The sequence below is a fragment of the Streptomyces sp. NPDC111628 genome (assembly GCF_055635195.1).
Window position 1 is genome coordinate 174,503 of sequence record NZ_JBVKBZ010000006.1, and the last position, 115,343, is coordinate 289,845.

The following is a 115,343-nucleotide window of genomic DNA, read 5'->3' on the forward strand; positions in this document are numbered from 1 at the left end:
CAGACGCCGGTTCGTGGATCGGGCGGTGCCGTGTGCCGCGGCTCTACGCTATCGGTCATGGTCGCTCGCGAACGGTCGTTCACGGTCAACGATGATGTTGAGATGCCCAGCCCCGGTGCGGACGAGGTCTGGACCGTCGGCGCTGTCATCCTCAATCGGGAAGGTCGTGCCTTTGCCCAGAAGCGGAGCCGGGACCGTCGCCTGTTCCCCGGGGCCTGGGACATCGTGGGCGGTCATGTCGAGGAGGGCGAAACGCTTCTGGAGGCACTCGCACGTGAAGTCGAGGAGGAGACCGGCTGGCGCCTGACCCGCGTGCGGCGGTTCCTGGGCACCACGACCTGGACGGGGGACGACGACGGCGGCCTGCGTCACGAGGCCGACTACCTGGTCGAGGTGGAGGGCGACCTGGACCACCCGAGGCTGGAATGGTCCAAGCACTCCGCCTACGACTGGTTCGGCCCCGGCGATCTCACCCGCCTCAAGGAGAACCGCGGACCAGGGGAGTACCTGATCCACGACCTGATAGCCGGTGCCGTTGCCGGCTCGCTTTTCGACTTGCTCCAGGCGGACGCCCTCACCAGCCCGGACCAGCTGCGCGAGCTCTACCCGCAGCCGAACCCGAACTCGCTGCGCAAGGAGACCGACCGCCTGACCGAGGAGACCCGGGCGCTGATCGGCTGTTCCTCACTGGTGTTCATCGGCAGCGCGGACCGCGAGGGCCGGGCGGACGTGACGCCACGTGGCGGCCCGGCCGGGTTCGTCTCGGTGCTGGACGAGCAGACCCTGGTGATCCCCGACGCGACCGGCAACAAACGGCTCGACACCCTGCACAACGTGCTGGAGACCGGACGCCTGGGGCTGCTCGTCCTCGTCCCCGGCCGCCCGACCACGCTGCGGATCAACGGACGCGCCTGTGTTTCGGCACGCCCGGAGCTGCTCGCCCGCCTCACTCCCGTCGGAAAGCCGCCGGCCACCGCGCTGGTGGTGCAGGTCGAGCAGGTCTATCCGCACTGCCCGAAGTCACTGATGCGCGCGGACGCCTGGCGACCGGAACGGTGGCCGTCCGCCGACGCCCAGCCGACCAGCGCCGAGGTGACCCTGGCGCAGCTGAACCTGCCCGGCCTGACCCTGGACCAGATCGAGGAGGCCGAACGGGAGTCGTTGCGCCTGCGCTACGAATGACGAGCCGTCCAGCAGGCGGGGTGTCAGCTCCACCACTCGGGGGAGGAGTTGGCGGTGAGCAGACCGGTCGCGAGGGTCGCCGCCCGCACGGCGGTGACCCTCGCGACCGTCAGTACTGTCCGGTCAGGTGCGGGTCCAGCGTTGGTTGCTGCCGTTCGAGCAGGAGTAGAGCTGGATCTGGGTGCCGTTGGCGGTGCCGCTTCCGACGGCGTCGAGGCAGAGGCCGGACTGGACGCCGACGATGGATCCGTCGGAGCCGAGGCGCCACTTCTGGTTGTCGCCGCCCCAGCAGCCGTAGATCTGGACCTTGGTGCCGTTGCCGGTGCCTGCGGCGTCCAGGCACTTGTCGCCGTAGACCCGGAGCTCGCCGGCGTCGGTGTACGCCCACTGCTGGTTGGTGCCGCTGTGGCAGTCCCAGAGCTGGAGCTGGGTGCCGTCGGAGGTGCTGGCGTCGGGCACGTCGAGGCAGCGGCTCGAACCGACGCCCTTGATCTGTCCGCCGTCCGCAGGGGGCTCCGAGGAGTCGCCACCGTTGAGTGCGTCGAGGACGGCGGTGTACGCGGCCTTCTTGCTGCCGTCGTTGTTGAACAGCAACGGCGTCTGCTCCGATCGCCAGGAGTCGCTGTCGCGCACACCCCAGACGGTGATGCCGAGGCAGCGCGAGACGGCCAGGCAGTCGTTGGTCACGTTGGCGTAGGTCGAGGCCGGGGCGCCCTGGATGTCCAGTTCGGTGATGGCCACGTCGACGCCGAGGGCGGCGAAGTTCTGCAGGGTGGTGCGGAAATTGCTGTTGTAGGGGCTGCCGCTGTTGAAGTGCGACTGGAAACCGACGCAGTCGATCGGCACGCCGCGCGACTTGAAGTCCCGCACCATGTTGTACATGGCCTGGGTCTTGGCCCAGGTCCAGTTCTCGACGTTGTAGTCGTTGTAGCAGAGCTTGGCGGACGGGTCGGCGGCACGCGCAGTGCGGAAGGCGACCTCGATCCAGTCGTTTCCGGTGCGTTGCAGGTTGGAGTCCCGCCGGGCTCCCGAACTGCCGTCGGCGAAGGCCTCGTTCACGACGTCCCACTGGACGATCTTGCCCTTGTAGTGGGCCATCACGCCGTTGATGTGGTCGATCATCGCCTGGCGCAGTGCGCTGCCGCTGAGGCTCTGCATCCAGCCGGGCTGCTGGGAGTGCCAGGCCAGGGTGTGGCCGCGCACCTGTTTGCCGTTCTGCACCGCCCAGTTGTAGACGCGGTCGGCGGAGCTGAAGTTGAACTGGCCGCGCTGCGGTTCGGTGGCGTCGATCTTCATCTCGTTCTCGGCCGTCACCATGTTGAACTCACGGCCCGCGATCGACGTGTACGTCGAGTCGCCCAGCCTGCCCGAGGCGATGGCGGTGCCGAAGTAGCGACCGCTCTGCGCCGCCGCGGCGCCGAGCGTGCTCTCGGCGGCGTGTGCGGTCGGCGGCGCGACCAGCGCGGTGGCCGTGCCGAGGACGCCGACGACCAGCGCCAGCAGCAGGCCGTGGATCTTGTGACGGACAGTGGATCTGGGAAGGGCATACGAGCCCATGACTGTGCCTCCAAGGTTGACATCACGGGAAGCCGCCGCCCGGCCTGTTCGAAATATCGAGACGTGGCCGGTTTCTCAGACAGGAATCATTGAGGGGTTGACGATGCATCGTCAACGCCCCGGATGGGAAAAGTTTCAGTTTCTTGGTCGAAACTTTCGAGATCGTTGATCGGTCCGGGCGGGTGGGCGGCGACCTCGGGAGGGATTGAATTCCGCCAGGTCTCCGTGGTTGGGGCGCCCGGAAATGTTTCGACGTCGATGGCGACACGTGCGAAGGGTATTGACGCCGTTCGCCGGCTCCCTATCATTCAGGGCGCTCGACACTTCGACCCTTGTTCGACTTCTCGAACAAGCTGGGCTCTGAATGGAGGAAGTCCCCATGCACAGAGGAAGTTTGAGTCGCAGGCAGCCGTCTGCGGTGCTCGCCGCCGTGGTCGCGGCCCTGGCCGCCTTGGCGGCGCTGCTCGTCACCACCGCCCCGGCTCAGGCGGCCACCAGTGGCGCCTTGCGCGGTGTCGGTTCCCAGCGGTGTCTCGACGTGCTGGGCGCCGACCAGGCCAACGGTGCGCACCTGCAGATCTACGACTGCTGGGGCGGGACCAACCAGCAGTGGACGCTGACCGACGACGATCAGCTGACCGTCTACGGCGACAAGTGCCTGGACGTTCCGGGCCACGCCACCACGGCCGGTACCCAGGTGCAGATCTGGAACTGCTCCGGCGGCGCGAACCAGCAGTGGCGGGTGAATTCCGACGGCACGGTCGTCGGCGTGGAGTCCGGGCTGTGCCTGGAGGCCGCGGGCGCCGGCACGGCCAACGGCACGGCGGTGCAGCTCTGGACGTGCAACGGCGGCGGCAACCAGAAGTGGACCGGTCTGACCGGTACGCCGCCGACGGACGGCACGTGTGCTCTCCCGTCGACGTACCGGTGGTCCTCGACCGGAGTCCTGGCGCAGCCGAAGAGCGGGTGGGTCGCGCTGAAGGACTTCACCACGGTGACGCACAACGGCAGGCACCTGGTCTACGGGTCGACCTCGTCGGGGTCGTCGTACGGCTCGATGGTGTTCAGCCCCTTCACCAACTGGTCGGACATGGCGGCGGCCGGTCAGAACGCGATGAGCCAGGCCGCGGTGGCGCCCACGCTGTTCTACTTCGCGCCCAGGAACATCTGGGTGCTGGCGTACCAGTGGGGTTCCTGGCCCTTCATCTACCGCACGTCCAGCGACCCCACCGACCCCAACGGCTGGTCCGCTCCGCAGCCGCTGTTCACCGGGAGCATCTCCGGCTCCGACACCGGCCCGATCGACCAGACCCTGATCGCCGACGGCCAGAACATGTACCTGTTCTTCGCCGGTGACAACGGCAAGATCTACCGGGCGAGCATGCCGATCGGGAACTTCCCGGGCAACTTCGGTTCCTCGTACACGACGATCATGAGCGACACCAAGGCCAACCTGTTCGAGGGCGTACAGGTCTACAAGGTCCAGGGTCAGAACCAGTACCTCATGATCGTCGAGGCGATGGGGGCGAACGGGCGCTACTTCCGTTCCTTCACGGCCTCCAGCCTGAACGGGTCGTGGACCCCGCAGGCCGCCAGTGAGAGCAACCCCTTCGCGGGCAAGGCCAACAGCGGGGCCACCTGGACCAACGACATCAGCCACGGTGACCTGGTCCGCGACAACCCCGACCAGACCATGACCATCGACCCGTGCAACCTGCAGTTCCTCTACCAGGGCAAGTCCCCGAACGCGGGCGGGGACTACAACTCGCTGCCGTGGCGGCCGGGTGTCCTCACCCTCCAGCGCTGACCTTCCCGATGGACGGTGACGCCGTACGGTGCGGTGAGCGGCGTACGGCGAGTACCGCCAAGTCGTCCTGCTGCGGGCCCTCGGTGTAGGCGTGGACATCGTCGACGAGTGCGTGGGTGAGCCGGCCCGCGGTGATGTCGACGTGGCCGGCGAGGCGTGTCTCCAGCGGGTAGAAGGTGCCGGCGGGGGAGCGGGCCTCGGTGAGACCGTCGGTGCACAGCAGCAGCGTCGCCCCGGCGGGAAAGGGGAACCAGGACACCGTGCGCGGCTCGTCGACGAGGTCTGCCAGGCCGAGCGGCGCATGCTCCGTCCCGCCGCCCACCGCGGTGACGGTCCCGTCGTGCAGCAGGTAGGGCGGGATGTGGCCGCACGTGACGAGCTGGGTCTCGGTGCCGGTGTCCACCGCCAGGACGACGGCGGTGACGAACCGGTCCGGCTCACCGCGCTGTTCCGCGTAGCCGTTGTGCCGGACCACCGCGGCCTCCAGCGAGTCCACGAGCGCGGTGACCGTCGGTTCGCGGTGGGCGGCCTCACGGAAGGCACCGACCACGTCGATGGCCATGCCGATGGCGGGGAGTCCCTTGCCCTGGACGTCGCCGATCAGTACCCGGGTGCCCCAGGGGGTGGCCGCCACGTCGTAGATGTCGCCGCCGACGAGTTTGTCCTGCTGCACCGGCTCGTACACGCCGTCCACGAGTACGTCGTCGGTGAGCAGCGGCAGCGGACGCAGGATCTGCCGCTGCATCGCGGCGGCGGTCGACCGCAGACGCACCAGCGTTGCCTCGCGCGTGATGCGCAGCCAGGATCCGTAGACGGCCAGCGCGCCGAAGCCGAGGGCGAACAGGGCCAGGGTCACCCGGTCGGCGAGCTGCTCCGTGGACAGGGCCACGGGCACGATGACGACGATGCTCACCCAGGCGGAGACGAACGTGGTCTGGCGCGGGGTGCACAGCGCGGAGGCGAACGCGGGGAGGAACACGAGCAGCCCGATCAGGAGCACGGCGGTCTCGGTCACCGCACCGAGGATGACCGTCACCACCGTCGCCGCGACCGTGACCAGTGCGACGATACGCGTGGGGGGCGTGCGGATCGAGGTGCCGTCCTCCAGGTCCGCACCGCCCTTCACAGGGGCCGGTGCCGCACGCGACGGACGGAACATGCGCGCAACCTCCAGCGGCGGTGGGTTCGGGCGGTGGGTTCGGGCGGTGGGTTCGGGCGGTGGGTTCGGGTGGTGCGATCGGGCGGTGTGTTCGTTGCGGTGTGTTCGGTGGGGGGAATGCCGCATGCGGCGACAGACGGGCGTCCTCGATCATCCGATCCGGTTGAAGTGCCGCAGGGAGGCTGGCCGTACCCGTGCCGAAGTGCGTCCGCCCGGGTGATTGCGGCGGGAACCTTCGGCCGGCTGCCGGACATGGACAGGGTATGGAACTGAACGACGCCGGTCCTGCCGTACCGGTCGGCCGGGTGTCCGACCGGGAGCTGTGGGCGAGGGCCGTCGACGGCGATCGCGAGGCCTTCGGCCGGATCTTCGACCGTCACGGGAAGGCCGTCTACAACCATCTGTTCCGGCGGACGGCCGACTGGTCCGAGGCCGAGGACCTCACGTCCACGGTGTTCCTGCACGCCTGGCGACGGCGGTCGGAGACGGTGCTCGACCGCGACTCGGCGCTGCCGTGGCTGCTGGGCATCGCCAACGGCCAGCTGTCGAACACCAGGCGGCGGCTGAGACGGGCCGAGGCGTTGCTGCACCGGCTCGTCTCGCACGAGGAGTCGGTGGGCGACCACGCGGACCGCGTCGCCGGGCTGGTCGACGACGAGCGCCGCATGTCGGAGATCCACCGGGCGCTGTCCCGGCTGCCGCGGCACGAACGCGAGGTCGTCGAACTCTGTGTCTGGTCGGGCCTCGACCAGCAGGCGGCCGCGGCGGTGCTGAAGGTGGCGGTGGGAACCGTGAAGTCCCGACTGCACCGGGCGCGGCGCAGGCTGGGTGCCGACCTCGGCGGAGCCGCGGCCCCGCCGCCGTTCAGTTCCAGTAATCCCGTCAACGAGAAGGAGGTCGCACGATGAACGACCCGCAGGGCGTTCCCGCGGCTCCTTCCGATCGTGATCTGCCGGACCACCGGCGGACCCGAGAGGAACTACTGATGAAGATCGGTCCAGAGAACAACGGGGCCTCGTCGCGGCGGAGATGGGGACTCGGGTGGGGCGTGCCGCTCGGCGTCGCCACCGGGGTGACGGCGGTGAGCGTCGCGGCCGTGGTCGTCCTCGGCGGATCGGGGAGCGCCGGACCGAGTACCGCCGACCCCTCGCACGGCGGCGCAGGCCCGGCCAACTCCACTCCGGCACCGAGTCCGAGCGCATCGTCCTCGCCCGGCGGGACCTCGCCCGAGGCCGGCTTCACCGTCACCGACGCGACCACGACCCCGATCGACGCCGGGACCGCCACCCGGATCCTCTCCTCCTGCCTCGGGGCGGACGCGTCGCGGTACCACGCCGTCGTCGCGGTCCGTACGCCCCTCGCCACCGAGGACTGGGACGGCGTGGTCGTCGCCGTCGACTCCGCCGGCCAGTACGTGCAGTGCCAGTCGAAGGGCGACAAGGGCACCAGCCAGGACTCCCCGCCCACCTTCATCAACGACCGCCTGTGGGGCACCGGCCGCATCGTCGAGTACTTCGACTCCATGCTCGTGCCCGCCGGGGAGGGGAAGTACCTCAGCCTGGGCGCCGGACACTACTCGTCCGACGTCGCCAGGATCACCGTCAGCTACGGGGAGGACCCGAAGCAGTACCCGGCCCGCATGGCCGACGGCGCGTTCGTCTACGGGGCCGCGCTCTCCCCGGACACGCCGCCCGGCCCGCGCTACACGGGCCCGAGCCCCTACGTCCATGCCTACGACGCGTCGGGCCGGGAGATCTACAACCAGGCCGAGGACCCGAAGTTCACCGACCGGCAGTAGGGCCGCCGTCCTGGCCCCGCGGGGAGATCCGGCGGGAGAACTCCAGTGTCCAGGCGTGCTGTTCCTCGGTGTCCGGCACCTTCGCGCGCCGAGCGCGTCGCACGGCGGCCCAGGCGGTCTCCGGTGCCGAGCCCTCCAGCATCATCAGGCAGACCGCGATCACGGAGGATCGGCCGATGCCGCAGCGGCAGTGTGCGACGACATGGGCGCCCGTCCGCAGCCCCTCGGTCAGCTCCCGCAGCGGCGGCAGCACCGCGGGCACGGACGGGACCGTGAAGTCGGGGACGGGCAGGGCGACGAACCGCAGTCCGGCGGCCTCGGCGAGGCGGGGCTCGTCGGCGAGTCCCAGTTCGGTGCGCTCCGCCTCGGGGAGGGCGCAGACGACCACGTCGACGCCGGCGTCGCGCAGGGCCGCCATGTCGGCGGCCAGGTGCGCGCCGCCGCGCGGCCGCGCCATGGTGCTCAGCCGGCCCGGCCGGTGCGGACGGTCGACGGTGTGGAGGACGGGGCCGGACGGCTCGGGCGTCATGCGGACACTCCCGGCGCGAGCCAGCGGTAGCGACCGCCGCACTCGTCGGTGAGCCAGCCGTTCAGGCTGCTCAGGCCGCGCTCGTTGACCTGGCCGTCGTGGATGCCGAAGGCCCGTTCCGGGTCGGCGGCGCGGACGAAGTCGATGGCCTCGTCCGTCTTCATCCACGACCCCTGAAGGGGGACCAGCAGGGTCTCCACCGGCCGGTCGGGCAGATGGAGGGAGTCCCCGGGGTGGTAGAGGCGGTCGTCCACGAGATAGCCCAGGTGCGCGCAGTCCGGGCGATCGCCGTAGATGCGCGCGTGCCGCCCGCCCCGGGGGGTCACCCGGAATCCGGCCGCGGTGAATTCCTCGCCGGCGACGACACCGTTGAAGTCCAGTCCCGGGAGTCGCGCCGACCTGGGGGCGTAGACGGGCACGTCCAGGCCCTTCAGCCGCAACAGGTCGACATGGTCGTTGTGTTCATGCGTGACCAGGACCGCGTCCGCGCCGGCGAGCGCCTCGGGCTCGCTCCACACACCGGGATCGACGACCAGTGTGCCGCCCTCGTGCTCCAGGCGGACGCAGGAATGGACGTATTTGATAATCCGCACCCAGGTGAGCATAGCCCGAGGGATACGCGGGGCGCCTTCGGCCAGTGGCCAAAAACGTCCTCCGCGGTGGTTCTGAAGGGCCCAGGCCGAGCAGTGCGTTTCCGTGGGAGCCCGGCGTTCCGCGGGAGCGACATCGCGTCAACTTGACTGCACGTCCCCAGAGTTCACCTTGTGGCAAGAGTGGCTTGCGGTTAGCTTCATCTCATGGACACATCAAACGAGAAAACCGAGGAACTGGCCGACCTGGCCGAGCTGGAATTCTCTCCGATCAGCCCGGAGGAAGCCGCTGACCTGGATGACCGGGTGTACCTGCTCGGTGTCCGCCCGGAGTTCGTGAACCGTTAGGGTCCGGAGATTCGGTACGTGGTCACGCATCATCCGCCGGACGGCCTCCCCGCTGCTTCAGTGCGGTGGCTGCCGGTCGATGCCGCCGACGACGCCCTCCGCGAGGCGATCGCGGAACTCGATCCCGACCGTCGCCTCGGCAGTGCGGAGCACCCCCTATTCCTGACCGTCTGGCTGCCCTGTCTGAAGGGCGGCTGCCTGTCGTTCGTCGGGATGAGCCCTGCCGGCCGGCGATGGCTGGCAGGGCTCGCCGGCGACGACTTCGCCGCACGGCGCAGGGCCGACCTGGAGGCGGCGCTGGCCGCCGCGCGCCCCGGCATCCCGCTGCCGGACGACCCCGTCGCGCAAGTCATCGCCCTGGTACGGGCGTTGACGGGTGATCAGCCGAGCTCGTCCCGGTTCGCGCTCGCCCGGCAGCCGCTGTGGTGCGGCCCCGACGGAGGCAGCGGGCTCGCGCACTCCTGCGATCCCGCCACCGGCCGGCCCGGCCTGACCGGTTCCTTCCTCGCCGGTGCACCGGCGGCCCGGCTGCTGACCGAGGGCGGGACGGATCTCGCCGGACTCGTCGGCACCCGGCCCTGGGGCCCGCACCTGCGGGCGGCGGTCGATGCCGCCGAGACCGCACTCGAATGGCCGGTGAGAGTGGAGTTCGTCGTCGAACGCGGCAGCCTCACCGTCGTCAGGACCACCCGCGCCGTCCTGCACGGCGCCGCCCTCCTGCGCGTCGTCGCCGACCGCCGCGCAAGCGGCCGGCTGACCCCCGACCAGGCGGTGCGGCTGGTCGAGCCCCGGGACGTCGAACGGGCGGCTGCCGCCGGCGTCCTGACCCTCGGACTGCCCGTGGCCGCGCACGGCCAGGGCGTGTCCCCCGGCCTCGCCTGCGGCCACGTCGTCTTCAGCGCGGCCGAGGCCGTCACCGCGCAGGCCGACGGAGAACGGCCGGTCCTGGTCCTCACCGAGTCCAGACCGCAGGACCTTCCCGGCCTGCTGGCCGCCACGGCCGTCGTCACCGAGCGGGGCGGACAGACGTCCCACGCCGCGGTCGTGGCGCGCGGGCTCGGGCTGCCGGCCGTCGCCGCCCTCGCCGACGGCGTCCTCGACGCCGACGCCCGGGTGCTGCGCACCGCCCGCGGGGACACCGTCCGGGCCGGCGACCTGATCACCGTGGACGGCCACACCGGACTGGTCCACCTAGGCGGCAGCCAGGAGCTCTCCGCCCGGCGGCGCGCCCCGGCGGCGCTTCCCGGCTGGCTGGACGACGCGCTGTCCGCACTGCCCGTACCGTCCACCGTGCCGTCCCTCGCCGTGCGGGTGAACGCCGACACCGGAGCCGACGCCGCCGCCGGGCGGGCGCTGGGCGCGAGCGGGGTGGGACTGTGCCGTCTGGAGCACATGTTCCTCGGCGCACACCACCAGGTGCTCCAGCGCGTGCTGACGGCGCGGCCCGGCCCCGACCTGACGGAGGGCCTCGCCACGGTCCACGCCATCCTGCGGGCGGAGATCACGGAGATCCTGGTGGCGATGGACGGGCTGCCCGTCACCGTCCGCCTGCTCGACCCGCCCCGCCACGAGTTCCTCCCCGACCTCACCGAGGCCGCCCTCGCCGCGGCCGCCACCGGTGCGCCCGCCGACCGGGACCGGCTCGACCTCACCCGTCGGCTGCACGAACACAACCCCATGCTCGGCGTCCGCGGCGTACGGACCGGCATCCTGCTGCCGGCGCTGATGGCCGTACAGATCAAGGCGCTGGCGGAGGCGACGCAGGCGCTGCGCCGCTCGGGCCACGACCCCCGGCCCGAACTCCTCGTCCCCATGGTGAGCACGCCCGGGGAGCTGGACTTCGTCCGCGGCGTCCTCGACGACGTCTGCGCCCGCCTGGGCACCACGCCGGCCGGAACGGGCATCTCGCTGGGCGCCATGATCGAGACGCCCCGGGCCGCGCTGCTGGCCCGGTCCCTCGCCCGCCGGGCGGACTTCCTGTCCCTGGGCACCAACGACCTCACCGCGCTCGTGTGGGGTCTGTCCCGCGACGACGCCGAACACCACCTGCTGCCCGCGTACCAGGACCTGGGCCTCCTCGACACGTCGCCCTTCGCCCGGCTGGACCTCGAGGCCGTCGGACTCCTCGCCCGCCGGGTCGCCGACGACGCCCGCGCGGTGCGCCCCGGCATCACGCTCGGCGTCTGCGGTGAACAGGCGGCCGACGAGTCGGCCGTGCGGTTCTTCGCCGAGGCGGGCTACGACCACGTCTCGTGCGCGCCGCCGCGGATCCCCCTGGCCCGGCTCGCCGCGGCCCGTGCCGCCCTCCCTCCCGAGGCGGCGGACAACCGGCCGACGGAGGCGGGACGTTGAGCGAACCGGCGATCGTCGTGGAGCGGCTCGGCCGCACCTTCACCGACCGCGGACGCGACATAGTGGCCCTGCGCGACGTCAGCTTCCAGGTCGGGGCGGGCGAGATCGTGGGCCTGCTGGGCAGCAACGGGGCGGGCAAGACCACGCTCACCAAGATCCTCGCCACCCTGCTGCTGCCCACCACCGGCACCGCCCGGCTCTTCGGCCACGACGTCACCCGCGACCTGCGTGCGGTACGCCGCATGACCGGCGTCGTCCTGGGCGGCGACCGCGGCTTCTACGCCAAGCTGGGCGCCCGGGACAACCTGCGGTTCTTCGCCGTGCTCGCCGGTGTCGGCCGACGCGGCCTGGACGCCAGGCTGGACGCCGCCCTGGCGCAGGTCGGCCTGGCCGGCGCGGCCGACCGCGCGGTCGAGACGTACTCCAAGGGCATGCGCCAGCGCCTGCACATCGCCATCGGCATGATCGCCGAACCGCGCGTGCTGCTGCTCGACGAACCGACCGTGGGCCTGGACCCGGTCGAGGCCGAACGCCTGCGCGGCACCGTCGCCGCACTGCGCGACACCGGTGTCTCCGTCCTGCTCACGAGCCATCACCTGCTCGACATCGAACGGCTCGCGAGCCGGGTGATCATCCTCGCCGACGGCACCCTGGCCGCGGACCTGCCGGTCGACGAGTTCGCCCGACAGGCCGGCTACACCGCCACGGTCGTCGTGCGCGGCACCGGCGCCCCGCCCGACGCCGTGGCCCTGGCCTCCTCCGACATCGCCGTCGGCGGCGTCGACACCGCCGACGGGGCCTGGACCCTGCGACTGCACGTGCGGGACTGGAACGTCGGCTCGTTCGGCCTGCTGGAGAAGGCACTGGCGCACGTCAGCGTCCTGGACGTGCGCATCGAGCCGGTGCGGCTGGAGGACGTCTACGCGCACGTCGCCGCGCGCCTGGCCGCAGGCAGCCGGGTCGGCGGAGCACGATGAGCGGTGCCCTGTGGATGTTCGCGACCGCGTTCGGCATGGAACAGCGCGCCATGCGGCGCAACCCCCTGCTCCTGGTCAACTCCGGCATGCTCCCTGCCGTGTTCCTCGTCATCGCCGTGGAGACCGGCCGCCCCGGGCCCGACGACGCGACCGAACTCGTCGTGGCGGTGATGCTGACCGCGCTGTGGGGCTCCACGGTCTGGATGAGCGGCGGAGTCCTGCGCCGCGAGCGCAGCTTCGGCACGCTCGCCCGCTGCGTCTCGGGAGTCTGGTCGCCCTACCTGGTCCTGCTCGGCAAGAGCCTCGGCGCGACCGTCACCAGCGTCGCCGCGATCCTCGTCAGCACCGGCGTCACCGCCGCGGTCCTGGGCCTGCCGCTGAGCATGGCGCACCCCGCGTGGATCGCCGTGTCCCTCCTGGTCCTGGTGTGCTCCGGCACGGCCCTCGGCGTGCTGGTGTCCTGCCTCTTCCTGGTGACCCGCAACGGGCTGGTGTGGTCCCACGCGCTGATGTACCCGGTCTTCGCCGTGGGCGGGCTGCTCATCCCCACCGACGCCCTGCCCGTGTGGCTGCGCTGGGCACCCGAACTGCTCAGCCTGCACTGGATCAAGGACTGCCTGGTCGACGGGGCCACCGGCGGCATCACGGTCCTCCCGCTGGGCGTCGCCGTGCTGCTGACGCTCGGCTACGCCGCCGTCGCGGGCCTCGCCTACCACCGGTCCGTCCACAGGTCCCGGAAGGAGGGGACGCTTGACCTCGCCTGACACCGCCATGTCCCGCGCCGTGCCGCTCTGGCGGGCGGCCGAGGCGGCCCGCATGGGCTGGCTCGAGTACCGCGCGGTCCAGACACCGGCCGGTCTGCTCGGTGCCACCCTGCCGCGCGGGGTCCTGCAGATCCTGTTCTTCACCACGCTCGCCGGCGTCCTCGCGGGCCCCGGACACCGCGAGTACGCCTTCGCCGGGTCGCTCGTCCTGGCCCTGAGCGGCACCAACGTCAACGGCGTGGTCGCCGTGCCCGTCCTGGACAAGCAGTACGCCACCTTCGCGCGGGTGCGCACCGGCGCCCTGTCGCCCACCGTCACCCAGATCGCCCGGGCGCTGCCCTACCCCGTCATGGGCTGGCTCCTGCTCGTCGTCCAGGGCGCGATCGCGGCGCCGCTGCTCGGCATGACGGACTTCGCGCTGCGCCTGCTGCCCTGGGCCTGGGTGTACGCGCTGATGGCGCTGACCCTCAGCGTGCTGGGCCTCGCCGGAGCCACGATGACGGTCGGCAGACGGGCCGACGTGGTGGCCCCGAACGTCCTGGTCTACCTGGTCATGCTGTGCAGCGGCGCGATCGTCCCGCCCGGCAGGGTGGGATGGGTGGACGCCGTCGGCCAGGTCCTGCCGGCCCGGCACGGCCTGGACGCCGTACGCGCGGGGACGGCCGGCCGGCCCTGGCTCGGGGACCTGGGCCTGGAGGTCGCCGCCGGCGCCGGGTTCACCGTCCTGGCGGCCGTGTCGATCCTCGTCCAGGCCCGGCGCGCGAGCCGGCACGGCCACGACGACTTCGAGTGACCACTGTGCCCACACCCGAGGGGGAACCGATGAGCGTCATCCGCCTGCCCCTGGCCGTGCGGACCGAGGCGGACCACGCGGTGTCCGCCGGGCCGCCGAGCAGAGCGCTGCGCGTCGCCCTGGTGAACATGCCCTGGGCGCGCATCCACGCGCCCTCCATCCAGTGCGGACTGCTGCAGTCCATCACCCGCCGGGCCGGTCACGCCTGCGACAGCCACTACCTCAACATCGAGTTCGCCTCCGTCTTCGGCAGCGAGGCGTACGACGCGGTGGCCAACATCGCCTCGGAGCGGCTCCACCTGATGGGGGAGTGGCTCTTCTCCTACGCCGCGTTCGGCGAGGTGACCCCCGACGACGACTACTTCGCCGCCTACCCCGAGGTGAAGTCCCTCTGGGAGGAACTCACCGGCGAGGGCCTCGACGGCCTGGTGGAACTGCGCCGGGAGAAGCTGCCGGAGTGGATCACCGCATGCGCGGCCCGGGCGGAGTGGGGGGAGTACGACGTCATCGGGTTCACCTCCACCTTCCTGCAGAACACGGCGTCGCTCGCCCTGGGTAGGAAGATCAAGGAGTTCCACCCGGGTGTGCGGCTGGTCTACGGGGGCGCCAACTTCGACGGCGAGATGGGAGCGGAGTACGCGCGGAAGCTGCCCTGGCTCGACCACGTGGTGACGGGCGAGGGCGACGTCGCCTTCCCCGCGCTGCTGAAGAACATCGCCGACGGCACCGGCACCCCCGTCCCCGGCGTCCTGGACCACGGGGCCACGGACGCGCCGCCGACCGGTGACGCACAACGCCCGCAGTCCCTCGACGACCTCCCCACCCCCGACTACCGGGACTACTTCGCCTGGCTGGACCGCTTCGACCGCACCCGGCTGCTGGGCCGCACCCCCGTACGGCTCCCGGTCGAGTTCTCCCGGGGATGCTGGTGGGGCCAGAAGCACCACTGCACCTTCTGCGGCCTCAACGCGCTCGGTATGGCCTACCGCTCCAAGTCCGGCGAGCGGGCCTTCGCCGAACTCGGCGCGCTGCTGCGCGACTACCCGGCGGTGCACGTCGACACCGTCGACAACATCCTCGACATGGGGTACTTCTCGACCCTGTGCGCGCGGCTGGCCGAGGAGCACTGGGACGTCAACCTGTTCTTCGAGGTGAAGGCCAATCTCACCCGCGACCAGCTCGCCACCCTGAAGGACGCCGGGATCCTGCGCATCCAGCCCGGCATCGAAAGCCTCAGCACCCACGTCCTGAAACTCATGCGCAAGGGCGCGAGCAAGCTGATCAACATCCGGCTGCTGAAATGGGCCGCCTACTACGGAATCGACGTGGCGTGGAACATCCTGGCGGGATTCCCCGGGGAGACCGAGGAGGACTACGCCGAGCAACTGCGCCTGCTCCCGCTGCTGCACCACCTCCAGCCGCCCGGCGGCTGCGGACGGATCTGGCTGGAGCGCTTCAGCCCCTACTTCACCGACTCGTCCTTCCCCATCGGCAACGTCCGGCCCCGGGCCAGCTACAGCCACGTCTACCCACCCTCGCTGGACCGGGAGAAGATCGCGTACTTCTTCGACTACGAGGCGTCCGGCACCGTGTCCCACGAGAAGGTCGCCGCGCTCAACGAAGCCGTCGCGCACTGGCGGACCCGCTTCGGCGAGGCCCGGCCGAGCCTCGTCTACCAGCGGCTGCCCGGGAAACTGACGCTCGTCGACCGCAGGACCGACCGGCCCTCACGGGCTGTCCTCACGGGCTGGTCGGCGCCGGCCTACGAGATCTGCGGTGACGCGCCCCGCACCCCGGCGGCGGTCTCCCGGCGGCTGGCGGAACTGGATCTGTCCGTCCCCGAGGACGAGGTCGAAGCCTTCCTCGAACGCTGCTGCCGCGCGGGCGTGATGGTGTCGGACGACGGAAAGTACCTCGGGCTCGCGCTGCCGGAGAACCCCGGCTGGTAGCCGCCCCGCGCCAAGGAGCGCCACGGAGAGCCAAGGCGAGCCGAGGAGCCCCACGGAGAGCCACGGAGTGCCGAGCAATGTCGAGGAGGGAGAGCACATGACCGCCGTGCCGTCGGCCGGGGACCGGGTGCGCCTGGGCAGGAGCATCGCTTCCCGCCTGGCCGCGTCGACGGACGCCGACGCCGCGTTCGTCGCCGGCAGTTCGCTGGTCGGCCTGGGCAGCGCCACCAGCGACATAGACGTCTACCTGGTCGGCTCGTCGGTGGACGAGGTACGCAGGCAGATGTTCGCCGACACCGTCCGCGTCGACGTACAGCAACTCCGCCTCGGCTCCCTCCAGTCGCTGGTCGACCGGGTCCTCGACCCGGGGCTGCGCTCGGATCACGCGGGGCCGCCGCTGTCGGACCGGGAGGTCGCGCTGGCCGTCCGGCTGCGCACCGGCGACGTCGTGACCGACTCGGGCGCCCTGGCCGCACTGCGCGAACGGCTGGACGAACACCCCCGGCGGCTGGCCCGGCTGGTCATGAACAAGGGGATGCTCGCCGCGTACTTCGCGGCCGAGGACTGCCTCGGACTGCGCCGGTCGGACGACCCGAACGACCTGGACGCGGCCGCGCTGGCCGGACGGCGTGCCCTGCTGTGCGCCGGGAAGGCGCTGGCTGCGGCCTGCGGCGACCTCTACTTCGGCGAGAAATGGGTGTGGCGGCAGCTCGCCCGCAGCGGCCCCGCGGACTTCCCCTTCGCCCACTTCCAACTGCTGCTGCGCGAGGACCCGTTGGCCGACGACTCCTCCAGCGGCCTGACCGCGCTCACGGCATTCGCCCAGACCTGCCTCATCGCCACCGCCACCCTCGGCTGGCAGGGCGTCGACCTCTCCCACTGGCCCGTCTGGCGGCAGGGAAGCGGACCGCTGCGCAGATCCCCGCAGTACTTCCCGCGCGCCTACGACGACATGGTGACGCTGGTCGAGCCCGCCGGCCGGCACTTCCGGCTGCCGCACGACGCGGCGCTGGTGTGGGGACTGAGCCACGGGCTCGACCCGGAGGCCGTCGTCGAGCACGCGGGCGCCCTGTCGACGAGGGCGCCCGGGTACGCCGCACTCACCGCAGACAGGTGCCGACGGCTCGTCACCGAGTTGCGGAAAGCGGGCCTGCTCACCGAGCAGTGCGGACAGCGGGAGGCGATGTGAGGTTCCGGCACCGGCGCAGCGGCACCCTCGATCTCGCCCTCGCGCTGCAGCGCGAGCTGATCGGGCGGACCGGCTCCTGGGAACCCACCTTCCTGCCCAGACCGGTCGTCCCGGAGGCGGACCTGTTCCGCGACGGCCTGCGGTCCTGGGCGGGGACCCTCGGCTCCGGTCTCCCCGCGTTCCTGGCCGCCGCCCAGCGGCCGGCGGACCTCGCCGCCCTCGTCGACGACGACCGCCTCCGGCCCGGAACGGAACTTGTCACCACCGCGCTGACCGCGGCCGCCCCCACCCTCGCCGAAGCCCTCCCCGCGTTCGAGGAGCTCCGCAAGCAGGCCGCCGCGGCGGTCGACGACTTCCTCGGGGACGGGCGTTGCCTGGCTCCCCTCCGCGCGGCCCTGGGCACCGCCGAGTCCGGGCGGACGCTGGACCTCCACCTGGTGCCGCTCGCCCCCGCGCCGCCCGCCACCGGCTTCCTGACCGACGCGGGCACGGTCACGGGCCTGTACGCCGACTGCCGCCGCTTCCGTGGATCGACGCTGGCGGACGCCGTACTGACCATGCTGGGCTGGGCGCAGCTGAAGTCCGGCGCGCTTCCGGACGGCCATCTGTCCACCGAACTGGTGCGGCGACTGCCGGGCAGCGCGCCGTACCAGCGCCGGCTGCGCATCGTCCTCACGAAGATCCTCGTGGAGCTGACGGCCGGTCACCTGGTCCGCGCGCAGGATCCCGTCCACCGTCCCTGCGCCGACGTGCTCGGCACCAAGTGGCGCTACACGCGGCTGTACTCCGTGGCCGAACGGCACTGGCCCCGCCACCTGGACGGCGACATCGACCGCGACGAGGCACTGACCCTGATCGCCGCGGAACTCCGCGCCCACAGCCCCCGCTGGTTCGTCGACTCCGTCGACCCGTCCTCGCTCGCCGCGGACTTCTACCTGCTGGAGTGGCTGGCCGCGGCGGGGGACCGCCGGGCCGGAGTACGGCTGTCCGCATGGCTGCCCCACCTGTGTGCCGAACTGGCGGGGCACCTGGACAACGTGATCGGCAACGAACTCGGCCACTACGAACGGGTCAGGACCCGGCACCACCCGCAGGAACTGGCCGACTTCATCACGGAGATCAACCAGGGCGACAGCCGCGTCACCTGGCAGCGGGTGCGCCGTGAGCGGGGACATGGCCCTGCACTGCGGCTCGCCACCGACGCCTTCGCCGGTCCGGGCGTCGAGTTCGGCGGCGAGGCGTGGGCCCCGGTGGCCGCCATGATGCGGCGCTACGTCCAGTACGAGCTGCCCGACCGGGTCTTCGTCGACCAGTGCTTCACCCTGGAGCACAACAACGGCTCTCTCTTCGACAAGTACCACGACACGACGACCATGCGCGCGGTGCTCGACGCGCAGGCCGCGACCGACCTCGACACGCTGCTGGCCCACGCCTCGGCGGAGGTCCGCGAGCTGTGGCGGGCCCACCGCCTGGACTCGCTGGAGGGCCACCCGGTGTGGCTCGGTTCGCCGCCCCCGCCGCTCCCGTCTCCCTCGTCGTCCTTGTCGTCCCCGTCGGCCCTGGCCAACGGCGCCCCGGGCACGGTCGGATGCGGCGACCGCAGTGACCCGACCGCGTTCGACCCTCATGGTGACCCGTTGCGCGACGCCCCGGTACGGGTCCGCCGGACACCCGCCCGCCGTCCCTTCTCCGCCTCCTTGCGGACCTACCGGACCCTGGCCGCGGTCCTGCACACCCGGTGCGGCGACATCCACCTCGCCCTGCGTCCCGACGAGACCCCCTACACCGCGGACAACTTCGTGGGCCTGGCGACCGGGAGCCGCGCCTGGACCGACCCCTCGACCGGAACCACCGGCCGCGGCGGCTTCTACGACGGCACGGTCTTCCACCGCCGAGTGCCCGGCTTCGTCGTCCAGGGCGGCGACCGGCTGGGGACCGGGCACGGCAGCGCCGGATACCGGATACCCGACGAGATCCGCCCCGACCGGGGATTCGAGCAGCCCTTCCAGCTCGCCATGGCGAACCTCGGCCGGGACAGCACCGGCTCGCAGTTCTTCATCACGCTGGCACCGGCGCCCCGGCTGAACGGGCAGTACACGATCTTCGGTCAGGTGGCGGACGAGCGGTCCCAGGACGTGGTCCGCGCCATCGCCGCGGCACCGACGGCGGTCCGGCTGGACCGGGTGACGATCGCGGCCGACTAGGGCCTGTCCGGCGGATCATGTCGCAGACGCGGGGTCTGGCACGCATATCTGCGGCATTGTCGTCGGTCGCCGACTCCCCCACGCTCGACTTCGCTCGCGCGGGGGGACCCCCATCGCGTTGTCGCCCTCCTCCGCCTTGCAGCTGCACGCACCAGACCCCGCGCACCGGCGCTGACGAGGCACCGCGTCTTTCCTGGGACCTGATCCGCCGGACAGGCCCCAGCACTCTCCACGACGCCGGGCATTGTGGCCGGGCGGTGGGACGGCTATGGTCACTCTTATCTGAGAGAGTCACCTCATTTAAGAGGGGCTTCATGAGAAGGGAGTGTCATCGTGTTCATTGCTGCGGCGACGGACGGCGTGTCCGTCGCTCCGAGCTGGGACCGCGCTGCCGCGGCCGGGACACGCCGGCTGGGGGAGGTGCCGGCCGCCCACGTCGGCGACGCGCTGGAGCGGATGACCGTCATGGACGGCGGCATCCGGCTGCTCACCGAACGCGCCGCCCTCCTGGGCAACGCCCTCACGGTGGACGTGCGCTCGGGCGACAACCTCGCCGTCCACCGGGCGCTCGACGAGGCCAGGCCGGGCGACGTCCTGGTCGTCAACGGTCACGGGGACACGACCCGCGCGCTGGTCGGCGACCTCATCGGCGAGATCATGGTGAACACCGGGGTCACCGGCGCCGTGGTCGACGGCGCGGTCCGCGACGTACAGGCCCTGTCCGAGATGGGCCTGACCGTGTACGCGCGGGCGATCACCCCCGCCGGGCCCTTCAAGGACGGGCCCGGAACCGTCGGATGCCCGGTGGCGGTCGGCGGCATGGTGGTGGAGGCCGGTGACGTGCTCGTCGGTGACGCCGACGGCGTCGTCGTCGTACCGCGGCGACGCGTGCGCGAGGCCGTGGAAGCGGTCGCCGGGATCGCCGAGAAGGAGGACGCGCTCCGCGGGCGCATCCTCGCCGCGCGCCCCGACCGCGGGGTGGTGGCCCGATGACCACCACACCGCCCGCCTCCCGGATCGCGGAACTGCGCCGCCGTTCGCGCCGCCCGGCCCTCGCTCCGGCCCCGCCGGGGGCCGTCTCCCTGGCCATGGGCGAGCCGGACTTCCCGACCCCGCCGACGGTGGTCCAGGCGGCGGTGTCCGCCCTGCGCGAGGGGCACACCCACTACGCCGACCAGCGGGGCCTGAGGGAGCTGCGCGCCGCGCTCGCGGCGAGACTGCCGGAGCGTCCCGGCGGGGCGTGGGACGCGGACGACGTCCTGGTCACCCACGGCGCCACCGCCGCGCTGGCGGCGGTCGTGCTCGCGACGGTCGGCCCCGGCGACCGAGTGGTCGTCCCGGAGCCCGCCTACTCGCTCTACGCCGACCTGGTCGTCCTCGCCGGCGGCACCGTGGACTTCGTCCCGCTCGCCCCGGACCTGCACTGGGACCTCGACGCGCTGGCCGCCGCACTCCCCGGCGCCACGATGATGATCTTCTCGAACCCGTCGAACCCGACCGGCATCGTGCACCGCAGGGAGGAACTCGAGGCCCTCGGCAAGCTCCTCGACGGCACCGACGTCCTGGTCGTCAGCGACGAGGCGTACCACCGGCTGACCTACCCGGGCCACGAAGCGACCTCGGCGCTGGAGATCGAGTCGCTGCGCGAGCGGACGGTGTACGTGCAGACGTTCTCCAAGACGTACGCGATGACCGGCTGGCGGGTGGGGTACCTGACCGGGCCGCGTGAGGTGGTGGACGCGGCGGCACAAGTGCACCGCACCTGGAACGGCTCGCTGAACACGGCGGTCCAGCACGCGGCCCTGGCCGCCCTGGACCTGCCGGACGCCGTCGTCGGGGCCATGGCCGACCGGTACCGGCAGCGTCGCGACCTGGTCGTCGGGCGGCTGTCCGGCGTGCCCGGACTGCACCTGGTGCCGCCGGAGGGCGCGTTCTACGGGTTCCTGCGCTACGACGCGGACCGGCCCTCGGAGGTGGTCGCGCGCGAACTCGCCGCGTCTCAGGTGCTCGTCCGGGCCGGTGCCGAGTACGGGCCCTCGGGCGAGGGCCACCTCCGGATCTCCTTCGCGGCCTCCGAGGACGACCTGTGGGTCGGGCTGGAGCGGATCGTCCGCTACTTCGCCGAGGCGCGCTCCTGAGGGCCGCGTGCGGCACCTCGGCCGGGGCCGGTACCCCAAGGCGATACCCTTTGCCTGCACTTCTGTGAGGCGGAGGACGCCCGTGACCGACCAGCAGGCCGCCCCGCGCGGGCGGCGCAAGCCGCGCAGCGACACCCGGCGCAACCACCGCCGCCTCCTCCAGGCCGTCGGTGAGCTGGCCCGGGAGGCGCCCGACCAGCTCACCATGCAGGCGGTCGCGTCCCGCGCGGAGATCGGTCCGGCCACCGCGTACCGCTACTACTCCTCGGTGGACGACGTGCTGGCGGCCTACGTGCTCAGCGTCGTCGAGGAGCTCCGCGACTTCAGCCTCGCCTCGGCCGCGCAGGGGCGGCCCCTGTTCGACGCTCTCGTGGACAAGTGGGTGGACCTGCTCGCCGAGCACGGCCCGGCGCTGGTGCAGCTGCGGTCCCGCCGGGGCTACCTGGAGCGGCTGCACGACGGCAACGAGATCATCGTCGCGCTGCGGGACGCCTGGAGCGAGCCCGTGCGCGGACTGCTCGACGACATCGGCCTGCCGGACGGGATGCTCGAACACGCCCTGTTCCTCAGCAACATGATCTTCGACCCCCGGGAGATCCAGGACCTGCTGCGGGAGACGGGTCTGTCCCGCCGTGAGGTCATCGCCCGGCTGACCGAGGCGTACTGCGGCGCGCTGCGCGGGTGGGTGCGGGCGGGCTGACCGCCCCTCCCCCTCCCCCTACCCCGGTATCACTCCACATCGGCTCCCGGGTATGACGCCCGGCGCATAGCCGTCCGCCCACTCTGCACCTGGTCGCCAGGCACCACCGCACCCGCGTTGGAGCCTTCCTTCAGGCGGCCCATGAAGTGATAGAAAAATCTCGAATAAGAAGAACATCTCTCTAGTGGGAGGTCAGCGATGACCAAACAGCAGCAAGAGACCGTACGAGCGGGCGAACTCGACGTCGGGTTCCTCGACAGCGGCGACGGCGTGCCGCTCCTGCTCGTCCACGGCGGGGAGAGCGACCGCACCCAGTTCGCCACGCTCCGTGCGGGACTCGGAGCGGGGATCAGGGCGATCTCGTACGACCAGCGCGACTCGGGGATCACGGTGAACCCGCCGGTCCCCTACACGCCCGAGGTCCTCGCCGACGACCTCGTCGACCTGCTGGACGCGCTGGGGCTCGCGCGTGCGCATCTGCTGGGCACCTCCTTCGGCGGCGCCGTAGCCCAGCACGCCGCACGCCGGCACCCCGAACGGGTGGCGTCCCTCGTCCTGGTCGCCACCACGCCGAGCTACGCGATGGGCAGCGCGGCGATCGACGAACTCCTGGAGATGTCCCACGAGGACCGGCAGAAGGCGGCCGCGGACTTCTTCTTCACGCCCGACGGTCAGGCCGGGCAGCGTGCCCGGCCGGCAGGGACCCTCACCCGCCGCACCCCCGAGCAGAGCGTCCGCCGCCACGACGCCGCCCGCCGGCACGAGATACGGGACGGCCTCGGGGACATCACCGCACCCACCCTGATCGTGCACGGCACACAGGACCGGCTGGCGCCCTACGAAGGCGCCCTCCTGATGGAACGACGCATCCCGACCGCCGAGCTGCGTGCGATCGAGGGTGGACGCCACGGGATCGCGGTGGAGTTCGCGGACACGGTCGCCCACTGGGTGCGCGAGTTCCTCGGGGTCGACGGACATGGCTGACGCCGCCCGCGACGTCGCGGACCGGATGGCCGAGGCCGCGCGGGCGTGGCTGGACTCCCTGGACGCCCACCAGCGCGAGGAGGCGGCCGGACCGGCACCGGCCCCGGGCACCCCGGGCGAGGCCGAGGGTGAACGCACCCGCTGGTACTACACGCCCACGGACCACGGCGGCCTGACGCTCCACCAGCAGCGCCCCGCCCAGCACCGCCTGGCCATGCGACTGGTCGCCAGCGGGCTGTCCGAAGCCGGATACGTCACCGTCGCCACCGTGCTCGGCCTGGAGAACGTGCTCGACCACGTCGAGGGCTTCTCGGTGAACTGGGGGAGGGAACGGACCCGCGACCCCGGCATGTACTACCTGCGCGTCTTCGGCGACCCCGGCGGGCCGCGGCCGTGGGGCTGGCGGTTCGGCGGCCACCACGTCTCGCTCAACAACCTCGTCGTGGACGGGCGCGTCGCCGCCACCACCCCCTGCTTCCTGGGCGCCGACCCCGCCGCCTCGCCCCTCCTGGGCGGCTCGACACTGCGCCCGCTGGGGACGGCCGAGGACATGGCGCGCGAACTGGTCCGTTCCCTGCGCCCCGAGGCCGCCGCCCGCGCGGTCCTGCTGCCCCGCGCCCCGAACGACATCGTGGCGGGCAACAGCGCCCGCGTCGGCGACCGCGTGATCAGGCGCGGCGAACTCTGGCGCCCCGGCACCCACATCCCGGACCGCGCCGAGCAGCCGTCCACCGGACTCGACGGTGACGAACGGCGGGCGCTGGCCCTCACCCCGGCGCCCAAGGGCGTGCCGGGTGCGGAACTCGACCCGGCACAACGGGAGTTGCTGCGCGCCCTGCTCGGCGCCTACCTCGACCGCGTCCCGGACGGGGTGTCCCCCCTGCCCCGCTACGACGACCCCGCCGCACTGGACGCCGTACACCTCGCCTGGGCCGGCCCCACCGCGCCGGGCGAGCCGCACTACTACCGGCTTCAGGGCCCCCGGCTGCTCATCGAGTGGACCAACGTCCACCGCGGCGTCAACCACGCGCACGCCGTGTGGCGCGACCCGGAGACCGACTTCGGCGGCGACGTCCTGGCCGCCCACCACGCCGCCCACCACGCAGCCCCTCACGCCGACCACCAGGCCGCCCACCACCCGAACGGATTGTGACTGACATGTCCGGTCGACCACCGTCACCGCCCGACGCCCCTGCGCACACCACCCGCCCCACCCTCCGCGGCTCCTTCGGCATGTGCGCGTCGACGCACTGGCTGGCGACCGCGACCGCCCAGTCCGTACTGGAGCGGGGCGGCAACGCCTTCGACGCCGCCGTGGCCGGTGCCTTCGTGCTGCACGTCGCCGAACCCCACCTCAACGGCCCGGGCGGTGACCTCGTCGCCGTGCTCGCGACCGCCGCGGACCCGTCGCCACTCGTGCTGGCGGGCCAGGGACACGCCCCGCGCGGAGCCACCGTCGAGCACTTCCGGGCCGAGGGGCTCGACCACGTCCCGGGCGCGGGAGCGCTCGCCGCCGCCGTCCCGGGCGCCGTCGACTCCTGGCTCTGGCTGCTCGCCGAGTTCGGCACCTGGGAACTCACCGACGTCCTCGCCCACGCCATCGACTACGCGGAGCACGGAGTACCGGTCGTACCGCAGTTGGCGCGCGTCCTGGCCACGGTCGAGGAGCTCTTCCGCACGCACTGGCCGACCTCGTACGCGCTGTGGATGCCCGAGGGCCGCGTCCCCGCGCCGTACGCGACTGTCGTCAACCCCGCCTACGCCCGCACCCTGCGCCGGCTGAGCACGGTGGCCGAGGGGAGCGGCGGGACGAGGACCGGGCGGATCGACGCCGCGCGGCGCGCCTGGCGCACCGGGTTCGTCGCGCAGGCCGTCGCCGGGTTCGCGGCCGTGCCGCACCGGCACTCCTCGGGCGGCGATCACGCCGGAGTCGTCACCGCCGCCGACTTCACCGACTTCCACCCGTCCCTGGAGCCCGCGGTCACCGCTCGGTTCCGGGGGACCACGGTGGCGAAGGCGGGCCTGTGGTCCCAGGGACCCGTGCTGCTGCAGGCCCTCACCATGCTGGACCACTTCGACGACGCGCGGCTCGATCCGTCGACCGCCGAGGGCATCCACACCCTCACCGAGGCCCTGAAGCTGGCCATGGCCGACCGGGAGGCGTACTACGGTCACCTCGACCCGGCGGAGGCGGAGGCCGTGCTGCGCCGGCTGCTGTCCCCCCGGTACGGCAAGGAGCGCGCGAGTCTGATCCGCCCGCTCGCCTCCACCGCCTTCAGGCCCGGCCACATCGGCGTCACGCCGTACATGCCGCCGCTCGTCACCCGCGGGCCCGACCGGCAGGCCGACGGCGTGGGCGAACCCACCGTGCAGCAGACCGGGGAGACCCGGGGCGACACCTGCCACATCGACGTCGTCGACCGCTGGGGGAACATCGTCTCCGCCACTCCGTCGGGAGGCTGGCTACAGTCCTCGCCCGCCGTTCCGGACCTGGGCTTCGCGCTCGGCACCAGACTCCAGATGACCTGGCTGGACCCGGCCGCCCCGTCGTGCCTGGCACCGGGCCGACGGCCGCGTACGACCCTGACGCCGACCCTGCTGCTCCGCGACGGCAACCCCGTGGCCGCCCTCGGCACACCGGGCGGCGACCAGCAGGACCAGTGGCAACTGATCTACCTGGTGCGCACGCTGGCGCTGGGCATGGACCCGCAGGAGGCGATCGACGCGCCCGCGTTCCACACCACCGCCGTACCGAGTTCGTTCTGGCCGCGGACCTGGACGCCCGGGGGACTGGTGATCGAGGAGCGCGCGGGCGCGGCGGTCGTCGAGGAACTGCGCGCACGCGGCCACGACGTGACCGTCTCCGGGCCGTGGAGCCAGGGCCGCCTGTCCGTCGTCACACGCGATCCGGACACCGGCGTCCTCCGGGCCGCCGCGAACCCGCGCGGCGCCCAGGGCTACGCGGCCGGACGATGAACGTGCCGCGGCGGGTGACGCAGCCCGCTCTGATGCTCGCCCTCACCTTCGCGACCGGCGTCGTCGACGCCGTCGGCTACCTGCGCCTCGACCAGGTGTTCGCGGGCAACATGACGGGCAACGTGGTCATCCTCGGCATGGCGGCCACGGGCGGCGGCACGGGGCTGCCGGTGCTCGGGCCGGTCGTGGCGCTGGCGTCCTTCCTCGCCGGCGCGGCGACGGCCGGGCGGGTCCTGCGCACCGCCGCCCCGGGCTGGGGCAGCCGGTGCACGGCGCTGCTGGGCGGCGTCGGGGCGGCCCTGACCGCGACGGCCCTCGGCCTGGCCCTCGTCGGCGCCGACACCTCCGGCGCCCGCGCGTGCATGGCGTCGTCACTCGCCCTGGCCATGGGGGCGCAGGCGGCGACCGCCCGCCACCTGGCCGTCAAGGACGTCACCACGGTCGTCGTGACCTCCACGCTGACCGGCCTCGCGGCCGACTCCCGACTGGGCGCCGCCCGCGGCCGGGGCGCCCTGCGCCGGACCGCCGCCGTCACACTCATCGTCGCCGGAGCGGCGGCCGGCGCGCTGCTGTGCCGGGTGCACGAGGGCCTCGCGGTGGCGGCGGCGGCCTGCGTCGCGCTGGCCGTGACGGCTCTCGGTGGCCGGGCGGCCCCGGCCACCACCGGACCTCCCTCTCCCACCCCCGCAACGGCTCCTTCGACCGCTCCATCGACGGCCCTCCTGCGGCCATGACGGAAAGGATGCTCATGACCACAACCCTGGCTCCCCCGGTCCCCATCGGGAAGGCCGCTGTCGGCGCCCTCGGCATACTGGCACTGTCCACCGGTGCCCTGGAGTCGGTGGTGTCACCGACGATCCCGCTCCTGGAACGCGAACTGGACATGAGCCAGTCCGAGGGAGCACTGCTCAGCATCGTCCTCCTCATCACCGGCGCGCTCATCACCCCGCTGGCGGGCAAGTTCGGCGACCGCTACGGGGGGAAGAAGGTCCTGATCCGCCTGATGGCGGTGGTCTCGCTCGGTGGCACGGTGTCCGCCCTGGCGCCGAACCTGCCCGTGCTGCTGGTCGGACAGGTGTTGCAGGGCGCGATGATCGGCGCGCTGCCCCTGTCGTTCATCGTGGTCCGCAAACACCTCCCCGCCGGCGAGTCCAAGGTGGCCATCGGCGTGGTCAGCGGACTCTTCGTCGGCGGGTCGATGGTCGGCATGCTGTCGGCCGGTCCGGTGGCGGAACAGCTCTCCCGGCACTGGATGTTCGCGCTGCCGACGATCGCGGTCGTCGGGTCCACCCTGCTGGTGAACAGGCTGATGCCGGCCGATCCGCCGGGCCGGTCGGACGGCGCCGGGATCGACTGGCCCGGCCTGCTGCTGCTGAGCGGGATGCTGGTCACCCTCATGCTCGTCCTCGCGCTGGCGCCCGAAGCCGGCTCGGCGCCACTGGTGCTCGTCGCCCTCGTCGCCCTCGTCGTCCTGCTGGCCGTCCTCGTCACCGGATGGGTGCGGGTCGAACGGCGAGCGGCCGCACCGATGATCGACCTGAACATGCTGGCACGGCCCGCGATATGGAAGGCGTGCGTGCTGACCTTCGTGATCTGCCTCGGCACCACGATGGCGGTCTATCTCGTCCCGCAACTGCTCGACGAGCGCGGCGACGGCTACGGATTCCGGGCCAGCGCCACCGAGATCGGCTTCTACCTGCTGCCCGGCGCCATCGCCGCGACGCTGGCCGGGCCGCTCGGCGGGATCGGGGACCGGCGCTTCGGCTCGCGCGCCGTGGTCAACACCGGCGTCGTCATGATGGCCGTCGGCCTGCTCGCCGTGGCGGCCGTCCACACCGAGATCTGGCACCTCGTCGTCGGCAAGGTGCTGATCGCGCTGGCCAACGGCCTGTGCGTCACGGCGATGATGACCAGCACCGCCACCGCCGTCGACCCGAACGACACCGGCATCGCCACCAGCCTGATCCTGGTGAGCCGCGTGCTCGGCTCCGCGGTCGGCGGCCAGCTCGGCGGCGCCCTCCTCACTGCCGGAACCCCCTCCGGGTCGGAGATCGCGGCCGAATCGTCCTACGTCACCGGATTCGTCATCGCCGGCATCGTCGTGCTGTCGGCGCTGTTCGTCACCCGCACCATGAGCAAAGGAGTCAAAGCATGACCCGCACCGCACCGAGGCGCAGCGTCCTGATCTCCGGGGCCAGCATCGCCGGACCCGCCCTGGCCTTCTGGCTCAACCGCCACGGATACGAGGTCACCGTGGTGGAGAGGGCCGGAACCCTCCGCAGCGGCGGCTACCCCATCGACGTACGCGGCACCGCACTCGACGTCGTGGAGAAGATGGGAATCCTGCCGCAACTGCGCGACGCGCACATCGACCTGCGTCGGATCACCTTCCTCGACGGGAACGGCGACGAGGTGACCTCGCTCCACCCGCACGCCGTCACCGGCGGGGTGACCGGACGGGACCTGGAGATACGGCGCGGGGACCTGACCGACGCGCTGTACACGGCGGTCCGGGACGACGTGGAGTTCCTCTTCAACGACTCCATCGACACCCTCGACCAGTCCGGGCACGGAGTGGACGTCACCTTCCACGGCGGCGGCAGTCGTCGGTTCGACCTGGTCTTCGGGGCGGACGGCATGCACTCCCGCACCCGCGAGATGCTGTTCGGCCCCGAGGAGCAGTTCCACCGCCATCTCGGCTACTGCTTCGCCGTGTTCACCATGCCCAACACCCTCGGCCTCTCCCACGAGACGGTCATGTGGAACACCCCGGGCAGGGCAGCGGCCGTCTACGCGGTGGGCGACGACGAACAGGTCCACGCCTTCCTCAACTTCGCCCGGCCCGACCCGCCCTACGACGCCTTCGGCGACCCGAAGGCCCAACGGGCCCTGCTCGCCGACGTCTTCGCCGACGCCAACTGGGAGGTCCCGGGCATCCTGGGCGCCCTCCACGACGCGGACGACGTGTTCTTCGACGCGGTCGGCCAGATCAGGATGCCGCGCTGGACCGAGGGCAGGGTCGCGCTGCTGGGCGACGCCGCATACGCGCCCTCGTTCCTCACCGGCCAGGGCACCAGCCTCGCCCTCGTCGGCGCCTACATGCTCGCCGGGTCCCTCGCCGACCGGGACCACGCCGAGGGCTTCGCCGCCTACGAGCACACCACCCGTGACTTCGTGACCCTGAACCAGGACCTGGTCGGCGAGGGCGGCGCCACCCTCTTCCCGACCACCCCCCAGGCCCTGGAGCAGCGCAACGCCCGACTGCGCGCCCTCAGCGCCATGCCCGCCCCGCAGCCCCGGCCGGCCCACTCGGCCCTGGTCCTGCCGTCCTTCGGCGGCCGCCCCGACGAACCCGGCCCGCGGTGAGGGGCCCGAAAACCGCTGGAACAGCGCCGCCGTGCGCAACTACCGTGCTGCCGGACCGAGTCGCCCCGGCAAGGACGTGCCGTTGTACACCGTGTGAGACCCCCCGAGTGCTGATCTGTCGCGCGCCGCACATGTGCCACGCGCTCCTTTCTGCTGCGGTCTTCTCACTGAAACCGGTGTACCCCTGTGCTCAACAACTGGGTCGTCGTGCCCACCTGCCTGCCCCTCGTCCTCCGCCGTTGCCACACGTGTGCGTCCAGACACTTCCGGGCAAGCGGCAAGTTCCGCGTCAACGCGCACCACAAGCTCCTCGACGCCTGGCTCCTCGTGCTCTGCACCGCTTGCGGGGACACGGCAAGGCTCACGGTCCTGGAGCGGATGAACGTACGCTCCGTACGGCCCGAGCTGCTGGACCGCCTGCATGCGAACGACCCCGGTCTGGCAGCCGAGTTGCTGCGGGATCCGATCGTGCGGCGCCGCAATCGCATCGCCCTCGACTGGGACGACGCCTGGCGCCTCGACACCGGCGGAACCGATCACCTGGACCGCGAGGTGATCGACGTCTCGGTCCGCTTCGCGGCGCGGATCCCTGTCCGGCCGGTGCGACTGATCGCTGAAGGGTGCGGTCTTTCGCGGGCCGAGGCCGAGAGGCTGATCACGGAGGGCGGACTCGTCTCGGCAGTCCGGCTGAGCGGCAAGCTGTCCGGCGACTTCACCTTCACGCTCAAACGCTGAGCCCTCCTCGGGGCCAGGGCCGGTGCCGACGGTGTCTGCGGCACCGGCCGGCTTCCGCGGGGCGTCACGCGGACGGCCGGTCGGCGCGGCCGCGCAGGAAGAGCGCGGCGACGGCGACGCCGAGGAGGACCAGGGCCGCGTTGACGGCGATGGCCGTCGTGACGCCCCGGTGGACGGCGGAGGCGGTGGCCGCCCCGGCGGTGACGGCGGTGACGACGGCGGACATGACCGGCGTGCCCATGGTGATGCCGACCTGCTGGGACATGGAGGCCAGCCCGGTGGCCAGGCCCTGTTCGGCGTCCGGCAGTCCGCTGGTGGCCGTGACCATGAAACCGACGATGACCAGCATGTTGCCGACGCCGCCGAAGAAGGTGGCGGGCAGCAGCAGGGCGAGGGACGCCCCGGTCGTCGTACCGAGGAAGAGCAGGGCCGCGGTGGACCCCGCCTGGACGAGGCCGCCGAAGGCGAGCACCTTCAGCGTGGACGTACGGGAGAGCAGCCTGGGTGCGGCCAGCCCGCCGACGACGGTGCCCGCACCGAGGACGCCGAAGGAGACCCCGGCCGCGAGGGCGGAGAAGCCCAGGGTCTTCTGGAGGTACAGGGTGAGCAGGTAGACCAGTGAGGTCTCGGTGGCGAAGGCGAGCAGGCCCAGCACGTTGCCCCAGGCCACGTTGCGGCGCCCCAGCGTCCCGAGCGGTACCAGCGGCGCCGCCACTCTGCGCTCGATCAGGACGAACACGGCGAGCAGGAGCGCGCCCCCGGCCAGCCCGGCCAGCGCGTGCGGGTGGGTCCAGCCGTACTCGCCGGCCTGGGTCATGCCGTAGACGAGACCGAGCAGACCGAGGGTGACGGTGAGCGCGCCGGGCAGGTCGAGGCCGGCCCGGGTGGCGGGCCTGGACTCCTTGATGACGGCCGGGGCGACGAGTACGACCGCGAGTGCCACGGGCACGTTGACGAAGAAGGCCCAGCGCCAGGAGAGCAGGTCGGTCAGGACACCGCCGAGGACCGCTCCGGTGGTGAAGCCGGCCGACATCAGCGCGCCGTTGATGCCGAGCGCCTTCCGCCGCAGGGGGCCCTCGGCGAACGAGGTCGTCAGCAGGGACAGGCCCGCCGGGGTGGCGGCGGCGGTGGCCAGGCCCTGGGCGACCCGGGCGGCGAGCAGCACCTCGGGGCTGGTGGCGAGGCCGCCGAGCAGGGAGGCGAGGCCCAGGAGGCCGATGCCGCCGATGAAGATCCTCTTGCGTCCGACCAGGTCGCCGATACGGCCGAGGAAGAGGGTGAAGCCCGCGGCCGACAGGGCGAACGAGGTGGCGACCCACTGCAGGTCGGAGAGGGTGAAGCCGAGTCCGTCGCCGATCGCCGGCAGCGCGACGTTCAGGATCGAGAAGTCGACGGCCAGCATGAACTGAGCGACCAGCAGGACCGCGAGGACCAGCTTCGACCGGCCGGTGAGCCGCTGCGGATCGGCCCCCGCGTCGGCGGTGACCCCTGCCCCGGCGGTGGCCGTGGCGGTGGCGGTGGTTGTGGTGGTGGGCATGGTGTTCCCTCCAGAATCGTTAATGGGTCTGAGGTTCCATTACGGTTCCGGAAGGTAGCACGAAGCCGGGCAGTAAAGGAACTGTGGTTCCGATAAGGTGTAGGTCTGGCGTCATGAGCGCGCCGTGAGAGAGACGAGGGAGTCGTGATGCCGGACCCAGCCGCCCCCGGGACCCAGCGCCCCGGAGGCCGCACCGCCCGTATCCGCGAGGCCGTCCTCCTGGCGGCGGGCGACGCGCTCGCCGCCGACGGCTTCGACACGCTCGACCTGGGGGAGATCGCCCGCCGCGCGGGCGTCGGCAAGACGACGGTCTACCGCCGCTGGGGGACCCCGGGCGGTCTCGCCGCCGACCTGCTGGCCGACATGGCGGACCAGTCGCTGCCCCGTGCCGACACGGGCGCACTGGAGGACGATCTGCGGGCGAACGCGCGCCTCGTCGTCAGGACGCTCGACGACCCCCGCCAAGGGCGGCTCTTCAAGGCGCTGATCGCGGCCTCCCTCTGCAACGAGCAGGCGGCCGAGGCCCTGCACCGCTTCTACGCCGTACGCGTCGACGAATGGGCCGGCTGTGTGCGGGACGCCGTCGCCCGGGGCGAAGTCCCGGACGGCACCGACCCGCACGGAGTCGTGGCGGCCGTCTCCGCTCCGCTCTACTACGCGCTGCTCAACACCGGCCGGCCCCTCACCGAGGCCGACGCCGACCGTGCGGCCCGCGCGGCGAGCATCGCCGCGCGCGCGGGTGTGTGGGTGACGGGCTGAACGGGCTGCACGGGCTGCACGGGCTGCACGGGCTGCACGGAACAAGGTGACGACGGCTCGTTCCGCGTCAAGTGCTCGGGCCTAAAGGTGCGTTGCCGCAACACGTGGGTCCGTCGCGATCAGGTCGGAATCCCCGTGTTCGACTTCGCCCGACCGCTGCGGGGCGATATCTTCTCCCAGTCCGGACATTCGAGGGGGGGGCGGGTGAGGAAGCTGTCTGTGCGGCCTGGTGACCGACCGCGCTGGGAGGCCGGAGTCGTCCGCCGGGCGGTGCTCCGGCTGGTGCTGGCCTCGGTCACGGGCGCGATCGCCGGTCTGGTCCTCTACAGTCTGACCCGCGTGACCAGCCGCAGCCTGTTCGCCGTTACGGGGGCCCTCGCGGCCGTGGTGGCGCTGCTGGCCAGCGAGTGGTACCGGAAGGCGGCCCGCCTGACCGAGGTGAAGGTCACCATCCCGCAGCTGAGCGAGCTGACCTTCGCGGTCAACAACGACTCGCGTCAGGTCGCCTGGCACATGTTCGTCGAAACGGTGACGCGGGTGTCCACCCAACCCCTCGCCGACGACGAGGGCGTCGTCCGCGAGGCCCTCACCTCGATGTACGGGCTGTTCGCCACGACGCGGGAGACACTGAAGGTGACCCGCCCCTCTCCCGTCGTCCCCAGTGGCCAGACGGTGGAGTACCTGGCGATCACCATGCTCAACCGTGAGTTGAGGCCGTTCCTGTCGAAGTGGCACCCGCGGCTGCGCGAGTTCGAACTGGCCCATCCGGACGGCTCGGAATCCACCTGGACGGACAACGCGGCCTGCCGGGCCGAACTCCAGCGTGTGCAGCAGCACATCCACGGCTACGCGGCCGGCTTCGCGCGGCTGGCCGGCGTCCGCGAGGCCGACGCGCTGATCGGGCAGGTACCCGGGCCCCGCGACGAGGCCGACGACCTGCGGCGCGACGCCGGGCGGACGGCCCGACCGTAGGGATGGGCAGCGGCGACGGCAGGCGGATCGACGCCTTCGTGTCGTACAGCCGGGCAGCCGACTCCCGGCTCGCCCCGTCGATCCAGCGCGGACTCACCCGCCTCGCCAGGAAGTGGTACCGCATCCGGGCACTGACCGTCTTCCGGGACCAGACGGACCTGTCCGCCTCCCACGCCCTCGGCGCCTCGATCGAGCGGGCGCTCGCCGACGCGCGGTACTTCGTGCTGCTCGCCTCGCCGGCCGCCGCGGAGTCCAAGTGGGTCGGCAAGGAGATCGAGTTCTGGCAGCGCAACCGGACGAGCGACACCTTCCTCATCGCGCTGACCGACGGGACCATCCGGTGGGACGACGAAGCGGGAGACTTCGACTGGTCGGCGACCGATGCCCTGCCGCGGAGTCTGTCGGGGTACTTCGAGGCGGAACCGTTGTGGCAGGACCTCACCTGGTCCCGTGACGCCGACCGCCTCTCCCTGTGGCACGGAGAATTCCGTGACGCGGTGGCGACACTGGCGGCCCCGATCCACGGCTCCTCGAAACGCGCACTGGACAACGCGGAGGTCAAGGAGCACCGGACACTGGTACTCGTGGGTGCGCTGGCCATGGCACTGATCCTCACCCTGGCCGTTTCCTTCGGGATCCAGTTCTGGTTCGCGACGGCCGAAAGGAACCGGGCGAACGCGAACGCCCGTGACGCCACGGTCATGAGCGCGATCCAGCAGGCGCAGGCCGAGTTGGCCAATGCGGAGACGGGCTACGACGTCAGAGCCTATCGACGGCTGATGGCGGCACGATCCCTCGCGGGGAAACCGTCGGTGGAGGGCGCCGCCTACGATGCCGCGCTCGATGCCGCCTACTCCCGCCCCAACCTGCTGAAGGTCACCGAAGTCGGGAGCGAGGCCGGCAGCCTCGCCGCCATGACGGTCGACGGTCGGCGGGCCGCCCTGGGGGGCAAGGGGCAGCCGACGCTCTGGAGCCCCGGCACCGGCCGCCCTTCCGGACCCGCCCTGGAAGCCAGGGACACCCCGGATTCGGGGCTTCTCGCCCTCGCGTTCTCCCGCGACGGGAGACGACTTGCCGCTGCCTACGACACGGCCGTCGTGCTCTGGGACGTGGAGTCCGGGAAGAAGATCAACGAATTCGCCAAGGACCGCCGCACGACCGCTTCCATGGCGCTCAGCCCCGACGGGACGACCGTCGCCGTGGCCGGGGGAGGCCTGCGGATCTGGGACACCGGCAGCGGAAAGAGACTCGGCGAACCCTTGGGCGTGACGGGCGACCGGGTCGTCTTCAGCCCCGACGGCCGAAAGCTCGCCTTCGACGCGCTCAACAACGGGGGAACAGAGGTCCACGTCCGAGGTCTCGACGCGGACGACGCCGGTGAGGTCGTCATTCCGTACCCGCACGACCTGGTCAGCAGCATCGCCTTCGCGCCGGACGGAGGCGCCCTCGCCGTCGGTACCGACGACGGCGGACTGCAACTCCGGGACCCGGACTCCGGCGAGGAGGTGGGCCGGGCCATGTCCGGTCACCAAGGCGCGATACGGGCCGTCACCTTCTCCGCCGACGGCTCCCGCATCGCCACGGCGGGAGCCGACAGGACGATCCGCCAGTGGAACGCGGCGGCCGGGTCCGCGATCGGCTTTCCGCTCACCGGCCACGCGGGTCCCGTCGACTTCATCGCCTTCTCGCGCGGCGGAGGTGAACTGGTCTCGCTCGGGGAGGACGCGACACTGCGCCGCTGGGACGCGAGGAACGCTCTCCTGCGAACCGGGCCCGCCGACGCGAGCGCCCCGGAGGCCCTCGCCGTCGACCCCCGCGGCAAGAAGGTGGCGGTCGGCAGCGCTGAAGGGGTGCGTGTCTTCAACCAGGGGACCGGCGCCCAAGTGGCGACACTGGACCTCCCGCAGGGTGCCCGAAGCCTGTCCTACGCGCCGGACGGCACCTCCCTGCTGATCGTGAGTGCCGACGGTGTCCGGGTGTGGGAGGAGGGGTCCGAGGTGCGCACGGTCACCCTCGACTCATCCGTCGGTCCGGTCAGCAGCGGGGCCTTCATGCCCTGGGGCCGGCAGATCGTGGTCGGCTCGTACGCGGGGAAACTCCTCTTCGAAGACCTGGACGCCGAGGCCGCCGGTACGGCCAGCGCCTCGATCGACATCAGGTGCTCGGCGCAGCATCTGTCCGTCAGCCAGGACGGGATGCAGGTCGCGTACGCCTGCGGCGACACAGGCGGTGTCGCCGACGCGAAGGCCGGACGGGTTCGCACCTTCGAGGCCCAGGACAGCGTCACCGCCCTGGTGATCAGCCCGGACGGGCGCACTCTGATCCTCGGAACCCGGGACGGCACGGTCTGGCGGCAGGAGCACGGTGCCGAGACATTCGTGGGAGTGGGGGTGCACCGGGGGCCGGTGCTTTCGGTCGCCTACAGTCCCGACGGCCGCTGGTTCGCCTCGGCGGGCGACGACGGCTCCGTCCTGATCCACCCCCACGGAGCCGACGAGATCTCCGCTCGCATCCCCGCCCACACCGGGCCCGTCGAGGCCGTCGCCTTCAGCCGGGACGGCGGTCGTCTCATCTCCCTGGGGGCCGACAGGGCGGCCCGGGTCTGGCACATGTTCCGGGACCCGGCGGGTGACCTGTGCGCGCGGATCACCTACAACATGTCCGAATCCGACTGGAAGAAGTGGATCTCGGACAGCTTCGACTACCGGGACCAGTGCGCAGGCAAGCCACGAGCGCACGGTTGACGCATTGGTCCAGACCTTCTACGTTGTGGGCGCTCAACTCCCTCACGCGCACGGTTCACCTCACCCCTGTACCACCCCACCACCACAGGGAGAGCCATGTACCACAGGCGCAGACCACCGACCAGGATCAGCACGCGGATCGCCGCCCTGGTGACCGCGTTGCTGTTGCCGCTCGCGGCGCTCACCGCGCTCGCGGCACCCGCCCAGGAGGCCGGAACGCTGACGGCGACCTTCACCTCCCAGAGCAACGGGTCCGGATGGACGGGCAAGTACGTCGTCCACAACAACGGCACGGCCGCCTCCGACGCCTGGACCCTGGAGTTCGACCTGCCGCCGGGTGTGTCCGTGAGCGGGCACCTCTACGGCGAAGCCACCGTCTCCGGCAGCCACGTGACCGTCGAGAACGCCTACTACAACGGCAGGGTCCCGGCCGGCGGCACCACCGAGCCCTACAGCTACCAGTTCTCCGCGACCGGCCCGGTGGGCACGCCGACCGGCTGCACCGTCAACGGCGACAAGTGCGACGGAACTCCCGACGTGCCGCCGGCCGCCCCAGGCGCACCGGAGGCGACCGCGGTCACCGCGCACACGGTCGCGCTGAAATGGGCCGCGGCCCAGCCCGGTGACCACCCCGTCACCTCCTACGAGGTCCTGAAGGGCACGGAGACCGTCGCCACCACGAGCGGCACCTCCGCCACCGTCACCGACCTGACCCCGGCGACGAGTTACACGTTCACCGTCCGGGCCACCGACAAGCGCGGCAACGTCGGACCGGCCAGTGAACCGCTCACCGTCGAGACGGTGGACCCGGCGACCGACCCGACGCCGCCGACCGCGCCGGGCAACCCGCGCTCCACCGGCAAGACCGCCACCACCGTCGGCCTGGCCTGGGACAAGTCCACCGACAACGTGGCCGTGGCCGCCTACGACGTCTACCGCGACGACACCCTGGCGAAGACCGTCGGGGCCGACACCACCACCGCCACGGTCGACGGACTCTCCCCGGCCACCGCCTACACCTTCACCGTCAAGGCCCGGGACACCGCCGACAACTCCTCGGCGGCCTCCGCGGCCGTGCAGGTGACCACCGACGACGTGGCCGGCCAGGGCAAGCAGCTCAAGGTCGGGTACTTCGTGCAGTGGGGCATCTACGGACGCCAGTACTTCGTGAAGAACCTCGACACCTCCGGCGCCGCGAAACAGCTGGACGTCGTCAACTACGCCTTCGAGAACCTCGACCCGACCAACCTCACCTGCCAGGCCGGCGTCACCAAGGGCACCTCCGGCAACCCCCAGGACCCCGACGAGGGCACCGGCGCGGGCGACGCGGACGCCGACTACGCACGGCCCATGTCCGCCGCCCAGTCCGTCGACGGGGTCGCCGACGACGGCTGGGGCAAGCTGCGCGGCAACCTCAACCAGCTCAAGAAACTCAAGGCCAAGTACCCGCACCTCAAGGTCGTCGTGTCGCTCGGCGGCTGGACGTACTCGAAGTTCTTCTCGGACGCCGCCGCGACGCCGGAGTCCCGGAAGAAGTTCGTCGAGTCCTGCATCGACGTGTGGATCAAGGGCGACCTGCCCGTCTACAACGGCGCGGGCGGTCCGGGCACCGCGGCCGGCATCTTCGACGGCATCGACATCGACTGGGAGTGGCCGGGCTCCGAGGGGCATCCGGGCAACCACTACGGCGCCCAGGACAAGGACAATCTGACCGCCCTGCTCGCCGAGTTCCGCGCCCAGCTCGACGCGCTCGGCGGCGAGCACAAGCTGCTCACCGCGTTCACCCCGGCCGACCCGGCGAAGATCGAGGCCGGCTGGGACCTCGGCAAGATCTTCGACTCCCTCGACTACGCCAACGTGCAGGGCTACGACTTCCACGGCTCGGGCAGCGACAACTCCTGGGAGCCCAACCGCACCGGGCACGCCTCCAACCTCTACACCGACGCGGAGGACCCCTACCCCTTCCACTTCAGCGTCGAGAACGCGATCCAGACGTATCTCGACGCCGGGGTCAACCCGCGCAAACTGACGGTCGGCTTCCCCTTCTACGGGCACGGCTGGCAGGGCGTCAGCGAGGGCGGCGTCGCCGGTGAGTGGCAGGACGCGGGCGGTGCGGCACCCGGTCAGTTCCCCGCGGAGGCCGGGGTCCGCGGTTACAGCAACCTGATCAGCAGCTACCCGTCCATGACCGTCCACCACGACGAGGAGTCCGTGTCCACGTTCGGCTACACCGGTCCGGGCGGCCAGTGGTGGTCCTTCGACGACACCTGGTCGATCGGGAAGAAGACCGACTGGGTCAAGTCCAAGGGCCTGCTGGGCGGCTTCGTCTGGGAGATGTCCGGCGACACGGCCGACGGCCGGCTCATGACCGCGCTGGACGACGGACTGGAGTGACGCGAACCGAAGTCACGCGAACCGAAGTCACGCGGACCGAAGTGGCGTGACGCGCCACCGGCCCTGCCGCCCCTCGCCGGGGGCGGCAGGGCAGCGCTCACGCCGCCAGGACGGTGCAGCCCAGGGCGAGCAGGGCGAGGACCTTCACGATCTCCAGGGCGACGTAGTAGAGGTGCGCGGTGGAGCGGTTCTCCGCCGGGTCCTCGCCCGCGAGCACCGCGTCGGAACGGCGGTTCAGGCGAGGCCGTACGACACCGAGCTGCACGGCCAGGTCGGCCACCGCGACGGCGGTGAGCGTCACGACCGCCGCGGAGGAGCCGCCGGTGGCGACCGCGACGACCACGGCGGCGGCGAGGACGGCCTCGGCGAGGTTCAGGGCGCGGAAGACGATGCGGCCGATGCCGAGCCCGACCGGGATCGTCACCCCGGGGGCCCGGAACTTCAGCGGCGCCTCCAGGAAGGAGATCGCCAGGACCATGCCGAGCCAGAGGAAGGTGACGGCACCTGCCACGGCCGCCGACGTCGTGTCCATCGCGGAGACCTCGCCCTCTCGTCGTCTTTCTCGGTGTCTTTCTCGGTGTTCTTCTCGGTGTCCTTCTTGGCGCGCCCCCGTGCCAGAATGTACGACCACGTCCACGCCGCCCGCCCCGCGCCCCCCGCATCGTCCCGCCCCGAGGTTCCCGTGACCAAGCCCGTCGCCCGTGAGCCGCAGCGCCGCAACGCGCGGTCGAACCGGGCGCGCATCCTGGCCACCGCCCGCCGGGAGCTGGGGCGGAACCCGGACACCACGCTGGAGGAGCTGGCCCGGGCCGCCGGTGTCGTACGGCGTACCCTTTTCGGCCACTTCCCGGGGCGTGCGGCGCTCCTGGAGGCCCTCGCCGAGGAGGCGTCCGAGGTGCTGCGGGGCGCGATGGCCGACGCGGCGCAGCCGGACGAACCGGCCGACCGGGCGCTGGCGCACTTCACGCTGCTGATGTGGTCCGTGGGCGACCGCTACCGCATGCTGCTGGCCCTGGCCCGGCACGACCTGGGCGTGGAGCGCGTGGCCGAGATCCTGGCCCCGGCCCGCGCCGAGGTCACCGCCATCCTGGAGCGCGGCCAGCGGGACGGGGCCTTCCCGGCCCACCTGCCCCCCGCCGTGCTGAGCGCGGGGCTCGAGGCGATGGTCGTCGCGCTCCTGGAGCAGGTCAACACCGGTGCCCTGGAGGACGACGGCACCCGGACCGCCGCCGCCATGCTCATCGCGGCCGGTGTGCCGGAGCGGCGGGCGCGGGCCGTCGTCGAGGTCGTGGGCCCGGCAGTGCGCGCGAAGTCCGTCCCGGCCGAGTAGGCCGGCCCCCGTTCGGCCGAGTAGGCCACCCTCCCCGTTCAGCAGGCGCCCCGGTCGGTGGGCGCCTTATTTGCACGTCCATGTGCAACAAACTACGCTGCCCTTGTCTGCTCACTCATGGGCAATTAACTCGCCCTCGCTTGTCTCCGGGAGCCCCCATGCCCCTACTCGCCACCACCCCCGTCGAGAAGATGCCTGGGCCCTACCCCCGGCGCTGGTGGGCTCTCCTGGTGCTCTGCCTGAGCCTGCTGATCGTCGTCATGGCCAACACGTCCCTGATCGTGGCCGCCCCGGACATGACCACCGACCTGGGCCTGAGCAGCAGCGACCTCCAGTGGGTCATCGACGGCTACACCGTCCCGTACGCCGCGCTGATGCTGGTGCTCGGCGCGATCGGCGACAAGTACAGCCGCCGCGGCGCCCTGGTCACCGGTCTGGTGATCTTCGCGGGCGGTTCGGTGATGGGCAGCCTGGTCCACGAGACGGGGCTGGTCATCGCGGCCCGGGCGGTCATGGGCGTCGGTGCCGCCGTCGTCATGCCGGCCACGCTGTCCCTGCTGGTCGCGGTCTTCCCGAAGGGGGAGCGGGCCCGGGCCATCACCGCCTGGACCGCCACCTCGGGACTCGCCATCGCGGTCGGGCCGCTGGTCGCCGGGTGGCTCCTGGAGGACCACGCCTGGGGCTCGACCTTCCTGGTCAACGTCCCCGTCGCGGTCCTCGCCGTCGTCGGCGCGCTGGTCCTCGTACCGCCGTCGAAGGCCGCCGGCGCGGGCCGCATCGACTATGTCGGCGGGCTGCTCTCCATCGTCTCCGTCGGCAGCCTGGTCTACGCGACCATCGAGGGCCCGCACTTCGGCTGGGGCGCCGGTCCCGTCGCCGCGGCCGTCGTCGCCGCCGTAGGCCTGATCGCCTTCGTGGCCTGGGAGCTGCGCCACCCGCACCCCATGCTGGACGTGCGACGCTTCCTGCTGCGGCCCTTCAGCGGCTCGATGCTCGCGGTGCTGTTCTTCTTCTTCGGCACCTACGGCGCCATCTACTACGCCACGCAGTTCCTGCAGTTCGTCCTCGGCTACGGCGCGCTGGAGACCGGCGTACGGCTGCTGCCGCTGGCCGGGGCCGTGTTCGTCGGCGCCGCGGTGACCGGGCGGCTGACCCCGAGGCTCGGCGTGCGGGCCATGGTCGGCTCCGGCATGGCGATCGGCACCGTCGGTGTCTTCCTGCTGGTCCTGATCGACCAGGGCTCCACCTACGCCGACTTCCTCGCCCCGATGCTGCTGCTGGGCCTCGCCATCGGCCTCAGCGTCTCCCCGGCGACCGACACCATCATGGGCTCCTTCCCGGAGAGCGAACTCGGCGTCGGCGGCGGCGCCAACGACACCGCGCTGGAACTCGGCGGTTCCCTCGGCATCGCCGTCCTGGGCTCCCTGCTCGGCACCTCCTACCGGGACGAACTGGCCGGCCTGGTGGGCGACCGGCTCCCGGCCGCCGCACTGGACACCGCCCAGGACTCGGTGGGCGGCGGACTCGCCGTCGCCGAGCGGCTCGCCACCAGCCCGGCGGCCGGACCCCAGCAGGCGCAGGCCCTCGCCGACGCCGTGAACCGGGCCTTCGCCCACGGCGTCTCGACGACCAGCCTCGTCGGCGGCGTCATCATGGCCGCCGGCACCCTGATCGTCCTCGCCGTCCTGCCCGGCCGCCGCGCCCGCGCCCAGCAGGCGGAGGACGCCCGGGAACCGGAGTACAGCGGCGCGGCGAGCTGACCCCGGGCAGCGCCCGTCACTCCGCCAGCGCCGCCAGCTCCTCCGCCGTCCGCGGGCCCCTCGCCGAGTCCGCCAGCAGGCCCCGCGCCCGCAGCAGCCCGGCCGCCGCGACGCCCCAGGGGAGCCGCAGCCTGGCCTGCCGCAGCAGGTCGGTGCGGGCCAGCGTCGGGGCAGCCGGGCCGGTGCGCACACCGTCCGGGGTGAGCAGGGCTGCGTCGTCGGACCAGCGCAGGGCGAGGTCGACGTCGTGGGTGGCCATCACCACGGTGGTGCCGCCCGCGCGCAGTCGGTCCAGGGTGGCCAGCAGCCGCTCCTGCCCGTCCGGGTCGAGACCGGCGGTCGGCTCGTCGAGGATCAGCACCCGGGGCCGCATCGCGACCGCCCCCGCGATAGCGGTCCGCTTGCGCTGCCCGTACGACAGCAGGTGCGTGGGCCGCTCGGCCAGCGCCGCGATGTCCAGCGCGGCCAGCGCCTCCCCGACCCGGGAGCGCACCTCCGCGTCGGGCAGCCCCAGGTTCAGCGGACCGAAGGACACGTCCTGGCCGACCGAGGCCGCGAAGAGCTGGTCGTCCGGGTCCTGGACCACCAACTGCACGGCGGTCCGCAGCCGGGTCAGCCCCTTGCGGTCGTAGGTCACCGGCTCACCGTCGACCGTCAACGTCCCCGCGCGCGGCCTCAGGCCGCCGCTCAGCAGCCGCATCAGCGTCGTCTTGCCACTGCCGTTGCGGCCGAGCAGCGCCAGCGCGCGCCCCTCGCGCACCGCGAAGTCCAGGCCCGCCAGCACGTCCGGACCCTCCTCGTACGCGAACGACGCGCCCCGCAGGGCGACCAGGGCCGGGGCCGGTTCAGAGGACTGGTCCGGTTCGCTCACGACAGGGGTCCTTCCAGTACGAGGGTGAGGGCGGCCAGCGCCGCGAGCAGCGTGACGCTCGCCGCCGTGAACGGCACCGAGACCCGGGCCTCGGGTACCAGCACGCGCAGGGTGCCGTCGTAACCGCGCCCGGCGAGCCCGGTCTGGAGCCGGGCCGCCCGGTCGAAGGCCCGCACGAACGCGGTGGCGCCGAGCCCGCCGAGCGAACGCCAGGCCGCCGCCCGGCTGGTGTGCCCGAGCCGCGCGGCCTGCGCCTCACGGATCCGGCGCACCGAGTCCAGCAGCAGGAAACTCATCCGGTACGTCACCAGCGCCACGTCCACGACCGGCGCCGGCACCCCGGCCCGCACCAGGCGCGGCAGCAGGTCGGACATCGGCGTGGTGAACGCGAACAGCAGCACCCCCAGCGAGGCCGCCGAGGTGCGCAGCAGCAGCCCGCCCGCGCGCACCGCACCGCCGTCGGCCGCCGTCAGGAACCCGTCCGGGCCCCCGACCTGGACCAGCAGCGGCAGCGCACCCGTCACGCAGAAGCCCAGCGGCACCCGGTAGGCCCGCCACAGCCGGCGCCCGGGCACGCCCGCCGGGCCCAGCAGCACCGTCAGTGCCGCCACCAGTACCAGCGCCGCGCCCGGCCAGGGCGGCAGCGAGATCGCGAGCACGGTCAGGCCGAGACCGAGCACGGCCTTGTCCACGGGATGGCGGCGGCGCCAGCGACTGCTGTGCGCCGCCGCGTCGATCGGCAGCACTCAGGCCCCTTCGGGGGTGTCCCCCGCAGCCGCCGTGGCCTCGGAAGTGGCCAACGCCCGCTCCTCGCCCTGCCGCCGGCCCCGGCGCAGTCCGAAGTAGTACGCCAGCACGCCCGCGCCGAGCGCGGCCTGGAGGGCGAACAGCGCCGACTCGACCTCCCCGGACGGCGGTTCGTACAGCGGGGAGAACCACGGTTCGTAGTCCGGTTCGATCTCGGTGATCGCCGTCTCCGCCTCCGCGTCGGCCCCGGCGAACGGCTCCTCCTTGTGGTCGCCGAGCCCCAGCACCAGCGGCAGCACCGCCAGCGCGGCCACGGCGAGCAGCAGCAGGGTGTTGATCTTCGCGTTCCGGCTCATCGGGCCGCCACCGCCTCCTGCTTCGGCTCGCCCGACCGCGTCAGCAGCACGCCCAGCCGGGTCAGTTCGCCCTTGCTGGACTGCACCAGCAGCCGCATCACGATCACCGTGAGCAGGCCCTCGCTCACCGCGAGGGGAATCTGCGTGACGGCGAAGATCGAGCCGAACTTGCCGAGCGCGCCCAGGAACCCGCTGCCCGGGTCCGGGAAGGCCAGCGCCAGCTGCACGCTGGTCACGCAGTACGTGGACAGGTCGGCGACGAACGCGCCGGAGAACACCGTGACCATCAACGGCACGTCCCAGCGGCGCAGCAGCCGGTAGACGCCGTACCCGGCCCAGGGGCCGACGATCGCCATCGAGAAGACGTTGGCGCCGAGCGTGGTCAGCCCGCCGTGGGCGAGCAGCAGCGCCTGGAAGAGCAGGGTGATGGTGCCAAGGACCGCCATGATCGGCGGCCGGAACAGGATGGCGCCCAGACCGGTGCCGGTCGGATGGGAGCAACTCCCGGTGACCGACGGCAGCTTCAGGGCCGACAGGACGAACGTGAAGGCCCCGGAGGCGCCGAGGAGCAGCGTGCTCTCCGGGTGCTCCCTGACCTCACGGGTGAGTGACCGGACTCCGTGGACGACGAACGGCGCGGACGCGACACCCCAGGCGATCGCGTGCGCCGGTGGCAGAAAGCCCTCGGCTATGTGCATGGCTCAGCAGACCCTCTCCAGCACCTCGTGGATGGACGACGCGCCTTGGCCGGTCTCCTGGCTTACGGGTACCACCGCCCGTGCTCCGCCTTCCCGGATCGCAAGCGATCCAGTGGCTGCCCGCGAGGGCCGGAGCCGGACTTCCCGATTCACAGTGGCGAGGGCCGCACCGGCATCACACCGGATTTCCCGTTCACCAAGGCGTGGCGACAGTAGTGCTCCCACGGGGGCGGGCACAAGCGGGCCTCGGGCCCGGCGGGCGCCCCGCCCGGCCGTCGAACAGGCCTCGGGACTGCGTAAACGCCCGGCGCCGCCGTCAGCGGGACCGGCCGCCCCGCTCGGGTCGCCGGACCACCATGTCCCGCATCCGGGTGGTCAGCGCGGTCGCGGCGGCCGTGAGGAAGACGAAGCTGTAGGTGATCTGGAGGATGGCCACGACCCGCGCGGCCTGGCCGCGCGGGGTGATGTCCCCGTACCCGACGGTCGCGAGCGTCACCACGGTGAAGTACAGCGCGTCGATCCGGGTGTGCAGTCCGCTGAACTCGCCCGGCGACTTGGCGAGGGCGTAGTACGTGGCCGAGAAGACGTGCACGGACAGGACGATCAGCAGCGAGATGACCACCCCGGGCCGGCTGTCCGGACGGTCCAGGAGAACGTGCCGGATCTGCCGCAGCAGCAGCAGGGCCACGAGGGTCAGCAGCAGGGCGAACAGCACCCAGCTCAGCAACGGCCGCTGCGGCCCCAGCTGGTCGAGGGGGAGCAGGAAGTACGCCACGACCACGGCGGCCGCGATCCCGACCCGTACGAGCCAGGGCCGGACGGCGTCCCAGCCGGTACGGGGACGCGGCCGAGGCCGGGGACGTGGCTGTGCGGTCCGGTGGTCCTTCACCGCGCCGCTCCCGCCGTCGGCGCTCCGTCCGGCGTCCCGCCCGCCTCCGGCCGGGTCCGGCGCACCAGCTGGGCCACGACGAACGAGACGACCGAGGCCATGACGATCAGCGGCATCTGGTCGTGGGAGTCCCGGCCCATCAGCAGCACCGCCAGGACCGAGCTGGCCAGCGGCAGCCCCGTCACCGCGGCGGCCGCGGCGGCGATGCCGAGGGCGAGGGCCGGGGTGGCGCCGAAGCCGGGCAGCCCGGAGCAGGCCAGGGCCGTCGCCGCGCCCAGCAGGACGGCCGGGAAGATCGGGCCGCCGCGCAGCGCGCCCAGCGCGATGCCCCAGGCCAGCGCCTTGCACGCGACCAGCGCGACCAGCGCCCCCACGGACCAGGCGTGCGGCTGCGCGGCGAGCTGGGCGAGGGTGGCCTGGCCGGACAGCGCGGCCTCGGCCGGGGAACGGCCGGTGATCAGCGCGTACGCGGCGACACAGACGCCGACCGCGGTGGCGCAGGCGACGGTGCGGGCGGCCGTGCGGCGCCGGGTCCAGGTGACGGTGCGGCGGCCCAGCGCGCGGGCCAGCGTCACCAGTACGGCGATCAGGGCGGCGGTGGGCAGGCCCCACAGGAAGTCCCCCGCGTCCGGATTGGCCTGCGGCGGCAGGTCGGGCAGGCCCAGCGCGCCGATCTCCAGCCCCGTCCACTGCCCGAAGCCGGTGAAGACCAGGGCGCCGGTCGCGCTGGCCAGCAGGCAGGGCAGCAGCAGGGCGACCAGCTGGGTGCCGGCCAGCCCCGCCCCCTCGATGAGCAGGACCGCCGCCGCGATCGGGCCGCCGAGGATGGTGGAGATCGCGGCGGTGGAGCCGGCCGTGGCGAGGATCGCGCTCGCCCGCTGGTCGCCGCCCGCGCCCGCCCGCCGTACCGCCAGCAGGGCGAGCCCGCTGCCGACGGCCATGAGCGGGGCCTCGGGGCCCAGCACCACGCCGAGCGGCAGCGTGGCCAGCGCGGCCAGCACCGCGCCGGGCAACGCCCGGGGGCCGACGGGCGCGCCGCCCAGGCCGTTCACCGGCAGATGGCCGCCGCCGCCCGGCATCCGGGTCACGATCGGCGCCAGGATCAGCCCGGCGAGCACCAGCGCGGGCAGCGGCCACCACCACGGCGGGGTGTCGTACCCGGCCGCCTCGGGCAGCGAGGTCCACACCCAGTGCTGCAACTCGTGCTGGAGCCCGACGAAGAAGAAGCAGGCCAGCGCGATGGGCACCCCCAGCAGCACGCACAGCAGCAACAGCCGCCGGTAGCCGGGGCTGAGCAGGGTCTGCCGCAGGGACCGCTCCGCCCGGTCCGGGACGGCGTTCGCCGGCGCGGTCACGGAACCCGTCCGCGCGGGCCCCGCCGGGGCAGCGGCCGACTCGTCACACGCCCTCCTTCGTCCCGCCCGGGTCCGTCGGTCACCGGGGCCGCGGGTGCCGCTCAGTTAACGCGAGGCCGGGGGCGCCCGCATGCGCACGCCCGGCGCGCGATTCACCCGTACGGCGGACCCGCGTGGCCGGGGAGCGCGGCCACCCGCAGGCTCTGAATGACCTGTCGGTGCCGTCGGGCGCCGGTGGGCAGCTGCCCCGTACGGGGGACACAGAAAGGACTCCGCTCATGAGCCAGCACGCCGAACCCACTCCCGGCCGGCCGTCCCACGGCGGCGACGCCTCCTGGGCCCAGCGCTCGGGGGACCGCACCAGCGGCTGGGTGACCGGCGGTGTCGTCTTCGCGGGTGTACTGCTGCTGCTGAACGGCGCGCTCGCCGTCCTCCAGGGCATCGCGGCCATCGCCGAGGACGACGTCTACGCCCGTATCGGCACCTACGTCTACGAGATGAGCCTGACCGGCTGGGGGATCGTCCACGTCATCCTCGGCGCCCTCGTGTTCGTCACCGGTTTCGGTCTGCTCAAGGACATGGCCTGGGCGCGGGTGGCGGGTATCGTCCTCGCCTCGCTGAGCCTGATCGCCCAGTTCCTGTTCCTGCCGTACGCGCCCGTCTGGTCCGTGATCATGATGGCGATCGACGTGTTCGTGATCTGGGCCCTGGCGAGCCGTCAGGACAGCGCGTCGTCCCGGGCCTGAGACGCCACGCCCGGATCCGACGGACGGTCACCCCGCACCCGCGGTGGTGACCGTCCGTCGGATCCGGGCTCAGTGGCGGCGCAGGCTCCGGGCCAGCGCCGTCGCCGCCGCCGCGGTGCCCACGGCGGCCGCCGCCGCGGCCGCGAGGGCCAGGGCCCGGGCCCGCGGACCGGGAGCGGCCGGCCGGGCGCCCGGGGCGGTCCCGTACGCGCTGCCCGGGGTCCCCGGGCCGGTCGCGGGGCCGGGCGGCAGGGCCGAGGCCAGCAGTTCCGCCAGATGGACGCCCTCGTGGCCGCCGCTGTCGAACTCGTGGATCTGGGTGCGGCAGCTGAACCCGTCGGCGAGGACGACGGCCGACTCGTCCTCCTCCCGCAGCCGCGGCAGCAGCACCCGTTCCGCGCACGCCTCGCTGACGTCCAGGTGACCGCGCTCGAAGCCGAAGTTGCCGGCCAGCCCGCAGCAGCCGGAGTCCAGCCGTTCCGCGTCCACCCCGGCCCGGCGCAGCAGCTCCTGGTCGGCCTCCCAGCCCAGTACCGCGTGCTGGTGGCAGTGCACCTGGGCCAGCGCCCGCGCGGACCGGTCGGGGACCTTCGGCGGCTCGTAACCCGGGGAGTGCCCGGTGAGCAGCTCCGAGAGGGTCACCGTCTGCTCGGCCAGCCGCAGCACGTCCTGGTCGCCGGGGAACAGCTCGGCCGCGTCGGCCCGGAACACGGCCGTGCAGCTCGGCTCCAGTGCCACGACCAGGCCGCCCGCCCGGACATGCCCGGCCAGGGCGCGCACGGTCCGGGTGAGGACCTTCTCGGCCGTGCCGAGCTGCCCGGTGGAGATCCAGGTCAGCCCGCAGCACAGCGGCTCGTGCGGCAACTCCACCCGCCAGCCGGCCTGTTCGAGGACCCGTACCGCCGCCCGGCCGATGTGCGGGTGGAAGTGGTTGGTGAAGGTGTCCGGCCACAGCAGCACGGACCCGCGGCGGCCGTCACCCTCGGGCTCGTGGTCCGCGAACCACTGCTCGAAGGTCCGCTCCGCGAACAGCGGCACCTCCCGGTCGGCCACTCCGGCCACCAGCACCGCGGCCTTCGACAGCAGCGGCGCGTGCGTGAGCGCGTTGACCACCGGCGCGAGCCGGGCGCGGCCCACCACCTGCGCGAGCGCCGGCAGCCAGCCCATCGACCAGTCCGAACGCGGCCTGCGCCACGGCCGACCGGCGTAGTGGTGGGACAGGAACTCCGCCTTGTACGTGGCCATGTCCACGTCCGCCGGACAGTCCTTCTTGCACCCCTTGCAGGCCAGGCACAGATCGAGGGCGTCCTTCACCGCCTCCGAACGCCAGCCGTCCCGGATCGCGCCGTCCCCGTGCCCGTCGAGCATCTCGAACAGCAGCCGGGCCCGGCCCCGCGTCGAGTGCTCCTCCTCGCGGGTCACCTGGTACGACGGGCACATCACCGTGCCGTCGCTGGTGTGCTGCCGGCACTTTCCGACCCCGACGCAGCGATTGGCCGCCTGGGAGAACGAACCCCCGTCGTGCGGAAAGCGGAAGTGCAGGTCACGGGGCTCGAACGGGGCCCAGTCACCGCCGAGCCGCAGGTTGTCGTCCAGCCCGTACGGCGCGACGACCTTCCCCGGGTTCATCCGGTCCAGCGGGTCGAACACGGCCTTCAGCCGCCCGAACGCCTCCACGAGCCGGTCCCCGAACATCCGCCCCAGCAGCTCGCCCCGGCTCTGCCCGTCCCCGTGCTCGCCGGACAGCGAGCCGCCGAACTCGACGACGAGATCGGCGGCCCGCTCCATGAACCTCCGGTACGTCGCCACCCCGTCCGCGGTGTACAGGTCGAACGGGATCCGGGTGTGCACGCAGCCCTGCCCGAAGTGGCCGTACAGGCTCGGACCCGTGTCGCTCAGGTACCCGAACTCCTCGAACAGGCCGCGCAGTCGTCGCAGGTAGTCGCCCAGCTTCTCGGGGGAGACCGCCGAGTCCTCCCAGCCCTCGAAGGTGTCGGGCCTGCCCGGGATGTGCGCGGTGGCGCCGAGCCCGGCCTCGCGGACCTGCCACAGGTCCTCCTCGTGCGACGGGTCGTCCAGGAACGCGCAGTCGGCGTCGCGTTCGGAGCGGTGCACCGCCTCCAGCATCCGGTGCGCCCGCGCGTCGGCCTCCTCGACGGTGTCCCCGCCGAACTGCACCATCAGGTAGGCGTTGCCCTCGGGCATCTCGGCCAGCGCCTCGGGGTTCAGGTGCTTGATCCGCTCGTCGCGCACCAGCCGGGCGTCGACGCCCTCCAGGGCGATCGGCTCGTGCGGCAGGATGCCGGGCACCGCGTCGGCGGCCTTGTCGATGCTGTCGAACCCGAGCACGAGCAGGGAGCGTTCCTTCACCACCGGCACCAGTTCCAGCTCCGCCCGCACCACCGTGACCAGCGTCGACTCGCTGCCCACCAGCAGTCCTGCCACGTCGAAGCCGAACTCCGGGAGCAGGGAGTCCAGGTTGTAGCCGGAGACCCGGCGCGGGACGTCCGGGAACCGGCGGCGGATCTCGTCCCCGTAGGTGTCGCGCAGCGCCCGCAGCCGCCGGTAGACGGTCGCCCGCAGATCGCCCTGCCGCTCGATCTCGGCGTACTCCTCGTCGTCCGTCTCCCCGCACCAGAAGCGGGTGCCGTCGTACAGCAGCACCTCCAGGCGGCTGATGTTGTCCACGACCTTGCCGTGCGCCTGCGCGGTGGCACCGCAGGAGTTGTTGCCGATCATGCCGCCGATGGTGCAGTTCGCGTGGGTGGCGGGCTCGGGCCCGTAGCGCAGGCCGTGCGGCGCGAGTTGCCGGTTCAGGTCGTCGAGCACGATCCCGGGCTGGACGACGCAGGTGCGGGCGCCGGGGTCCACCGACTCCACCCGGGTGCAGTACTTCGACCAGTCGAGGACCACGCCCGCGTTGGTGCACTGCCCGGCCAGGCTGGTCCCGCCACCGCGCGAGAGCACGGGTGCGCCGAACTCCCGGGCCACGGCCACCGCCTCCACCCCGGCCTCCGGGGTACGCGGGACGACCACGCCGAGCGGGGTCTGCCGGAAGTTCGACGCGTCCGTGGAGTAGGCGGCCCGGCTCCCGGCGTCGAAGCGGACCTCACCGTCCACCCGCTCGCGCAGGGCGTCCCGGAGTGCGGCGGTGTCGACCCTCGGCGCTGCCCCCTCGCGCGTGACGGGCTCGGGCAGGTCCAGCGCACCCATGGACTCTCCGTAAGTTGGTCGGCGGCCCGGGAGGGCCGGATGTGGCCGTCGCTGAGTACCCCGCCCCTCCCCGGACAATCACCGGACACGGAGCGTCGCCAACCGTGTCGCTGTTGGGCCGAACGGGTGACTTGGCGTAAGAATTGGCTGGTGCAGGCAATGAAGGCGAATGAAATCGGGGGAGCCGGTGAACAGCCACGACGTCACCGATGAACAGTGGGAAGGGCTCGCCCAGGTAGTTCCGCTGCGCGGGCGCGACGCCTGGCCGTCCGCGGTCGGCCACCGGGCGATGCCGGAGGCGGAGACGGAGCGGCGCCGCCGGTTCGTCGTCCTGAGGGTCAACGTGTTCGCGGACGCCCGCGAGGTCGCCGAGATCCTGATGGCGGGGATCCCGGTGCTCCTGGACCTGACCAGCGCCGAGGGCGAGGTCGCCAAGCGGGTCCTGGACTTCAGTACCGGCGTCGTCTTCGGCCTGGCCAGCGGGATGCACCGGGTGGACCGCAACGTCTTCCTGCTGACCCCGGCGGGCACCGAGGTGAACGGGCTGATGGAGAGTGCGGCGGGGGTGCCGGGAGTGTGACGGTCCGCTCCGGTCCTGACCGTCCGGTCCCCCGATCGTAGGAAAGCCGTCCGGGCAAAACGGTTCGCCGTCCGGCGGAGTCCTACGGTCCGCATATGGCAGCGTCACCTGCGTCCCCCGCGTCACCCGCGCCTTCCGCGTTACCGGCGTCCGGCGCGCCGATCCCCGACCGTCCCCGCGTCACCCAGCTGCGGTTGTCCGCCTTCGCCGGGCACCGGCGCGCCGTGCTGCGGCTCGGGCCGCTCACCGTGCTCGCCGGGCCCAGCGGCAGCGGCAAGACCAGTGCGCTCAGGGCGTACGACGCCCTGGCCCGGCTCGGCGGCGGCGCGGAACTCGGCGCGGTGTTCCCGGACCCGGGCGCCTGTGTGCCCGAGCGGGCCCGGCCCGACGCGCAGCACCGCCGGGGCTTTCGCATCGGCTGCACGGCCGACGGGGCCGAGGGGCCGGTGCACCTGGACGTCGCCGTGCAGGCCGAGCCCGAACTGCGCATCGTGGGGGAGCGGCTGACGGCGGACGGCGTCGTGCTGCTCGAGACGGCCCTGCGCGACCCCGGCCGCCGTGCCGTGCAGGCGGCCTGGCACACGGCCGGGTCGGCGCCCGTGACCCGCGCCCCGCTGCCCGACGACCGGCTCGGCACCCCGCTGCTGCCGTTGCGGGTGGCCGGCAAGACGGACGGGCAGCGCAGGGTGCTCGCGGCGGCCGAACAGATGGTGGTCGCGCTGCGCTCCGTCTTCGCCTGCGATCCGCGGCCGGGCCGGATGCGGGAGCCCGTACCCACCGGCTCGGGGCGCCTGCTCGGCGGCTGCGACAACCTCGCCGACGTGCTGTGGCGCACCCGCGCCGAGTGCGGCCGGCGGCACGCGCAGTTCGTCGCGGCGGTACGGGCCGGATGCGCGGGCCCGGTCGAGGACGTCCTGGCCGAACCGGCCCTCGGCGGGGTGGTCCGCGCGCTCCTCGACCGGGGCGACGGCGTCCGTACCGGCCTCGGCCGCCTCGGCTACGGCGAGCTGCGCTACCTCGCCCTCGCCCTGGTGCTGTTCACCGGCCCCGGTGTGCTGGAGGTCGACCCGGCCGGCGAGGTGCCCGCCGCGCTGCAGACGCTCACCGTCCTCGCCGACGGCTTCGACCGCGGCCTCGACGTGCGCCAGCGCGCCGAACTGCTCCGGCTGGCCGCGCGGATGTGCGACCGGGGGCACATCCGCCTGGTCGGAGCGGTCGCCGACGCGTCGTGGGCGGTCGAGGCGGTGGGGGAGGCGGGGCAGGCAGGGGCGGCCGGAGCGGGCGGTGTCACAGTGGTACACCTGAACCCGTGACCGATCATCCCCGTGACCTCGCGGCACTGCGGCGCAGGCTGGCCGAGTTCGCCGCCGCGCGCGACTGGCAGCCGTACCACACCCCCAAGAACCTGGCCGCCGCGCTGAGCGTGGAGGCCTCCGAACTCCTGGAGATCTTCCAGTGGTTGACACCCGAGCAGTCGGCCCGGGTCATGACCGACCCGGACACCGCCCACCGGGTCCGGGACGAGGTGGCCGACGTTCTGGCCTACCTCCTCCAGTTCTGCGAGGTGCTCGGAGTCGACCCGCTGGCCGCGCTGGAGGCGAAGATCGAGCGCAACGAGTCCCGGTTCCCGGTGGCGGGCGCACCGGAAGACTGAACCCGGGGGAGTCAACCACTCCGCTATCACTCTCCGCAGTCAGATTCCGGCCAGAAATCGCGATGGTGTCCGAAGATTTCCGCCTTCCTCTGGCTTTTCGTCCCACACGCCTTCACTCTGGGTAGTGAACAACGGAGTTCGGGCGGACGCGCCGCGAGCGCGTCGGACAGACGGGGGCAGCGCATGGACGCTGTGCGGCTCATCGTGACCAGTGGGCGTGCCCTGGCCGCCGGCGGCGAGGTGCCGGAGGTCCTGACTGAGGTGTGGCAGGTGCAGGCCCTGGCCCAGGCGATCGGCAGCCGGCTGGCGGTCCACGGACCACCCGAACTGCGCGGCGAGGCCATCGGGTTGACCGAGCTGGCGGGCCGAGGCTGCGGAGTGCTGCACACCCCGGAGCTGGCCCCGGGCGAGCTGCGCGCCGCCCAGCTCACCGAACTGGGTGACGCCCGGCAGGCCCTGATGCGCCTGGGCACCCTGCTCGGCGAGACCGGCATCGCCCTCGTGGGCGTCGCCTGCGCCGCCGACGACGAGGCGACGTACTGGCAGTGCATGGAGGCCATCGACGCAGCCGACGAGTCGCGCGACCGGGTCCTGGAGATGCTCCGCAAACTGGCGGACCGCGACGCGCACTTACCCGAGCGCGAGGCGGGCTAGGGCCCCGCGCCTCGCGCGCCGCGACGTGGAGCCTGTGCCGTACCCCCGCGCCGAGCAGGCAGGATGGAAGACATGGATCTCCGTATCTTCACCGAGCCCCAGCAGGGGGCCACCTACGACACCTTGCTCACCGTGGCCAAGGCCACCGAGGACCTCGGCTTCGACGCCTTCTTCCGCAGCGACCACTATCTCCGCATGGGCGCCGTGGACGGACTCCCCGGCCCCACCGACGCCTGGATCACCCTCGCCGGACTCGCCCGGGAGACGAAGCGCATCCGCCTCGGCACCCTCATGACCGCCGGCACCTTCCGCCTGCCCGGCGTCCTCGCCATCCAGGTCGCCCAGGTCGACCAGATGTCGGGCGGCCGCGTCGAGCTGGGCCTGGGCGCAGGCTGGTTCGAGGAGGAGCACAAGGCGTACGGCATCCCCTTCCCGAAGGAGAAGATCGGCCGCCTGGAGGAGCAGCTGGCCATCGTCACCGGTCTGTGGGCCACCGAGACCGGCAAGACCTTCGACTTCCACGGAAAGTTCTACGACCTCACCGACTCGCCCGCGCTGCCCAAGCCCGCGCAGGCCAGGGTGCCCGTGCTCATCGGCGGCCACGGCGCCACCCGCACCCCGCGGCTGGCCGGTCAGTACGCCGACGAGTTCAACATGCCGTTCGCCTCGATCGAGGACACCGAGCGCCAGTTCGGCCGGGTACGCGCCGCCGCCGAGGCGGCCGGCCGCGGCGCGGACGCGCTCACCTACTCCAACGCCCTCGTCGCCTGCGTCGGCAAGGACGACGCCGAGGTCGCCCGGCGCGCCGCCGTCATCGGCCGCGAGGTGGAGGAGCTGAAGGCCAACGGCCTCGCGGGCTCCCCGGCCGAGGTCGTCGAGAAGATCGGCCGGTACGCCGAGGCCGGCGCCCAGCGCATCTACCTCCAGATCCTCGACCTCGACGACCTGGACCACCTGGAGCTGATCTCCTCCCAGGTCCAGTCGCAGCTCTCCTGAACCGTCCCTGCCGCACGGCCGAATAACCGAAGGCGCCGGTCACCCGCCCTGTGCGATCGTGTGACCGTCGTCCTGCCGGAGCCCTCGGGGTACCGCCCCGGGGGCTCCCGCACGTACGGCGCCACCCTTGATCCCTTGCACCGTCGACCCGGCCGGAGAGGCCCATGTTCCTGACCCTCACCACCACAGGCACCCCCGAACACCCCGCGACCGACCTCGGTTTCCTGCTGCACAAGCATCCCGAGAAGGCGCAGGCGTTCTCCACCTCCTTCGGCACGGCCCACGTGCTCTACCCGGAGGCGGAGGAACAGCGCTGCACGGCGGCGCTGCTGCTGGAGGTCGACGCGGTGGCGCTGGTCAGGCGCGGCAAGGGCAAGGGCCGCGGCGGCGCCCCCGACGCGGCCCTCGCCCAGTACGTCAACGACCGCCCGTACGCGGCCTCGTCGCTCCTCGCCGTCGCGCTGAGCAACGTCTTCTCCAGCGCGATGCGCGGCGTGTGCAAGGCCCGCCCCGAGCGCGCCGCAGAGCCGCTGCCGCTGCGCGTCGAGATCCCGGCCCTGCCCGCCCGCGGTGGCCCCGACCTCGTACGCCGCCTGTTCGAGCCGCTCGGCTGGGCGGTCGACGTCGAGTCCGTCCCGCTGGACACCGAGTTCCCCGAGTGGGGCGACTCGCGCTACGTCCGCCTCGTGCTGGAGGCCGGGACCCTCACCCTCTCGAACGCCCTGCGCCACCTGTACGTCCTCCTCCCGGTGCTCGACGACGCCAAGCACTACTGGGTCGCCCCGGACGAGGTCGACAAGCTGATGCGGGCCGGCGGTGCCTGGCTGTACTACCACCCCGAAGTGAAGCTGATCACCAGCCGGTACCTCTCCCGCCGCTGGTCCCTGACCCGCGAGGCGATGGACCGGCTGGAGCTGATCCGGCTTGCCGAGACCGACGACAGCGAGGTCGAGGAGATCGACAACGCGGTCGAGGCGGAGGCCGAGCAGGAGCCGAAGCCGACCCCGCTCGCCGTGCACCGCCGCGAGGCGATCCTCACCGCGCTGCGCGCCCGCGCCGCCGCCCGCGTCCTCGACCTGGGCTGCGGCGAGGGGCACCTGGTGCGCGAGCTGCTCAAGGAGCCGCGGTTCACCGAGATCGTCGGCGTGGACGTGTCGGTGCGCGCCCTCACCATCGCCTCCCGGCGGCTCAAGCTGGACCGCATGGGCGAGCGGCAGGCGGCGCGCGTCCGGCTCTTCCAGGGCTCCCTCGCCTACACCGACAAGCGGCTCAAGGGCTACGACGCCGCCGTGCTCAGCGAGGTGATCGAGCACCTCGACCTGCCGAGGCTGCCCGCCCTGGAGTACGCCGTCTTCGGCTCCGCCCGCCCCCGCACCGTCGTCGTCACCACCCCCAACGTCGAGTACAACGTGCGCTGGGAGACCCTCCCGGCCGGTCACGTCCGCCACCGCGACCACCGTTTCGAGTGGACCCGCGAGGAGTTCCGCACCTGGGCCGTCGCGGTCGGCGAACGGCACGGCTACGACGTGGAGTTCCGCCCCGTCGGACCCGACGACCCCGAGGTGGGCCCGCCCACCCAGCTGGCCCTGTTCACCCTGACCGCTACCGCTACCGTCACCGGGAAGGAGGCGAAGGCCGCATGAGCACCACCGAAGACACCTCCGTACGGGCCCGCGCCCTGCCCGTCACCGACCTCTCCCTCGTCGTGCTGATCGGCGCCTCCGGCTCCGGCAAGTCCACCTTCGCGCGGCGCCACTTCCAGCCGACCGAGGTCATCTCCTCCGACTTCTGCCGGGGCCTGGTCGCCGACGACGAGAACGACCAGAGCGCCAGCCGCGACGCCTTCGACGTCCTGCACTACATCGCGGGCAAGCGGCTCGCCGCCGGCCGCCGCACCGTCGTCGACGCCACCAACGTGCAGCAGGACGCCCGGCGTCAGCTGATCGAGCTGGCCAGGAAGCACGACGTGCTGCCCATCGCCATCGTCCTCGACGTGCCCGAGCAGGTGTGCGCCGAGCGCAACGCCACCCGCACCGACCGCGCCGACATGCCCCGCCGGGTCATCCAGCGCCACACCCGCGAACTCCGCCGCTCCCTGCGCCACCTGGAGCGCGAGGGCTTCCGCAAGGTGCACGTGCTGCGCGGTACCGCGGAGGCCGAGCACGCCACCGTGGTCACCGAGAAGCGCTTCAACGACCTCGCCCACCTCACCGGCCCCTTCGACATCGTCGGCGACGTCCACGGCTGCGCCACCGAGCTGGAGGCCCTGCTCGGCAAGCTCGGCTACACCGACGGCGTCCACCCCGAGGGCCGCACCGCCGTCTTCGTCGGCGACCTCGTCGACCGCGGTCCGGACAGCCCCGGCGTGCTGCGCCGCGTGATGTCCATGGTCAAGTCGGGCCACGCCCTGTGCGTCCCCGGCAACCACGAGAACAAGTACGGCCGCTTCCTGAAGGGCCGCAAGGTCCAGCACACCCACGGACTCGCCGAGACGGTCGAGCAGATGGACGGCGAGAGCGAGGAGTTCCGTGCCGAGGTACGGGAGTTCATCGACGGCCTGGTCAGCCACTACGTCCTCGACGGCGGCAGGCTGGTGGTCTGCCACGCCGGTCTGCCCGAGAAGTACCACGGCCGCACCTCCGGCCGGGTCCGCAGCCACGCCCTGTACGGCGACACCACCGGCGAGACCGACGAGTTCGGCCTGCCCGTGCGCTATCCGTGGGCCGAGGACTACCGGGGCCGCGCGGCCGTCGTCTACGGCCACACCCCGGTGCCGGAGGCCACCTGGCTGAACAACACCATCTGCCTGGACACCGGCGCCGTCTTCGGCGGCAAGCTCACCGCGCTGCGCTGGCCGGAGCGGGAGATCGTCGACGTACCGGCCGAGCGGGTCTGGTACGAGCCGGCCAAGCCGCTGCGCACCGAGGCACCCGGCGGGCACGACGGCCGCCCGCTGGACCTGGCCGACGTCCAGGGCCGCCGCGTGGTGGAGACCCGGCACGCCGGGCGGATCACCGTGCGCGAGGAGAACGGCGCGGCCGCCCTGGAGGTCATGAGCCGCTTCGCCACCGACCCCCGCCTGCTGCCGTACCTCCCGCCGACCATGGCGCCGACCGCGACCTCGGGTGTGGACGGCTACCTGGAGCACCCCAAGGAGGCCTTCGCGCAGTACGCGGCGGACGGCGTCGAGCGGGTCGTGTGCAAGGAGAAGCACATGGGCTCGCGGGCGGTGGTCCTGGTCTGCCGCGACGCGGAGGCGGCCCGCACCCGCTTCGGTGTGGACGGCCCCACGGGCTCCCTCTACACCCGCACCGGCCGCCCCTTCCTCGACGACGCGTCGCTCACCGAGGAGATCCTCGACCGGCTGCGCACCGCGATCGGCGAGGCCGGCCTGTGGGACGAACTGGCCACCGACTGGCTGCTCCTCGACACCGAGCTGATGCCCTGGTCGCTCAAGGCCTCCGGGCTGCTGCGCTCCCAGTACGCCGCCGTGGGCGCCGCCTCGGGCGCGGTGTTCCCGGGCGTGCTGGCGGCACTCGAGGGCACCGCGGCGCGCGGCGTCGCGGTGAAGGACCTCCTCGACCGTCAGCGGGCCCGGTCCGCCGACGCGGCCGCCTTCACCGACGCCTACCGCCGCTACTGCTGGCCCACCGAGGGCCTGGACGGCGTTCGCCTGGCCCCGTTCCAGATCCTGGCCGTCCAGGGCCGCAGCCTGGCCGCGCTGCCGCACGACGAGCAGCTCGCCCTCCTCGACCGGATCGTCGAGCACGACGGCAGCGGCCTGCTCCAGACCACCCGGCGCCTGTACGTCGACACCGGCGACCCCGAGTCGGTGGCGGCGGGCGTCGACTGGTGGCTGGAGATGACCGGCCGCGGCGGCGAGGGCATGGTGGTCAAGCCGGTCGGCGCCCTCGTGAGGGACGAGAAGGGCCGCCTGGTGCAGCCCGGCATCAAGTGCCGCGGCCGCGAGTACCTGCGGATCATCTACGGCCCCGAGTACACCCGCCCCGACAACCTCGCCCGGCTCAGGCACCGGTTCCTGAACCACAAGCGGTCGCTGGCGATCCGCGAGTACGCCCTCGGCCTGGAGGCCCTGGACCGGCTCGCGGACGGGGAGCCGCTGTGGCGCGTGCACGAGGCGGTGTTCGGGGTGCTGGCCCTGGAGTCGGAGCCGGTGGACCCGCGGCTGTGATCCGGCCCCCGGCGGTGGGGCGTGCGCCGGCCGGAGTCACCCGGCGTACGGCTTCACCGCCGTGGACCGGGCCGACTCCGGCCGGCGCTCGCGCGTGGCGAAGCGCGCGTTCAGCAGCAGGAGGGGCTGGGTCAGGAGCGTCGTGGCCAGGGCCATGAAGACGAGGACCGTGTAGAGCGGGGCACTCAGCAGGCCCGCGTCCAGGCCCGCGTTGAGGGCGATCAGCTCGGTCAGCCCCCGGGTGTTGAGCAGGATGCCGACCGTCCACGCGTCGTGCCGGTCGAGGCCGCCCAGACCGGCCGCCGCCGCCCCGCTGCCGATCTTCGTCACGACCGCGAGCATCGTCACCACCGCCAGGGCGGCCCAGCCCGTGCCCGTCATGCTGTTCAGCGCCACGGACTGGCCCGACAGCACGAAGAAGAACGGCAGCAGCAGCGAGGCCACGGACAGCAGCGGCCGCAGCAGGTCGGGATCGAGCGTGCCGCCCTCCGCACGCGGGACGACCACGCCGGCGAGCAGCGCACCGAAGATCACATGCAGTCCCAGCGCGTGCGTGACCCACGCCGAGCCGAGCGCGAAGCCGATGAGCAGCGCCATCCGGAGCGAGGGCTCCAGCCGGGTCCGCCACAGCAGCAGGCGCAGCAGCGGACGGGCCGCGCACGCCATCAGGGCGACGTAGCCGACCGTGAGCAGCACCCGCCACGGCCAGTCCAGCCCCCCTCCGGCGCCGTCGGCACCCCCCGCGTTCAGCAGCGCGCCCGCCAGCACCGTCCAGCAGATCGCGTCCAGCACCCCGGCGGCCGAGACGGCCACCACCCCGGGGACCGTGCGGGACAGCCCGTTCTCGCGCACGATGGCCGTCAGTACCGGTACCGCCGTCGTCGCCAGGGCGACCCCCGCGAAGACCACCATGCCGGGGGAGAGGTCCCTGGGCATGCCCAGGTCGTGCAGGGCGTCCCCGAACAGCAGGGCGCAGCCGCTGCCCACGGCCATCGGCACGGCGAACGAGGCCAGCGCCACGTTTACCGAGCTGCGCGCCCGGACACCGAGCACCTTCAGGTCCAGCTCGTAGCCCACCGCGAACAGGAACACCACCAGCGAGAACTGCGCGAGCCCGGTCAGCGCCGGACCGATCGCCGCCGGGAACAGGGCCGCGTACGCGTCCGGGGCCGTGCTGCCGAGCAGCGAGGGGCCGAGGGCGATCCCCGTCGCCAACTGGCCCACGATGTACGGCTGCCCCAGGCGCCGGGCCAGCCACCCACCGCTGTGGGCGGCCACCAGGATCAGCGCCGAGGCACCCACGAAGTGGGTGATCAAGGCATCGGAACTCAAGGCATCGGAACTCAAGGCATCGGAACTCAACGTGCCAGAACTCAGCGTGTCGGAACTCAACGGGCCTCCCCCTGACGTGCGGCCGGGCGCTCCGGCCGTCGCCACGCTTTACGCGGCGGCGCCGCGGTGCCCCGCCGTCGCACAGGGGCACCCGGAGGGCGCACTGTGGTCACGGGCACGCGAAAGCAGGGGGTGAACGGGCGCCGGAGTGGTCAGGATGGAGACATGGGATTCCAAGTCGACTCCGAAGCCGGGCGGCTCACCCGCGTCATCCTGCACCGGCCGGATCTCGAGCTCAAAAGGCTCACCCCCAGCAACAAGGACGCCCTTCTCTTCGACGACGTGCTGTGGGTGCGCCGGGCGCGCGCCGAGCACGACGGGTTCGCCGACGTGCTCCGCGACCGCGGGGTGGCGGTGCACCTCTTCGGCGACCTGCTCACCGAGACCCTGGACGTCCCGGCCGCGCGGCGGCTCGTCCTGGACCGGGTCTTCGACGAGAAGGAGTACGGAGTACTGGCCACGGACCACCTCCGGGCCGCCTTCGAGACCCTGCCCGCCCACGAGCTGGCCGAGTGGCTGGTCGGCGGCATGACCAAGCGGGAGTTCCTGGACGCGCACCCGGAGCCGACCTCCGTGCGCTTCCACGCCATGGAGCTGGACGACTTCCTGCTCGGCCCGCTGCCCAACCACCTCTTCACCCGGGACACCTCGGCCTGGATCTACGACGGGGTCTCCATCAACGCCATGCGCTGGCCCGCCCGGCAGCGCGAGACGGTCCACTTCGAGGCGATCTACCGCCACCACCCGCTGTTCCGCGACGAGACCTTCCACCTGTGGTCCGAGGGGCAGGCCGACTACCCCTCCACCATCGAGGGCGGCGACGTCCTCGTCATGGGCAACGGCGCCGTGCTCATCGGCATGAGCGAGCGCACCACGCCCCAGGCCGTCGAGATGCTCGCCCACAAGCTGTTCGCCGCCGGGTCCGCCCGGACCATCGTGGCCCTGGACATGCCGAAGCGGCGCGCCTTCATGCACCTGGACACGGTGATGACGATGGTCGACGGCGACACCTTCACCCAGTACGCCGGGCTCGGCATGCTCCGCTCCTACACCATCGAGCCGGGCGCCGGGGAGAAGGACCTGAAGGTCACCGACCACCCGCCGGAGCACATGCACCGCGCGATGGCCGCCGCCCTCGGCCTCGGCGAGATCCGGGTCCTCACCGCCACCCAGGACGTGCACGCGGCCGAGCGCGAGCAGTGGGACGACGGCTGCAACGTCCTGGCCGTCGAGCCGGGCGTCGTCGTCGCCTACGAACGCAACGCCACCACCAACACCCACCTGCGCAAACAGGGCATCGAGGTGATCGAGATCCCCGGCAGCGAGCTGGGCCGGGGCAGGGGCGGGCCGCGCTGCATGAGCTGCCCGGTGGAGCGAGGGTCCGTATAAGCCCCTGTATAGAAATTCAGAAGTTCGTATAGACTTCCAGGAGTCAGTCCCCGACCTGCACCTCTGGAGCGCCCCCATGGCGACAGTCCCGACCGCCCTCGCCGGCCGCCACTTCCTCAAGGAGCTGGATTTCACCGAGGAGGAGTTCCGCGGCCTGATCGAGCTGGCCGCGGAACTGAAGGCCGCGAAGCGGGCCGGGACGGAGACGCGGTACCTCCAGGGCAGGAACATCGCGCTGATCTTCGAGAAGACCTCGACGCGCACCCGCTGCGCGTTCGAGGTCGCCGCCGCCGATCAGGGCGCGTCCACGACCTACCTCGACCCGGCCGGGTCGCAGATCGGCCACAAGGAGTCCGTGAAGGACACCGCCCGCGTCCTCGGGCGCATGTTCGACGGTATCGAGTACCGCGGCGACAGCCAGACCAAGGTCGAGGAGCTGGCGGCCTTCGCGGGCGTCCCCGTCTACAACGGCCTGACCGACGACTGGCACCCCACCCAGATGCTCGCCGACGTGCTCACCATGACCGAGCACAGCGACCGCCCGCTGCGGGAGACCGGCTTCGCCTACCTCGGCGACGCCCGCTTCAACATGGGCAACTCCTACCTGGTCACCGGCGCCCTGCTCGGCATGGACGTGCGCATCGTCGCCCCGAAGGCCTACTGGCCCGCCCAGGGGGTCGTCGACCGGGCGCACCGGCTCGCCGGGGCCAGCGGGGCGCGCATCACCCTCACCGAGGACGTGGCCGAGGGCGTGCGCGGTGCCGGGTTCGTCGTCACCGACGTCTGGGTCTCCATGGGCGAGCCCAAGGAGGTCTGGGCGGAGCGGATCAAGGCCCTCGCGCCCTACGCCGTGACCATGGACGTGCTGCGCGCCACCGGCAACCCGGACGTCAAGTTCCTGCACTGCCTGCCCGCCTTCCACGACCTGGGCACCAAGGTGGGCCAGGAGATCTTCGAGACCTACGGGCTCGACTCCCTGGAGGTCACGGACGAGGTCTTCGAGTCGGAGCACTCGGTCGTCTTCGACGAGGCGGAGAACCGGCTGCACACCATCAAGGCCGTACTCGTCGCCACCCTCGCCTGACGCTTCCACGCGGCCTGCCCCCACCAGGCCCTATGCTGACCGGCGGCTCCGGAGCCACCCCTTCCGGTGCCGTCGGCCGCGACCACCGTCGCGCCCCCCGCACCACCAGAAACGAGCACCACCCGCAATGCCCGCTTCCCGCGTCAAGTCCCCCCACTTCCTCGTCGCCGAATCCGGCGCGGACCGCGAAGGCCACGGCCTGAAGCGCACGATGGGGCTGTTCCAGCTCGTCTGCTTCGGCGTCGGCGCGATCGTCGGCACCGGCATCTTCGTCGGCCTGTCCGACTCCGTCGCCGAGGCCGGCCCTGCCGTCGTCGTCTCCTTCATCCTCGCTGCGATCACCTGCGTGTTCACCGCGTTCGCCTTCGCCGAGCTGGGCGGCGCGATCCCGGTCTCCGGCTCCTCGTACTCCTTCGCCTACGCCGGGCTCGGCGAGCGGACCGCCTTCCTCGTCGGCTGGTGCCTGCTCCTGGAGTACGGCGTCTCCGTCTCGGCGGTCGCGGTCGGCTGGAGCCAGTACGTCAACGAACTGCTCGACAGCGTCCTCGGGCTCCGGCTGCCGCAGGTGCTCTCCGCGGGCCCCGGCGAAGGCGGCGCCGTCAACCTGCCCGCGGTGATCGTCATCGCCCTGGCCTGCGTGCTGCTGGTGCGCGGCGTGCGGGAGAGCGCCCGCGCCACGGCCGCCATGGCCGTCCTCAAGCTGGCCGTGCTGCTCGCCTTCTGCGCCGTCGGCTTCTACGCCTTCCAGGACGGCAACCTCACCCCCTTCTCCCCGGCCGGCCTCGGCGGTATCGGCGCCGGCACCACCGCCGCCTTCTTCTCCTACATCGGCTTCGACGCGATCACCACGGCCGGCGAGGAGGCCAAGAACCCGCGCCGGGACATCCCCGTCGCGATCCTGGTCTGCATCGGCCTGGTCACCCTGCTGTACTGCGCGGTCGCCGTCGCCGCGATCGGCGCCGTCGGCGGCGACCAGGTCGGCGACCGGCCCGCCGCGCTCTCCTACGTCGTCGACCGGGTCACCGGCTCCGCGGTCGGCGGCGGCGTGGTCGCCTTCGGCGCGGTCGTCGCCATCGCCTCCGTGGTGCTCGCCGTGATGTACGGCCAGACCCGCATCCTGATGTCGATGTCCCGGGACGGACTGATCCCCCGGGTCTTCGAGAAGGTCTCCCCGCGCACCGCGACCCCCGTCGCCGGCACCCTGATCGTCGGCGTGGTCTTCGCCCTCCCGGCGGCCTTCGCCCCGCTCGACGCGGTGGTCAACCTGTGCACCATCGGCACCCTCGCCACCATGGCCGCCGTCAACGTCTCGGTGATCACCCTGCGCCGCCGCGAACCGGGCCTCGCCCGCACCTTCCGCGTGCCGCTCTACCCGGCGACGCCGCTGCTAGGGATCGGCTTCTGTCTGTACCTGATGTACGAGACGGGCGGTGCCACCTGGCTCCAGTTCGCGGTGTTCCTCGCGGTGGGACTGCTGGTCTACACGGCCTACGGGCGCCGGCACTCCCGCCTGGCCAGGACCGCCGTCAGTGCGGACGACGCGGAGCGGGTACCGCAGGAAGCCTGAACCAGACCGCCTTGCCCGACCGGGTGGGCCGGTGACCGCAGGACGAGCTGAGGGCGCGGATCAGGAGCAGACCGCGCCCGTCCTCGCGCCACGGGTCGGGCGGCTCCACGTCCGGCCGGGTGAGGTCGGCCGGCGGCGACGGGTCGGGGTCGTGGACCTCCACCTGGCAGCCGGTCGGCATCAGCTCCACCACCAGCTCGATCGAGGTCGGGCCGACCGGGGTGTGCTCCACCGCGTTGGCGACCAGCTCCGCCGTGAGCAGCTCCGCGGTGTCCCCGTCGGCCGTGTGCTCCAGCTCGGCCAGGGCGTTGCGCACCAGGGCACGCGCCACCGGCACCGCCGCGGCGGAGTGCGGCAGTGCGATGCGCCAGGAGGCGGGTGCGGGGAAGTGATCGTGCACGGCAGGTCCGTTTCGTGGAGCAGGGGAGTCCTGTCCTGCTTTCAACCTTATGAATGGTACGGCGCCGCCCGGCAGAGCCGTTCGACGGGCACCTTCCGGGACCTTCGGCCCTCGACACGGGCCGCATATCGCGCACCCGTGACGACAGTCACAGAAGGGTGATAACTTCGAGTGTCATGAGTCCCTTCACCGGCTCCGCCGCCCCCACCCCCGACTGGCGGCACCTGCGCGTCGAGGTGGCCGACGGCGTCGCGACGGTCACCCTCGCCCGCCCGGACAAGCTCAACGCCCTCACCTTCGAGGCCTACGCCGACCTGCGCGACCTGCTCGCCGAGCTGTCCCGTCAGCGGTCGGTGCGGGCGCTGGTGCTGGCCGGAGCGGGGCGCGGCTTCTGCTCCGGCGGCGACGTGGACGAGATCATCGGCGCCACCCTGTCCATGGACACCGCCCGGCTGCTCGACTTCAACCGGATGACCGGCCAGGTGGTGCGGGCGGTACGGGAGTGCCCGTTCCCGGTGATCGCCGCGCTGCACGGGGTCGCCGCGGGGGCGGGCGCGGTCCTCGCCCTGGCCGCCGACTTCCGCGTCGCCGACCCGTCCGCCCGCTTCGCCTTCCTCTTCACCCGCGTCGGCCTCTCCGGCGGCGACATGGGCGCCGCCTACCTGCTGCCCCGCGTCGTCGGCCTCGGCCACGCCACCCGGCTGCTGATGCTCGGCGACCCGGTCCGCGCACCCGAGGCCGAGCGGATCGGCCTGATCAGCGAGCTGACCGAAGAGGGCCGCGCCGACGAGGCCGCCCACACCCTGGCCCGGCGCCTCGCCGACGGCCCGGCCCTGGCCCACGCCCAGACCAAGGCCCTGCTCACCGCCGAGCTGGACATGCCGCTGGCGGCAGCGGTCGAACTCGACGCGTCGACCCAGGCCCTTTTGATGACCGGCGAGGACTACGCCGAGTTCCACGCCGCCTTCACGGAGAAGCGCCCCCCGAAGTGGCAAGGGAGGTAGGGGAGATGTTGTCAACGCGGGGAAGCACAGCCGACCTAGGGGCGCGGGGCGGTGTGGATCAGCGGCTCCGCCGCGGGGCGCGAGCAACCACAACGAACCCGCAGCCGCCCGCGAAGACAGGCCACCCCCTACGCGCCGCGATCGTCGGTGGCGGCCCCGGCGGCCTCTACACCGCCGCCCTCCTCAAACGCCTCGCCCCCGACCGCCAGGTCACCGTCTACGAACGAGGCGCCCCCGACGACACCTTCGGCTTCGGCGTAGTCCTCTCCGACGAAACCCTCGGCGGCATCGAACACGCCGACCCGACCGTCTACGAGGCCCTCAAGGCCCACTTCGTCCGCTGGGACGACATCGACATCGTCCACCGAGGCACCCGCCACACCTCCGGAGGACACCGCTTCGCCGCCCTGGGACGCCGCCGCCTCCTGGAGATCCTGCACGAGCGCTGCCGCGACCTCGGCGTGGAGCTCCGCTTCCGCACCGAGGCACCGCCCCCGGACCGCCTCGCGCGCACCCACGACCTCGTCGTCGCCGCCGACGGCGTGCACAGCGCCACCCGTGCGGCGTACCGAGAGGTCTTCCGGCCGCAGCTCACCCCCCACCGCTGCCGCTACATCTGGCTCGCCGCCGACTTCGCCTTCGACGCCTTCCGCTTCGAGATCGCCGAGACCGAGCACGGCGTCATGCAACTGCACGGCTACCCCTATGCACCCGACGCCTCCACCGTCATCGTCGAGATGCGCGAGGAGGTCTGGCGGGCGGCCGGCTTCGACGAACTGGACGAGACCGAGTCCACCGCCCGCTGCGCCAAGATCTTCGCCGACGCGCTCGGCGGCCGCCCCCTGCGTTCCAACAAGTCGGCCTGGACCACCTTCCGCACGGTCGTCAACGCACGCTGGTCGCACGGCAACGTCGTCCTGCTCGGCGACGCCGCCCACACCGCCCACTTCTCCATCGGCTCCGGCACCAAGCTCGCCGTCGAGGACGCCCTCGCGCTCGCCGCCTGCCTGGAGGAGCGGCCCACCCTCCAGGAGGCGCTGACCGCGTACGAGGAGGAGCGGCGCCCCGTTGTCGCCTCCACGCAGCGGGCGGCCAAGGCCAGCCTGGAGTGGTTCGAGGACCTGGACCGCTATCTCGGCCAGCCGCCGCGCCAGTTCGCCTTCAACCTGCTCACCCGCAGCCGCCGGGTCACCCACGAGAACCTGCGGCTGCGTGACGCCGACTTCACCGGCGAGGTGGAGCGCGAGTTCGGCTGCCCGCCGGACACGCCCCCGATGTTCACCCCGTTCCGGCTGCGCGGCCTGACCCTGCGCAACCGCGTCGTCGTCTCCCCGATGGACATGTACTCGGCCACCGACGGCATCCCCGGCGACTTCCACCTGGTCCACCTCGGCGCCCGGGCCCTCGGCGGTGCCGCCCTGGTGATGACCGAGATGGTGTGCGTCAGCGCCGAGGGCCGCATCACCCCCGGCTGCGCGGGCCTCTACACCGGCCGGCAGGGCGAGGCATGGCGGCGGATCACCGACTTCGTGCACGACGGCGCGCCCGGCACCGCGATCGGCGTACAGCTGGGCCACAGCGGCCGCAAGGGCTCGACCCGGCTGATGTGGGAGGGCATGGACGAACCACTGCCCGATGGCAACTGGCCCCTCGTGGCCCCCTCCCCGCTGCCGTACCGGCCCGGCAGCCAGACTCCGCGAGAGCTGTCCCGGGCGCAACTGACGGACGTGCGGGAGCAGTTCAGGTCCGCCGCCGAACGGGCCGCCGGGGCCGGATTCGACCTGCTCGAACTGCACTGCGCCCACGGCTACCTGCTCTCCGGCTTCCTCTCCCCGCTCACCAACCACCGCACCGACGCCTACGGCGGCTCACTGGAGAACCGGCTGCGCTTCCCCCTGGAGGTCTTCGACGCCGTACGCGCGGTGTGGCCGGACGAGCGGCCCATGACCGTACGGATCTCCGCCACCGACTGGGCCGAGGGCGGCACCAGCGACGAGGAGGCGGTGGAGATCGCCCGGGCCTTCGCCGCGCACGGCGCCGACGCCCTCGACGTGTCCACGGGCCAGGTCGTCGCCGGTGAACGGCCCGAGTTCGGACGGTCGTACCAGACGCCGTACGCGGACCGCATCCGCCACGAGGCGGGCGTCCCGGTGATCGCCGTCGGCGCCATCTCCTCCTGGGACGACGTCAACTCGCTGATCCTGGCCGGGCGCACCGACCTGTGCGCCCTCGCCCGGCCCCACCTCTACGACCCGCACTGGACGCTGCACGCCGCCGCCGAGCAGGGCTACGACGGACCGGGTGCCCGCTGGCCCGCGCCGTACCGGGCGGGCAGCCGCCCGCCGCGCACCGGACGCACCGACGCCCCCAAGCCGCGGCTCACGCTGCACGGCCCGCGTCAGGACGGGTAACCCCAGGCCGCGCACATCGGGCGCAGCCGTTCGGGGATCTCGTCCCGACCGGGCAGCGCGCGTCCCGGCTGCACGGTGCCGGTGCGGATGTTCTCCCGCCAGTCGCCCAGGCCCCTGACCAGCTCCGCACCGCTCTTCTCGCCGTAGTTGAGCATGGCCGGCGCGTAGTCGACGTCGAGGTACGCGCACAGGCGGCGCATCTCGCGCTCGGGGTCGCCGGTGATGTCCTCGTAGCGCACGGTGAAGCCTTCGGCGTCCGCCGACCGGGCCTCCTCCACGGCCGTCATGTAGCGCAGCACGTCCGTGACGGCCGTGTCGTGCGGCCGTTTGACGGGGTCGCTCTCGTGCCAGGAGCGGGCGATCGACTCGGGGTGACGCAGCAGGAAGACGAAGCGAGCGTCGGGCCAGCAGTCCTTGAGGCGCTGGTACATGTAGGCGTTGGCCGGTGTCTTCTCGACCACGAAGTCCTTGCCGGACTTGGTGAGTTCACGGTGCAGGACGCGGTCCCACAACAGGTGCTCCAGGTCGCCGCGGCGCAGGCCGAGTTCGCCCATCGCGCGCTCGGAGTGCCAGTTGGTGCAGGCGACCTCCAGCTTGCCGACGTGCAGTTCGTGCGGGGCGTGCAGCCGCGGGTGGGCACCCATCATCATGCGCAGCAGAGTGGAGCCGGAACGGATGGACGAGATGATGAAGACGGGCCGTCGCAGCAACCGGTCGGTGGGCAGTTCCCCGGCCGACGGACATCGGTACGGGGCCGCCCGGCCCTGCCTCTCCTTCGGACTCCCGTTCGCCGCCCGGGGTGCTCTCCGTACCTGGAGGCCGGTGGTGGCGGTGAGGGCCCGGTTCAAGTTGCGTGCGAGACTCATGCGTCCGCACGCTAGGGGACAAACCTGAGAAGAGGGTCTGAGGAGGCTGAGGGTTCGCTGATCCCCTCAGAATGTGACGCGACTCACAGTGCGTGGGGTGCTCGCTGCTCGGGAGGTGACGTCGGCCCCATGGCCGCGTAGTGCGCGCCCGCGTCGCGCAGCCGCTCGTGCAGTGCCCGGAAGACGGCCGCCGAGCGCGTGCCGGGCCAGTCCTCGGGCAGCAGACGGGCGGGCAGCCCGGGGTCCGCGTAGGGCAGGTGGCGCCAGGAGTCCAGAGCGAGGAGGTAGTCGCGGTAGGCCTCCTCGGGCGGCGTCTCCGCCCGGCGCTCCCAGTCGTGCAGGACGCGCGCGTGGCGGTCGAGGAAGGCCTCGTGCTCCTTGGCGATCGCGGCCAGGTCCCACCAGCGGGCCACCGCCTCGGCGGTCGCCGTGAAGCCCAGGTGCTCACCGCGGAAGAAGTCCACGTAGGAGTCCAGGCCGAGGCGGCCCAGGGCGTGCCGGGTCTCCGCGTACAGCCGGGCCGGGGCGATCCACACGCCGGGCGCCGCGGTGCCGAAGCCGAGACCGGCCAGGCGTGACCGCAGGACGTGCCGCTTCTGCCGCTCCGACTCGGGCACGGAGAACACAGCGAGCACCCAGCCCTCGTCCCCGTGGGGCGCGGTGGCGTAGACGCGCCGGTCCCCGTCGTCGAGCAACTGACGGGCCTCGGCGGAGAGTTCGTACCCCGCCGCACCCTCGGCCGTACGGGCGGGCAGCAACAGCCCGCGCCGTTTCAGCCGGGACACCGACGAACGCACGGAGGGCGCGTCCACCCCGACCGCGGCCAGCAGCCGGATCAGCTCGGCGACGGGCACCGGGCCCGGCGCGCAGCGGCCGTACGCGCCGTAGAGCGTGACGATGAGGGACCTCGGAGCGGGCTGTACGTGCTGGTCGGACACATTGATCATCTTATGTCGTCGGCGTCACGCCCGGCCCGGTCGGGTCGAGGAGGCGGTAGCGCTGAAGCTTGCCGGTCGCCGTGCGCGGCAGCGCGTCCAGGAAGAGGATCTCGCGCGGGCACTTGTACGGCGCCAGCTCCGAGCGCAGGAACGCGCGCAGCGCGTCCGCGTCCCGCGCGGCCCCTTCCCGCAGCACCGCGTGCGCCACCACGACCTGCCCCCGGTGGTGGTCGGGACGGCCCACCACCGCCGCCTCCACCACGTCCGGGTGGCGCAGCAACGCGTCCTCCACCTCGGGCCCGGCGATGTTGTACCCGGCGGAGATGATCATGTCGTCGGCGCGTGCCACGTACCGGAAGTACCCGTCGGGCTCGCGGACGTAGGTGTCCCCGGTGACGTTCCAGCCGCCGCGCACGTACTCCCGCTGGCGCGGATCGGCGAGGTACCGGCAGCCCACCGGACCGCGCACCGCCAGCAGTCCGGGCTCCCCGTCGGGCACGGGCGCGCCGTGCGCGTCCTGCACGCGCGCCTGCCAGCCCGGCACCGGAACGCCCGTCGTGCCGGGCCTGATGTCGTCGTCCGCCGCGGACACGAAGATGTGCAGCAGCTCGGTGGCGCCGATGCCGTTGATGATCCGCAGTCCGGTGCGCTCGTGCCAGGCCCGCCAGGTGGCCGCGGGCAGGTTCTCGCCCGCCGAGACGCAGCGCCTGAGGCTGCTCACGTCGTACCCGTCCAGCTCGTCGAGCATTGCGCGGTACGCCGTCGGCGCGGTGAACAGCACCGACACCCGGTGCTCGGCGACCGCCGGCAACAGCTGCCTGGGGCCGGCCTGTTCGAGCAGCAGGGCGCTCGCCCCGGCCCGCATCGGGAAGACGACGAGCCCGCCGAGCCCGAAGGTGAAGCCGAGCGGCGGGCTGCCCGCGAAGACGTCGTCGGAGCGCGGCTTGAGCACCTGCGCGGAGAAGGTGTCCGCGATCGCCAGCACATCGCGGTGGAAGTGCATGCACCCCTTGGGCCGCCCGGTGGTGCCGGAGGTGAACGCGATCAGCGCCACGTCGTCGGCGGCGGTGTCGACGGCCCGGTAGGGCGCCGAGGGCACCGCGTCCGACGTCGTACGGCTGTGCAGGTCGTCCGGCGCGTCCCCGCCGTACGCCGTGATCCGCAGGCCGGCGATCTCCGCCTTGGCGAGGTCGTCGACGGCCCGGACGTCGCACAGCGCGTGCCGCACCCGGGCGATCTCGCAGATCGCGCGCAGCTCGTGCGGGCGCTGCTGGGCCAGCACGGTGACCGCCACCGCGCCCGCCTTCAGCACCGCCAGCCAGCACGCGGCCAGCCACGGGCCGGTGGGGCCGCGCAGCAGCACCCGGTTGCCCGGGACGACACCGAGGTCGCCGGTGAGCACGTGGGCGATCCGGTCGACGCGGTCCCGCAGCCCCCCGTAGGTCCAGGTGTCCCCGGACGCGGTGCGGAAGACCGGGCGGTCGTCGGGCGGCCCGGTGAGCAGCTCGGCGGCGCAGTTCAGCCGCTCCGGGTAGCGCAGCTCCGGCAGGTCGAAGAGCAGCTCCGGCCACTGCTCGGGGGGCGGCAGGTGGTCGCGCGCGAAGGTGTCGACGTGGGCGGAGCGGTGCGGGTCCGCGCGGCGAGGATCGGCCATGGCGGTTCGCCCCCTTTGTCGTGGTGGGCTCGCGCAACGAGTGTATCGTGTTGGTGACGACAGTCAACGGGGCGCGATAACCTCGATCGTGACCCGGTGGCCCGTCCGGCGGGCAGGGGAGCAGGGGAAGGGACCGGCGATGACCGCATTCTCGCTCGAACCGGCACAACTCACCTGGTGCGACGAGCTGCGCGCCCTCGCCGCCGAACGGCTGCGTCCGCTCGCGGAGAAGGGCGAGCCGGGCCGCGTCAACCGTCCCCTGGTCGCCGAGCTGGGCTCCCTCGGCCTGCTGCCCCGCCTGTTCACCTCGGGCGCGCTCGACCTGTGCCTGATGCGCGAGTCCCTCGCCCACGCCTGCACGGAGGCCGAGACCGCCCTCGCCCTCCAGGGCCTCGGCGCCCACCCCGTGCACGCGCACGGCACCGAGTCCCAGCGCGCCCGCTGGCTCCCCCGGGTGAGCGAGGGCACCGCGGTCGCCGCCTTCGCCCTCAGCGAGCCCGACGCGGGCTCCGACGCGGCGGCACTGTCGCTGCGGGCGGAACCGGAGACCGGGCCCGGCGCGGGAGCCTCCGCCTGGCGGCTCACCGGGGACAAGTGCTGGATCTCCAACGCCCCCGAGGCCGACTTCTACACGGTGTTCGCCCGCACCACCCCCGGCGCCGGGGCCCGCGGCGTGACCGCCTTCCTGGTGCCCGCCGACCGCCCCGGCCTCACCGGCACCCCGCTCGACATGCTCTCGCCGCACCCCCTCGGCGCCCTCGCCTTCGACGGCGTGCCCGTCACCGCGGACGACGTGCTCGGCGAACCCGACCGCGGTTTCCGTGTAGCCATGGACACCCTCAACCTGTTCCGCCCCAGCGTCGGCGCCTTCGCCGTCGGGATGGCGCAGGCCGCCCTGGACGCGACCCTCGCCCACACCACCGCCCGCGAGGCCTTCGGCGGCAGGCTGCGCGACCTCCAGACCGTCGCCCACCAGGTCGCCGAGATGGCGCTGCGCACCGAGGCGGCCCGCCTGATGGTGTACGCGGCGGCCACGGCGTACGACGCGGGCGCGCCGGACGTCCCGAAGCGCGCCGCGATGGCGAAACTCCTCGCCACCGAGACCGCCCAGTACGTCGTCGACCACGCCGTCCAGCTGCACGGCGCCCGCGCCCTGCGCCGCGGCCACCTCCTCGAACACCTCTACCGCGAGGTGCGTGCCCCGCGCGTCTACGAGGGCGCCAGCGAGGTCCAGCGCGGCATCGTCGCCAAGGAGCTGTACCGGACGCACCAGCCGTCCCCGACCGACGCCACGAGCAAGGAGGCCGGAGCATGACCGCCGAACGGGTGAACCCACCCCAACTGTCCCCGCCCACCGGCTTCTCCCACGCCGTCGTCGCCACCGGCGGCCGCGTCGTGTTCCTGGCCGGCCAGACCGCCCTCGACACCGACGGCAAGGTCACCGGCGACACCCTCCCCGCCCAGTTCGAGCAGGCCCTCACCAACCTCCTCACCGCCCTGCGCGCCGCCGGGGGCACCCCCGCCGACCTCGCCCGCGTCACCGTCTACGCCACCGACGTCGCCGCCTACCGCACCCACGCCGCGGACCTCGGCCGCACCTGGCGCGCACTGGCGGGCCGCGACTACCCGGCGATGGCGGTCGTGGAGGTCGTACGGCTCTGGGACGAACGGGCGTTGGTGGAACTGGACGGGTTCGCGGTACTGCCCTAGCCCGCCGGACAGGCCCTAGCATTCCGGCATGCCGCACATCGAACTGAGCGCGGGAACCATCGAGTACGAGGACACCGGCGGCGACGGCCCGGTCGTCGTCCTCCTCCACGGCCTCGTCCACGACGCGACCGTCTGGCGCAAGGTCCTCGCCGACCTGCGCACCGACCACCGGGTGATCGCGCCGACCCTGCCCTACGGCGCCCACCGCCGCCCGATGCGCCGACCACCCACACCCGACCTGGTCAACGAGCTGATCGCCGAGTTCCTCGACCGCCTCGACCTCACCGACGTCACCCTCGTCGAGAACGACTGCGGGCGCGCCCAGACGGTGGCCGCCCGGCACCCGGAGCGGCTCGCACGGCTGGCGCTCGTCGCGTGCGAGGCGTTCGACAACTACCCGCCGGGCCTGCCCGGGAAGCTGATCGGCATCGCCTGCCGGGCCCCCGGCGGCGTCTCCCTGCTGGTGCGCACCCTCGGCCTCAGACCGCTGCGGCGCCTCCCGGTCGGTATCGGCGCCCTCACCAAGCGGCCCGTGCCCGACGAGGTCGTCGACGGCTGGCTGCGCCCGCTGCGCACCGACCCGGCGATCCGGCGCGACTTCCGGCACTACGGCACGCACGTGCGCCGCGACGAACTGCTCGAAGCCGCCCAGGGCCTGCGGAGGTTCGACCGGCCCGCACTCGTCGTCTGGGCGACCGAGGACCTGATGATGCCCCGCGCCCACGGCCGACGCCTGGCCGAACTCCTCCCGCGGGGACGGCTGGTGGAGGTCGAGGACACCCGGACGCTGATCCCCGAGGACCAGCCGGAGCTGCTCGCCACCCTGCTGCGGGAGTTCGTCGCCGAGAAGGACTGAGTCCTGCCGGACGGATTCAGGCGGCCATCACCAGACGCCCGGCGGGCACCCGGCACGGGGCGACCACACGGCCGTCGGGGAGCAGCTCGCCGGTGTCGTCGAAGACGACCGTGCCGTCGCACAGCAGGTTCCACCCCTGCTCCGGATGGGCGGCCACGACGTGCGCGGTGACGACGCGCGCCTCGGGCGAGTCGGAAGCGGGGCAGGAAGGCCGGTGGACACACATGGCGCACCTCCACGTCGGAAGACCGTCCCGTCCTCGGGACCGTCGCGTATACAGACGGTGCGCCCGCCGGGAAGTCATCGCCAAGACCCGGGCGGCAAGCGTGACAACACCCGGACAAGCCGGCGACGGTTCCACGACGGCCGGCCCGGACTCGCCACCGAAGGGGTGACGGTCACTGCCGCCGGCCCCTCCGCCCGGTACCAGTGGAACCCCTCATTCCGACCGACCGGGAGGTTCCCCATGCCCGTACGCCCCGCCGCCCTCGCCACGGCCGCCGGCGCCGCCCTGCTCCTGCTCGCCGCCCCCGCCGCCACGGCCGCACCCCACGACGCCCGCCTCGTCGCGGAGTCGGTGACCGTCGACCCGACCGGCCGCATCGCCGCCGACGGCAGCGTCACCCTCTCCGGCACCTACCGCTGCGCCGGCGGCAGCGGCCCGGTCTTCGTCAGCTCCACCGTGAGCCAGAGCGACCCGTCCGCCCGCTACGGCGTCGGCGGCACCCGCGCGGTCTGCGACGGCCTGGAGCACCGCTGGGTCAACACCGGCACGCCCGACACCGTCGTCCTCCAGCCCGGCGCGGCCCACGTCGAGGCCACCCTGATGGAGCTGCGCCCCATGGGCATCGTGCCGCTCCCGAGCTTCCACGCCCGGCAGGGACAGGACGTGACCCTCGTGGCGGGCTGACCCGCGCGGTCCCCTTCCGTACCGGTCCGGGCGCGATCCGCAACGCATTCCGCATTTCCTTTTCTTCACATTCTCCGGAGGAGACGGCAGAGCGCGACGACCACCTTGTTCCGCTCCGGATCAGGTTCGTTTTCCGGGCCCCGCGCCGGGCCGCGGCGAACGCACGGCATTCTGCCGCTGCTGCGGAAGGGACACCGGATCGGCGGCCGCCCTGCCCGACGGATCGTCACCCGCAGTGACCGCGGCGCGTTGCCGGTGGCGTGGCACCGCCCGCCGGGGCGGACGGGTGAGCGTGATCTGGCGGACGACCTGCTGGAAGCAGACCAGCGAGGCCAGTCCGGGCAGGGCGGCCGCCGCGCCGTCGCTGATCGTCCTGGGGGCCTCCGCGATGCAGAGCAGCATCGCGATGGCCGAGAACAGCAGGACCACGGCCCAGGAGTGCACCGCGCGGCGCTGGTGCAGCGCGGCCCGCAGCACCGCCAGCGAGGCCACCAGCCAGGGCCCGTACACCAGCAGCGGCCACCAGGACACGACGCTGCCGCGGGTGCGGGTCACGGCGGCCAGCCGCAACGGTTCGTAGGCCACCATGCCGCCGAACAGGCTCACGGAGGCGGCGATGACCGCGGCGAGCGCGGCGACGAACAGGCTCGCGGCGCGCAGCCGGCTCACCTTTCTCCCTCTGCGGACCCTGCGGTGACTCGTCGGGGACTCCCTCAACGGGGGCAGCTCCGCCGTGATCTCCTGCAGATTGCTCAGCGGTGTGCCCGGGGCGGGTGCGAGCGCCGAGGTGTCCGTCGCGGAGGGTGCTCCGGTCTGCTGCTCCATCGCGTCCTGGAGCAGGAACGCGAGTTCCTCGGCCGGGTCCCAACCGGGTTCGGGCGGGACCAGGGTCTCCTGGGAGGCCGCCTCGGGTGCGCGGTGCCGACCGGTGCCCGTGGTGCGGAACGGCCCTTCGCCGTACGGCATGCGGGGGTGAGTGTGGTCTCCGTAGTGTTCTTCGTACACGAGGTGCCGGTCACTCCGCCCGGGTGTACGTCAAGGAGCCCTGCGCCCGGCCCCACCGCTCGGCGAGGCCGGTCTCCAACTCGGTCATGACGTCCAGGAACCGCTGCAGCACGGGCTCGGTCACCCGGAGAGGGACGGGGTGCCCGCCTCTGGTCAGAGTTCCGTCGCTCGGTGACGGACAGTGATTTCTGCCGGGCCTGTAGGTGTACTGGCCAAGCGCCGTGAATTCCCCGCGTTCCTCGGTCATATCCGAAGTAACGTCTGCCTACTCCGTCGGATGCGCGGCAGTCGAGTGAACGATTTCTGCGATACTTACCCAATCTCGAATTCACACCGGTTCGGTCGCCGTCCTGTACGAAAAGCGTCACAGGTCGCGCGAACGGGGGAAGAAGCGCAGCCCGACGGAGCGTCCGGGCCCGGTACGGGGCCTGGCGGCGCGTGACCTAGGGTGGCCGTGACCACGGACAGCGCAGGAGCGGCCATGAAGCGAGCGGCACCCGGGCGGGCGCACGCCCACCTCAGCGGTGTGCTGGCCCTGCTCGTGGCAGTGGTGGGGCTGCTGTGCCTCTTCGGGCACGCGGAAAGCGGAGGGCGCGGCACGCCCGCGGCGACCGCGGAGCGGGTACACACCGCCGCCGCGGCCGAAGCTTCCGACGGCGCCGCCGCACCGTGCGGCAAGAAGGCGGTCGGCGACTCCAGTGTCCAGCGGGCCGAGAACCCGCCGCCGTCCGCCGCCTCCCCGCGCGCGACGTCGCCGCACACCGATCCCGCGCCCCTCGTGCCACAGCACTTCGGCGTGTTCGCCGGCGGCCCTGATCCGCCCCCACCGACCCTCCACTCCGTTCTGCGGATGTAGACCGGCCCGTTCGGCCGCGTCCCTGCATCCTCGGAAACGGAGTTCTTCGGCATGTCCTCTTCCCCGCGCTCTTGGCGGCGGGCGGGTACGGCACTGCGTGATTGGCGGTCCCGGCAGTGGATCGTGGCGGGCGCGGCTGCGCCGGCCACGGCGGTCCTGGTCGGCGTGCCCACCGACGTGGTGCCCAATCCCCTCTTCGGCCGGTCGGTCCCCGTGCAGTGGTGGAACTACCCGGCGCTGGCCGTCACGGCGGTACTGGCCGGCATCGTCCTGACCACCTACGTGCGCCGGCCGTCGTCCTCCCCAAAGCCGCACGCCGCCGACGGCGGCCGGCTCGGGGCGATCGGCGGGGTGCTCTCCTTCTTCGCCGTCGGCTGCCCGGTCTGCAACAAACTCGTCCTCGTGCTCCTCGGAGCCTCCGGCGCCCTGAGCTACTGGGCTCCGCTGCAACCGCTGCTGGCCGTGCTGTCGGCGGGCCTGCTCGCGGAAGCCGCGCTGCGCCGCCTCTCCGCCGAGACCGAGTGCCCGGTCACGCCCTCCGCCTGACCCGCGGCCCGGTTGCGCACCCCTCACTCTTCCTCTTCCTTTCCCTCCTCACCCGTCTGAGGTACCCCATGACTGGATCCACCCCTTCCTCCTCCCCGTCCTCGTCCCCGTCCCGCCGCAGCCGCGGGCGGACCGTCGCTGCCGTGGCGGTGCTCGCCGCCGCCGCGGTGACCGCCGCCTTCGCCCTCACGCTCGACGACTCGGACCACCGCGAGGAGAAGGCCGGCGAACCCGCGGCCGTCACCGGCTCCGCCGCCCCCGCGCCCGCCGACCAGGGCCTGCTCGCCCTCGCCCGCCGCGACGCGTCCGACCCCTTGGCGGTCGGACGCGCGGACGCTCCGGTGGTGCTGATCGAGTACTCCGACTTCCAGTGCCCGTTCTGCGGCCGGTTCGCCCGCGAGACCAAACCCGAACTGCTGCGCTCGTACGTGGACAAGGGGACCCTGCGCATCGAGTGGCGGAACTTCCCCATCTTCGGCGAGGAGTCCGAACAGGCGGCGCTGGCCGGCTGGGCGGCCGGGCGGCAGAACAAGTTCTGGGAGTTCCACGACGTCGCCTACGGCAAGCCGCGCGAACGCAACACCGGCGCCTTCGACGCCGAGAACCTCATCGCCATGGCCCGCGAGGCGGGAATCGCCGACATCGAGCGTTTCCAGGCCGACATGGCCTCCGACGAGGCCCGCGGCGCCGTGCGCGAGGACCAGGAAGAGGGCTACACCCTGGGCGTGACCAGCACCCCGGCGTTCCTGGTCAACGGCAGGCCGATCCTGGGCGCCCAGCCCACCGAAACCTTCGAGGAAGCCGTCGAGACCGCGGCGAAGACGGCGAAGGCGGCCGGGCGATGAGCGAAGCCGGCCTGGCGATGGCCTTCCTCGGCGGCCTGCTGGCCCTGCTCAGCCCGTGCAGCGCACTGCTGCTGCCGGCCTTCTTCGCCTACTCCTTCACCAGCCGCACCCGGCTGATGGCACGCACCGGCCTGTTCTACGCCGGACTGTGCACGACGCTGGTACCGCTCGGCGTGGCCGGTTCGTTCGCCAGCCGCCTCTTCTACGGACACCGGGACGTCCTGGTGACGGCGGGCGGGTGGACGGTCATCGCCCTGGGCGTGGCCCAGATCGCCGGGCTGGGCTTCGGCTCCCGCCGGATGGCGCGGGCCGCGGGCGGACGCCGTTCGGGCTCGGCCCTGTCGGTGTTCGCCCTCGGCGCGGTGTACGGGCTGGCGGGATTCTGCGCGGGACCGATCCTCGGCTCCATCCTGACCGTGGCGGCCGTGGACGGCGACCCGCTGCACGGCGGGGTGCTGCTCGCCGTCTACGCGCTGGGAATGGCGGTCCCGATGTTCGTACTGGCGCTGCTCTGGGACCGGTTCGACCTGGGCCGCAGGCGCTGGCTGCGGGGCCGGACCTTCCGGGCGGGCCCGTTGACCCTGCACAGCACCACCCTCATCGGAGGTCTGTTCTTCATCGCGCTCGGGGTGGCGTTCCTGGCCTTCGACGGCACCTCCGCGCTGCCGTCGGTGCTGGACACCGACACGGAGTTCGCCCTGGAGGAACGACTGTCCGACATCGGCGCGGCGGTGTCCGACCGGGTGGTCCTCCTGGTCCTGGCCGGGGTGGCGGCGCTGACCGCCCTGCTGGTGCTGCTCCGGCCGGGCGGGCGGCGGGAAGCACAGGCACCGCCGAATTCCGGGCCGGGGGAGGGTGATTCAGGCGTGCACTCACGCATGAGGACGTAGTCCACTACTGTGTGTTGCCGCTGGACGGGAATCGTGATCCTTCCAGCCGTGGCCGGTCTCACCTCGAAGCAGAGGGAACGACATGTCTCCCAGTTCATCGCCGTGGTTACGTCGACAGCTGTCCCGGCGCGGCTCGGCCGCGGCTCGGACTGCCCTGCTGATGTCGGCTCTGGCGGCGGTGTTCGTCGCCGGATGCACCGACGAGGGCGGGACGCCCCGGAGCGGAGCGGCTGAGGGCAGGCCGACCGCGTCGGCTCCCTCGGACGCCTCGTTTCCGCCGAACCCGCCGGCCGCCGCCGGATGCGCCGGGAAGACGCTCGACCACCGGGACATCCGGCATCCGGAGCTGGGGCCGGTCCGGGTGTTCCTGGTCCAGCGCCCCGCGTCCGACCCGCCGGCCGGATGCGTCGCGGCCGTCACCGGAAGCGGGCGCGCGCTGGCCCCTGTCGAGGTGGACGCCAACTGGAGCATGGAAGACCCGCTGCGATTCGCCGCTCCGGCAACCGACTCGACCAAGAACCTCTTCGTGATCTACAACCCGGGGCGCTACGACGGGGTCCTGGTGCTCGTACCCACCGCGGACGGATTCGCCGACATCGGCTGGCGGAGCCCGGACGAGTACTACAGCGGCGGCAGATTCGCCTTCTACTACGCGAGGCCGGTCGGCCCCGGAAAGAACGGCGAATACACGATCGTCCAGTCCATCAAGGGGTGCGATCCCTCCTGTGCCGAAGGTGCCACCGCCAAGGTGACCTTGCGGTGGGACGGTCACGACTACCTGCCGACCGGTTGATGCGGACGCGCTGGATGCCGCGGGGGCGCGGACCGGTCAGGACCGAGCTGGGGTACGGCGCCTTCCTGTCCTACAGCGGCGAGCGCGACCGGCGATGGCTGCCTCATCTGCGGCACGCGATCGAGAAGCAGTCCCGCCCCTGGTACAAGCCGCCGCACATCAGGGTCTTCCTGGACAAGACAGGAGTATCGATCGGGCCGGAGCTGTGGGGCAAGATCGAGGCCGGTCTCGCCCGCTCCGACTGGCTCGTGGTCCTGGCGTCACCCGAGGCGAGGTCCTCGGCGTGGGTCGACCGGGAGATCGCGTGGTGGCTGGAGCACAAGTCGGTGCACACCATCCTGCTCGTCGTCACCGCCGGGCAGTTGGTGTGGGACGAGCGGCGGGGCGACTGGGATCCCGAGCGGTCGACGGCGCTGCCGGCCCGGCTGGCGGGGAAGTTCGAGCGGCAACCCGTCTGGAAGTCCGTGGACCCGCGCCCCGGCGGCGACGCGGGGTCCTCTCCCGACGTCGACGGTGTCGCCTTCGGTGTCGCGTCCGTCGTACGCGGCCTCTCCGAGGACGAACTCCGGTCGGAAGGACTCCGCGACACCCGGCGCAATCTGCGGACGGCCAGGATCGTCGCCGCCGCGTTGGGCTGTCTGCTGCTGGTCGCGAGCACCCTGTCGGTGGTCGCGGTCCTCTCACGTGCCGAGGCCACCCGGCAGCGCGACCAGGCCGTCGTCCAACAACTCATCACCCAGAGCTCCCTGCTCGCCGACCGCGACCCGTTCGCCGCCCGGTTGAAGGCGTTGGCCGCCTGGCGCATCGACCCCTCTCCACAGACCCGTTTCGCCGTTCTCGACGCATCCGTCAATCCGGCGTCCGGAGTGCTCTCCCACTCGGTGCCCGTGGACTCGGTGGCCTTCAGCCCCGACGGCCGGACGGTTGCCTCCGGCGGCAGCGACGGGGTGGTGAGACTCTGGCGGACGGGGACTCAGCGGATGACGGGGCGTCCGCTCATCGGACACCACCAGGGCATCACCTCGATCGCCTTCGCGCCGGACGGCAGGACACTGGCCAGCTCCGGCTTCGACGGCACCGTCCGACTCTGGGACCTCGCCGGCCGCAAGCAGATCGGTGCCCCCTTCAACGCCGGTTCCGGGACGGTTCATTCGGTCGTCTTCGGCCGCGGCGGCAGGACCCTCGTCACCGTCGACGAGGCCGACTCGGGGACCGTACGGGTGTGGGACCTGGCGACGCACCGCCGGACCGGGCAGCCGCTCGACGGTCTGGGACAGTTCCTCGCCACGAACCCGGACGGCAGCCGGGTGGGCTCCAGCGGGTCCCGGAACGGCGTACAGCTCTGGGACACCGCCTCCGGCGCACCGGTCGGGGGAGCGCTGAAGGGCGGCGACGGTGTCGTCACGTCACTCGCCTTCAGCCCCGACGGCAAAACCTTCGCCACCGCCGACCTCGTCGGCAGCCTCCGGTTGTGGGACATCGAGGCGAGCGCCCCGGTCGGCGAGCCGATCGCCTCCCCTTCCACGGGCGTCAGGTCGATCACCTTCAGCCCCGACAGCTCGATGCTCGCCGCCGCGTACGAGGACGGCGGCGTGCGGCTGTGGGATCTCCGCCGGCGCGCCGAGGTGGGCGGCCCGCTCCTCGCCCACACCAGTACCGTCGAGTCCGTCGCCTTCAGCCCGGACGGATCGGTCCTGGCCAGTGCGAGCGCGGACACCACGGTCCGCCTCTGGGGCATCCGCACACTACGGCAGGCCGGAGCACCGATCGACACGGGAGAACAGTGGGCGGCAGCGCTCAGCCCGGACGGGCGGTCCCTCGCCGTCGCCGACGCCGAGGAGACCGTGAGCCTCTGGAATCTCACCACACGACGCCGGGTCGGTGAGCCGCTCGCCCGCGCTGCCGGCAGCCTCAGCCCCAGCCTCGCGTTCCGCGCCGACGGTGCCGTGCTCGCGATCGGGTCCGACGGCCTGCGACTCCGGGACGTGGTGTCCCGCCGGCCCGTCGGCGAACCACTGCTCGGCGCGGGCGACGTCGGCGCGCTGTCCTTCGGTCCCGACGGCAGAACCCTCGTCAGCGGCGGCCCGGACTCCGTACACGTATGGGATCTGACGGCACGGCCTCCCACCCGCACGGCACTCGGCGCCGCCCGCTCCGTCAGCGTCGCGGTGAGCCCGGACGGCCGCTCCCTCGCCACCACCACGCAGGACAACACCTTGGTGTTCTGGGACATGACCACGCACCGCCGCATCGGCGAGACACCGGGCGATCACACCGCCCAGATAGCGGCGGCGGCCTGGAGCCCGGACGGCACGACACTCGCCACCGCGAGCCGCGACGACACCGTCCGCCTCTGGGACGCGGCCACCCGCGAACGGATCGGCGCCCCACTGAGGGGCCACCACGGCGGCGTCACGTCCATCGTGTTCAGCCCCGACGGGAAAACCCTGGCCACCGGCGGCAACGACCACACGGTCCGGCTCTGGGACGTCGCCACCGAACGCCGGATCGGCGCTCCGCTGGAGGGACACGGCGCGGGTGTCACCGGCGTGGCCTTCACCCCCGGCGGTGACACGTTGGTCAGCTGGGCCCAGGACGGCACAGCGCGGCTGTGGAACGTCGCAGCGACCATGGACCCGGTTCGTTCCCTGTGCGCATGGGCGGACGGCGCCTTCACCGCCGACCGGTGGCGCGAGGACGTCCCCGCGGGTCCGGCGTCCCGAACGCTGTGCCCGGAGTGAGCGGGCTGCACGTCGGCCTTCCAGGCGACCCCGGGGGGTGACTGTGTTGTTTCATCGAGTGAGATGCTCGTCTCCGTAGAGTGACGAGCGGCGACCGGTGGGTGACCGGCTCTGTGAGGGCGCGCACAGGACCCACGTCACACAGGGCCGGGGTTAGTAGATGCCGACGGCCGCTCGCCCGCGTGGTCGTGGGCCGTCCGGGCGAGTCGGGCGGCCGATCTGCGAAGCGGCGTAGTAGGTCACACACTTGTCGCGGCGCCGGAGCGTTCCGCAGTGTGTTCGGCGTACCGGGGAGCCGAGCGCCGGGACCGGACGGGAAGAGCCCGTCCGTGATCCAGACACCGGCCCTGATGACGCGAAGCCGCGTCCAGCGCGGACACCGCGTCGCCGACCCCCCGTCGGCCTCCCCATCACGTTCCCGAATGGAGAGGTACACCCGTGCACGCCATCATGCGCCGCCCCAGCTTCCGCAAGTCCGCCGTGGCCTCCCTCGCCGCTGCGGGCGCCGCCGCCGTCACCCTCACCCTCGCCCCGAGCCCGGCACACGCCGCCGAGCCGGCCAAGACGTCCACCGCGCAGACCCAGGCCCAGACCGACAAGATCAAGGCCATCGTCAAGGCCGGCGAGAAGAAGCACGGCGACGACCTCGACGGCTGGATCCGCACCGCCCTGGACGTCATGGACGCCAAGAACATCCCGGGCACCTACGACGGCCTGCACCGCAACATCATGCGCGAGTCGTCCGGCAACCCGAACGCGCAGAACAACTGGGACGTCAACGCCCAGAACGGCATCCCCTCGAAGGGCCTGCTCCAGACGATCCAGCCCACCTTCGAGGCCTACCACGTCAAGGGCACGAAGGACTCCATCACCGACCCGGTCGCCAACATCGTCGCCGCCTGCAACTACGCGGCCGACAAGTACGGCTCCATGGACAACGTCGACTCCGCCTACTGACCGGCGGACCCACCGACCGCCTGAGCCCCCGGGACAACCGGTCCCGCGCGGAGGCCGGCGGGGCCCAGGCAGCACGGCGGGGCCGGAGGAGCGACACGTCCCTCCGGCCCCGCCTGCGTCGCACCCCGTGCGCCCCGGAAAAGCTCCTTTCGGATGTCCCGGAGGAGACCAGCCAAGGCCGAGACCTGCGGCGTCTGGCCGCCGTAAGTCGTTGACCTGCATGAAGGCTCTTTCGCTTCTTTCGTGCTCGTGCTGGCTGATGCGGCCGGAAGACCCAGAAAAGTCCCAGAGGATTCCCACGGGCAGGACGACTCTTTCGTCCGTTCCTCACGCAGGAGTGTCAGCCGATGGCGATGCGGGGGTGGGCGGACGGTTCGACCCAGTTCATGAAACGGTCCATGGTGGCCCGGGGGACGGAGACGCAACCTGCTGTGGCACCGCTGCCGTTGACGTGGAGGAAGATGCCTGCGCCGCGGCCGGGGGTGGCGGGCCACCGGTTGAAGTTGATGACGAGTGCTTTGGCGTACTGGGTGGGGTAGTCGATGAGGTGTTCGCTGCCGCGGTCGCCGGATTCGGTCAGCGGGAAGTCCGCGCCCTGTGCGCTGTGCATGGAGTTGTAGAACTCCGACTCGGGGTCCTCCACCCACCAGTCGTCGTCCGTGACGACGTGGTACGGCACGCTCGTGCCGCTCGCCTCCACGCCGAACCCTTCGGTGATCGTGTACGTGCCGGTGGGGGTGGTCCAGGTGCCCTGCCGCCGTGTCGCCCCGTTCGTGACACCGTTGGACCCGACCCGTCCGGACTCGGTGGAGAACTGCGCCTTCCAGCCGGCGGATCCCTTCGCCCACGCGGTGACCGTGGCGTAGGAGCCACGGGCCTTGACCGTGATCAACTGCGTGGCGTTGCCGACCTCGACGGGGACGGGGAAGTCCGGGGCGGCCGCGCCCGGTGCCGGGTCCGGCTGAGTGCCGGTACCGGTACCTGTGCCGGAACCGGATCCGGATCGCGTTCCTCCCGCCGTGTCGCCGTCGCCCGCTTCACCGGCCTTCGAGGCGGCCGCCCCGGTGGTCGGTGAGGCACTGCCGCTCGCTGTGGCCGACGCCGACGCCGACGCCGACGCCGACGCCGAGGGGGAGGCGGACGCGGATTCGGACGCACCAGGGGAGGCCGTGGCCGTCGCGCTCGGTCCGGTCGAGCCCGGTCCCGCGTCTGCTGCCACCTGCTCCGCCGCTGTGCCGCCTTCGTCCGTACCGCAGCCGGTGGTGAGGAGCAGTGCACCGCACGTGGCGACGGCGAGGGCGAGTCTGTGGGGGCGTATGGGCAGGGTGGCGTGTTCGGGCAGCACGAAGGGGTTCCTTCTTCGAGTACGAGTAAGAATTCGAGTACGGACACGGATCCGGGCTCGGGGATGCGGCTGGGGCACTCCTGGACCGGTGCGGGCCGGCCTATGGGGTGGTGAAGCGTGAGGCGCCGGCGGCCGTGCGGATGGCGGGAAGGGCGTCGTAGAGGGCCTGCCCGGGGCACAACGTGGCGTATCCGTCGCGGTGGCCGGAGATGGTGTGCAGGGTGGCCTTCTCGCCGGTCTCGTACATGCCGGTGTCGCCGGCTGCGGTGAGGGTGACCTCGGCCTCAGGGTCGACGCCGTCGAGGTTCAGTTTCCAGGCGGCGAGGTCGGCGATGGCCTGCTTCGCGGCGGTGCCGGGAGTACCGCCGTTCTCGTAGTCGCCGAGGAGTGAGACACCGGCCGAGTAGCCGTTGAAGCCGTAGGTGTGGGCGCCGCGGACCGGCTTGCCGACGCCGCCCGCCCGGCCCTCGAAGACCGTGCCGCACTTGTCGACGAAGAAGTTGTAGCCGATGTCGTTCCACCCGTTGGTCTTCACGTGGTACGTGAGGATGGCCCGGATGATGGCCGGCGAGTCGGCGCAGTCGTAGGCGTTCGTGCCCGCCGTGTGGTGGACGAAGACCGCGTCGACCTTGTCCAGATAGGAGGGCGGGTTGGCGACGAGCGACTCGTCGGCGCCCCATTCGGCGCGGCTGACGATCGCCGGGGCGGTGGGGGTGGCCGGTGACGTGGACCCGGTCGGCTCCGGCTGGGCGCTCGGCCCCCCGGTGGGCTCGCCGGTCGGGGGTACGGTGGGCTCCGAGGTCGGCTCCTCGCTCGGCGCCGGGGTGGTGGGATCCTCCGTCGGCTCCTGCGTCGGACCGGCCGAGGGCGCCGGTGCCGTCGGCTGCTCGTCCGGGCTGCTGGGCGCGGAGGTCGTCGGCTCCTCGGTCGGGGTCGGGGTCGGGGCGCTGGGCTCGGCCGTCGGCTCCTGGGCCGGCTCCTCGGAGGGGGCAGGGGCGTCGGAAGTGGTCGGTTGTTCGGCGGCCGGGGCGTCCGTGGCTTTCTGGGTCGGCTCGGTCGACTGCTCGGGGGCGGTGGTCGGCTCGGCGTCCCCGCCGGAGGGCGGGGCACTGGCCGTCGCGGTGGCGCTCTCCCCGGTGCCGGGCTCGGCGGAGGGCTTGCCCTGGCCGTTCCCCTTGCCGTTGCCGCCCCTGCTGCTCCCGTCCTGACCCTTGCCGCCCTCGCTGCTGCCCTTGTCCTGGCCCTTGCCGCCCCTCTCGTCACCCGGGTCGATCATGTCGAGCCGCAGCGCGTCCGGCACGGCCGTCTCCTTGCCGTTGGCCACCACCCGGGCCTCGACCGCGTCCGAAGGCCCCACCCACAACGGCTCCGAGGCACCGCGGACGCGCGAGGCGTCGCCCTCCTCCGTCTCCGGCGCCCGGATGCCGAAGTCGAGGTTGCGCCAGTCGGTCCACGTGCCGTTCCCCGCGCTGCGGGTACGGATCTGCGCGGTGCCCTCGAAGTCGTCGGCGTCGTCCTCCCAGGAGACGCCGACGAGGGCGAACAACTGCGTGTCCGTGCGCGGAAGTTCGCGCCTCTTCGGGTCCTTGCCGTCCAGCGCCAGCGTGTGCGCCTGCGCGGGACGGGAGGCGTCGTCGGCGCCGGTCTCCCCGGAGCCTCCGGTCACGGACACCGCCGTCACCCCGGTACCTGCCAGGACGACGATCCCGGCCGCCAGCCAGATCGTGCGCTTCGGCACCCTCGAACGCCGTGCGCGGATTCCCCTCGGGCTCATGCCCACCCCTCGTGAAGTGTGTACGTCGTGATCAGTTGCCGTCGGCGGGCAGCGAACCCGTGCAGGTGGCGCGCCCGAACTTCCCCATGGCGGTGGCCCGTTGGACGTGCTTGCCGCGGATCGCGAGCGTGCAGGCCGCCTGTCCGCCCTTCTCGCCGAGCACGACGGCGACGGTGGGGGTCTTGCCGAGCGGCACCTGGACGGTGTGCTTCCAGGGCAGTTCGGCGTTCCGCACGACGGTGGCCCGTCCGTCCTTGTCCTGGCCGAGGTAGGAGATCTCGGCCGTGCCGTCGCCGGTGACTTCATAGGTCACGGCGGCGGTCGGGGTCGCGGAGGGCTTCGGCTCGTCCTCGGTGTCGAGCAGCCCGTAGCCGACGAGCCCGGCGCAGGCGAGCAGCAGGACGGCGGCGGTCAGCACCCCGGCCCGGGTGCCACCAGTCATGGTGCTCTCCCTGCTCTCCCCACTCTCCGTGCTCTTCGTTGGTTGCTTGACTGACATGTACGGGGCTCGGCTTTCGACGGTCCGGATCGATTGCCGGGGGTTATACACCGCGAAGCGCCGGCCACGCTATCGAGGAGACAAACCCGGGCGAAGCGGTGGCGTTTCGAGGGGTATTTTGCCTGCAATGACCCTTCGCTTGACATGCCGTCAGTCAGCTGGTCAATAATCCCGCCGCCGCGCCCCGCGAGCCGACGTTTCGCCTGCTCGCCGGGTGCTGCACAGCTATTCACAAAGCCGTTGTGGAGCTCTCCACAACGGCTCGTTCGGCGCGCCCGTTTCGCGTTCGGCGGGGTGGGCTGCCGATGGCGAAAGGTATGCACGTGAAGGTGCCTTACAGGAGATATATCTCCTGTCTGGTGGCTGCGGCGATTGCGGGCACGCTACTGCCACAGGTCGCTTACGCGGCCCCACCGTCGAATTCCGGAAAGGGTGGTGACAAGGGATTCTTCGACACCGTTTCCGACTGGCTCGGGGACGACGAGAAGGAGACCCCGGAGCCGCCGTCGTACGACGGTCTCGGCATGGCCGACCGGCAGAAGCTCCCCAAGGGGAAGAACGCGCCGAAGGCGAAGCGGGTCAAGGAACTGACCTCGCGCCGTACCCCGACGGCGCGCTTCTGGCAGCTGTCCGACGGGCGGGTGGAGGCGGACCTGACGGCCGCGCCGACCTCCTACAAGGAGCGGGCGGGCAAGTCCTGGAAGGCGATCGACACCCGAGTGGCCGAGACCGAGGCCAAGGGGTTCGACTTCGCGAACAAGACCAACACCGGTCGCAGCTGGTTCGGGTCCGACCCGGGCCGGCTGCTGCGATTCGAGGCCGGTGACGGGGGCCAGTCGGTCACCCTCGGTCTGGAGGGCACCAACGGACGGCTGAAGCCCGAGGCCAAGGACGCCACGGTCATGTACAAGGACGCGGTCGGCGACGCCGATCTCTCCTACGTGGTCGGTCCGGGCCGGGTGAAGGAGAACATCACCCTGTCCGAGCGGCCCGCCGGTCCCGTGACGTACACGTTCACGCTGGACACGCAGGGGCTGACGCCGAAGTCCCGCGAGGACGGCTCGATCGCGTTCTTCGGAGAGCTGCCGAACACGCCGGTGCTCGTCATACCGGCCCCGTACATGACGGACGCGAAGAAGTCGGCGTCGTCGCCGTACGGGTACGCGTACAGCGCCGGTGTCACGCAGAAGCTCCAGCGGGACGGCGACGGCTGGAAGCTGACCGTCACGCCGGACACGAAGTGGCTGGCGGCGAAGGAGCGGCAGTATCCGGTCGTGATCGATCCGACGATCACGATCGCGCCGTCGCCGTCGGGTTCGCAGGACACGATGGTCCTGTCCGACCAGCCGGGCGTGAACTTCAACTCCTCCTGGAAGCTGGCGGCGGGCAAGACGTCCGCGTCGGCCACCTCCCGTTCGCTGCTGAAGTTCCCGCTGGACGAGATCCCGGACGGGGTGAAGGTCGACGGCGCCCGGCTGGGCGTCTACTTCGACCAGTCGCACACCACGAACGGCAACGACGTCACCATCGAGGCGCACCGCGCGACCGGGGCCTGGGACGAGTCGACGGCGACCTGGTCCAACACGTCAGGCCTGGTCGGCGAGTTGTCCGGCACCAGCGTCCAGGTGGACGACGGGGACGCGGGCACCACGGCGGCGAAGGGTTCCTGGCCGACGTCCGGCTCGACGCTGACGCAGTACGCGATCGGGCAGGACTACCACTACAACAAGGACACCGTCGCCGGGGACACCTACACCTGGCAGCCGAAGGTCACCGACACCGGCACCTACCGGGTGGACGTGCACTACGTCGCGGCCACCGACCGGGCGACGAACGCCCCGTACACGGTGACGCACCGGGACGGCACCCAGACGTTCACCGTCGACCAGTCGGCCGGTACCGACGGGGTGTGGACATCGCTGAACGGCGGCGGCCAGCTGCCCTTCACCAAGGGCACGGTCGGCAAGGTCGTCCTCGGTGACGGACCGGCCTCGTCCTCCACAGCGGTGCTCGCGGACGCGGTGCGGCTGGTGAACCCGGCCCAGATCGTGAAGAACAAGGGCGAGTACAACCAGTGGCACGAGTTCCCGGTCGCCGACACGGTGCAGAAGTGGGTGAGCGGCACCGCCGACAACCACGGCTTCGTGCTGATGGCGAAGGACGAGTCGTCCACCGGCCCACTCGGCGGCCCCCGCTACGAGGCCGGTGACGGCGCCTACGGCGGCGAGACGTCCACCATTCCGCGGCTGACGGTGACCTACGGCAAGGTGGGCACCTCGCTGAACTCGCCGACCGTGGTGCACTCCACGGGCCCCGAGCTGTCCTGGAAGGCGTACTCCAACACCACCGGTGACGCGGGCCTGGACATCGCCGAGTACCAGCTGCACCGCTCCACCCAGCAAGCCTTCACCCCGTCCGCGACGACCCTGATCGCGCCGGTCAGCGCGTCGGACACCACCTACACGGACACCACCGCGATCCCGACGCCCGACTCGGCCGCCAACGAGATCGACAAGTCGTACTACTACCAGATCGCGGTGAAGACGAAGAGCGGGGAACTGCTCGGATCCCCGACCCGCATCGTCGGCATCCCCAAGGCCGGCCGGACGATGAGGATCATCCAGGGCAGCCAGGGCGGCGTCACCGACACCACCCTGTCCTCCGCCCAGCCGTCCACCAACCAGGACACCATCCGCTCCTGGGACGTCGACCAGAAGTGGCTCAGCGTCGGCAACAACTCCGGCACCTACGGCAAGACCCGCGCCGCGCTGAAGTTCCCCACCGACGACATCCCGTCCACCGCCACGGTGATCAACAACCGCATGTACATGTGGGGCGCGGAGACCACCACCGACACCGACGGCGCGATCTACGAACTCCACGCCCTCACCCGGGACTTCTCCGAAACCCAGGCCACGTGGAACAACGCCACCTCCACCACCGCCTGGAGCAGCGCCGGCGGTGACATGTCCGCCGCCGTCTCCGACACCGTGGCGAGCGTGTCGGACGTCGGCCGCCACTGGTGGGACGCGACCGGCCTGATGCAGAGCTGGATCGACGACCCGGCGGGCAACAAGGGCGTCGCGGTGAAGCTGAAGGATGAGTCCGCCTCCGGCCCGCAGGAGCGCACCCTGTTCCTGTCCGCCGAGGCCGCCGACCCGCAGCTGCGCCCGTACATGCAGGTCATCTACGTCGACTCCACCACCGAGGACACGTACTACGCCCCGCAGACCCCGTCCCGGATGACCCCGAACACCACCTACACGGTGGACTTCACGGTCACCAACACCACCTCCGCCCAGTGGGCGGCGGGCGAGCGGGAGCTGTCCTACACCTGGAAGCTCCCCGACGGCACGGACGTCACCACCGGCGGCAACCAACTCGCCACCCCGATCCCGGCGCTGCTCCCCGGCAAGTCCGCCACGATTCGGGCGAAGGTCTCCACACCGGTCAACTCCGACTCGGGCAACAAGCGCGGCGAGTACGTGCTCGGCTGGGACGTCCGCAAGAGTGCCGACGGCAGCTGGCTGTCGGCCGGCACCAACGGCATCCCGTCGCTGAAGCAGAGCGTGGCGGTCGAGGACCCCACCTCCAACCAGCTGGGCCTGGAGAAGTTCTACTCCTACACCGGCAAGAACACCGGCGCCGGTTCCACGGTCATGAACAACCTGGCCTCCGGCAACAGCGTGTGGTCCTACAACGCGTTCACCAACCCGGGCCGCGGCCTGACCACGTTCGCGCGCTTCTCCTACAACTCCCTCGACACCTCCGACACCGTCTCGGGCGCGGGCTGGTCCGCACAACTCGCCGGTCCCATCCGCTTGGGCACACCTCTGGACTTCCACCCCAACCCGAACCCGACCGAGGTCCGCCTCCCCGACGGCGACGGGACCACACACGTCTTCCGCCTGCAGGACGACGGCACCTGGAAGGCCCCGGCCGGCGTCCACTACCGGCTGTCGGCCAAGCCGGGCCTGGACTGCACGCCCAGCAAGGACCCCGTCCCGGACGCCTGGACCCTGCTGCGCCCGGACGGCACCCGCTTCCTCTTCGGCTGCGACGGCTATCTGACCTCGACGGTCGACAAGAACGGCAACACGCAGACGTACACCTACGAGGAACGCAAGTCCAACAACAAGCCGACCAAGTTCCTCAAGTACATCACCGACCCGGCAGGCCGGAAGTCGCTCACGGTCGACTACTACGACAAGACTGACGCGCCCTTCCCGAAGGTCGCGGACCACGTCCGGTCCATGACCGACATCTCGGGCCGCAAGCTGACCTTCGAGTACTCGGACAAGGCGCTGCTGACCAAGCTGACCGACGGCACGGGCTCGGCCCAGCCGAAGGTGTTCGCCTTCACCTACGACGCCACCCAGGGCAACAAGAACGTCAAGCTGGTCGACGTCACGGACCCGCGCGGTCACGGCACCGACCTGGCGTACTACGCCCCCAAGACCGGCGACGACCCCACGTACCACTGGTGGACGAAGACCGTCACCGACCGCCTCGACGGGAACACGGGCTTCACCTACGCGGCGGACACCGCGAACCCCAAGTTCACCGACACCACCGTCACCGACGCCGAGTCCCACGCGACGAGGTACGTCACCGACGACTACGGCCGCCCCGTCCAGACCACCAACGCCAAGTCCCAGACCACGAAGATGAGCTGGGACGCGGACAACAACGTCACCTACCTGGAGGAGGCCAACGGCGCGAAGACCGCCTACTGCTACGACCAGAAGACCGGCTACCCCCTCTGGTCCCGCGACGCCGAGAACAACAAGAACGGCGTCCCGCCGGCCACGGACTGCGCCCCCGGCACCCACCCGGCGAACGCGGCCACATACGAATACCAGACCCGCGCCGACGGCTACGCCGCCGACCTGTGGCGCAAGACCTCGCCCGAGGGCCGCGCCTGGCAGTTCGGCTACGACACCTTCGGCAACCTGAAGACGGTCACAGACCCCAAGGGCGTCGCGACGGCCACGGCCGACGACTACACCACGGCCTACGAGTACAACTCCTACGGACAGCTGACCAAGGCCGTCGACGCCAACGGGAACCCGACGACGTACAGCGCCTTCGACGCGACCGGCAACCCGGAGACGATCACCGACGCGCTGGCCCACGCCACGGAGTTCGTCTACGACGAACGCGGCCAGGTCACCAAGGTGACCGACGCCTACGACAAGGTCACCACGCAGACCTACGACACCTTCGGCCGCCCCCTGGTCAGCACGGTGCCGAAGACCCAGGACGAGGGTGACCTGATCACCACGCCCGCCCCGGAGTACGACGCCAACGACAACGTCACCACGTCGACGGCGCCCAACGGAGCGGTGTCCACCGCCGTGTACGACGCCGCGGACCAGATCACCTCGGCGACCGCGCCGAAGGACACCACCACCTCGGACGAACGCAGGAGCACCTACACCTACGACAAGGTCGGCCACCTCGAAGCGACCACCGAGCCCAAGGGCACGCTGACCACGTCGGACCCGGCCGACCACGTCACGACGAACCACTACGACGAGATCTACCAGCTCACCTCCGTGGTCAACGCGGACGGCGACACGATCAGTTACGCGTACGACAACGTCGGCAACACCACCAAGGTCGTCGACCCGAAGAAGAACGCCACGGCCGACACCACCGACTACACCACCAAGACCGCCTACGACCTGAACCACCGCGTCACCTCGGCCACGGACGCCGCGGGCAACACCACCAAGCGGGCCTACGACAAGGACTCCCTGGTCACCTCCGCCACGGACGCGGAGAACAACACCACGCTCATCACCTACGACGAGCGCGGCAAGACCGCAGAGGTCAAGGTCCCGCACAGCGGCACCACGACGATCACCTACCGCACGACCCGGTACGAGTACGACGAGGTCGGCAACACCACCAAGGTGATCACCCCGCGGGCCGTCGCGGCGGACACGACCACGGCCTTCACCGCCCGCACCGAATACGACGCGCTGAACCGGCCCGTCAAGCAGTACCAGCCCTACGACCCGGCGGACACCCGCCACAACGACCCGAACGTCTACACCGAGACCGTGTACGACAAGGTCGGCCGGGTGGCGAAGACCTCGCTGCCGCCCTCCGAGGGACAGACGGTCCGCAACACCACGGCGTTCGACTACTTTGACAACGGCTGGGTGAGGTCCTCCACGGACCCGTGGGACATCGCCACGACCTACGACTACAACGACCTGGGCCGGCAGACCGCCCGCACCCTCACATCGGCGGGCGGTTCCTCCAACCGCACGATGACGTGGTCGTACTACCCCGACGGCAAGCTCGAGTCCCGCTCCGACGACGGTGTCCCGATGGGCAGGTCGGTGGTCCTGGCGGACAACTCCGACACCCAGAACACCGCCACCACCGGCACTTGGACGCAGGGGGACAGCACCGGCCAGCAGGGCTACGACCACCGTACCCACGCCGCCGGCACGGGCACGGACGCCTTCACGTGGACGCTGAACATCCCCGAGGACGGCACGTACACCGCGTACGTGAAGTACCCGGAGGTGACCGGCGCCGCCACGGCTGCCGAGTACACCCTCACCCACGGCACCACCACCGAGGCGGCCGTCACCAAGAACCAGACGACCGGCCCCGGCACCTGGGTCGCCCTCGGCGACTACGCCCTCAAGCAGGGCGAGGACACCGAACTGAAGCTGGAACAGAGCGGCACGGGCACCGCGGTGGCCGACGCGGTCAAGCTGGTCCGTGACAACTCCGCCGACACGGACACCGAGCAGAAGACATTCACCTACGGCTACGACGCCAACGGCAACCTGACCTCGATCGACGACACGTCGTCCGGGACGCGGACCGACGCATACGCGGTCGCCTACACCGGCCTCAACCAGGTCCAGAAGGTCACCGAGTCCCTGTCCGGCACGGAGAAGAAGGCGACGTCGTACACGTACGACGCGAACGGGCAGCCGGAGACGGTCACCCACCCCAGCCAGTTCTCCCAGTACACCTACGACCTGCGCGAACTGGTCAAGACCGTCTCGGTCGGCAAGACGGCGACGGACACCGACCCGAAGGTGACGTCGTACACGTACACGGCCCGCGGCACGAAGCTGAAGGAGACCAAGGCCAACGACAACACCGTCGACCACACCTACTACCTAGACGGCGCCCTGAAGTCGACGACGGAGAAGAAGGCGGACGGCACCACGCTGGTCGCCTCCCACACCTACGCCTACGACCCCAACGGCAACAAGGCGCGCGACGTCGCGAAGAAGATGAACGCCGACAACCACGCGGCGTACCTCGACTCCACGACCGACTACACCTACGACCCGGCGGGCCGGCTCACCAAGTCCGTCAAGGCGGGCAACGGCGCGGGCACGGAAACCTACGTCCACGACGACAACGCCAACGTCGTCAGCCAGACGGTCAAGGGCACGACGACCGCCTACCACTACGACCGCAACCGCCTGCTGACCGCGACGACCTCCGGCGTCACGGCCGACTACACCTACGACCCCTTCGGTCGCCAGCAGTCGGTGACGTCGCAGGGGCAGGTCACCTCCCGGAGCGTGTACGACGGCTTCGACCACGTCGTGGAGTCCCAGAAGATGGACGACACCGGCGCGATGAAGTCGACCACGTACACCTTCGACCCGCTGGACCGCACCGCCTCGAAGACGGCGGACGGCAAGACCACCGACTTCGAGTACCTCGGCCTGTCCAGCGAGGTCCTCGACGAGAAGGTCGCCGGCGAGCTGACCAAGTCCTACCAGTACAGCCCGTGGGGCCAGCGCCTGTCGCAGATCAAGCACAACACCGACGGGACGACGGAGGACGGCTACTACGGCTACAACAGCCACACCGACGTCGAAACCCTGACGGACGACAACGGCGACACCAAGGCCACCTACGGCTACACCGCCTACGGCTCCAACGACGAGTCCGAGTTCACCGGCATCGACAAGCCCGACACCACCGACCCCACCAAGGAGGACTACAACCCCTACCGCTACAACTCCAAGCGCTGGGACGCCCAGTCCGGCACCTACGACATGGGCTTCCGCGACTACGACCCGGGCCTCAACCGCTTCACCACCCGGGACATGTACAACGGCGCCCTCGCGGACATGGGTCTGGGAACCGATCCGTTCACCGGCAACCGGTACGCGTTCACCGGCGGCAACCCGACCAGTTTCGTCGAGTACGACGGTCACCGGCCCGCGGAATGCAACGAGTCCGGCTACACCTGCAGGATGAACGACGCGGGCGGCTGGGACGTGAATGCGTCCCCGACCTCCACGGGACCCGACAGCACGATGGTGGACAAGACACCGGACTGCTCGAGCTACGGCTACCACGTCAAGGACGCCTGCATGGCGGCCGGTGTGATGCAGATGTCCCAGGAGCACCTCAACCTCATCAAGGGTGCCGCGGGGTTCGACACGGCGGGACGGACCTCCTGGTCGGACTGGGACGCGTTCCTCTACCTGATCAAGCAGACCGACGTGTTCGCCTACAAGGCGAACTTCGTGGGCCAGTACGGTGACGTGATCAACGCCGCCGCGAAGAGGTACGATCTGCCCGCCTACCTGCTTGCGGGCGTCGTATACAACGAGGTAGGGGGTGATCCGCCGAGCGCGGACGACGCCAAGAACATCCTCACCGGCGACCCCAACACGTCGTTCGGCGAGGTGAGCATGCAGGTGGACACCGCTGGGGATCTGCTGGGCTACGACTCGGGCAACATGAGCCAGTTCCAGAAGAGCAAGGTCATCGAGTCGCTCAAGGACCCGGCGCAGAACATCTTCATCGCCGCCCGCTATCTCTCCGTGGCGCGGGACAAGATCGCGGGCATGAGAAGCGGGAACGCACTGACCAGTGCCGATGTGAGGAACATCGGCGCGTACTACAACGGCGGCCCGGACTACTATCTGACGGATCCCGCTCCGCAGGAGTACGGGCAGCTCATCGTCGACAGACAGGGAATGCTAGGGGGCTGATCGGATGACCACGATGCGAGCGTCTTCCATCGCCAAGTCCTGCGGTGCCGTCGTGCTGTACGCGGTGGCGGCGGCCCTGGTGCTGTTCAGCTTCGCCATGACGGTCGAAGCGGACAACCCGGCTGCGTTCCCGGGACGGCGGGACAACGACGGGGCTTTCGGAGCGCTGCTGTGCGTCGGTATTGCCGCCCTTTCGGCGGCGGTGGCCGTGACATCGCTCTCGCGACGCCTGCTGTCCAAGGTCGTCTGCGCGGCGATCATCCTGGTGTGCGTCTATCGAGTGGTCGGCGTCGCCGGACAGCTCTGACACCCGCGCCCGACTGAGAGCGGCCGTGCCGGGTTTCTCGGCACGGCCGCTCGTGCGCGGCAGGACTGCGGCACCGTCCAGGAGGGCAGGGCTTTCGGCCGGCTCGCTCTGACAGCGGCCCACTTATCGGGCGAGGAGTTGACCGTTGAGAGCATCGACGAAGCCGGGATACGTCGCGGCGATGTCGTCCTCGTCCGTGTGCCGGGGCGGTACGGGGGCGCGCCGGTTGTGCAACGGGTGATCGGTCTGGGGGGTGACCATGCGGAGTCCCGTGACGGTGTGTGAGTCGCGGTGAACGGCAAGGAGATCGACGAACCGTATGTGCTGCGCGACAAGTTCGGTCGGGGAGCGTTGCGGCCTCCGACGTACGCGGCCGGGTCCGGGACGAGTCGGCCGCGGCACTGTGGCCACTGGCCGTGGGAGCCTTCGGAGCCCTGCTGACCCTGGTCGGGATCGCGCTGGGCATCGGGGGCCACCTGGTCGGGCGGCGCCCCCGGAGCGCGGATGCGGCGGTGACACCCTGGTCCGGCCCATACGCGTAACGCGGACCGACGCGCAGCGGTCGAGAAGGTTGTACGGGAAGCGGCGCGAACTCGTGTGGGATTACGCACGTCCGGAAGCCGTGATGGCTGTGAGTGGGTCTGCGCTTGGTCATGTGGAAGGCGTATGGACGTTTTCCGCATGACCGGGTGGAGGGGAAGCGGGCCTATGGGTGATGTGGGCGAACGCGTGCCGTGCGCGGAGGAGATGCGGAGTACGGCCGCGGCCTTCGTGCGACGTGCGACCGTGCGGAACAGGCTTCCGCTGGACTACTCCGTGGCCAGCCTCCGCGTCGTCGACTTCCTCGTCGACGGGCTGCGCAAGAACGGGGTGGAAGAGGTGAGGGTGCGTGAAGCGCTGTTCGGCCTCGGGGCCTACGTCGGAGAGGTCCTGGTGCGACGTGCCGGCGCGACGTGGATCGACTTCGAGGCCGACCAGCGGTCCTACTTCGGGGAACCGGCCGGGGTGCGGATGCCGGACGGCCGGGTGTGGAACCCCTTGGGCAAGGTCCGGAACTGCTTCGCGGTGGGAAGCTCCCAGGAATCCCTCCGCACGTTCTACCTGACCCTGCACGGCAGGGCTCGGCGGTGGTCGGTGGCCTGACCGGCCGAAACCCCTCCTGGCTTGCACACGTGCGGTTCAGGAGGGGTTTCGCGTCACCTGTCCCGGAGTTCTCAAATGTCCCGGAGGAGACCAGCCAACGTCGTGACCTGTGGCGTCTGGCTGCCGTAGATCGTTGACCTGGATGAACGTCCTTTCGGTTCTTTCACGCTCGTGCTGGCTGATGCTGCCGGAAGTCCCAGGAAAGTCCCAGAGGACCCCCAACGCCAAGGTGGCCGAGCCTGACGCAACCTGCCGTGGCGGGTCATCGGTTGAAGCTGATGACGAGTGCTTTGGCGTACTGGGCGGGGTAGTCGATGGGACGTTCGCTGCCGCGATCGCCGGATTCGGTCAGCCGGAAGTCCCGTTTGCGCTGTACATGGAGTTGTAGAACTTCGACTCGGGGTCCTCCATGAGACCGCGGCGTCGATGGGGACGAGGGACCGCAGTGATGGGGTCGGTGGGGTGGCATCGCCAGGCCCGCCGACGACCCGCAGGCCCACCGAGCCGCCGGGCCACTGGCACGCTCGCATACGCTGCGCGACAAGGGAGACAACCGGAAGGTCGTCGCGGGCGCCGACATCGTCCCGGAGCTGGGACGCAAGCCCAGCACGGGCAACCCGAAGAAGAAGATCACGGCCCGTTCCACCCAGGGCGGGATCATCACGTACGACGTGAACCGGGACGACGACGATGACCCGGAACCGCCGTCGCCCCGGCCCTCTCCCTCCGCCAGGCCCAGCCCATGCCCCATGCGGCCCCGGGCGGGGACGGAGAGGTCTCGTGGGACTGGAACTTCGACGGTGAGAAGGCCGGTACCACAGTGGGCTTCCTCGGGGTCCTGGGATTCGTCGGAAGAATCTTCTCCCAAGGGCTCGCATTCGTGGTCGGCGGAGCGTGCTGAGCACGGTCATGTAAGGTAGCGGAAATCCAAACCGCCTAGCGGGAAGAGAGTGGGGGAGATGGCGAAGGGGTTCATCTTGAGAGGTGAACTGAACGTCGAGTTCCGGTCGTCCGCTGTTTACGCGCAGCAGGCAAAGAACTGGTTTTCGGGATGCCTGACCATCTTCGAAAAGGAGATTCAGGAAATCCTGAACGGACCCGCTCTCGACCCGCGCACCATCCGGGGTGGCACAGCCTGCGGGGCCCCGGGCTCCCTCTGGGGATTCTGTCAAGTGACAACCCGAGGAGCCAGAGGCCTGCGTGCCACCACCAAAGTGATCTCCGAGGCGAACCTTGCGTGGTTCCGCGCTGCTCTTGGCGAGGAATTCTTCTCCGCTTCGGTCGGAATCTCCCGAATCGGTGAGAATGGCAGCCCTGAAACTCGCCTTGCCCGCATTGCCGCGGAACGCGAAGAAGACATGGACTCATGGGTGAGACTGGGCTGTGAGTTTCCGCAGGAATCGATTGCCGACAAAGAATTCCAGCGTCGGTTCCTCGAGTCCCTGAAGGGCTCCGCCGCAGGGCTCAACCCCTCGTTCGGACACATCGCCTACAACTACACGCTGGGCAAGACCGCTCTCGAGGAGGTGCTGGGGCCTCCCTGGCTGCTTCCCGAGGACACCTTGCCCGAGAGCCGTGCGTACCTGCGCGGCTACGGTTGGCTCACGGTCTGCCCGCGGGAACTCGCGGACCGCCTGGGCGGTGCCGCGGAACTCCGTGCCACTGGCGCGTTCCACGAGGTGGACGAGCTTGCCGAGGGCGGAGTCTGGCTGCTCGCTACGCCGGACTTCGCCGAGTACGACCAGGAACGTACGGCTCGTGTGTGGGGCGCCCTGGCGCCCGTGATCCGGCCCGGCAAGCCGAAGCAGTTCGACGAGGAGCCGGGCCACCCGCCGCTGCCCGTCGTCCACGAGGACGCCGCGCGGGCGCGGGAGGTCGCCGAGTCCGAATAGGTGTCAGCTGACGCCTTCCAGGAAGGGCCGACCGAGTGAAGCAACCGGAGCCGAAGTCAGTGCCGCAGGAGGTCCCCGTGACCGAGAAGATCCGTGACTGGCTGCACGACAATCTCCGCATGCCGGAGACTGATCCGAGTAAACCCTTCACCCCATTCCCTGCCATTCCGGCAGTACCTTTCGTGCCCGTATTCTGATCCGCGGATCATGGGTTCCGGTATGATGCGGTAACGCGTTCCGGAACACTCTGACTGCAGAGTGCGACTTTCGATGCATCATCTGGCAGGCCGTCCCGAAACGGAATGGCCTGCCAGGTTGTTTTGTCAGTAAGGAGCAAGTAGTGAGAGTCGAAATTGACCTGAGGGCATCGGAGACGGACATCTCGGGGCTTGCGGTCGAGTGGTTCGAGACGGCAGCCGAGGGGATTTTCGCCCCGCTCCTCAGCAGCCTGCGAAACGGTCCCGAACTGCGCATTCCGGAGAAGGGCGAGAGTGTACTGGGGCCTCCGGGAGGTACATGGGCTTCGCTGACCGAGCAGGGCCCGCTGTGGGGACGGGTCCGGGCCCGGAAGGCCTGGTCCGAGGAGAACTGGAGCAAATTCCTCGCGAGAGTGGCCAAGCGGCCCGCGGACAGTGAACTCTGGATCCTGGAACTGAGCGAACAGGGTCGCCGGTACGGGGCGAGTCAGGCCAAAGTTTCCGTGCAGTCCGTCAGCGAGGACGGTGAATGGCATCGGCTGCGAGTGGAATACGGAGTCGGGGAGTCCAGTACGGACTCGTGTCGGGGGATCATTTCGTCACTGGAGGTGGCTTCCGCAGTCGAACATCTGAGACGTTTCGCGCGGAAGGATCCCATCACCTTCGGCTGTGTCACCGATGACGGCGGTCACGGTGGAGAAACGATGCTGGAGGACCGCCTGGGGCTCAGCCCGCTGAAGGGAATCCAGGAAAGCGAGAACGTGCTCCGCGGGTACCCCTGGGTGACCGTGTGCTCCGCCCGTATCGCCGATCGTCTCGGCGGCGTCGCTGGACTGCGAGATTCGGGTGCCTTCGCGGAGACGGAAAGGCTGCCCGCGGGAAGCGTGTGGTTGAGGGCCACGGATCGCCTTGCCGACTACACGGGGGACGCGCTGCGCAACGTTTTTCGGGCCGTCGCGCCGGCGCTTCCCCCCGGGCGGCCACGCCCGTATGCCGGCCGCGAGATCGGCCGGCTCGTCTACGAGGACCCGGCGGGTTGACACGGACCGAGACGTCGAAGGACCAGAACCGAACTGCACCGGGACGGACACCGCGTCGAGGCGGTGACCGTGTCGAGGTTGGAGTCGGACGGACCGGGCCCCTCGCGCTCCTCGGCCTCGCGTGAGCACAAAACGGGCGCCCGCCGACTATGCCGAAGCCCTGCGGCGTCACCCCCGCCGTCCGCCGTCCGCTGTTCGGCTCCGTTCGTCGCGGACCCATGTGCGCAGGGTCTCCAGATGGATGCCCAGGCCTGGATGACGAAACAAGGAGATGCGGTCGATGGAGTACGAGATCGAGAGACTGCTCAAGCTGGGCGAACGGGTGTATTACCAGTCCGTCCGATATGCATCTTGAACCGGGTGAAACACATGCATCATCTCGACGTCGTCCGACTACTCGGCTTCGAGGCTTCGGCACGACCGGAGGACGATCACGGCCAGGTCGTTCCCGAGGGCTACGAGCTCCTGGTCCAGGCCATACCGGCCGGGGTCTTGGCAGGGTCCGTGCTGCTCGAACGACCCGACGCTCTGCCCGTGCGCTCCCTCGAGGAGTTCGTCCGGCCCACCTCCATGCGCATTGGAGACATGGAGCTGTCGCTCCGCAGCCGCGCCCAGCGGCTGTGGCTGCCGCTCTACCCGAAACCGGGCGGCATGGTGCCGTGGGGGCGCAGCGCAACCGACGGCGTGCTGCTGTGGGACACCACCGCAAGCAACACCGCGGACTGGACGACCGTCGTCACGGACGACGACTTCCAGCTGTGGCTCGACCTTCCCTTCTCTGTCTCGGAGTTCGTGGGGCGGGCGCTGCTCGGGCGTCCCGAGGGGGTCCCCGCGTTCGAGACCATCGAGGAATACGAATCCGGTTCCTTCTGGAAGGTCGCCGACGACATGCGGGCGACAGCCACGGCGCTGTCGAACCCGGACATCGGCGCAGTGGAGGAGCTCGTCGCCCGGATCCGGAACATCGGTGTTCCGGGCGTCCGGCAGTACGCGCGGGAACTCGTCGACGGGGCCGCGGAGAAGACGAAGACGCCGGACCTCGTGTTCCCGGAGGACTAACTGACAGCCATGCGGGAGTTCCCCGGCGGGGTGATCGCCGGAATGCGCGTGTTTCCCGTCGCCGAGGCCGCCTGGCTGACCGAGGACCCGATGTTCCTGCAGTGGGGCGAACTGGAGGGCAGGGCTTTCGGCTGGCTCGCCCTGACAGCCGACCCGCAGGAGTGGCGCGTCGCCTACATCGAGCCGGGGGGCACCTCGCTCACCCACCTGGAGGAGCAGACCTTCGCCTCGTTCCTACGACGCCGACTGCGGGGCGACGGCTCACTGTTCTGAGCCGCTCTTGCTTTCCTGAAGGTTTTCGCCACAGGGCTCAACCTCTCGTTCGGTCTTGTGGCCTACAACTACACGGTGGGCAAGAACGCTCTCGAGGAGGTACTGGGACCCCTGGTTGCTTCCTGAGGACACGTTGCCGAGAGCCGCTCGTGGCTGCGCAGCTACGGCTGGCTCATGGCCGCCTGCCCGCGGCAACTCGCGGACCGCCTGGGCGGTGCCGCGGAATCCCGTGCTTCTCGTGTGTGGGGTGCGCGTGTACCTCGCCTGTGCCACCAGCCGCGGACGCACCCTGATCGACCGCAGGTTGTATCTGCCCACCTCCTGGACAGACGACCGGGACCGCTGCCGTCGGGCGGGCATCGCCATGGCCAAGGCGATGGTCCGCCGGGCGATCGCCGAGAAGGTCCCGTTCCGGTGGGTGACCGCGGATGCCGCCTACGGCGCACGACACCGTCATCACCCGGTATGCCGTCGACCACCCCGTCCATGAGGACCGCCGACACTGGGTTCTCGCCCGCCGCAGCGTCAGCAGGCCCGAGGAGATCTCCTACTACATCGCCTACTGCCCCGTCGGCACCACCCTGGACGAGCTGATCCGCATCGCGGGCAGCCGCTGGGCGGTCGAGATACGACGCCTGATCCCCCGACTCACCGACCGCCGCCCCACCCAGGTCGACCACATCCTGCACTGGTCGACCCGGCGACGAAGACGTCAGCACCAGGCCCGCATCAGTCACTACAAGCGACGTGGACACAGTCCCTGAACTGGTCAGCAATCAGCACAAGCACCGTTGCAGTACTAGGCCGTTTCGTTTGGATCAGCAGGTCGTTGGTCCGGGTGTGCCGTTGACTGATGCGCAGTGGGCGCGGATCGAGCCTTTGCTCCCGGACCGGACGCCGAAGAGGGGTGGCCGTTGGCGGGACCATCGTGAGGTGATCGACGCGATCGCCTTCAAGTTCCAGACCGGTACCCAGTGGGTGCACCTGCCGGAGAGGTACGGCAACTGGCAGGGCGTCTACAACCGGCTGCGGATGTGGGCCGTCGATGGCACGTGGGAGCGGGTGTTCACTGCCCTGGTGGCCCAGGCCGACGCGGACGAGGACGTCAGCCGGGCCGTGTCGGTGGACTCCACCATCGTGCGCGCTCACCAGCACGCGGCCGGGGCCCGCAAAAAGGGGCCCCGGCCGGCGAGCCGGACGATCACGCCATCGGCCGGTCCCGCGGCGGACTGACCACGAAGATCCCCCTCGCGGCCGACGGCCGGTGTCGGCCACTCGCGTTCGTCCTCACCGCCGGGCAGGCCGGCGACGCTCCCGCCTTCACCGATGTCATGCCCGCCTGCGCGTTCCCCGTCGGCGAGGACGGCCCCGCACCAGGCCGGAGGTGGTCCTCGCCGACAAGGCGTACTCCTCCCGTGCGATCCGCGACCACCTGCGCAGACGCGCTATCCGCGCGGTAATCCCGGAACGGGCCGATCAGCAGGCCAACCGGCGGCAGTGCGGACAGGCAGGCGGCACCCGCCTGAAGCAGTGGCGCGGCATCGCCACCCGCTACGAGAAGACCGCGACCGTCTATCTCGCCGGACTCCACATCGCCGGCATCTTCTTCTGGTCCGCCCGCTGATCCAAACGAAACCGCCTAGTCCGTTCGTCTGGACGCTGAAGGTGGGTGGTAGGTGTGGGCTATAGACCGAACGATCCGAGGCCCCTGCCCCTCTGTGCCTATGTCGTGGACAGTGACTGCGCTGTGATCGAAGCCCTCGGGATCCGCTCCGTCTCCAACCAGTTCTGAAAGGTTTTCCATGTGGGTTCAGCGGTTGATCGAGTTGACCGGCTGGGAGCCGTTGAGGCTGTCCGTCGACTGGGAGTCGATCGAAGGGGAGTTGCAGGTTCCGCTACCGGCGGACTACAAGGTGCTCTTCGAGAATTTCGGTGGCGGTACCTTTAGCGAGACCGTCTACCTTTTCGGGCCTTCGGGCCCCCACGCCTTCGACCTTCTCGCGCAGTGGCGGGCCTCCCTTGTGGCGGGTGGAAATGATGATGTACATCCGGTCTACTCTCCTGGAGAAAAGGGCGTCATCGTGTGGGCGGCGACCGAATGGGCCGATGAATACGCCTGGCTTTTGGACGCGCAGAACCCTGGCGCTTACTCCGTTCTGGCGCGAGGTGATGTCGGCGAGTGGCGCACATACGACATGTCGACTTCTGAATTTCTCTACCGGGTGCTTACGGAGGAGGAATTCGGGCCTTTCGGAATCGCGCGGTACAACCTCGACCCGGAGTTCGAGCCGGGCCGCTCCGTTCCCGGCAGCTGAGCAGAGACAGGCAGGGAGGGAGGTTCGTGCAGCCGCAACGTGCGGGCCGCGGACTCAGGGTCGCCGCCTGTCGTCCGGGCGAGCAGCTGACCATCGAGCGCATAGACGAAGCCGGAATACGCCGGGGCGACGTCGTCTTCGTCGGTGTGCCGGAGCGGTACGGAGACGCGCCGGTTCTGCAGCGGGTGATCGGCCTGGGCGGTGACCGTGTGGAGTCCCGTGACGGGACGCGAGTCGCGGTGAACGGCGAGGAGATCGACGAACCGTATGTGCTGCGCGACAAGTTCGCTCTGGCAGGACCCCGGTACGACGTGACCGTTCCGGGGGCGACTCTTCCTTCTCGGTGATCATCGGGCCAACGCGAACGACTCGCGCTACTTCCTGGACGAACGGTCGGGGAGCGTTGCGGCCTCCGACGTACGCGGCCGGGTACAGGACGAGCCGGCCACCTCACTGTGGCCACTGGCCTGGGAGCCTTCGGAACCCTGCTGACGCTGGTCGGGGTCGGGCTGTGCATTTGGGGGGCGACTGGCCGGGCGGCGCCCCCGGAGGTCGACCGGGTGGCAAGGGCCTGTACGCCGCTATGGAGGGGGGCAGTTCCATGAGGGCCCCCGCGGGTTCAAGGCTCCTCGGTTGGCGAACAAGCCGAACATGCCACGTATCCTGGGCGTGCCAGGTGGGGTTCTCACGGTTGGCCAGGCTCCTTCGTATGTCAGGGCGTACGGCTGGGGGCGTGGTGCCTGGGAGATGTTCAAAGACATAGTGGACCCCTTCGGGGTCTCTGACCCCCAGTACCAGCCGAGTGTCGCATAACATCTAATTTGGGCAATTGTGCCCAAGAGGCGTCCGGAGCACAGGGATCGTGTCGTAACTGCTCAGATTCCCTGGGCTCACTCATTGGGCCCGTCGACGACGAACTGCGGATGCCACAGATGGACCCTTCGGACAGTGAATTCGTGCGGCACAGCATCTGGGAGCATGTCCCGGAGGATTGCCCCTTCGTGTCTGAGCTCGAAGCGGAAGAACTGGAAATTACGAACGGTGAGTGCTCCGATCCCGGTATGTATTCCATGCTGAGTTACGGGTTCGTGCACCCGGTGTTCCGGCCTGCGCTGGAAAAGTTGACGGAGGCAGTCATCGTCCGCTCTGCCCGCCTGATAGAGGTGCTCCTGGAATCGGGACGCCCTCAGGTCGTCGAACTCGTCAGCATTCGCGTCACGGATCAACTGCGGGGGTTCCCTGAACTCTGGGAACGATTTTCGAGCTACGCGGGCCACGGATGCGGCTCGAGGCGGAGCTGCGGCGCGAGTACTACCGCTGACGTTCCGTGAGATCCGGATGGACTACTCGTTGCAGGTGGCCGGAGGTGGCGGAGATGCCGCCGACCCAGGCGTTGGGGTCGTAGTCGGGGTTGGAGGCCATGGCGACGACGCGGCCGGTCTTGGCGTTCAGGCGCAACGTCACGAACGATTTGCAGTCCCCGGTGGACACCCATGCCCTCGGCCAGGTGGCCAAGGGCGCTGCGTACGGCGTGGCCGCCGTTGGCGGTTTCGTCTTGTTCACGCTCACCGGAGGGGCCGCTACCCCTTGAGCGGACCCATGGCCCGATCTCCGCGTAAGCGCGGACCACGAGAGCCCGACGTTCATGAAGATGGAAGCAGGAGCGATAGATGGGTTTCTGGGGATCTTTGCTTGCCGTGAAGAGCGACGGCCGGTGCCCTGCCCGTGCCCGACACGTGCAGCGCCGGGCAATCCGTCCTCAGCCTCTGAAAACCGACGGTCTCCCGGAGCTCGACCTGAAAGTCCCTGAGAAGTCCCACAGACCGAGCCGAACCCCCTCCTGGCGTGCATAAGTACGGGTCAGGAGGGGTTTCGCGCTGTCTTTTCCTAGAGCTTTCAGATGTCCCGGAAGATCTCGATCTGCGCCCCGATCGAGTTCAGCCGCTCCGCGAGGTCCTCGTAACCGCGGTTGATGACGTACACGTTGCGCAGCACCGACGTGCCCTCGGCCGCCATCATCGCGAGGAGGACGACCACGGCGGGGCGCAGGGCGGGCGGGCACATCATCTCGGCGGCGCGCCAGCGGGTGGGGCCCTCGACCAGGACGCGGTGGGGGTCCAGGAGCTGGAGGCGGCCGCCGAGGCGGTTCAGGTCGGTGAGGTAGATGGCGCGGTTGTCGTAGACCCAGTCGTGGATGAGGGTCTGGCCCTGGGCGGAGGCGGCGATGGCCGCGAAGAAGGGGACGTTGTCGATGTTCAGGCCGGGGAAGGGCATCGGGTGGATCTTGTCGATGGGCGCCTCCAGCTTGGAGGGGCGCACCGTCAGGTCCACCAGGCGGGTGCGGCCGTTGTCGGCGAAGTACTCCGGGGTGCGGTCGTGGTCGAGGCCCATCTCCTCCAGGACCGCCAGCTCGATCTCCAGGAACTCGATGGGGACCCGACGGACGGTCAGCTCCGACTCGGTGACCACGGCGGCGGCGAGAAGGCTCATCGCCTCTACCGGGTCCTCGGAGGGGGAGTAGTCCACGTCGGCGTCGATGACCGGCATGCCGTGCACGGTGAGGGTGGTGGTGCCGATGCCCTCGACCCGGACGCCCAGGGCCTCCAGGAAGAAGCAGAGGTCCTGGACCATGTAGTTGGAGGAGGCGTTGCGGATGACGGTGACGCCGTCGTGGCGGGCGGCGGCCAGGAGGGCGTTCTCCGTCACCGTGTCGCCGCGCTCGGTCAGGACGATCGGGCGGTCCGGGCGGACGGTGCGGTCGACCACCGCGTGGTAGTGGCCCTCCGTCGCGGCGACGTCCAGGCCGAACCGGCGCAGCGCGATCATGTGCGGCTCGATGGTCCGGGTGCCGAGGTCGCAGCCGCCGGCGTAGGGCAGCCGGAAGCGCTCCATGCGGTGCAGCAGCGGGCCGAGGAACATGATGATGGAGCGGGTGCGGACGGCCGCCTCGGCGTCGATGGCCTCCATGTCCAGCTCGGCCGGCGGCACGATCTCCAGGTCGGTGCCGTCGTTGATCCAGCGGGTGCGCACACCGATGGAGTTGAGCACCTCCAGGAGGCGGTAGACCTCCTCGATGCGGGCGACCCGGCGCAGCACCGTGCGCCCCTTGTTGAGCAGCGAGGCGCACAGCAGGGCCACGCAGGCGTTCTTGCTGGTCTTGACGTCGATGGCACCGGAGAGGCGACGGCCGCCGACCACGCGCAGGTGCATCGGACCCGCGTAGCCCAGGGAGACGATTTCGCTGTCCAGCGCTTCGCCGATCCGGGCGATCATCTCAAGGCTGATGTTCTGGTTGCCGCGTTCGATGCGGTTGACGGCGCTCTGGCTGGTGTTGAGCGCCTCCGCGAGCTGTGACTGCGTCCAGCCGCGGTGCTGCCGCGCGTCACGGATGAGCCTGCCGATGCGTACGAGGTAGTCGTCTGCCATGAGGTTGAGGCTATCTCAGATATGAGATCGCACCTCTCGGGGGGTCCGTTCGGGTGACGTGACGTCAAGTAACCCCCGGTCACGCCTCAGCGGCGCCTGCTCGTCGTCGTGCGGCGCCATCCGAAAGGTCCCGGCAAATCCATCGATGTCGCACGACATCCGGCGCGGAACGTGAGCGGCGGCCGTGCCCCTTTCCGTGTCGCGCCGGCTCGGTCCGGCACGCATCGGATACCCCCGTCCGGCGTAGTGACGGCCGTACGGGTCACCCGGAGTGGGGCGCACGCCACACGGCGCCCGGACATGACCGGACCGCCCCCATGTACTAGAGTTATCTCGACATCGAGATATCTGCCGAGGCGCACCGCAGCCGCGCGCCGCTTCCGGGTCTGGCGGTAAGGGTTACCTAACTTAGCCTTACCTTAGCGGATCGGCCAAGAGGGCGTGGCGGCAGGATGCGGTGGTACGCGCACATAAATGAAGGAGACTGTCGTGTCGGCGAACAGCTTCGACGCCCGCAGCACACTGCAGGTGGGCGACGAGTCGTACGAGATCTTCCGGCTGGACAAGGTCGAGGGCTCCGCGCGCCTTCCCTACAGCCTGAAGGTGCTGCTGGAGAACCTGCTCCGCACCGAGGACGGCGCGAACATCACCGCCGACCACATCCGCGCCCTCGGCGGCTGGGACTCGCAGGCCCAGCCGTCGCAGGAGATCCAGTTCACGCCGGCCCGCGTGATCATGCAGGACTTCACCGGCGTGCCCTGTGTCGTCGACCTCGCCACCATGCGTGAGGCCGTCAAGGAGCTGGGCGGCGACGCGGCGAAGATCAACCCGCTGGCCCCGGCCGAGCTGGTCATCGACCACTCCGTCATCGCCGACAAGTTCGGCACCAACGACGCGTTCAAGCAGAACGTCGACCTGGAGTACGGCCGCAACCGCGAGCGCTACCAGTTCCTGCGCTGGGGCCAGACCGCCTTCGACGAGTTCAAGGTCGTCCCGCCGGGCACCGGCATCGTCCACCAGGTGAACATCGAGCACCTGGCCCGCGTCGTCATGACCCGTGACGGCAAGGCCTACCCCGACACCCTGGTCGGCACCGACTCGCACACCACCATGGTCAACGGCCTCGGCGTCCTCGGCTGGGGCGTCGGCGGCATCGAGGCCGAGGCCGCGATGCTCGGCCAGCCGGTCTCCATGCTCATCCCGCGCGTCGTCGGCTTCAAGCTGACCGGTGAGCTGACCCCCGGCACCACCGCCACCGACCTGGTGCTCACGATCACCGAGATGCTGCGCAAGCACGGCGTGGTCGGCAAGTTCGTCGAGTTCTACGGCGAGGGCGTCGCCGCCACGTCGCTGGCCAACCGCGCCACCATCGGCAACATGTCGCCGGAGTTCGGCTCCACCGCCGCGATCTTCCCGGTCGACGACGAGACGCTGAACTACATGCGCCTGACCGGCCGCAGCGACCAGCAGGTCGCCCTGGTCGAGGCGTACGCCAAGCAGCAGGGTCTCTGGCTGGACCCGAAGGCCGAGCCGGACTTCTCCGAGAAGCTGGAGCTGGACCTCGCCACGGTCGTGCCCTCCATCGCCGGCCCGAAGCGCCCGCAGGACCGCATCGTCCTCGCGAACGCCGCCCAGCAGTTCAAGTCGGACGTCCTCAACTACGTGGACGTCGTCGACGAGGCGGGCAAGGAGTCCTTCCCGGCCTCCGACTCCCCGGCCGTCACCCCCAACGGCGCCCCGTCCAACCCGGTCCCCGTGACCGCCCCCGACGGCACGACCTACGAGCTGGACCACGGTGCGGTGACGGTCGCGGCCATCACCTCCTGCACCAACACCTCCAACCCGTACGTCATGGTCGCCGCCGCCCTGGTGGCCAAGAAGGCGGTCGAGAAGGGTCTGACCCGCAAGCCGTGGGTCAAGACCACCCTCGCCCCGGGCTCCAAGGTCGTCACCGACTACTTCGAGAAGGCGGGCCTGACCCCCTACCTCGACAAGGTCGGCTTCAACCTGGTCGGCTACGGCTGCACCACCTGCATCGGCAACTCCGGCCCGCTGCCGGACGAGGTCTCCAAGGCCGTCAACGACCACGACCTCGCCGTCACCTCGGTGCTCTCCGGCAACCGCAACTTCGAGGGCCGGATCAACCCCGACGTCAAGATGAACTACCTGGCGTCCCCGCCGCTGGTCGTCGCCTACGCCCTCGCGGGCTCCATGAAGGTGGACATCACCAAGGACGCCCTGGGTGCCGACCAGGACGGCAACCCGGTCTTCCTGAAGGACATCTGGCCGACCGAGGCCGAGGTCAACGACGTCGTCGCCAACACCATCGGCGAGGACATGTTCTCCAAGTCCTACAGCGACGTCTTCGCGGGCGACGCCCAGTGGCAGGCGCTGCCGATCCCGACCGGCGACACCTTCGACTGGGACGCCGAGTCCACCTACGTGCGCAAGCCCCCGTACTTCGAGGGCATGGGCATGGAGCCGGCCCCGGTCGAGGACATCTCCGGCGCCCGGGTGCTCGCCAAGCTCGGCGACTCGGTGACGACGGACCACATCTCGCCCGCCGGTGCGATCAAGGCCGACACCCCGGCCGGCAAGTACCTCACGGAGCACGGCGTGGAGCGCCGCGACTTCAACAGCTACGGCTCGCGCCGCGGCAACCACGAGATCATGATCCGCGGCACCTTCGCCAACATCCGCCTGCGCAACCAGATCGCGCCGGGCACCGAGGGCGGCTACACCCGCGACTTCACCCAGGCGGACGGGCCGGTGTCGTTCATCTACGACGCCTCCCGCAACTACATCGAGCAGGGCACCCCGCTCGTCGTCCTGGCCGGCAAGGAGTACGGCTCCGGCTCGTCCCGAGACTGGGCGGCCAAGGGCACCGCGCTCCTCGGCGTCAAGGCCGTCGTCGCCGAGTCCTACGAGCGCATCCACCGCTCGAACCTCATCGGCATGGGTGTCCTGCCGCTCCAGTTCCCGGAGGGCCAGACCGCCGAGACCCTCGGTCTGACCGGTCAGGAGACCTTCTCCGTCTCCGGCGTGACCGAGCTGAACGACGGCACCACCCCGCGCACGGTGAAGGTCGCCACCGACACCGGCGTCGAGTTCGACGCGGTCGTCCGCATCGACACCCCCGGTGAGGCGGACTACTACCGCAACGGCGGCATCCTGCAGTACGTGCTGCGCAGCCTGATCCGCAAGTAGCAGCCCGATCCGCCGTTGGCAGCCAGGCGGCGGCGCACGGAGGTCGAGGGCCGCATCCCCGGTGACGGGGGTGCGGCCCTCGCCGTGTCACGGGGCCGGCACCACGGCGGCCAGCCACTCCAGCTGGCGCCGCACGTGCACCGCGTCGCCGCCCTCGTGCCCGTTGAACGGGTACGCGTGGATCTCCTTGCGGGGCTCGGCCCCGGACAGTTCCGCGTACCGGTTGAAGGCGGCGTACGCCCCGCTCGGCGGGCACACCGTGTCGCGCAGGCCCACGCCGAAATGGGCCGGCGCGTGCGCCCGACGGGCGAAGGAGACGCCCTCCAGGTAGGCGAGGGTGCGGTACGCGGCGCTCTCGGCACCGCGGTGCACCGAGAGGTACGCGGCGATCTCGCCGTAGGGCCCCGCGTCCGTGAGGTCCAGGGCGCGGCGGATGCCGCACAGCAGCGGCGCCGAGACCAGTACCGCCGCGAGGTCCGGGACCAGCCCCGCGACGGCCAGCGCGAGTCCGCCGCCCTGGCTGTTGCCGACGGCCGTGACGCGCTCCGCGTCCACGCCGGGCAGCATCCGCACCGCGGCGACCGCGCGGACCGCGTCCGTGATCAGGCGGCGGTAGTGGTGGTCGTGCGGGTTGAGCAGTCCCCGTACCGCCGGGCCGGGACCGCCGGGCGCGTCCGCGTGCGGGTCGGCGGTGTCGCCGCCGCAGCCGTACTGGTCGCCCTGGCCCCGGTTGTCCATCAGCAGGTGCGCGTACCCCGCGGCCACCCAGGTCAGCCGCTCGTGGGGGAGTCCGCGTCCGCGCCCGTACCCGGCGTACTCGACGACCGCGGGCCGGGGCCGGTCGCCGGTCCCGGCGGGTGTGCTGAACCAGGCGCGCACCGGGTCGCCCCCGAAGCCCCGGAAGGTCACGTCCCAGGTCCGGGTCAGCCGCAGTCCGTTGTCCACCGGGTGCGCCGACACCACGGGTCCGCCGGGCGGTGCTCCGGCGAGGGTCTCGCGCCAGAAGGCGTCGAAGTCCTCGGGCTCGTCGGGGGCCGGACGATGGTGCGCCAACTCCGTCGGCGGCAGGTCGAACGCGGGCACGGCGGCACCTCGCAGCGGGTTCGGGGAACGACCGGACGATCGGACGACCGATCGTTGCGGCATCGGTCCAGAAAGGTGCGACCGACCGTAACAGCTCTTCGCGGTCCTTCCCAGAGTGTCGATCACCCGTCGTCCTCCGTCCCACGATGCGGCGTGAGCTCCAAAATCCGGCTCTGTACCGGGCATTGACACCGCTTTCTCCGTGCCTCTAAGTTGCCGCGAAGTTACCGGTGAGCGACCGAAACTTTCGGTTGTCTGCACCCCACGGGGAGGCCTGAAGCATGAGCACCTCCACCACGCCGCCCGGCTGGCGGCGTGCGCTGCGCCGCGACTGGCAGCTGTACTCACTGGCCCTGCTGCCGTTGCTGTTCTTCCTGGTCTTCCGCTATCTGCCGATGATCGGCAACGTGATCGCGTTCCGCCGCTTCGAACCCGGCGGGTCGATCCTGGGGGAGCAGTGGGTCGGGCTGCGCTACGTGGAGATGTTCCTCAGCGACCCCACCTTCTGGCAGGTCTTCCGCAACACCCTCTGGATCGGCGGGCTCACGCTGGTCTTCTGCTTCCCCATCCCCATCGTGCTCGCGCTGCTCCTCAACGAGGTGCGCACCCGGGCGCTCAAACGGTTCGTGCAGTCGGTGTCGTACCTGCCGCACTTCCTGTCGATCGTGATCGTCGCCGGTATCACCCTGCAGATGCTCGCCACCGACGGTCCGGTCAACCACGTGCTCGGCTGGTTCGGCCAGGACCCGGTCCGGTTCATCCAGGAACCCGAGTGGTTCCGCACCATCTACGTGGGCTCGGAGATCTGGCAGACCGCCGGCTGGGGCACCATCCTCTACCTGACCGCGCTCACCACGATCGACGACGACCTCTACGAGGCGGCCCGCATCGACGGCGCGAACCGCTGGCGGCAGATCTGGCACGTCACCCTGCCCGGCATCCGCCCCACCATGATCACGCTGCTGATCCTCAACATCGGCACGTTCCTGGCGGTCGGCTTCGAGAAGATCCTGCTCCTCTACAACCCGCTGACCTACGAGACGGGTGACGTGATCTCCACCTACCTCTACCGCACCGGCGTCGAGTCCAACAGCTTCAGCTACGCCGCCGCCATCGGCCTGTTCGAGGCGGTCATCGGCCTGGTGCTGATCACCTCGGCCAACCTGCTCTCGCGCCGCACGGTGGGGACCAGCCTGTGGTGAGCGTCGACCGGCCCACCCGCGGCTACCGGGTCTTCCAGGGCGTCAACGGGCTGATCCTCACCGGTGTCGTGGTGGTGACGCTCTACCCCTTCCTCAACATCGTCGCCCGCTCCTTCAGCGGGGAGCGCCAGATCCGGGCCGGTGAGGTGACGCTGTGGCCCAAGGGCTTCAACCTCACCACGTACAAGATCGTGTTCCAGGACGGCACCTTCTGGCGCAACTACGGCAACACCGTCTTCTACACGGTCGTCTCCACCGCCGTCGCCATGGTCCTGACGACGTGTTACGCCTACGTGCTGTCCAAGAAGCACCTCAAGGGGCGCGGAGTCCTCGTCGGCATCGCCGTGTTCACCATGTTCTTCTCCGGCGGACTCATCCCCACCTACGTGCTGATCACCAGCCTCGACCTGAAGAACACGGTGTGGGCGCTGGCCCTGCCGAACGCGATCAGCGTCTTCAACCTGCTGGTGATGAAGGCCTTCTTCGAGAGCCTGCCGGACGAGCTGGAGGAGGCCGCCCAGATCGACGGCCTGAACACGTACGGCACCCTCCTCAGGATCGTGCTGCCGCTGTCCAAGGCGGTCGTCGCGACCATGGTGCTGTTCTACTCGGTGTCCTTCTGGAACTCCTGGTTCGGCGCCTTCCTCTACATGGACCGCATCGAACTGATGCCGGTCACGGTCTATCTGCGCAACCTCATCGCGGGCGCCACCGGGGGCACCGCGGCAGGCGCCGGAACCGAGCAGCTCACCCAGGTCGCGGCCAACATCCAGGCCGTCACCATCGTGCTCACCGCCCTGCCCATCCTCTGCGTGTACCCGTTCGTCCAGCGCTACTTCGTGTCGGGCGTGATGCTCGGCGCCGTCAAGGGCTGAGTCCCAGCCACACCGAGGGAGCAACCGTGAAGAACGCAGCACACCTTTCCCGGCGGCAGATCCTGGCCGCCGCGGGCTTCGCCGGCCTCGCCGCTCTCGCCGGCTGCGGCAGCGGCGACGACGGCGGGGACTCCAAGGACCTGTCGAAGAAGCGAGACGGTGCGATGAAGGAGTACCGGACCGGCCAGCGGTTCAAGGCGGCCAAGCCGCTCACCTTCTCGCTGCTGCACCTCAGCAACCCCAACTACCCGCCGAAGGACGACTGGCTGCTCTGGAAGGAGCTGACCAAGCGCACCGGCGTCAGCTTCAGGCGCACCGACGTGCCGCTCAGCGACTACGAGAAGAAGCGCAGCCTGCTCATCGGCGCGGGCGACGCCCCGCTGCTCCTGCCCAAGACCTACCCCGGGCAGGAGACCCCGTTCGTGGCGTCGGGCTCCGTCCTCGCCGTCAGCGACCACGTGGAACTGATGCCCAACTTCCGCGACAAGGTGCGCAGATGGAAGCTGACGCCGGAGGTGGACTCCCTGCGCCAGTCCGACGGCAAGTACTACCTGCTGCCCGGCATGCACGAGCGGGCCAAGGCCAACTACTCCCTCGCGCTGCGCACCGACGTCCTCGACAAGCTGGGCCTGAGCCTGCCGTCCACGCTGGAGGAGACGGCCGACGTCTTCCGGGCGCTCAAGTCGGAGTACCCCGGCAGCCACCCCTTCTCCGACCGCTGGAACCAGCCCGAGCCGGGCGGCGCCCTCCTCGGCTACATCGGCCAGGCGCACGGCGTCCGGGCCGGCTGGTCGTACCTGAACACCAGCTGGGACGCGAAGGCCGGGCAGTTCGTCTTCACCGGCGCGACCGACGGCTACCGGCAGATGATCGAGTACCTGCGCCAACTCGTCGACGAGAAGCTGGTGGACCCCGAGGGCTTCACCCAGAGCGACGACGAGGCGGTCAAGAAGCTGCTCTCCGAGAAGTCCTTCGCGATCAGCGCCAACCCGCAGGAGCTGGTGCAGAACTACCGGTACAACCTCCAGCGGCAGGTCAAGGGCGCGACGATCGAGATGATCCCCGTCCCGCTCGGACCGGCGGGCCCCGTGGTGCTCGGCGGCTCCCGCCTGGAGAACGGCATGATGATCTCCAGCGACGCCCTGGACCGCGACGACTTCGTCGCCCTCATGCAGTTCGTGGACTGGCTCTGGTACTCCGACGAGGGCCAGAAGTTCACCAAGTGGGGCGTCGAGGGCGTCACCTACACCGAGTCCGGCGGCAGCTACCGGGTCGCCGACGGCATCAGCCTGATGGGCTCCGCCCCGGACGCCCCCAAGGACCTCCAGAAGGACTACGGCTTCTACAAC

93 protein-coding genes, 4 pseudogenes and 1 riboswitch (1 of these 98 cut by a window edge) are annotated in these 115,343 nt (G+C 71.2%); of the genes and pseudogenes, 71 read left to right on the top strand and 26 right to left on the bottom strand.

Annotated features, from left to right (window positions below):
• Nucleotides 1-102: 102 nt before the first annotated feature.
• Nucleotides 103-480: pseudogene (locus ACZ7MF_RS30270) on the top strand (NUDIX hydrolase); the annotation flags it as partial.
• Between the two features lie 42 nt (nucleotides 481-522).
• The gene (locus ACZ7MF_RS30275; RefSeq protein WP_471481853.1) at nucleotides 523-1,182 is read left to right on the top strand and encodes an MSMEG_1061 family FMN-dependent PPOX-type flavoprotein; all 660 of its coding nucleotides are present in this window, start codon (nucleotides 523-525) and stop codon (nucleotides 1,180-1,182) included.
• Nucleotides 1,183-1,305: 123 nt separating this feature from the next.
• Here the strand turns inward: ACZ7MF_RS30275 and ACZ7MF_RS30280 are convergent, their stop codons facing one another.
• Complete coding sequence (locus ACZ7MF_RS30280) at nucleotides 1,306-2,739, bottom strand: endo-1,4-beta-xylanase (RefSeq protein ID WP_471481451.1); 1,434 nt, start codon at nucleotides 2,737-2,739, stop codon at nucleotides 1,306-1,308.
• Nucleotides 2,740-3,118: 379 nt separating this feature from the next.
• On the opposite strand from ACZ7MF_RS30280, the gene ACZ7MF_RS30285 reads away from it, so the two are divergent.
• A complete protein-coding gene (locus ACZ7MF_RS30285) occupies nucleotides 3,119-4,546 on the top strand; it encodes a non-reducing end alpha-L-arabinofuranosidase family hydrolase (protein ID WP_471481453.1) in 1,428 nt (475 codons plus the stop codon).
• Here ACZ7MF_RS30285 and ACZ7MF_RS30290 read toward each other — a convergent pair.
• Nucleotides 4,530-5,705 (bottom strand): PP2C family protein-serine/threonine phosphatase, encoded by a 1,176-nt coding sequence (locus ACZ7MF_RS30290; protein ID WP_471481455.1) that lies wholly within the window; start codon nucleotides 5,703-5,705, stop codon nucleotides 4,530-4,532. The genes ACZ7MF_RS30285 and ACZ7MF_RS30290 overlap by 17 nt on opposite strands.
• Before the next feature lie 263 nt (nucleotides 5,706-5,968).
• Between ACZ7MF_RS30290 and ACZ7MF_RS30295 the strand changes: the two genes are divergently transcribed.
• Both ACZ7MF_RS30295 and ACZ7MF_RS30300 read left to right on the top strand, forming a co-directional pair.
• The gene (locus ACZ7MF_RS30295) at nucleotides 5,969-6,613 is read left to right on the top strand and encodes an RNA polymerase sigma factor (RefSeq protein WP_471481457.1); all 645 of its coding nucleotides are present in this window, start codon (nucleotides 5,969-5,971) and stop codon (nucleotides 6,611-6,613) included.
• Between the two features lie 77 nt (nucleotides 6,614-6,690).
• The gene (locus ACZ7MF_RS30300; protein ID WP_471481459.1) at nucleotides 6,691-7,503 is read left to right on the top strand and encodes a hypothetical protein; all 813 of its coding nucleotides are present in this window, start codon (nucleotides 6,691-6,693) and stop codon (nucleotides 7,501-7,503) included.
• On the opposite strand, the gene ACZ7MF_RS30305 is transcribed toward ACZ7MF_RS30300, so the two are convergent.
• Both ACZ7MF_RS30305 and ACZ7MF_RS30310 read right to left on the bottom strand, forming a co-directional pair.
• Complete coding sequence (locus ACZ7MF_RS30305) at nucleotides 7,487-8,032, bottom strand: phosphatase domain-containing putative toxin (protein ID WP_471481461.1); 546 nt, start codon at nucleotides 8,030-8,032, stop codon at nucleotides 7,487-7,489. The two genes, ACZ7MF_RS30300 and ACZ7MF_RS30305, sit on opposite strands and share 17 nt — an antisense overlap.
• Nucleotides 8,029-8,637 carry an MBL fold metallo-hydrolase gene (locus tag ACZ7MF_RS30310; protein WP_471481462.1) on the bottom strand — a complete coding sequence of 203 codons (609 nt, stop codon included), beginning with the start codon at nucleotides 8,635-8,637 and terminating at the stop codon, nucleotides 8,029-8,031. Before ACZ7MF_RS30310 ends, ACZ7MF_RS30305 begins: the two co-directional genes overlap by 4 nt.
• Before the next feature lie 192 nt (nucleotides 8,638-8,829).
• On the opposite strand from ACZ7MF_RS30310, the gene ACZ7MF_RS30315 reads away from it, so the two are divergent.
• The 18 genes from ACZ7MF_RS30315 to ACZ7MF_RS30400 all read left to right on the top strand — a co-directional run bounded on the left by ACZ7MF_RS30315 (nucleotide 8,830) and on the right by ACZ7MF_RS30400 (nucleotide 30,097).
• Nucleotides 8,830-8,970, top strand: coding sequence for a hypothetical protein (locus ACZ7MF_RS30315; protein WP_356857305.1), 141 nt, complete (start codon nucleotides 8,830-8,832; stop codon nucleotides 8,968-8,970).
• A gap of 18 nt (nucleotides 8,971-8,988) precedes the next feature.
• A complete protein-coding gene (locus ACZ7MF_RS30320; RefSeq protein ID WP_471481465.1) occupies nucleotides 8,989-11,322 on the top strand; it encodes a putative PEP-binding protein in 2,334 nt (777 codons plus the stop codon).
• The gene (locus tag ACZ7MF_RS30325) at nucleotides 11,319-12,299 is read left to right on the top strand and encodes an ABC transporter ATP-binding protein (protein WP_471481466.1); all 981 of its coding nucleotides are present in this window, start codon (nucleotides 11,319-11,321) and stop codon (nucleotides 12,297-12,299) included. Before ACZ7MF_RS30320 ends, ACZ7MF_RS30325 begins: the two co-directional genes overlap by 4 nt.
• Nucleotides 12,296-13,063 carry an ABC transporter permease gene (locus tag ACZ7MF_RS30330; protein WP_471481467.1) on the top strand — a complete coding sequence of 256 codons (768 nt, stop codon included), beginning with the start codon at nucleotides 12,296-12,298 and terminating at the stop codon, nucleotides 13,061-13,063. Before ACZ7MF_RS30325 ends, ACZ7MF_RS30330 begins: the two co-directional genes overlap by 4 nt.
• The gene (locus ACZ7MF_RS30335) at nucleotides 13,050-13,856 is read left to right on the top strand and encodes an ABC transporter permease (protein WP_471481468.1); all 807 of its coding nucleotides are present in this window, start codon (nucleotides 13,050-13,052) and stop codon (nucleotides 13,854-13,856) included. The genes ACZ7MF_RS30330 and ACZ7MF_RS30335 overlap by 14 nt, the downstream gene beginning before the upstream one ends.
• Before the next feature lie 29 nt (nucleotides 13,857-13,885).
• Complete coding sequence (locus tag ACZ7MF_RS30340; protein WP_471481469.1) at nucleotides 13,886-15,805, top strand: RiPP maturation radical SAM C-methyltransferase; 1,920 nt, start codon at nucleotides 13,886-13,888, stop codon at nucleotides 15,803-15,805.
• Nucleotides 15,806-15,902: 97 nt separating this feature from the next.
• Entirely contained in the window at nucleotides 15,903-16,994 is a 1,092-nt protein-coding gene (locus tag ACZ7MF_RS30345) for a hypothetical protein (protein WP_471481470.1), read from the top strand.
• Nucleotides 16,991-19,198: a peptidylprolyl isomerase gene (locus ACZ7MF_RS30350; RefSeq protein ID WP_471481471.1), complete on the top strand. Its 2,208-nt coding sequence runs from the start codon at nucleotides 16,991-16,993 to the stop codon at nucleotides 19,196-19,198. The genes ACZ7MF_RS30345 and ACZ7MF_RS30350 overlap by 4 nt, the downstream gene beginning before the upstream one ends.
• 333 nt (nucleotides 19,199-19,531) lie before the next feature.
• Nucleotides 19,532-20,191 carry an RraA family protein gene (locus tag ACZ7MF_RS30355; RefSeq protein ID WP_471481472.1) on the top strand — a complete coding sequence of 220 codons (660 nt, stop codon included), beginning with the start codon at nucleotides 19,532-19,534 and terminating at the stop codon, nucleotides 20,189-20,191.
• Complete coding sequence (locus ACZ7MF_RS30360; RefSeq protein ID WP_471481473.1) at nucleotides 20,188-21,336, top strand: pyridoxal phosphate-dependent aminotransferase; 1,149 nt, start codon at nucleotides 20,188-20,190, stop codon at nucleotides 21,334-21,336. The genes ACZ7MF_RS30355 and ACZ7MF_RS30360 overlap by 4 nt, the downstream gene beginning before the upstream one ends.
• A gap of 82 nt (nucleotides 21,337-21,418) precedes the next feature.
• Entirely contained in the window at nucleotides 21,419-22,036 is a 618-nt protein-coding gene (locus ACZ7MF_RS30365; protein WP_356857287.1) for a TetR/AcrR family transcriptional regulator, read from the top strand.
• Nucleotides 22,037-22,234: 198 nt separating this feature from the next.
• Nucleotides 22,235-23,020, top strand: coding sequence for an alpha/beta fold hydrolase (locus tag ACZ7MF_RS30370; protein WP_471481474.1), 786 nt, complete (start codon nucleotides 22,235-22,237; stop codon nucleotides 23,018-23,020).
• Nucleotides 23,013-24,173, top strand: coding sequence for a DUF3500 domain-containing protein (locus ACZ7MF_RS30375; protein ID WP_471481475.1), 1,161 nt, complete (start codon nucleotides 23,013-23,015; stop codon nucleotides 24,171-24,173). Before ACZ7MF_RS30370 ends, ACZ7MF_RS30375 begins: the two co-directional genes overlap by 8 nt.
• Nucleotides 24,174-24,178: 5 nt before the next feature.
• The gene (locus ACZ7MF_RS30380; protein WP_471481476.1) at nucleotides 24,179-25,996 is read left to right on the top strand and encodes a gamma-glutamyltransferase family protein; all 1,818 of its coding nucleotides are present in this window, start codon (nucleotides 24,179-24,181) and stop codon (nucleotides 25,994-25,996) included.
• A gap of 14 nt (nucleotides 25,997-26,010) precedes the next feature.
• Nucleotides 26,011-26,730, top strand: coding sequence for a YoaK family protein (locus ACZ7MF_RS30385; RefSeq protein WP_471481477.1), 720 nt, complete (start codon nucleotides 26,011-26,013; stop codon nucleotides 26,728-26,730).
• 14 nt (nucleotides 26,731-26,744) lie between these two features.
• A complete protein-coding gene (locus ACZ7MF_RS30390) occupies nucleotides 26,745-28,151 on the top strand; it encodes an MFS transporter (protein ID WP_471481478.1) in 1,407 nt (468 codons plus the stop codon).
• Nucleotides 28,148-29,362, top strand: coding sequence for an FAD-dependent monooxygenase (locus ACZ7MF_RS30395; protein WP_471481479.1), 1,215 nt, complete (start codon nucleotides 28,148-28,150; stop codon nucleotides 29,360-29,362). The genes ACZ7MF_RS30390 and ACZ7MF_RS30395 overlap by 4 nt, the downstream gene beginning before the upstream one ends.
• Before the next feature lie 186 nt (nucleotides 29,363-29,548).
• Complete coding sequence (locus tag ACZ7MF_RS30400) at nucleotides 29,549-30,097, top strand: DUF1062 domain-containing protein (protein WP_471481480.1); 549 nt, start codon at nucleotides 29,549-29,551, stop codon at nucleotides 30,095-30,097.
• A gap of 64 nt (nucleotides 30,098-30,161) precedes the next feature.
• On the opposite strand, the gene ACZ7MF_RS30405 is transcribed toward ACZ7MF_RS30400, so the two are convergent.
• A complete protein-coding gene (locus ACZ7MF_RS30405) occupies nucleotides 30,162-31,634 on the bottom strand; it encodes an MFS transporter (RefSeq protein WP_471481481.1) in 1,473 nt (490 codons plus the stop codon).
• 147 nt (nucleotides 31,635-31,781) lie between these two features.
• Here ACZ7MF_RS30405 and ACZ7MF_RS30410 point away from each other — a divergent pair, with 147 nt between their 5' ends.
• The 4 genes from ACZ7MF_RS30410 (at nucleotide 31,782) to ACZ7MF_RS30425 (ending at nucleotide 38,503) form a co-directional block, all read left to right on the top strand.
• Nucleotides 31,782-32,393, top strand: coding sequence for a TetR-like C-terminal domain-containing protein (locus tag ACZ7MF_RS30410; protein WP_471481482.1), 612 nt, complete (start codon nucleotides 31,782-31,784; stop codon nucleotides 32,391-32,393).
• Nucleotides 32,394-32,612: 219 nt separating this feature from the next.
• On the top strand, nucleotides 32,613-33,365 hold the full coding sequence (locus tag ACZ7MF_RS30415) for a hypothetical protein (protein WP_471481483.1): 753 nt from the start codon (nucleotides 32,613-32,615) through the stop codon (nucleotides 33,363-33,365).
• 2 nt (nucleotides 33,366-33,367) lie between these two features.
• Nucleotides 33,368-36,109: a TIR domain-containing protein gene (locus tag ACZ7MF_RS30420; protein ID WP_471481484.1), complete on the top strand. Its 2,742-nt coding sequence runs from the start codon at nucleotides 33,368-33,370 to the stop codon at nucleotides 36,107-36,109.
• Between the two features lie 96 nt (nucleotides 36,110-36,205).
• Nucleotides 36,206-38,503 (top strand): glycosyl hydrolase family 18 protein, encoded by a 2,298-nt coding sequence (locus ACZ7MF_RS30425; RefSeq protein ID WP_471481485.1) that lies wholly within the window; start codon nucleotides 36,206-36,208, stop codon nucleotides 38,501-38,503.
• A 97-nt stretch (nucleotides 38,504-38,600) separates the two neighbouring features.
• Here the strand turns inward: ACZ7MF_RS30425 and ACZ7MF_RS30430 are convergent, their stop codons facing one another.
• A complete protein-coding gene (locus tag ACZ7MF_RS30430; RefSeq protein WP_471481486.1) occupies nucleotides 38,601-39,035 on the bottom strand; it encodes a hypothetical protein in 435 nt (144 codons plus the stop codon).
• A 150-nt stretch (nucleotides 39,036-39,185) separates the two neighbouring features.
• On the opposite strand from ACZ7MF_RS30430, the gene ACZ7MF_RS30435 reads away from it, so the two are divergent.
• Complete coding sequence (locus ACZ7MF_RS30435) at nucleotides 39,186-39,833, top strand: TetR/AcrR family transcriptional regulator (protein WP_471481487.1); 648 nt, start codon at nucleotides 39,186-39,188, stop codon at nucleotides 39,831-39,833.
• A gap of 158 nt (nucleotides 39,834-39,991) precedes the next feature.
• Entirely contained in the window at nucleotides 39,992-41,593 is a 1,602-nt protein-coding gene (locus ACZ7MF_RS30440; protein WP_471481488.1) for an MFS transporter, read from the top strand.
• A gap of 16 nt (nucleotides 41,594-41,609) precedes the next feature.
• On the opposite strand, the gene ACZ7MF_RS30445 is transcribed toward ACZ7MF_RS30440, so the two are convergent.
• The 6 genes from ACZ7MF_RS30445 to ACZ7MF_RS30470 form a co-directional block, all read right to left on the bottom strand.
• Nucleotides 41,610-42,464, bottom strand: a complete 855-nt coding sequence (locus tag ACZ7MF_RS30445; protein ID WP_471481489.1) for an ATP-binding cassette domain-containing protein — start codon at nucleotides 42,462-42,464, stop codon at nucleotides 41,610-41,612.
• Nucleotides 42,461-43,210, bottom strand: coding sequence for a cobalt ECF transporter T component CbiQ (cbiQ, locus tag ACZ7MF_RS30450; RefSeq protein WP_471481490.1), 750 nt, complete (start codon nucleotides 43,208-43,210; stop codon nucleotides 42,461-42,463). The genes ACZ7MF_RS30445 and cbiQ overlap by 4 nt, the downstream gene beginning before the upstream one ends.
• Nucleotides 43,211-43,567, bottom strand: coding sequence for an energy-coupling factor ABC transporter substrate-binding protein (locus ACZ7MF_RS30455; RefSeq protein WP_471481491.1), 357 nt, complete (start codon nucleotides 43,565-43,567; stop codon nucleotides 43,211-43,213). It lies immediately after the preceding gene.
• The gene (locus ACZ7MF_RS30460; protein WP_471481492.1) at nucleotides 43,564-44,265 is read right to left on the bottom strand and encodes an energy-coupling factor ABC transporter permease; all 702 of its coding nucleotides are present in this window, start codon (nucleotides 44,263-44,265) and stop codon (nucleotides 43,564-43,566) included. The genes ACZ7MF_RS30455 and ACZ7MF_RS30460 overlap by 4 nt, the downstream gene beginning before the upstream one ends.
• Before the next feature lie 30 nt (nucleotides 44,266-44,295).
• Nucleotides 44,296-44,481, bottom strand: a riboswitch (cobalamin riboswitch).
• A 100-nt stretch (nucleotides 44,482-44,581) separates the two neighbouring features.
• Nucleotides 44,582-45,046: a potassium channel family protein gene (locus ACZ7MF_RS30465; RefSeq protein WP_471481854.1), complete on the bottom strand. Its 465-nt coding sequence runs from the start codon at nucleotides 45,044-45,046 to the stop codon at nucleotides 44,582-44,584.
• 104 nt (nucleotides 45,047-45,150) lie between these two features.
• Nucleotides 45,151-46,509, bottom strand: a complete 1,359-nt coding sequence (locus ACZ7MF_RS30470; RefSeq protein WP_471481493.1) for a chloride channel protein — start codon at nucleotides 46,507-46,509, stop codon at nucleotides 45,151-45,153.
• A gap of 278 nt (nucleotides 46,510-46,787) precedes the next feature.
• Here ACZ7MF_RS30470 and ACZ7MF_RS30475 point away from each other — a divergent pair, with 278 nt between their 5' ends.
• Nucleotides 46,788-47,255 (top strand): DUF7144 family membrane protein, encoded by a 468-nt coding sequence (locus ACZ7MF_RS30475; protein ID WP_471481494.1) that lies wholly within the window; start codon nucleotides 46,788-46,790, stop codon nucleotides 47,253-47,255.
• Nucleotides 47,256-47,324: 69 nt separating this feature from the next.
• Here the strand turns inward: ACZ7MF_RS30475 and ACZ7MF_RS30480 are convergent, their stop codons facing one another.
• Nucleotides 47,325-50,468: an FAD-binding and (Fe-S)-binding domain-containing protein gene (locus ACZ7MF_RS30480; RefSeq protein ID WP_471481495.1), complete on the bottom strand. Its 3,144-nt coding sequence runs from the start codon at nucleotides 50,466-50,468 to the stop codon at nucleotides 47,325-47,327.
• A 169-nt stretch (nucleotides 50,469-50,637) separates the two neighbouring features.
• Between ACZ7MF_RS30480 and ACZ7MF_RS30485 the strand changes: the two genes are divergently transcribed.
• From ACZ7MF_RS30485 to ACZ7MF_RS30515, 7 genes are all read left to right on the top strand, one after another.
• On the top strand, nucleotides 50,638-51,048 hold the full coding sequence (locus ACZ7MF_RS30485; protein ID WP_356857243.1) for a cell division protein SepF: 411 nt from the start codon (nucleotides 50,638-50,640) through the stop codon (nucleotides 51,046-51,048).
• A 95-nt stretch (nucleotides 51,049-51,143) separates the two neighbouring features.
• On the top strand, nucleotides 51,144-52,361 hold the full coding sequence (locus ACZ7MF_RS30490; RefSeq protein WP_471481496.1) for an AAA family ATPase: 1,218 nt from the start codon (nucleotides 51,144-51,146) through the stop codon (nucleotides 52,359-52,361).
• The gene (locus tag ACZ7MF_RS30495; RefSeq protein WP_059298140.1) at nucleotides 52,358-52,702 is read left to right on the top strand and encodes a nucleotide pyrophosphohydrolase; all 345 of its coding nucleotides are present in this window, start codon (nucleotides 52,358-52,360) and stop codon (nucleotides 52,700-52,702) included. The genes ACZ7MF_RS30490 and ACZ7MF_RS30495 overlap by 4 nt, the downstream gene beginning before the upstream one ends.
• Before the next feature lie 183 nt (nucleotides 52,703-52,885).
• Complete coding sequence (locus ACZ7MF_RS30500; protein ID WP_011030573.1) at nucleotides 52,886-53,356, top strand: DUF6099 family protein; 471 nt, start codon at nucleotides 52,886-52,888, stop codon at nucleotides 53,354-53,356.
• Between the two features lie 72 nt (nucleotides 53,357-53,428).
• Nucleotides 53,429-54,352: an LLM class F420-dependent oxidoreductase gene (locus tag ACZ7MF_RS30505; protein WP_471481497.1), complete on the top strand. Its 924-nt coding sequence runs from the start codon at nucleotides 53,429-53,431 to the stop codon at nucleotides 54,350-54,352.
• Nucleotides 54,353-54,516: 164 nt separating this feature from the next.
• Complete coding sequence (locus ACZ7MF_RS30510; protein WP_471481498.1) at nucleotides 54,517-55,995, top strand: 3' terminal RNA ribose 2'-O-methyltransferase Hen1; 1,479 nt, start codon at nucleotides 54,517-54,519, stop codon at nucleotides 55,993-55,995.
• Nucleotides 55,992-58,544, top strand: a complete 2,553-nt coding sequence (locus ACZ7MF_RS30515) for a polynucleotide kinase-phosphatase (RefSeq protein ID WP_471481499.1) — start codon at nucleotides 55,992-55,994, stop codon at nucleotides 58,542-58,544. The genes ACZ7MF_RS30510 and ACZ7MF_RS30515 overlap by 4 nt, the downstream gene beginning before the upstream one ends.
• A gap of 36 nt (nucleotides 58,545-58,580) precedes the next feature.
• On the opposite strand, the gene ACZ7MF_RS30520 is transcribed toward ACZ7MF_RS30515, so the two are convergent.
• Nucleotides 58,581-59,876, bottom strand: a complete 1,296-nt coding sequence (locus ACZ7MF_RS30520; protein WP_471481500.1) for a cation:proton antiporter — start codon at nucleotides 59,874-59,876, stop codon at nucleotides 58,581-58,583.
• Nucleotides 59,877-60,101: 225 nt separating this feature from the next.
• On the opposite strand from ACZ7MF_RS30520, the gene ACZ7MF_RS30525 reads away from it, so the two are divergent.
• The 3 genes from ACZ7MF_RS30525 to ACZ7MF_RS30535 all read left to right on the top strand — a co-directional run bounded on the left by ACZ7MF_RS30525 (nucleotide 60,102) and on the right by ACZ7MF_RS30535 (nucleotide 63,976).
• The gene (locus ACZ7MF_RS30525) at nucleotides 60,102-61,325 is read left to right on the top strand and encodes an arginine deiminase (protein ID WP_471481501.1); all 1,224 of its coding nucleotides are present in this window, start codon (nucleotides 60,102-60,104) and stop codon (nucleotides 61,323-61,325) included.
• 76 nt (nucleotides 61,326-61,401) lie between these two features.
• On the top strand, nucleotides 61,402-62,409 hold the full coding sequence (argF, locus tag ACZ7MF_RS30530) for an ornithine carbamoyltransferase (RefSeq protein WP_471481502.1): 1,008 nt from the start codon (nucleotides 61,402-61,404) through the stop codon (nucleotides 62,407-62,409).
• A 127-nt stretch (nucleotides 62,410-62,536) separates the two neighbouring features.
• Entirely contained in the window at nucleotides 62,537-63,976 is a 1,440-nt protein-coding gene (locus ACZ7MF_RS30535) for an amino acid permease (protein ID WP_471481503.1), read from the top strand.
• Here the strand turns inward: ACZ7MF_RS30535 and ACZ7MF_RS30540 are convergent.
• Nucleotides 63,936-64,376 carry an ATP-binding protein gene (locus ACZ7MF_RS30540; protein ID WP_471481504.1) on the bottom strand — a complete coding sequence of 147 codons (441 nt, stop codon included), beginning with the start codon at nucleotides 64,374-64,376 and terminating at the stop codon, nucleotides 63,936-63,938. The genes ACZ7MF_RS30535 and ACZ7MF_RS30540 overlap by 41 nt on opposite strands.
• A 176-nt stretch (nucleotides 64,377-64,552) precedes the next feature.
• Here ACZ7MF_RS30540 and ACZ7MF_RS30545 point away from each other — a divergent pair, with 176 nt between their 5' ends.
• Together ACZ7MF_RS30545 and ACZ7MF_RS30550 are read left to right on the top strand one after the other, a co-directional pair.
• Nucleotides 64,553-65,380 carry an enoyl-CoA hydratase family protein gene (locus ACZ7MF_RS30545; protein ID WP_471481505.1) on the top strand — a complete coding sequence of 276 codons (828 nt, stop codon included), beginning with the start codon at nucleotides 64,553-64,555 and terminating at the stop codon, nucleotides 65,378-65,380.
• A gap of 5 nt (nucleotides 65,381-65,385) precedes the next feature.
• Entirely contained in the window at nucleotides 65,386-67,791 is a 2,406-nt protein-coding gene (locus ACZ7MF_RS30550) for a bifunctional salicylyl-CoA 5-hydroxylase/oxidoreductase (RefSeq protein ID WP_471481506.1), read from the top strand.
• Here the strand turns inward: ACZ7MF_RS30550 and ACZ7MF_RS30555 are convergent.
• From ACZ7MF_RS30555 to ambL, 3 genes are all read right to left on the bottom strand, one after another.
• Nucleotides 67,779-68,657 (bottom strand): sulfotransferase family protein, encoded by an 879-nt coding sequence (locus tag ACZ7MF_RS30555; RefSeq protein WP_471481507.1) that lies wholly within the window; start codon nucleotides 68,655-68,657, stop codon nucleotides 67,779-67,781. The two genes, ACZ7MF_RS30550 and ACZ7MF_RS30555, sit on opposite strands and share 13 nt — an antisense overlap.
• Before the next feature lie 83 nt (nucleotides 68,658-68,740).
• On the bottom strand, nucleotides 68,741-69,604 hold the full coding sequence (locus ACZ7MF_RS30560; RefSeq protein WP_471481508.1) for a PaaX family transcriptional regulator: 864 nt from the start codon (nucleotides 69,602-69,604) through the stop codon (nucleotides 68,741-68,743).
• 1 nt (nucleotide 69,605) lies between these two features.
• The gene (gene ambL / locus ACZ7MF_RS30565; protein WP_471481855.1) at nucleotides 69,606-71,312 is read right to left on the bottom strand and encodes an aminobenozate:CoA ligase AmbL; all 1,707 of its coding nucleotides are present in this window, start codon (nucleotides 71,310-71,312) and stop codon (nucleotides 69,606-69,608) included.
• Between the two features lie 76 nt (nucleotides 71,313-71,388).
• Here ambL and ACZ7MF_RS30570 point away from each other — a divergent pair, with 76 nt between their 5' ends.
• Genes ACZ7MF_RS30570 through ACZ7MF_RS30580 form a run of 3 tightly spaced genes read left to right on the top strand, consistent with a single transcriptional unit; the run spans nucleotide 71,389 to nucleotide 73,815 of the window.
• Nucleotides 71,389-72,564, top strand: a complete 1,176-nt coding sequence (locus tag ACZ7MF_RS30570) for an acyl-CoA dehydrogenase family protein (protein ID WP_471481509.1) — start codon at nucleotides 71,389-71,391, stop codon at nucleotides 72,562-72,564.
• Nucleotides 72,561-72,959 carry a RidA family protein gene (locus tag ACZ7MF_RS30575; protein WP_471481510.1) on the top strand — a complete coding sequence of 133 codons (399 nt, stop codon included), beginning with the start codon at nucleotides 72,561-72,563 and terminating at the stop codon, nucleotides 72,957-72,959. Before ACZ7MF_RS30570 ends, ACZ7MF_RS30575 begins: the two co-directional genes overlap by 4 nt.
• A gap of 28 nt (nucleotides 72,960-72,987) precedes the next feature.
• Entirely contained in the window at nucleotides 72,988-73,815 is an 828-nt protein-coding gene (locus ACZ7MF_RS30580; protein WP_471481511.1) for an alpha/beta fold hydrolase, read from the top strand.
• A gap of 16 nt (nucleotides 73,816-73,831) precedes the next feature.
• Here the strand turns inward: ACZ7MF_RS30580 and ACZ7MF_RS30585 are convergent, their stop codons facing one another.
• A complete protein-coding gene (locus ACZ7MF_RS30585) occupies nucleotides 73,832-74,041 on the bottom strand; it encodes a DUF5999 family protein (protein WP_356857210.1) in 210 nt (69 codons plus the stop codon).
• A gap of 240 nt (nucleotides 74,042-74,281) precedes the next feature.
• Between ACZ7MF_RS30585 and ACZ7MF_RS30590 the strand changes: the two genes are divergently transcribed.
• Nucleotides 74,282-74,725 (top strand): DUF6299 family protein, encoded by a 444-nt coding sequence (locus ACZ7MF_RS30590; protein WP_471481512.1) that lies wholly within the window; start codon nucleotides 74,282-74,284, stop codon nucleotides 74,723-74,725.
• A 120-nt stretch (nucleotides 74,726-74,845) separates the two neighbouring features.
• Here the strand turns inward: ACZ7MF_RS30590 and ACZ7MF_RS30595 are convergent, their stop codons facing one another.
• The gene (locus ACZ7MF_RS30595) at nucleotides 74,846-75,691 is read right to left on the bottom strand and encodes a DUF2637 domain-containing protein (protein ID WP_471481513.1); all 846 of its coding nucleotides are present in this window, start codon (nucleotides 75,689-75,691) and stop codon (nucleotides 74,846-74,848) included.
• Nucleotides 75,692-76,211: 520 nt separating this feature from the next.
• On the opposite strand from ACZ7MF_RS30595, the gene ACZ7MF_RS30600 reads away from it, so the two are divergent.
• From ACZ7MF_RS30600 to ACZ7MF_RS30630, 7 genes are all read left to right on the top strand, one after another.
• Complete coding sequence (locus tag ACZ7MF_RS30600; protein ID WP_471481514.1) at nucleotides 76,212-76,586, top strand: hypothetical protein; 375 nt, start codon at nucleotides 76,212-76,214, stop codon at nucleotides 76,584-76,586.
• A 51-nt stretch (nucleotides 76,587-76,637) separates the two neighbouring features.
• Nucleotides 76,638-77,132 (top strand): hypothetical protein, encoded by a 495-nt coding sequence (locus ACZ7MF_RS30605; protein ID WP_471481515.1) that lies wholly within the window; start codon nucleotides 76,638-76,640, stop codon nucleotides 77,130-77,132.
• A gap of 68 nt (nucleotides 77,133-77,200) precedes the next feature.
• Nucleotides 77,201-77,977, top strand: coding sequence for a DsbA family protein (locus ACZ7MF_RS30610; protein ID WP_471481516.1), 777 nt, complete (start codon nucleotides 77,201-77,203; stop codon nucleotides 77,975-77,977).
• Nucleotides 77,974-78,867, top strand: coding sequence for a cytochrome c biogenesis CcdA family protein (locus ACZ7MF_RS30615; RefSeq protein ID WP_471481517.1), 894 nt, complete (start codon nucleotides 77,974-77,976; stop codon nucleotides 78,865-78,867). The genes ACZ7MF_RS30610 and ACZ7MF_RS30615 overlap by 4 nt, the downstream gene beginning before the upstream one ends.
• Before the next feature lie 160 nt (nucleotides 78,868-79,027).
• The gene (locus ACZ7MF_RS30620; protein WP_471481518.1) at nucleotides 79,028-79,660 is read left to right on the top strand and encodes a hypothetical protein; all 633 of its coding nucleotides are present in this window, start codon (nucleotides 79,028-79,030) and stop codon (nucleotides 79,658-79,660) included.
• Between the two features lie 14 nt (nucleotides 79,661-79,674).
• The gene (locus ACZ7MF_RS30625) at nucleotides 79,675-82,401 is read left to right on the top strand and encodes a toll/interleukin-1 receptor domain-containing protein (protein WP_471481519.1); all 2,727 of its coding nucleotides are present in this window, start codon (nucleotides 79,675-79,677) and stop codon (nucleotides 82,399-82,401) included.
• Nucleotides 82,402-82,839: 438 nt separating this feature from the next.
• Nucleotides 82,840-83,358: a transglycosylase SLT domain-containing protein gene (locus ACZ7MF_RS30630; protein WP_471481520.1), complete on the top strand. Its 519-nt coding sequence runs from the start codon at nucleotides 82,840-82,842 to the stop codon at nucleotides 83,356-83,358.
• A gap of 340 nt (nucleotides 83,359-83,698) precedes the next feature.
• Here the strand turns inward: ACZ7MF_RS30630 and ACZ7MF_RS30635 are convergent, their stop codons facing one another.
• The 3 genes from ACZ7MF_RS30635 to ACZ7MF_RS30645 all read right to left on the bottom strand — a co-directional run bounded on the left by ACZ7MF_RS30635 (nucleotide 83,699) and on the right by ACZ7MF_RS30645 (nucleotide 86,919).
• Nucleotides 83,699-84,703 carry a L,D-transpeptidase family protein gene (locus ACZ7MF_RS30635; protein WP_471481521.1) on the bottom strand — a complete coding sequence of 335 codons (1,005 nt, stop codon included), beginning with the start codon at nucleotides 84,701-84,703 and terminating at the stop codon, nucleotides 83,699-83,701.
• A 100-nt stretch (nucleotides 84,704-84,803) separates the two neighbouring features.
• Nucleotides 84,804-86,477 carry a peptidoglycan recognition protein family protein gene (locus tag ACZ7MF_RS30640; RefSeq protein WP_471481522.1) on the bottom strand — a complete coding sequence of 558 codons (1,674 nt, stop codon included), beginning with the start codon at nucleotides 86,475-86,477 and terminating at the stop codon, nucleotides 84,804-84,806.
• Nucleotides 86,478-86,508: 31 nt separating this feature from the next.
• Nucleotides 86,509-86,919: an MmpS family transport accessory protein gene (locus ACZ7MF_RS30645; protein ID WP_471481523.1), complete on the bottom strand. Its 411-nt coding sequence runs from the start codon at nucleotides 86,917-86,919 to the stop codon at nucleotides 86,509-86,511.
• Nucleotides 86,920-87,281: 362 nt separating this feature from the next.
• On the opposite strand from ACZ7MF_RS30645, the gene ACZ7MF_RS30650 reads away from it, so the two are divergent.
• The 14 genes and pseudogenes from ACZ7MF_RS30650 (at nucleotide 87,282) to ACZ7MF_RS30715 (ending at nucleotide 105,532) form a co-directional block, all read left to right on the top strand.
• Nucleotides 87,282-95,975: a golvesin C-terminal-like domain-containing protein gene (locus tag ACZ7MF_RS30650; RefSeq protein WP_471481524.1), complete on the top strand. Its 8,694-nt coding sequence runs from the start codon at nucleotides 87,282-87,284 to the stop codon at nucleotides 95,973-95,975.
• A gap of 13 nt (nucleotides 95,976-95,988) precedes the next feature.
• On the top strand, nucleotides 95,989-96,282 hold the full coding sequence (locus ACZ7MF_RS30655) for a hypothetical protein (protein WP_163013338.1): 294 nt from the start codon (nucleotides 95,989-95,991) through the stop codon (nucleotides 96,280-96,282).
• Nucleotides 96,283-96,420: 138 nt separating this feature from the next.
• Nucleotides 96,421-96,567, top strand: coding sequence for a S26 family signal peptidase (locus tag ACZ7MF_RS30660; RefSeq protein ID WP_471481525.1), 147 nt, complete (start codon nucleotides 96,421-96,423; stop codon nucleotides 96,565-96,567).
• A 423-nt stretch (nucleotides 96,568-96,990) separates the two neighbouring features.
• Entirely contained in the window at nucleotides 96,991-97,425 is a 435-nt protein-coding gene (locus tag ACZ7MF_RS30665) for a hypothetical protein (protein ID WP_471481526.1), read from the top strand.
• Nucleotides 97,426-98,384: 959 nt separating this feature from the next.
• The gene (locus ACZ7MF_RS30670; RefSeq protein ID WP_471481527.1) at nucleotides 98,385-99,317 is read left to right on the top strand and encodes a hypothetical protein; all 933 of its coding nucleotides are present in this window, start codon (nucleotides 98,385-98,387) and stop codon (nucleotides 99,315-99,317) included.
• A 340-nt stretch (nucleotides 99,318-99,657) separates the two neighbouring features.
• On the top strand, nucleotides 99,658-100,554 hold the full coding sequence (locus tag ACZ7MF_RS30675; RefSeq protein WP_471481528.1) for a hypothetical protein: 897 nt from the start codon (nucleotides 99,658-99,660) through the stop codon (nucleotides 100,552-100,554).
• A gap of 369 nt (nucleotides 100,555-100,923) precedes the next feature.
• Complete coding sequence (locus ACZ7MF_RS30680; RefSeq protein WP_471481529.1) at nucleotides 100,924-101,613, top strand: hypothetical protein; 690 nt, start codon at nucleotides 100,924-100,926, stop codon at nucleotides 101,611-101,613.
• Nucleotides 101,614-101,622: 9 nt separating this feature from the next.
• Nucleotides 101,623-101,886, top strand: coding sequence for a hypothetical protein (locus ACZ7MF_RS30685; RefSeq protein WP_471481530.1), 264 nt, complete (start codon nucleotides 101,623-101,625; stop codon nucleotides 101,884-101,886).
• A 247-nt stretch (nucleotides 101,887-102,133) separates the two neighbouring features.
• Nucleotides 102,134-102,512 (top strand): annotated as a pseudogene (locus ACZ7MF_RS30690) (transposase); the annotation flags it as partial.
• A 187-nt stretch (nucleotides 102,513-102,699) separates the two neighbouring features.
• A pseudogene (locus ACZ7MF_RS30695) lies at nucleotides 102,700-103,510 on the top strand (IS5 family transposase).
• 193 nt (nucleotides 103,511-103,703) lie between these two features.
• The gene (locus ACZ7MF_RS30700; RefSeq protein WP_471481531.1) at nucleotides 103,704-104,201 is read left to right on the top strand and encodes an SMI1/KNR4 family protein; all 498 of its coding nucleotides are present in this window, start codon (nucleotides 103,704-103,706) and stop codon (nucleotides 104,199-104,201) included.
• A 26-nt stretch (nucleotides 104,202-104,227) separates the two neighbouring features.
• Nucleotides 104,228-104,548 (top strand): S26 family signal peptidase, encoded by a 321-nt coding sequence (locus ACZ7MF_RS30705; RefSeq protein WP_471481532.1) that lies wholly within the window; start codon nucleotides 104,228-104,230, stop codon nucleotides 104,546-104,548.
• 22 nt (nucleotides 104,549-104,570) lie between these two features.
• Nucleotides 104,571-104,693: pseudogene (locus tag ACZ7MF_RS30710) on the top strand (hypothetical protein); the annotation flags it as partial.
• Between the two features lie 509 nt (nucleotides 104,694-105,202).
• Nucleotides 105,203-105,532 (top strand): hypothetical protein, encoded by a 330-nt coding sequence (locus ACZ7MF_RS30715; protein ID WP_471481533.1) that lies wholly within the window; start codon nucleotides 105,203-105,205, stop codon nucleotides 105,530-105,532.
• Here the strand turns inward: ACZ7MF_RS30715 and ACZ7MF_RS30720 are convergent.
• Both ACZ7MF_RS30720 and ACZ7MF_RS30725 read right to left on the bottom strand, forming a co-directional pair.
• Nucleotides 105,513-105,665, bottom strand: a complete 153-nt coding sequence (locus ACZ7MF_RS30720) for a penicillin-binding transpeptidase domain-containing protein (protein ID WP_471481867.1) — start codon at nucleotides 105,663-105,665, stop codon at nucleotides 105,513-105,515. The genes ACZ7MF_RS30715 and ACZ7MF_RS30720 overlap by 20 nt on opposite strands.
• A 432-nt stretch (nucleotides 105,666-106,097) precedes the next feature.
• Entirely contained in the window at nucleotides 106,098-107,627 is a 1,530-nt protein-coding gene (locus ACZ7MF_RS30725) for a helix-turn-helix domain-containing protein (protein ID WP_109029773.1), read from the bottom strand.
• A 489-nt stretch (nucleotides 107,628-108,116) separates the two neighbouring features.
• Here ACZ7MF_RS30725 and acnA point away from each other — a divergent pair, with 489 nt between their 5' ends.
• The gene (gene acnA, locus ACZ7MF_RS30730) at nucleotides 108,117-110,834 is read left to right on the top strand and encodes an aconitate hydratase AcnA (protein WP_471481534.1); all 2,718 of its coding nucleotides are present in this window, start codon (nucleotides 108,117-108,119) and stop codon (nucleotides 110,832-110,834) included.
• A gap of 87 nt (nucleotides 110,835-110,921) precedes the next feature.
• Here acnA and ACZ7MF_RS30735 read toward each other — a convergent pair whose 3' ends face one another.
• Nucleotides 110,922-111,917 (bottom strand): acetylxylan esterase, encoded by a 996-nt coding sequence (locus ACZ7MF_RS30735; RefSeq protein WP_471481535.1) that lies wholly within the window; start codon nucleotides 111,915-111,917, stop codon nucleotides 110,922-110,924.
• Between the two features lie 281 nt (nucleotides 111,918-112,198).
• On the opposite strand from ACZ7MF_RS30735, the gene ACZ7MF_RS30740 reads away from it, so the two are divergent.
• The 3 genes in view from ACZ7MF_RS30740 to ACZ7MF_RS30750 are tightly spaced (at most 26 nt apart) and all read left to right on the top strand, a layout consistent with a single transcriptional unit that may run on beyond the window.
• On the top strand, nucleotides 112,199-113,119 hold the full coding sequence (locus ACZ7MF_RS30740) for an ABC transporter permease (RefSeq protein ID WP_356857167.1): 921 nt from the start codon (nucleotides 112,199-112,201) through the stop codon (nucleotides 113,117-113,119).
• Complete coding sequence (locus tag ACZ7MF_RS30745; protein ID WP_471481536.1) at nucleotides 113,113-113,994, top strand: carbohydrate ABC transporter permease; 882 nt, start codon at nucleotides 113,113-113,115, stop codon at nucleotides 113,992-113,994. Before ACZ7MF_RS30740 ends, ACZ7MF_RS30745 begins: the two co-directional genes overlap by 7 nt.
• Before the next feature lie 26 nt (nucleotides 113,995-114,020).
• Nucleotides 114,021-115,343, top strand: partial view of an ABC transporter substrate-binding protein gene (locus ACZ7MF_RS30750; RefSeq protein WP_471481537.1) — the 5' portion only. 327 nt of this gene lie beyond the right edge of the window; only the first 1,323 of its 1,650 coding nucleotides appear in the window; its start codon is at nucleotides 114,021-114,023; its stop codon lies off the right edge, out of view.

Excerpts from the sequence above, each read along its gene's own strand:
- ACZ7MF_RS30560 (WP_471481508.1), bottom strand. The coding sequence starts at position 69,604 with ATGATCAATGTGTCCGACCAGCACGTACAGCCCGCTCCGAGGTCCCTC.
- ACZ7MF_RS30440 (WP_471481488.1), top strand. The coding sequence starts at position 39,992 with ATGCCCCTACTCGCCACCACCCCCGTCGAGAAGATGCCTGGGCCCTAC.
- ACZ7MF_RS30670 (WP_471481527.1), top strand. The coding sequence starts at position 98,385 with ATGGCGAAGGGGTTCATCTTGAGAGGTGAACTGAACGTCGAGTTCCGG.
- ACZ7MF_RS30655 (WP_163013338.1), top strand. The coding sequence starts at position 95,989 with ATGCGAGCGTCTTCCATCGCCAAGTCCTGCGGTGCCGTCGTGCTGTAC.
- ACZ7MF_RS30425 (WP_471481485.1), top strand. The coding sequence starts at position 36,206 with ATGTACCACAGGCGCAGACCACCGACCAGGATCAGCACGCGGATCGCC.
- ACZ7MF_RS30390 (WP_471481478.1), top strand. The coding sequence starts at position 26,745 with ATGACCACAACCCTGGCTCCCCCGGTCCCCATCGGGAAGGCCGCTGTC.
- ACZ7MF_RS30665 (WP_471481526.1), top strand. The coding sequence starts at position 96,991 with ATGGGTGATGTGGGCGAACGCGTGCCGTGCGCGGAGGAGATGCGGAGT.
- ACZ7MF_RS30285 (WP_471481453.1), top strand. The coding sequence starts at position 3,119 with ATGCACAGAGGAAGTTTGAGTCGCAGGCAGCCGTCTGCGGTGCTCGCC.
- ACZ7MF_RS30570 (WP_471481509.1), top strand. The coding sequence starts at position 71,389 with ATGACCGCATTCTCGCTCGAACCGGCACAACTCACCTGGTGCGACGAG.
- ACZ7MF_RS30620 (WP_471481518.1), top strand. The coding sequence starts at position 79,028 with ATGTCGGCTCTGGCGGCGGTGTTCGTCGCCGGATGCACCGACGAGGGC.
- ACZ7MF_RS30510 (WP_471481498.1), top strand. The coding sequence starts at position 54,517 with ATGTTCCTGACCCTCACCACCACAGGCACCCCCGAACACCCCGCGACC.
- ACZ7MF_RS30480 (WP_471481495.1), bottom strand. The coding sequence starts at position 50,468 with ATGGGTGCGCTGGACCTGCCCGAGCCCGTCACGCGCGAGGGGGCAGCG.
- ACZ7MF_RS30605 (WP_471481515.1), top strand. The coding sequence starts at position 76,638 with ATGTCCTCTTCCCCGCGCTCTTGGCGGCGGGCGGGTACGGCACTGCGT.
- ACZ7MF_RS30430 (WP_471481486.1), bottom strand. The coding sequence starts at position 39,035 with ATGGACACGACGTCGGCGGCCGTGGCAGGTGCCGTCACCTTCCTCTGG.
- ACZ7MF_RS30515 (WP_471481499.1), top strand. The coding sequence starts at position 55,992 with ATGAGCACCACCGAAGACACCTCCGTACGGGCCCGCGCCCTGCCCGTC.
- ACZ7MF_RS30575 (WP_471481510.1), top strand. The coding sequence starts at position 72,561 with ATGACCGCCGAACGGGTGAACCCACCCCAACTGTCCCCGCCCACCGGC.
- ACZ7MF_RS30475 (WP_471481494.1), top strand. The coding sequence starts at position 46,788 with ATGAGCCAGCACGCCGAACCCACTCCCGGCCGGCCGTCCCACGGCGGC.
- ACZ7MF_RS30650 (WP_471481524.1), top strand. The coding sequence starts at position 87,282 with ATGGCGAAAGGTATGCACGTGAAGGTGCCTTACAGGAGATATATCTCC.
- ACZ7MF_RS30305 (WP_471481461.1), bottom strand. The coding sequence starts at position 8,032 with ATGACGCCCGAGCCGTCCGGCCCCGTCCTCCACACCGTCGACCGTCCG.
- ACZ7MF_RS30550 (WP_471481506.1), top strand. The coding sequence starts at position 65,386 with ATGTTGTCAACGCGGGGAAGCACAGCCGACCTAGGGGCGCGGGGCGGT.
- ACZ7MF_RS30455 (WP_471481491.1), bottom strand. The coding sequence starts at position 43,567 with ATGAGCCGGAACGCGAAGATCAACACCCTGCTGCTGCTCGCCGTGGCC.
- ACZ7MF_RS30585 (WP_356857210.1), bottom strand. The coding sequence starts at position 74,041 with ATGTGTGTCCACCGGCCTTCCTGCCCCGCTTCCGACTCGCCCGAGGCG.
- ACZ7MF_RS30380 (WP_471481476.1), top strand. The coding sequence starts at position 24,179 with ATGTCCGGTCGACCACCGTCACCGCCCGACGCCCCTGCGCACACCACC.
- ACZ7MF_RS30310 (WP_471481462.1), bottom strand. The coding sequence starts at position 8,637 with ATGCTCACCTGGGTGCGGATTATCAAATACGTCCATTCCTGCGTCCGC.
- ACZ7MF_RS30625 (WP_471481519.1), top strand. The coding sequence starts at position 79,675 with ATGCCGCGGGGGCGCGGACCGGTCAGGACCGAGCTGGGGTACGGCGCC.
- ACZ7MF_RS30505 (WP_471481497.1), top strand. The coding sequence starts at position 53,429 with ATGGATCTCCGTATCTTCACCGAGCCCCAGCAGGGGGCCACCTACGAC.
- ACZ7MF_RS30640 (WP_471481522.1), bottom strand. The coding sequence starts at position 86,477 with ATGAGCCCGAGGGGAATCCGCGCACGGCGTTCGAGGGTGCCGAAGCGC.
- ACZ7MF_RS30330 (WP_471481467.1), top strand. The coding sequence starts at position 12,296 with ATGAGCGGTGCCCTGTGGATGTTCGCGACCGCGTTCGGCATGGAACAG.
- ACZ7MF_RS30395 (WP_471481479.1), top strand. The coding sequence starts at position 28,148 with ATGACCCGCACCGCACCGAGGCGCAGCGTCCTGATCTCCGGGGCCAGC.
- ACZ7MF_RS30595 (WP_471481513.1), bottom strand. The coding sequence starts at position 75,691 with ATGCCGTACGGCGAAGGGCCGTTCCGCACCACGGGCACCGGTCGGCAC.
- ACZ7MF_RS30685 (WP_471481530.1), top strand. The coding sequence starts at position 101,623 with ATGCGGGAGTTCCCCGGCGGGGTGATCGCCGGAATGCGCGTGTTTCCC.
- ACZ7MF_RS30725 (WP_109029773.1), bottom strand. The coding sequence starts at position 107,627 with ATGGCAGACGACTACCTCGTACGCATCGGCAGGCTCATCCGTGACGCG.
- ACZ7MF_RS30555 (WP_471481507.1), bottom strand. The coding sequence starts at position 68,657 with ATGAGTCTCGCACGCAACTTGAACCGGGCCCTCACCGCCACCACCGGC.
- ACZ7MF_RS30375 (WP_471481475.1), top strand. The coding sequence starts at position 23,013 with ATGGCTGACGCCGCCCGCGACGTCGCGGACCGGATGGCCGAGGCCGCG.
- ACZ7MF_RS30615 (WP_471481517.1), top strand. The coding sequence starts at position 77,974 with ATGAGCGAAGCCGGCCTGGCGATGGCCTTCCTCGGCGGCCTGCTGGCC.
- ACZ7MF_RS30290 (WP_471481455.1), bottom strand. The coding sequence starts at position 5,705 with ATGTTCCGTCCGTCGCGTGCGGCACCGGCCCCTGTGAAGGGCGGTGCG.
- ACZ7MF_RS30340 (WP_471481469.1), top strand. The coding sequence starts at position 13,886 with ATGAGCGTCATCCGCCTGCCCCTGGCCGTGCGGACCGAGGCGGACCAC.
- ACZ7MF_RS30645 (WP_471481523.1), bottom strand. The coding sequence starts at position 86,919 with ATGACTGGTGGCACCCGGGCCGGGGTGCTGACCGCCGCCGTCCTGCTG.
- ACZ7MF_RS30370 (WP_471481474.1), top strand. The coding sequence starts at position 22,235 with ATGACCAAACAGCAGCAAGAGACCGTACGAGCGGGCGAACTCGACGTC.
- ACZ7MF_RS30545 (WP_471481505.1), top strand. The coding sequence starts at position 64,553 with ATGAGTCCCTTCACCGGCTCCGCCGCCCCCACCCCCGACTGGCGGCAC.
- ACZ7MF_RS30500 (WP_011030573.1), top strand. The coding sequence starts at position 52,886 with ATGGACGCTGTGCGGCTCATCGTGACCAGTGGGCGTGCCCTGGCCGCC.
- ACZ7MF_RS30740 (WP_356857167.1), top strand. The coding sequence starts at position 112,199 with ATGAGCACCTCCACCACGCCGCCCGGCTGGCGGCGTGCGCTGCGCCGC.
- ACZ7MF_RS30600 (WP_471481514.1), top strand. The coding sequence starts at position 76,212 with ATGAAGCGAGCGGCACCCGGGCGGGCGCACGCCCACCTCAGCGGTGTG.
- ACZ7MF_RS30610 (WP_471481516.1), top strand. The coding sequence starts at position 77,201 with ATGACTGGATCCACCCCTTCCTCCTCCCCGTCCTCGTCCCCGTCCCGC.
- ACZ7MF_RS30535 (WP_471481503.1), top strand. The coding sequence starts at position 62,537 with ATGCCCGCTTCCCGCGTCAAGTCCCCCCACTTCCTCGTCGCCGAATCC.
- ACZ7MF_RS30345 (WP_471481470.1), top strand. The coding sequence starts at position 15,903 with ATGACCGCCGTGCCGTCGGCCGGGGACCGGGTGCGCCTGGGCAGGAGC.
- ACZ7MF_RS30590 (WP_471481512.1), top strand. The coding sequence starts at position 74,282 with ATGCCCGTACGCCCCGCCGCCCTCGCCACGGCCGCCGGCGCCGCCCTG.
- ACZ7MF_RS30295 (WP_471481457.1), top strand. The coding sequence starts at position 5,969 with ATGGAACTGAACGACGCCGGTCCTGCCGTACCGGTCGGCCGGGTGTCC.
- ACZ7MF_RS30420 (WP_471481484.1), top strand. The coding sequence starts at position 33,368 with ATGGGCAGCGGCGACGGCAGGCGGATCGACGCCTTCGTGTCGTACAGC.
- argF (WP_471481502.1), top strand. The coding sequence starts at position 61,402 with ATGGCGACAGTCCCGACCGCCCTCGCCGGCCGCCACTTCCTCAAGGAG.
- ACZ7MF_RS30490 (WP_471481496.1), top strand. The coding sequence starts at position 51,144 with ATGGCAGCGTCACCTGCGTCCCCCGCGTCACCCGCGCCTTCCGCGTTA.
- ACZ7MF_RS30680 (WP_471481529.1), top strand. The coding sequence starts at position 100,924 with ATGCATCATCTCGACGTCGTCCGACTACTCGGCTTCGAGGCTTCGGCA.
- ACZ7MF_RS30485 (WP_356857243.1), top strand. The coding sequence starts at position 50,638 with ATGAAATCGGGGGAGCCGGTGAACAGCCACGACGTCACCGATGAACAG.
- ACZ7MF_RS30300 (WP_471481459.1), top strand. The coding sequence starts at position 6,691 with ATGAAGATCGGTCCAGAGAACAACGGGGCCTCGTCGCGGCGGAGATGG.
- ACZ7MF_RS30280 (WP_471481451.1), bottom strand. The coding sequence starts at position 2,739 with ATGGGCTCGTATGCCCTTCCCAGATCCACTGTCCGTCACAAGATCCAC.
- ACZ7MF_RS30525 (WP_471481501.1), top strand. The coding sequence starts at position 60,102 with ATGGGATTCCAAGTCGACTCCGAAGCCGGGCGGCTCACCCGCGTCATC.
- ACZ7MF_RS30360 (WP_471481473.1), top strand. The coding sequence starts at position 20,188 with ATGACCACCACACCGCCCGCCTCCCGGATCGCGGAACTGCGCCGCCGT.
- ACZ7MF_RS30315 (WP_356857305.1), top strand. The coding sequence starts at position 8,830 with ATGGACACATCAAACGAGAAAACCGAGGAACTGGCCGACCTGGCCGAG.
- ACZ7MF_RS30580 (WP_471481511.1), top strand. The coding sequence starts at position 72,988 with ATGCCGCACATCGAACTGAGCGCGGGAACCATCGAGTACGAGGACACC.
- ACZ7MF_RS30405 (WP_471481481.1), bottom strand. The coding sequence starts at position 31,634 with ATGCCCACCACCACAACCACCGCCACCGCCACGGCCACCGCCGGGGCA.
- ACZ7MF_RS30410 (WP_471481482.1), top strand. The coding sequence starts at position 31,782 with ATGCCGGACCCAGCCGCCCCCGGGACCCAGCGCCCCGGAGGCCGCACC.
- ACZ7MF_RS30460 (WP_471481492.1), bottom strand. The coding sequence starts at position 44,265 with ATGCACATAGCCGAGGGCTTTCTGCCACCGGCGCACGCGATCGCCTGG.